The sequence below is a fragment of the Pseudobacillus wudalianchiensis genome (assembly GCF_001685015.1).
GTDB lineage: Bacteria > Bacillota > Bacilli > Bacillales > Domibacillaceae > Pseudobacillus > Pseudobacillus wudalianchiensis.
The window spans coordinates 288,358-402,775 of sequence record NZ_MAYT01000027.1 but is presented as its reverse complement, the minus strand read 5'-3'; the positions used below and the strand labels follow the sequence as shown (position 1 = coordinate 402,775).

The window sequence follows — 114,418 nt, the reverse complement described above, 5'->3', positions numbered from 1 at the left end:
TTCCCTTTTACAGAGACGGAGGTATTATAAATGAAACAAAATTTAATTGGAGCACTTTGTTTATCGTTAGCCGCCAGTATGTGGGGCGGCATGTATGTAGTCAGTAAATATGTATTAGAGTATATCCCACCTTTAACGTTAGTGTGGATGCGGTATGTGATAGCGTTTGTTGTTTTGTTTGCTGTATTAAAAATAGTTCATATAAAAAAGGGCCAGCGAACAGTGATTAAGAAAAGGGATTGGTTACTGCTAGCTTGGATTGGTTTCATAGGTTACTTCGTATCCATTGCCTTCCAGTTTATTGGCACGAAGTTATCTGATGCACACACGGGCGCTTTAATTACATCAGCTACACCAGCTTTTATTGTCGTCTTTGCAAGAGTTATATTAAAGGAAAAACTGACCGTTAGAAAGATTGCCTCTGTTTTATTAGCAACAGTTGGTGTGATTGTTGTCATCGGTTGGGATACAAAGGTAGGAAGCTATTTAACAGGAAGTATCGTACTAGTGGGGGCTGCCGTCACTTGGGCGTTATTATCTATCTATGTAAAGGTTGCTTCTAAACGTTTGTCCTCATTAACCATAACGACTTATGCTGTATTATTTGCCCTTTTATTTACTACGCCCGCCATGATATGGGAACTTCAATCGCATCCTATACAGAATCAAAACGTGTTTATTATTTTAGGAGTTCTTTATCTTGGGATCGTTTCAACTGCTGGGGCATTTTTTCTTTGGAATAAAGGGATGGATTTAATGGATGCTGGAATCGGTTCATTGTTTTTCTTTTTCCAGCCGCTGGTCGGTTCTTTTTTAGGCTGGCTCTTGTTAAAAGAAGAGTTGGATGTGAACTTTTTTATTGGTGGTTTCTTCATTATGATAGGTGTTATGGTCGTCACCGTACAAAAGAAAAGATCCATATAGAAGCAGGAGGGCAGAATGTTCTGTCCTCTTTTGCCATTCAACTAACATTTAGTACAATAGAGGATGTATTAAGACGCTAACATAACGATCTATTTCATTGTACGACAGCTCATGATATAATGAGAAACTTAGGATTATTATGACTTTGGCTCATAATTGAACGGATGCCTAGAAAAGCCTCCGCCTAGCAATAAAAGATGGAGGTGTAAGCGAATGAATAAACGATGGACAATCGGTAAAATTAAGGAATTTGTTGAGAACAACTCGGAAAGCGAGCTGCTAACGACGGAATATCACGGTTTCTCTCAAAAGTTACAATTTAAATGTGCATGTGGCAGCCAATTTGAAAAAACATTTACGAAATTTAAAAATAATCACCAACGAAAATGTGATGTATGCCAGCCGCCCAAAGCGTCACGTTAAGGCATTTGGCGGCGGATGAACATGAATGTTACAGTTAGAAAGAATATTTTAAAAGTGAGTAGGCGAACAATATGATTGAAGTGAAAACATCCCCAATAAGTGACGGAGAGTTCAATAGAGGAGTATTTGCTACACGCGATATCAAAAAAGGCGAGCTTTTCCATGAAGCACCGGTCATCTCTTATCCAAATGACCAACATCAACACATTGAGAAAACTTTACTTGCTGATTACGCTTTTGAGTATGGGATCAATCATTCTGCGATCCTTCTTGGTTATGGAATGTTGTTTAACCATTCTTATGAACCTAATGCAACGTATGAGATTAATTTTGAAAATCACACATTTGACTTCTATGCTTACACAGATATCAAAGCAGGAGATGAGATTCTCATTAATTATAACGGCGATGTTGATGACAAAGAGCAATTATGGTTCAATCAGGACTAAAAAAGATAGCGAAAATCAGGTCTTTGCTTTTAATTGAAAATACCTATCTTTGCTAATAATTCTTAGCCTTGTTTTCTAGAGAGGCTAACCATTATTAAAGTTCTCGTTTAAACGAACAGGTGCTTTAGTGCAGTGAGATCCATTAAATTAAAACGAAAATCCCCTGGATGGTCATGTCTTCAGTGGGGTTTTTTGTTTTTATTTATTTTGTTCGTACGAAAACAAAAATTGCGGTAGACATGCGACAGAATGGAGAAGCTGAAAAACATTTTCTGAAATCTGATTGGTGGTTATATTCTAAATATTCACTCAATTATGTATAATGATAATTGAATTTAAGGAGGAGTAGCTTTTGAAAAAATACAATATTATTTTTTTGGAAAGAACATTTCCGAGTGCAAACATGATCCTTATTAAGGATGAACTCCCGGTTCTAATTGATACTGGCTTCGGGAGTGATGCAGAAGAAACAGAGCAATTAATTAGAGAAGCAGGCGTTTCACCCGAAGAATTACCTCTTATAGTGAACACGCATTATCATAGTGATCATGTAGGAGGTAATTATCATCTGCAAAAAAATTACGGTGTTACAATCGCTGCCCATAAATGGGATGCCCACTTAATTAATTCTTGTGACCGTGAAGCCTGTAGTGCAGAATGGTTAGATCAACCTATAGAACCCTATCAAGTTGATATCATGCTGTCTGATAACGATGAGATTGAGACTGGAAGCAGCAGCTTGAAAGTCCTGCACACACCGGGACATACGTTAGGGCATCTTTCTTTATATGAGCCTGAAGAAGAAATATTAATTTGCGGGGATCTCTTTCACAACAATGATATTGGATGGTTAAATATCTTTCGAGAGGGGGTTGCATCTATCCAACGATCGATGGAAAGTTTGGAGCGGTTGTCTAAGCTTCGAATTCAAAAGGCCTATTCAGGTCATGGACCTTACATAGAGAATCCTAGTGCTTCGATTGATGCAGCAAGGGCGCGGTTCGACAAGTGGCTTAAGGCACCAGAAAAGGTATCGTGGCATGCCTGCAAGAGGATTTTTGCATTTACCTTAATGATTAAAAATGGATTGGCAAAGGAAGAAATCAATCCATACTTACTAAAATGTGGTTGGTTCCAAGATTTTGCACGCTGCTCTTTTCAGCTTCAGCCAGAAGAATTTATTCAAATTCTGCTTGATGAAATGATTCGTTCCGGAGCAGCCAGTTGGCACAATAATCATTTAATCGCTGCTGCTCCATATAAAGCCCCCCAAGAGAAATGGATAAATAAAAATATAAAGCCGAAAGATTGGAACTCTCAAATAGTTTCTTCGATGACCCAATCAGTTGGAAATGAATGAAAAATGTTGAATTCCGCCTGGCAGCCATAATCTGTTTTAACGGAGAAGAATAGTTGAATATTATTATAATCTTTCCACCATCCACAGTAGGATCGGCCATGCAGGATAAAACTTTTGGGGAGGAGATTTGATATGTCGTTAAAAGTAGGAGATATCATTACATTCGAACGGACTTTTACAGTAAGGGATGTAGAATTATTTACAGAGATCTCAGGTGATGAAGGGATTCATCATATTGCCCCAGATGAACAGGGAAGACTTGTCGTCCAAGGGTTGTTAACGGCAACTTTGCCAACAAAAGTAGGTGGGGATCATAATGTGCTGGCTCGTAATATGAATTTTGAATTTTTAAGACCCGTGTTTACGGGGGATACGATAATTTGTAGGGTTAAAATTGAAAAATATGAAAGACAAGAAAATAATAGAACAGCTATTGCTTCGTCTTTTTTATGTGAAAATCAGAATGGAAAAGAAGTATTAAAAGGAGATTTTTCCGGTGTTATCCTTTAAACTTTTATTTTTTCTCCAACTAATGAAGTTTGAGAGTAATAGAGTTTGTTAAAATAATCACTCCCTCTTCACCATTTAATCAGATGAAGAGGGAGTGGAGATAACAAAAATGAGTTTTATTGACTATAAAGAGAGAGGCTTTTGTTAAAAAACTATTGCAGGATGAGATAGTAAGTATTCCGGATTGCTTTGATCATAACGAAGATCTAGTAAAGAAAAACTTCTTTCGAACTTTCATCGTACCAACGAATGATGTGATAAAGATTGTGTCTCTCCTTTCTTTCTTTTCCATTCAACAAAAAGAAGGTTTAAAGCAATAGAAAGGTAAACCGCTATTGGAAAACTAATGGCGAGATCTAAAAAAGCGGAGAATGGAATGACAACGATTCTAAAGGAAACAAAGACCCATGTGATAGCATAACTTCTAAGAATCCATGTTTTATGCGATGATATTCTTTTTTGAAAGCCCCTAAGGACTCCCATAGCGGTTGTTCCAAGCCAAAAAGCATTCAACACAAGGAAGGCAATCATAGATGACCGGCCACCTGTCGAAAAGAGAGAAATATATGGAACCAATAATACATTGATGAAAATGGTGAATCCATAAATCTTCCCTAAGTTCCGATGCAGCTTTGGATTTTGACGACTCGTTTTAGTTAATTGAAATGGACCGAGGGCCAATGCAATTGCCCCCAGTATAATATGAGGATAGAACAAGGCTTTCCAAATGGACAAATTAAAGTTTTCGTCTTCCACTTTTCCTTTCATTATCTGCGCACCTTCAGTCCCAATAATAAAATACATTACGACTATATAGGCGCTGAATAGTAGGACAGTCATATAAAGTCCCATTATAGACCAATTTAACTTTTTACTTTTTTCCACCGCGTATCACTCCTATTTAATTTATAGTTGAAATGATTTTTTCAAAACATAAATATGGCACTTTTCTTAATGGAAACTTAACTGTCCCTCTTATTTGATAACCAGCTCTTTCATACATTCCAACAGCCTCAGGATTTTGGGCATATACGTCCAAACGAATGCTCGTATATCCTTTTTTAAAAGCATATTCTTTAGCAAAGTTTAAAAGTTTTTTTCCAATTCCCTTGCCTTGATGGAGAGGATGAACAGCTAATCGGTGAATGATGAATGGCCTGCCTGATTGTTCCTCCCAGTGGAGTTTCAAATACTGTTTGCTTTGGTTCATATTGAGAACAATGGTACCGATCAAGTGATGTTCTTCTTTCACTCCAAAAAGAGTGCCATTTTTTAAATCATTCTTTATAACAAAATGATTAGGGTAAAAATAGTCCCATTGATGAATCCCTTTTTTTCTTAAATCGGAAGTGATATCAGCGTAAAACTGCTTCACTTGGGCTAATTCTTGTAAGTTGATTGTGTGGATTGCTAAGAATTCCATACCTGACACCTCTTAGTAAAAAGTAAACTGATAGATGGTATGTAGAAGGAGGCGGAGAACCTTTTACGGATTTCACCCGATATCCTGTATCTATGACAATGTCTGAATGAGTAATTTAAAAATATCACTCGATGCGATTCGTTCATCTTCAGAGGAGGAAAGAAGTTGAGTTACTCTAAGGCCATAGGAAAAAGTCATAAATAAGGCGGCCATTTTCTCGGCATCGATCGTTGGGGGAATCACGCCATTTGTTTGCCCCATCTCGATCCATTGAATACCAGTTGACTTACTATATTGGTAAATACTATTTAAAATGCTTTTAACCTTTTCATCGTCTTGGCTTAACAAATAAATGAATATCAGATTCCCTACGTCATTTGTATTCTGTCTACTATGGAAAAATTCAGTGACCACCCCAAACTGGCCAGCATGAGCGGCACCGCTCATTTGGTGATGAACGATCTGATTGAATTTTTCATTCTCTTGTTCGATTTTGGATTTGAGAATAAGTCCAAACAATTCATCTTTACTGGCAACATAGTGATAAATGGCCCCTTTAGAAAGCCCAGTTCTTTCAATAATGTCTTTAAGTGTCGTATTTCTGCAGCCTTTTTCCAGAATAAGTTCCTCAGTGGCTAATAAAATCGTCTGAAATGTTGGGTTATCATGAGAAGTTGGATTAGACATTTTTGTATTCTCCTTATTCAATTTCTTGAGGCTATTAATAAATCTAAGCGCGTTTTTGCAAATCTGCGATAGATGACTGTCCATAAAATCGTTCCCCCGATTACACTGTAGAAAACGATTTGGGAAACGGCTAAGAAAGCAGGAGTCGACAGCTCATATACTAAAATTGTTTTAATAACTGCTTCAACCAAAAGGGCCATTCCCCATACAGCAGTCATTACTCTTAGGACAAAGCGAAAATAGGGGAACTCCCAGTGACTCGCAAACTTGCCTTTCTGCTCCGACTCATCACTTGAGCTGAATCTAATGGCAAAATGATAAATGAGCGGTTTTGAATAAAAAAGAGAACCGATAAAGATAAGTCCTAATATTCCCGTTACTAGCGATTCCCTCATTAAAATTAATTTCTCGCTGCCGCCTAATAAAAACGCCAATAAACTCAGAACAAAACCGGTCAACATAAACAACCCAAAAGCATCGGCTTTCCGATGTTTCACAATATGATAGAGGTTATCTAGAAGTGGAACCGAAGTGGCAAGCAGCAGTGAAACAAAACTTGAGAAATGATTCAAGAACACATGATACAGGACAACAGGTACGAGTCCATTTATGAAGATACTCCCTATAACGGATTGAATGACCTTTCTTTTGGAGGCTAACTTCAAGTTGATCTCTCCTTACCATTTTTTCATTTATATTCCAACAATACAAACCGACCGTCGGTTTGTCAATTGTTTTTTGAAAAATTAGATAGGTGAGTGTTTTAAAATGTCAGTTCGGCAGGCGCGGCAAGCGGTGCAGTCTATCTGCTCTATTTGGCTGGGCAAGTTGGTTTACATACAAGTACTGAAAAAAATCTGAAGATGTACAATCTTCTTTTTTATCAGGCTTTATCTTTCAGATGATCAATGTAAAAAGCATTTTGTTCTTTTTAACCGTGATGAGTGCTTTTATTTTACCGTTTAATCACTCACTTACATCCATCGTACTGTATTTAACTGTAACCATTCTTCTAGGATGGACAGCGTTGCTTCTATGGTCAGGATTCGGTTCGATATTTAAAGATTTTTTCTCTAAATATGACAAGTCCTTTCGACTGATTATGTCTTTGTTACTGCTTTATTCTTCGATCACTATTTTTCTTTAAAGTGATAGAGGGGAGTGAAGAGTTTCTGTTTTTTGAGTGAAGGGGTGTTTTAGTGTAATAGTGAAGAAAATGAATGAGAAATATAGCATGTCCATTATCCTCCGATGTTCGGCAAAGCAAGGTTAATAGGTTAATTAACAAAATGTACAATACCTAATTTCCTTTTTTTTATATACTTACATGTTTGTCCATTTCAAAGAGAACAAGCTTTGCATAACATGTACTAACCCATTAAAAAGGAGGTGCTGTTTATGTCATGCTATTACGGCGGTGGATCTAGCGGCGGTGGATATGGCAGCAGTTTTGTTCTGATTGTCGTCCTCTTCATCCTATTAATTATTGTTGGTGCAACTTTCATGAGCGGTAGCTACTAATTTTTAAAATGTAGGAACCAACCTATTCCAAACTCAAAGCCCAAAACCAATTCCTTCACTTACCATTGAAGCGTCAGACGACGCTTCTTTTATTTATCTTTAAAACTGCCTAATTTTATAAACTTAATGTCCTGCTTGTCACAAAACGGGCAGCTAGCAGGTTCCTTCTCGTCCCTTGCCGCAATCTTATTAACACAGCTTCGTACATAGATATCCACGATCACGGTGAGCCTTCTTGTTTTCGATATTTAATCACCTAAATACACCTTTAATAAGCGTTTACAAACTCTACCGAATCCTCCCATTCAGCATCTTTGCTTTTTCATACTTAACGGAGCTGTCGAACGGACTAAAGACTTCTTTGCATTATGGTATGTTCTGAGGTATCTTTCTTTATTTTCAGCCAGAGAGTATTCCCTAACTTTGTAGTCAGGGAAGAAAAGGGGAAAGCAACAGCTTATTCCTTTTTATTAGTGGTGCCCCCGCAAGCGGATGAACTTGTCTGGAGCTATAGAGGACATTCGGCAGTTGATTCATGATCAGTCTGATTGTATCCTTGGTCACATGACCGCCGAGTGGCATAAACGATGAGGTAATAAGTTAAAATAGGGTATGTCAAAGAATAAGCGAGTTCAGCTTCTCATGAGAAGCTGGAAGGAAGAGTATTTAAGTATACTAATCCTCCCGCTGTCGGGTACTGATTATGATAGCCGCTGAACTGGCTAGCCCTGTAATTGTTGATGGTCGAAAACCATGGGCAAATTGATTTTAACAGTTGTTCCTTCACCAAGTTGACTATTAATTTCTATGGTACCATTATGGTTTTCTATAATTCGTTTGCACATCATAAGCCCTAAACCTGTCCCTTTTTCTTTTGTTGTGTAGAAAGGTTCGAACAGCCTTTTCTGTCTCTCTTGTGATATTCCGCTCCCTTTATCGGTAATTTCTATTAAGAAACTATCGCTGTGCCTATTTTTAAGGGAAATGACTATTTCTTGTATAGAAGGATCTGTAGTCGCTTCAATCGCATTTTGGATCAAGTTCATCAGCACTTGTGTTATCTGATTGGGATCGCATTGAATAGTAAGTGTCTGATCGAAATGAATAGATTCAATAAGGTGAACGCCATTTAAAGTAGCTTGAGGTTTCATAAATTCTACAACATGAGAGACCAAAGCCTTGATATCCGTTTCTCTAGTCTTCATGTTTTCTTTAGGCTTAGCGATAAATATAAATTCGTTTACGATGGCATTAATTCTGTTTAATTCAGTAAGAACAATTTCAATATAACTATCTATTGTTTTGTCATTTGAAAGTTCCTTAATCATTTGTGCAAAGCCTGTTACAGACGTTAAAGGATTACGAATTTCATGGGCAACTCCAGCTGCTAGTTCACCAATTAACGAAAGCTTTTCCAGCTCTTGAATCTTGAGAGTATTCTTGCGGTGCTCAGTAATCTCTATGGCTGTGCCATTTACTTCAATAACTTGTGAATTGACAATTACTGGAGTTAATGAAGAAAGATAATGGAATCCCTTTAAGTTTCCTTCATAATTAATAATGCTGCCATTCCAGGCTTTCTCATAACAAGATTGTTTCTCATCTGCCTGATTTTCAGGTAATAGTTCATGCAAAGTTTTACCAACAATTAGTGAAGGGGGGATATTTACTTTTTTAAGAAAATCACCTTCCGCAAACGTATGGATGAATTTATTGTTTTTCTTTATGAATTTAAAAACAAATCCATTATGTTTTGGAATAAGATTTTGGTAATCAACAAAAACGTTAGAAATATTCTGAAAATCGCCGACATTATAATGAGTCATATTGATATCCCCCGGTCATTATGATGATGAATGAATTCAATTTATGGTAATTTTGTAATTTTTTTTATTATACACTAATTTTGGCTGTGTTTCTTATGGAATTAAATTTAGCTATAAAAACACCCCCACAAATATTAATTTTGTGTCTAACATTTACAGGGTAGTTCAAATGGAAAAATGAGTGTAGAGGGAGATAGAATATAAATAATCAGTTTGTCTGTAAGGCAATGATTTAGGTGATCGTTCAATAACTAAAGGTTATGTTTTTAGAAACAAACGTTCCTGCTGAAAAAATGATATAATAATAGCAACAATAGTATAGGTTTTCTCAAGGGTGGTCGGCACTCTCCTCCATTTTTAGCGGAGGGAGGTGATGCCGCATGACAGTATATGAAACCTTAATGATTACACTTGCTTTCGCGAGTTTGATCGTATCTATTCTGTCATTTCATAAAAAAGACTAAAACCGCCCTTGAGATTGGCCCCTCATGGCGGTTTTAGTAACTTAGCTATTTGTGTGTCGATCCCTCTAATGGGAACCTGCTATTGTATGGCCGTTTTGATGTTCCAGCATCGAAACGGTCTTTTTTAATGTATACAGTTCTATTGTTATTATACCCCATTGCTTAAATTTTGAAAACATTTGAATTAGGAAAAGACCTTGAGAGAAGAGTGCTTTCTACGTTTTTTTGTGGCCGTTTACGTTCAAAAAAATCATTTGGTGTTAATTAGAACCATACTTTCGTTCCATGAAATTTAGGGGTTGGCAGATAGTTTCTTTCTTTACTAGGCTTACAATAAAGAGACTTTCTTGACACTTTGTTTTGTCAGGCTTTGCCTAGCCCCCAACTACGTTGGGGACAAAAATCCCTTATACTCTTTTCTATTGCTATTAAGAGAATAGCCTAAGAATGAGAGGGTGAAAGTAATATTTGAACGTCTAGAAAGAAATTTTAAAGGCGGCCTTATTGAGGGCGTACAGTGAAGCGTTTTTCGGATCTTTTCTTATAGACGTGATACATATTTGTCCTAATAGGTTATATAAAAACTAGATTTAGGACTGTCTATGAAAATGTTTAGTATGTTCAATATGCTTAAAGACAGTACTGAATAAAAAATGGAATATTAACGATTAATTACAATTTATAGGGATTACACCTGATCCTCTTGGGGAAAATGTTATTATAAACATCTAGATAGGGGTGCAAATTAATGGAACAAACACTTTATGAAAAAGTTGGCGGAGAAGAAGCTGTTGCAAAAGTTGTGGACTATTTTTATTCCGAATTGGTTCTTAAAGATGATACAGTTAGTCACTTTTTTGAACACACAGATATGGAAAAACAGCGTCGTCATCAGACAAAATTTATTAGTTTTGCGTTAGGCGGACCTAATCAGTATTCAGGAAAATCAATGGCAAAAGCACACGAAGGAATGAATCTACAGCCAGCCCATTTTGATGCTATTGCAAAACATCTTCATGATGCGCTTGCTCACTTTGGTGTAAGTGAAGCAGACATAGACAAAGCTTTAAGTAAAGTTGCTTCATTAAGAGAGGATATTATTTATAAGTGACTGGCTGTATTAGTGGATGGATTATTTGAAGAAAGTAAAATATGAATTTTCATTTGAATTGCAACATAAATATCATCATGTTGGATGGAAAACGCCCTAGCTGCTCAAAGCAGCTAGGGCGTTTAATATATAATAAGAAATTTCTCTTTCGTTTATCTAATCTTATTCAGTGACAAACGTATAGAACATATGTTATGTTTTAATCTCTACATAATGCCCAAAGTAAAAAGAAGAGGTGTTTAAATATGAATAAGACAGAATTAGTAAACGTTGTTGCAGAGAAAACCGAGTTAAGTAAACAAGATGCTACAAAAGCTGTGAACGCATTATTTGAAACGATTTCTAATACACTTGCTAAGGAAGAGAAAATCCAGTTAATCGGATTTGGAACATTTGAAGTACGTGAACGTGCAGCTCGAACAGGCCGTAATCCACAAACTGGAGGAGAAATTCAGATTGCTGCTTCTAAAATTCCTGCTTTTAAACCAGGTAAGGAATTGAAAGAAGCTGTGAAATAAACTTATATTTCTATAACCGTATATTATAGAAAGGCTCTAGGGGATTACCCCCTAGAGCCTGTTTTCATTTTATGGATCCCTTGAAAATAATCTCTAAATCGTAGACATACTGATCATGTTCTTTTTTAGGCTGCGAGTATGAATACGTCAAAGTTTGGAATATTACTTGCAGCTATCTTGAGTTTTTCATATCAGAACCGATTCTTCAGGAAGTTTTTTATAAGGATTAGGTAATCCGTTATGGTGTTTTTTATCTTACTTTACTAGTTTTCTCCCAAGCATCTCATTATTCAAAGAATCTTTGCAATAGAGATAAGATTAAATTTACTAAAATTGCTTTTTAAAATAACTTCATACAACTTTTACACGAGATTTACAATAGAATGCCATACTTAAAGATAGGTCGAAAGGTGGGGATAAAATGAACTGGAAGTACGGTATTCATATTGAGAAAAGAACACATCTATTTAAATGGAAACGAAAGTTACATCCAAAACAGAAACAAAAGAGATGGACATTACAAAGCAGATTGCTTATAAGCATTTTAAGTTTATTTATCATGTCAACCGGAATGCTTGGTTTTGTTTCTTATGAAAAATCACGTAACACTGCTATTCGTATTACCGAAAACCGTCTGGAGCGTGAAGCTTTTTCGATGTCTGAGATTGCTCAAAGTTTGATGTTTACGTTTATTAACGATGAAGAAGAATTTTTGAAGAAATTTAACTCTACAATTAAATTACAAGCTGCTCAATTAGCACAAGACGGTCTGTCGGGTCACTTTTTCTTACTAAAACAAAGTGAGGTAATACCGTTTACTGTCAGTGAAGGAAGTCGTTTAGCTTTCCCGGAAAACGTCCTAGGGTCGGTAAGAAAACAAGAAAAAGGGATTCTTCACTTTGAGTTTCAAGGGAGTGATTATACGCTGACATTTAAAAAAATACCTGAGTTAAAAGGGATTTATTTATTGGCTGTTCCGACTGCGGATTATTTAGGCCCCATTAACCAGTTAGCAGTATTTATGCTCATTACTTCTATTATCAGTGTCCTTATTACGTCTATTGTTATTATATTATTAGTGAGAAGTGTGACAAAACCATTAAGCACCATACAAAAAGTGATCCGAAAGGTACGAGACGGGGATTTGAGTGAACAAATTATGCTCAATACTTCTGTTCCTGAAATTTCTTCCCTTATAAAAAGCTTAAATCAAATGATTGGGCAAATGAAAATGATGCTTGACCAACTTTATGACACAACCGCCGCTTTACATGAAACAGGGGATGAATTGAAGGGTGCCTCTGAAAATGCGTTGTATTTTAATAATGAACTGAAAGAATCAATTTTTACAGTAAAAGAAGGGGCGGAACAAACGGCTATCAGTTCTGAAAAAAGTATTGGCATGTTTCAGGAAATGAAGGAGAAAATCCATCATATGCTCTCAAACATGAACACTATCGCGCGCACATCGGAACACATGAATTACCGGGCCTCTCAAGGGGAGCAGGATATCGTTCACATGATTACGTCAATGAATCAGTTTGAGAAAGAATTTATAACCATGACTGATACTATTAACACGGTAAAAGAACACTCGCTATCAATTGCGAGTATTGTCAATATAATTCAACAATTTGCAGAGCAAACCAAGCTGCTTGCTTTGAATGCAGCAATAGAGGCAGCAAGAGCTGGGGAATCAGGAAAAGGGTTTGCCGTTGTGGCGGGGGAAGTCAGAAAATTAGCCGACCAATCGAAGGGGGCCACCGAGGAAATTACACGACTCATTCAGTCGATGGAAGAAATATCCGTGAAAGCTTCTGAAGAATTTCATCATATGCTTCAAAAAAGTCAGCTTAATGCTAACATTTCGTTTCAATCTAAACAAACGTTTGATCATTTGATGGAGGAGATTAAGAAAGTTAATGAAGAACTTGAGAAAATGAAGGAGGAATGTAATCTCATTTCTTTAGCTTTGCCTGAAATAGAACAGTCCGCTGAGAGCTTTGCATCTGTGTCACAAGAAACACTAGCCAGTACTGAGCAAATGTTAGCTAATTCTAAAGAACAAATTGAACACATGAATCATACCCACGAAACGGGAATGAAGTTAACAGAACTAGCATCATCCTTAACAGATATTACGACTGAGTTCATTATACATAAACAAGATATGCTGTCTAGTAGTCCCATGAGGTCAAAAGCAGAAGCGTAATAGTATAGAGGTTCTGATAAAAAGATTGGATTTGTTTAAAAGAGTATATAAATTTTCTAACTGGTTTTCTTCTTAAACAGCGATCCAAATAGTTATTGAACGAATTTCACTTGGTTTGAACAGACTTGTCTTGTAAAGCAAGCTGTTCTTTTTTCATAGTAGGGATCTCTTTTATTACGGAAATAGCAAATTTCGCTAAGTGAAAGGCTTTGATCACGTTTCCCCATGGTATTGAGTTATAGCCAATTGGTTCATGTAAAATCATGGTCATGACCAAGAATACGAGTAAATTTATTCAGTTTATTTTTCATAAGCAGGAATGGTTAGGGGGGATGGTCAGCTTTAAATTATATAGTAATTACCACTTTACCTTGAGCGTGACCTTCTTGAAAATATTTGAATGCTTCCGTTACTTCACTTAACTCAAATCGTTTATCAATTATTGGCTTTACTTTTCCAGTCTCAAGTAATTCTTTTACGTAATTTAGGTCCTTTTGGTTTGCTCTCTGTAACAGGTTACTTATTTTCTTGCTTCCAGTCATTGAAATAAAAGGTCCAAGAACTAACGCTTGAAAAAATTGAGATTCGGAACCTCCTATGTGGACAAAACTACCATTTGGTTTTAATGCTCGTTTATAAGCTGATATGGAATTAGAACCATTCACACCAAGAATCAAGTCATAATACTCCTCATTTTTTGTGAAATCCTCTTTTGTATAATCAATGACATGGTCTGCTCCTATCGAATGCAATATGTCTAAATTTCTTGTACTGCATACCCCTGTTACTTCAGCCCCGAATGATTTGGCAATTTGCACCGCGAAAGTACCGACACCACCAGATGCCCCATAAATTAATACTTTCTGTCCCGGCTTAATTTTACCTTTATTACGTAGTCCCTGTAAGGCAGTCACACTTGCCATAGGTGTCGCAGCAGCTTCCTCGAAGGAGATATTGGCTGGTTTTAAGGCCAGAGTATATTCGGGAACAGTTACATATTCAGCAAAACCGCCCCAGCCACAACCAGAGAGGTCACCAAAAACTTCATCACCTGCTTGAAACAGCTTAACCTCTTTACCGACAGCTTCAACTTTACCAGCTATGTCACCTCCTGGTATGGAGTATTTTGGTCTTATTAGTCCGAAAGCAAAGCGAGCTAAGAAAGGTTTGCCTTTCAAGAGAACCAAGTTACCAAAGTTCAAGGACGCTGAATGAACTTTCACCAATACTTGATTCTCAGTAGGTAAAGGTTTTTTTATCTCTTTTAATTCAAGTACATCAGGTGAACCATATTTATCGCAAACTATAGCTTTCATAAAAACTTCCTCCAATTTTATTATTGTATTTAAAAAGAAAGGAACCATAACAGAAAGTTAGTGAAGTGTTATTATGTAATTATTTATACGAAATAATAAATGAAAAGATTCAGCAAGTAAGCTAACTTGAAGTTAATATGCTTTTAATGTTTATGGTGAGAATCCGTCTATTCTCTTATCCGATTCATACGTTTCCTATGCTTGTGATGACAATGAAGTACATCTCTTCTTTAAAATTTATTTTAAAGGAATTATTGACTTGACTATAGAAATTGAAACGGAAGAGACTATACAATTATTGAGGAAGGTCTGTTAAATAGGGCTAAATAGAATCAAAAGAAAATTGATATAGAAATCACCGGTTCTTCATGTTGCTTTTGGAGGGAAATTTGATGGAACATAACAACTATCTAGTGGACAAGAAAAATTACATTCATACTTATCTTTCGTATATGTTAGGAAATAGGTTTACAGTTGCATATAATGATTATCAATTCTTTTCAACCAAGAAACTGCCCTTAGATGATAATCCATATTTTTTTAAAGAATCTCCAAATAAACTGGAGTTTTCAACTCTTGAATACTTACATAAAGGTAAAAAAAGAATGGCTGACTTTAAACAATTTATGGAAAATACAGGTACTACTGCATTACTTATTATTAAAAATGATGCCGTTCTTTATGAAGATTATTTTAATGGACATAAAAGAGACACTCCTCAAAAGTTGTTCTCCATTACAAAATCATTTATTTCTGCTCTTATTGGAATTGCTATTACTGATGGCTATATAAAAAGTGTAGATGATTTCGTTTCTTCTTATATACCTGAACTAAAACTAAGAAATATCAGAATCAAACATCTTCTTCAAATGGACGCAGGAATAAAGTTCAAGGAAGGTCATTTTCCATGGAGAGACGAGGCAAAAGTTTATTTGTATCCGAATGCAAGGCAATTGGCACTGACCGTTGTAGAAGATACTAATGATACCTTTTTTCATTATAATGATTATCATTTGTTACTATTAGGGATTATTCTTGAAAGGACAACAGGCAAAAGTGTAACAGCCTTTTTTTATGAGAAGATATGGAGTCAGTTAGGAATGGAATTTCCGGGTTTTATGATAGTAGATAGTGAAAAGCATTCCTTTGAAAAGATTGAGAGCGGGTTGGTAATGACCGCAATCGATCTAGCTAAGTTCGGCAGTTTATACTTAAAAAATGGTGAATGGGAAGGGAAACAAATTATTAGCAAAATTGGATTAAAGAATCAGTAAGTCCAAATAATGTGCCATCTAATTGTGACCATTTCCGATATTATCAAAAACATCCTTGGGGAAAAATGTGGTTTAATCACAATAAGGCATATTATAAATATTTATGGTGGGGACATCTGAATAACAAAACGAATAATGACTATTTTGCTTTAGGGGCATTAGGTCAAGTTCTATACGTTAGCCCAGAAAACAATACACTTGCTATTCGTCTTGGAAGAAAATGGGGAGTTATGGACTGGTGGGCTACAATTTTATATAAATTAATAAATTCTTTAACCTGATTCCATCAGGCACTTAACTAAATCATTGTTGAATAGAAGATTGTGAAAGAGTGTACTTAAGTTAAAAGGGCTTTAGTTCAACAGGCTAAATTAAATAGAAGACTTGTCTCACAAAGCAGCGCTTTTGAAGAAAAATGCAAGATCTCTAAAAAAATTGGCGTGAACGGTACAGAAATTCAAGGGGCTTATAGCACGGGCTCTTCTTGAATTGCAGGATATTTTAAAATATAATTTAAAGGTTTTGTTAATGACGCCTAAGAATGAAGATATTTCCAGTTTAATAAGCAAGTTCGTGCTAGTACAGTGCAATACTTTGTAGACTTAATTCCTTTATATTTAAATTCTTTTGAATAAGTAGTCGGTTTTTTCCTCATAAACATTTCCCCCTCCTATGTAACAATAGTAGGGGGTTTCTTTACCTTAACCCGAAATATAGACGCTCTTTTTTTGAGTGTCTATATTTCGAGTGGTTCAATGGAATGGGGGGTTTTTCATTCAAATTATTCTTCTCTTTGTTCTGTATGCCACCATAATGAATCTTTTGGATTTTCGACAGCTTCTTTATACTCAGCCTTAGAAGCAACGGTTGGGTAAGACCCTTTTAGCGATTTTCCTGAAGTGCTCTTGAACAAGAACAGTATCACTAAAAATCCGATCACGCTCACGGCTGTTAGATAGAAAGCAGGCGCTAAGTTATTTCCTGTTTGGTGAACTAGCCATGTGGCAACTAACGGGGTAGTTCCGCCAAAAATTGAAACAGAGACATTAAAGGTCACAGATAATGTACGGTATCGAATATCGGTATAAAACATCGTTGGTAACGATCCAGGCATGGTGCCTTCATAAGTTGAAAGCAGAACACCTAGAATGAGAATGCCTAACGAAATGAATATTAAATCGTTTAAGTTTATTAAATAAAAAGCAAACGCAGATAATAAGGTTAATCCACCTAAACCAATTAAAAATACGGTTTTGTTTCCAATTTTATCGCTGAGTTTTCCAAACATGAAAGCAAGCGGCACCATAATAATCATGACAGCTGTAATTAATACGGTTCCTACCGTACTAGATAACCCAATAATTTCATTTAAGTAAGAAGGCATGTATGATAATAGCATATAGTTTGTAATATTAAAGAAGGCGACAGCTACAAAACACACGAGGATGTCTTTTTTGTGGTTTTTTAAAATAGATCGGAAGCTCTCTTCTTGGACGCCATCATCAGAAAGTTCATTTTCAAAAATCGGCGTTTCCTCTAGATTCTTTCTTAGGTACAAACCAACAAGTCCTAAAGGTAAGCCGAGCAGAAATGGTATTCTCCACCCCCATGAGGCCATTTGTTGATCAGATAGAGTGATAAAGAGTGTACTGGCAAGTAGTGAAGCTAAAATATAACCAGTGAGCGTGCCGATTTCTAATCCACTTCCAAGCATATTACGCTTATTGTCGGGAGAAGATTCTGCAATATAGACCATGGCACCAGCGTATTCGCCACCAGTTGAAAAACCCTGAATAATTCTAGCTATTAATAAGAGGATAGGCGCCCAAATGCCTATTTGATCATATGTAGGCAATAAGCCGATTAGTAACGTAGAGAATGCCATTAAAATAATCGTGGTTGTTAAAACGACTTTCCTTCCGGATTTATCTCCGATTTTACCAAATATAACACCACCTAATGGGCGCATTAAAAAGGCAATGGCAAATGTTGCAAATGTGAACACTAATTTGAGTTCATCATTCTCAACAGCAGTAAAAAAGTTTTGGCTAATAATAACCGCTAAATAGGAATATAAGCCAAAATCAAACCATTCCATAGCGTTTCCTACCCCTGTAGCAAACACGCTTTTCTTCGTTCGTTGAATATCTACAACGTTGATTTTTTTCTTGTTAAATTTCATTTTATTATGTCAACTCCATGGAATACAGATATGTAAGAATAAGAAATAAACTTACATTGGGGGTGCAAATAGATTTTGGGTGTTTTCTCCAATGAGATCATGTTTAGAATTTTGTTTTCTACAAGGCCAACTCGTTCTAGGTTAGGCAAATACGGTGCCCTGACATAAAGCCCTTTTAAAGAAGTAAACCCTTTAGCGTTTTGTATAATTGTGTGGTCTCCATGTAACCATTATTCATAATAGAGAGTAGCGACTGACCTATAGCTGTCGGCAAATGGGCTTTATTAGGCAGTAAACTTAACTTTGGATGTTAGTTATGTTGATACAAAAACAGAAAAATATTCGTTTTTTCTTACAGTAACCCCTCATGGGTGTTTTTATATTCCCTCGAAAAGGTTTATTAAGGGGGGGGACAGCATATTTCAAAACGCGTCTAATACTATGAGACATGAGGTCAACTAAGCGGTTGCCGCTATTTTTATTATGCCTACTTCTATACTTTTCTCTCCCCTTTATTACAAATGTTCCTAACGAAGAGAGAAGAGGGCCTGCCTGGTCATATACAGTATCAACCGAAGTTTCCCTAAATAGTATGAACAAGATTGAAATAAGAGAAATGTATGTACAAACGTATGACCTTCTTGATAGCGAGTATGGAGTAGCTGTTGATTCTTTTAGGGTGTTTTACGAGGAAAATGGCAGCGAATTAATCAAATCTAAAGAGTTGAACGGCTATGAAATACCAAAGGTTGATTTTTTTCGATACGAATGAGAAAATGACGATCATAACATGATTAAAGCAGTTGAAACAGGCTCATGCTATGAGTCTTTAACGGTGGAAATTGACTTTTCAAAGTAGTCATGTCTAAAGCCAAAACGAATATCTGGTGTTATAGTCAACGGTTTTGACCTGCTGTTGAACAGTAAAGGATCATGCTGCATGAAGGACATCCTGTTGTTTTTGCAAAATCTCTGAATGATCGTACACAGCTAAGGCGTTTAATGGACAGGGTGGGCGAATTATCTAACACCGCAATCCGTTTTTATCCAAAAAACCTTTTATTTGAAAAAACTATTATGTTATAGTTGCAGTAGAAATAAAATTAAATTATTTTTGAGAACTTAGAGACTGTTCTTAGTCACCTTCTCATCTTAGTAGAAGGGAGCATAGTAAGATATGTCTGTAAACCATACAAAAACAATGCTAGAAACTCTAAAAGAGTACCCTACTTGTGAAATATCACTAACTTTTAAACATGATGATGGTACACCACTATTTTCCATATGCTATCAAAAGAATGGTTATCAAATAACATATTTGGATAGTCTTATTACTAAAACGTATAATGATATTGAATGTACAATTTCAGCTATTGATAAAGCGCTGCAAAATAGTTACGAAAAACCTCTAATTAATTAGGGGTTTTTATTTTTTTGTTGCTTTTAAATAGCAGTTTGCGTCTACTAGTGTTCAGTAGAACAGAATGCTAATACATATAGATCTGCAAAGGTACAACCAATAGATGAAAAGGTTGGTAGATCATACCGACGAATAAAAGTAACTAATAGAAAGCATTTGCGGTGCCTAAAAACTTTATGAAGTTGTAATTTATGGATTCTTACCCTCCATTTCATATTTAATAAATAGCTATTCTTTAAGAGAGGTTCATGTAGCAATTTTCAAAACATTGAGCTGGGATTCTTTATCTCGGTAAAAGTTATCATTGATCTGACTTATGCCCCGCAGTCTAAAGTATATGGCTCTGAAAGTCATACGATAGCTATAGGGATAATGTAAATTTCAGAGCGTCTGTAATCATGCTCTATATAATGAAAATACGAAAGGTCCTGAGGGAGGAAAAACTATAGGCAATAACGGAAGACCGAGAAGAATCATTTTAGATTTAGCCGTTACGTTAAACGGTTTGATCGAAGGAGAAAACGGGGAAGTAGATTGGTGTATTATGGACCCTGAAATCTAAAGTCGTTGCCGGATTTATATAAAGAAATAAATTAATGCAGAAAGATAGCCGTCAATAAGTGTATAATGGTAAAAAGTTTTTAGCTTCCTAGAAAGTGAAGGAGGTTCAGGCAACAGCTAACGATTCGTTATACTAGATGCAGAGGTAAGCAGCTAAAAAGAGATGTGCGGGCACTATTCGTTTCTATGGCGGAGACGAAAGAACTGCCCGTTTGTTTTTCAAAAATTATATAAGCAGGTGTTAATGTGAAAAGAAGATTGTTGGATATTTTAACGATTATGGTAGGTTCCTTTATTTTTGCTTTGGCAATTAATGTCCTCATCATACCTACTAATCTTGGAGAAGGCGGAGTCACAGGGGTTGCGCTCATCCTTTACTATTTGTTTGAATGGTCTCCTGGGCTCGTAACTCTCGTGATAAATAGTCTTTTAATTGTGATTGGTTATAAGTTCTTAAGCAAGACCTCTGTTCTTTATACAATTATTGCTGTTATTTTTAACTCTCTCTTTCTCCATCTTAGTCATGATTGGCGGGTAGAGGCATCAGATATGCTAGTGAATGCGATATTTGGCGGTGTCCTCGCAGGGCTTGGTATCGGAATGGTGATTAGAACAGGCGGGACAACAGCCGGGACCACGATTCTTGCCCGCATTGCCAATAAATATTTTGGATGGAGTATTAGCTACGGGTTACTATTTTTTGATTTAATTGTGGTATTTTCCTCGTACTTTATTATTGGGACGGAGCGTCTGATGGTCACCATTGTCATGCTTTACGTCGGAACAAAAGTGATGGACTTTATTGTGGAAGGGATGAATCATAAAAAAGCGGTCACCATCATTTCGAAAAGTTATGAAGAAATTGCCGAACAAATTAATAAAAAAACACATCGAGGCATCACTGTACTCACGGGATACGGCTATTACATGAAGGACGATAAAAAAATTCTCTATGTTATTATCCACAAACAAGAAGTACTGATGCTTAAGAAAATCGTGAAGGCCATTGATGATGAAAGTTTTGTGGCTATCCATGATGTACGGGATGTTATCGGAAAAGGATTTATGGACAGTGCAAATGTGTAAAGAACACAATTAGCCTGAAATATCTTTATTAAAAGGGGAAGCACTAGCAAAGTCCTCTATAATAAGAAAATGTCAAATTACAATAAAGTTTTTAGAGTTTTCAAATCAAATAGCTTTATTGTCTAAACATTATACCTCAACTGTGAGGTGCATTCGTATTATATCGTTCAGCCAGAACTTTCTGGTTGAACTTTTTTTGTTTAGATCTTCATAAATCTTTTTATGGACGATTTAAGAAAGCTCTATGAAGAAATAAGCGAAAGGTTAACAGAAGTAAGACACCTTGAAATTTCTTCAAGGTGTTGTTTGATTACCCTATAATCATTCAATGCGTTGATTCCTGTCTGTCACTTGGTATTAAAATTGGATTCTGTACAGGTTCGTTTGCTTGTTGTGGATGTGTAAGTCTCTCTTCATATCTACGATTAGCCGCATAAAATTGGTCTTCCAGCCATCCGGCTTGTTCATGTGTTAGTTCCAAAACAAGTTCATTATTAGTGTCATCATAGGCAGTCAGGAGAACATAACTTTTATTGTCACGAGTGACATTAGCAACTCTTAGATAAAGGTTTTTGGCTTCTAGTCTTAACCGCATTCCGTCCATGAATATAGCCTCCTTAAAGCGTTTTGGTTATTATTCCCTGTGAGTAAAAAAGTATGCAGAAAAGTAAGATTTCCTAGTTTCAAGTTGGATCATGCTAGGCTAGAGACTAATGGGGAGCTTTGGAAAACACGAAGTATCAAAAGCCTGCTGTAATAAAAAGGCGTGATGAAGTCGAATACGTTAGATTTTAAGCAAAAAGAAAAAGGATACTACTAATAGAAACTGACTGTCCACTACACAAAATATGATTAGAGTCCTTTGATAAGTGTCTGGATTTTAAGGAAATACATGTACAAGTAGCTTTAAAAGAGAATATTTACGTTACTTGTATTAAAATGGGGGAGAGTAATAATAGCGCTGAAAGGAGAGTTCCAAATGAATGAAGAAAAATTATATGAGATAGAGATTATTACAGAGAGAGGGAGATACGGGAGCGAAGTTCATCATAACGTTCTCCAACTAATGCTTAAGGCTGATATCGTTACAGTCAGGGGCCAATCGGTGCGAGTCGCGGAAATTGAAGTAACTGATGAAGGAATAACAAGGTTTCACGGGAATTTGGTTGACTTATAATGACGATGAAAACATCCAAGCAATTGGGTGTTTTTTCTTTTTATGTAGAGATTATTTACCGAGTAACGCCAGCAGAGAAAAAACAAAGGGAAAAGATTGATCAATTATAAGTAAACTTGATTGCAAACCCTATCTCTTAAGATTTTTCTTTAACTATAGCAGCAAGTTAGATAAAGAAAAAGCCCCTTTTAAGTGGGGCTTTAGCGGCGCTATCCACTTGAGAACTTACATGGATACTTTATTTAGCTGACTAAGTATTCTTTTAATGCTTGTTGCAGCGTGCCCAATGTTTTGGTCGTATGATCAAAGGAGAGTCCCTGATGGATCATTTTTCTCACCACTTCTGCCCTTAAGCCGGTAATGACCGTTTTGCATCCCATCAAGGCAGCGCCATTGATAACTTTCATTAAATGGTCAATGACCTGGGGTTCCATATCTCCGATTCCCGATAAATCCATGATTAAGACTTGGATGCGGGATATCCCAATCTCAGTTAAAACCTTTTCCTCAAGGACTGAAGTTCGAAAAATATCAACCGAACCAATCAATGGCAAAATACAGACCGAAGCATTGATTGGAATGATGGGAACCGATAGATTTTCGACCAACTCTCTCTGAGCTGTGAGCAGGGAATCCTTATATGTAGAATAATTAATAAAAAAAGTATTTAAAAATGTATCAACCCGGTTATTAACTTCCTTTTCCAAGCGGAAAAAGTCCAAAGCCGCCTGTTTATCCACTAATTCGTTATACTGTTCTATAAAATTCCATAGAGTCCTGCGGATGGCTTGCACCCACTCTAATTTAAAGGATAGAGTAAGGGAGTGAGTAGCCCACGCTATCCCTTCTTGTTTCGCAAATAATTGAAGTTCTTTTTCCTTCCCTTCAATAATATAAACCACTAGCTTATGGGCATTTTTTATAAGGTCAATATTCCCGATTGCCAGAATTTCATCGATTTTATCTTTTACATTGACAGCCTCAGATAATAGCTTCTCTTCAAATTCCTTGGTATTTTTTTTAAAGAAATCTTTTAGTTCAAATGAATGTTGAGATACTTCTTTCACCTAATACTCCCCCTTTATGTATAACTCCACGAAACCCTCTACCACATTCTTTTATTTCTTAAACCATATTATTTAAGAAAGATTGAAACTTCAGATTTCAATAGATGGCACAATTATAGGGAGTATTTTTAGTATTTGTGTTGGAAAACATTTAATTGATTCTTACTAGAGCGATTGCTCCCCATTGATACCGGGTAATGAAAGCAAAAAACTACTGAATTTAAGGATCCTCAGCAGAAGTTATCCGTTTATTCAATCCATTTTCACCAAAGCCTTATCCATCTGTTTCTCATTCGCTTTACCCTCACAACTATTTTCGCCATCAACACTTCTATATGTATACTTTATGCTTTGTCAAAAATCAAAAACAAAGAGGGCGATTGGTGTATTATCCTGTCCTTGCTGATCATAGTAGGTATCGACAACCTCAGCTTTGAAGATATTCGTTAACATATGCTCATCATTTTTAATATCTGCTAGATATTTACCTGTCTTATACTTCTTAACAGTTTATTTTATTGGAAGAAGTAAAGATAACCGGATGATAGATCTTCCATTTTAAATAAGGGCATCTGTCCCAGCCCCTTTTTCTATAATCAATGCAGCAATAAAAGAGGAGAGAACGGAGAAAATAAACAGTAAAAAAGGAGGGACGAAAGTGAGCAAAGTGCACTTCGAAAAAACTAACATTGAGTGGCTTGAAGAGAGAACAATAATCCTAACTCCTACTGGCAGTTATGCTTATGGCACAAACATTGAGTCGTCAGATAGAGATTATAAAGGTATTTGCATCCCTCCTGTCGAGTACTACTTAGGCTTAGAATCTTTTAACGAATACAATACGACCGGCAGCAAGAACTTTAAAAATACGAAAGATGATGTGGATGTTACCATTACCCATATAAACAAATTTGTTAAAGATGCCATGTTAGGGGTGCCTAACAACATTGAAATTCTGTTTGCAAGGCAAGAAGACTACTTAAAGATCACGGAGTTAGGGCAGCAATTGATCGATAACCGCCGCTTATTCTTATCTAAAAAAATTCAGAAGAAGTTTGGGGGGTATGCCTATTCCCAAATTCAGAAATTGAAGAATAAAAAGCTAAGTGACACTGAAAGGCAAGATTCAGTTAAGCATTCTGCTTATGATACCAAATTGTTTATGCATAGCATCAGACTCCTCACAAGTGCAATTGAAATTCTTGAAACAGGTGATTACCGTACATTCCGTCCTAATAGGCAGTTACTGCTTGACTGTCGGAATGGAAAATATTCTTTTGAAGAGGCAATTGAAATGATCGAAGCGTATGACAGCCAGCTAAAAACTTCTCTAGAGAAGTCACCCCTTCCGGAGACACCTGACTATAAGAAAATAAATCGACTGTTGATAGAAATTAACCGAAAAGGGTTGCTTCTTTAGTAAGAAGTACGCGAAGAAAACATCAAAAGGAGAATCAACATGATCGAAGAAGTCCTATACGAAAATCGAGCGGTCAGACACAGTGAAACGAAATTCCTCCAGAATAAGAACTGAAATCTCTATATAGCACTGGAAGAAGTGAACCTCCTTTGGTCCATGAAACAAGTGAAAGAGTTCGATGAAATGTGGAACATGGACTTCTCAATGGAAGAGATAGATACCAGCTGATTAGTGAAATTAATAAGCATGATAAAAATTGCTACTTCATAAAAAGAAAACGGAAGGTCACGCCAGTGGATATGAACTTGATTTTCAATCATGACGAAACTATTCAGCAATCAAAAATTTCTTACTAACCCAATGAGGCAGGTTAGTAGCTGGTTCATTAGAAGAGAGAAAAGTAAATACTTCAGAGAAACAAATGCTTTGAACCAAACTAAGCAAAAAATGAATAAAGTTAGTTATAATTACACACTTTATATGTATACTACATTTCAATCGGAGGTTTTTTAAGATGTTACAAAATATAAATAATGAGGATAATGATCAGATTACGAATACAGCTGGGGCTTTTCAATCAGATGGTCGAGATGTTGAATTCTCACAAGAGCTTGCTGATAAGGATGATCTAGTGGCTCAAGAACGTTCAAAAGCAGCAGATCGAAGAGCAAAAGCAAGAAAAAATAATAAAGAATAATATTCTTTTTACTAGAGGCTGCGGTTTAGTTAATTTGGCTTTCATATTATTGAAAGATGTAACTAGCTGATACTACGGGTAAAGTTTGGAGGCGGTCACATGGTTTCGTTAATGTTCTTTGGGAATCTAAAAGAAAAACGAAGAGAGAAAAACTTCCAAAGGGGAATGTGTCCCGATTGCTCAGGCAGAGGGTTTTTCTCTTCAGGTTTTGAATCAGTTTATGTCCAAGATTGTAACACTTGTTTGGGTACAGGAAAGGCTATAGGGAATTCCTAGTTAGTTATTTTCAACTGAGGGGTGCTATAGTTGAATAAAGAGAGAGGAAGTCAGCGGAAGTTGCTGGCTTTTTTATGCCGTAGTGGGACAATAATCCGACATAAAAAAGGCAATAAATCAGACTTTTGGAGAAGTCTTTTTTATTGCCTAAATTACTTACTTTTCTAGAACACAGATTTCATAAGACTGTGCACTGTGTACAAACGTTGCAATGATACTAAGGTCAACATTATGCAACACAAACGAAAATTTCCTTACTCCACACCTATAGGAGGGATTTGTCATACATGAAAAGAATAATAATGATACGAGGTTATAGTGGGGGGAGAACTATGAAGAAAAAAAGTGGGCCACAGTAAAAGGCGAGGGCGGTAAGGGAGGAGTATTAGTATTGGGAGAGAAGCCGGACAAACTTCCGGAAACCGCTTTTATATCTCTTACTAGAGGAGAAGAATTAAATTTTATCCAGCTTTTTGTTAATTACGTCTTAACATTGATGGTTATGAGTCAAATGAAAAAATCGCCTGGGCTTATCTATGCAGAATTGCATGGAGAACTTAAAAGAGGTAAGGGGAATGGGCAAACCATGACGATTTGGGATGGTAAGTTAATGACAAAATTTCGTAATAAAAGTTCTCATGGGTTTGCAATGAAGTTCTTTGGTTGGGTAATTCACCGAAGAAATACGAAAACGTATTACCTCACTTATTTAGCAAAAGGGAGAATACCCTCCGCGACAGAGGCTGCGAATATAATAGGAAAGTATGGTAAATTTTACAATAGAGGAAAGCTCGCAAGAAAAGCACCCCCTCCAAAAAAGGAAGAAATCATACCTTCTCAATCTATCATAATAGGCAACAAAGTACCTATTCAATAGGTGTGTTTTTTATGCAAAGGAAAGGGAGTGTGAGTAGGGGATTGCTTGGAGGCGATGCCTACTTCATTTAAAAAATAATTAAAATGCCCGAATAAAAGGGGGTTACCCAAGAGGAACTTGTTGGAACGCTTGGTTTTATTAAAGCAGCGTTTCGAATTATAAAAATGGTATATGTGTATCCCGAATGAAAGAGGCACTTGTTCTTTCTAAAACTCTAAAAAAAGATACAGACTTCTTTATAATCAAAAGGAATAAGATTCTCACACATAGGCTGAAAATGCTCAGTAAAACTAAATGTGTCAATAAGGAGAGGAGCTCAGTGCCCTGTCAGATATAGTTGAAGAAAAAGAAAAAAGCTCTATTCGCTGAAGAAAGAGCTTATGTTCATTCAAAGACCTAGTATTTACCGATTATTCAGCTGGACTTTGATTCTTATGTTTCTTATACGGTAACAAATAAGTGCTTAACTGCCTATGCCTGTTGAAGAAGGGAAGTTGAGTATACTGAAGGTTGATAATGATACTAAGACTTTGTTTTACGAGTATATTGACAGACCTTTAACTGTTGAAGAAAAAATGGATTTACTTCTGAAAGACAATGAAAAGATAAGAGAACATCAGTCCCGTATAAAACAAGAACTCGATGATTTAATCTTTGGAGGTACTGCATAATGGCAGAATACGTAGGACAACGAATTATTGATGAAGCATACACATACGATTACGTCATTTCAAAGCGGTCCGGACCTTAAAGAGGGAATCGGCGCTTATTTAATTTCTGAGGATCATGGGAATTTAATTACGGCATAGATATAGGGTGCTTAAAGAAGGATTTTGTTATTTCCCCCATTTCAAAATCATGGTAAATTCAACCAGGGGGATTAACGTAAATAAACTAGGGGGGATTAATGTGAATAAAAAAGGAATTTGGATAGGGGCTTTATTAGCAGTGGGTGTCTACTCTTTGTCTAGTTTCGTAGAACAGTCATTTGATAATAAGGCAATGAAAGCTTACGATGCATTAGAGCATGATTTTGAAAATAGAGTACCAGTGGATGAAATGGATAAAGATGCTTTGGAATGGATTCATAATACAACGCTAGCTATGGAAAAAGATCCCTACTCATATAGTGATAGAGAGAAATCTATAGTTAATAATTTGGGTGTGATGGTGGATAGGATTGGCACAATAAATAGTCTGGACAATCGTGATCGTAGTTTAGAGGAAGAATATTATAATGCGCGGCACTCCGTTATACAGGCTTTGCTTATAGGAGAAGGAATTTATTTAGTACCTCTAAAATAATTGAAATTTAGGTGTGTTTTTCTATAATAGGGTAGTAATTATTAACTAAGGGAGAGAAAGGATTGAAAACTAAAAAACTATTAAAACTTGCAGTAGCATTTATTGTAGCTTTAAGTGTTTTGCTGCCTTTTGCATTTAATGCAGTAAATGCGGCAAATTCTACCGCGACTGTAAATGCAATTACCTTAAATGTGAGAGAAAAACCATCGACAAGTTCTAAGAAGTTAGGTTCTTTAAAAAGGAACAAAAGTTACTGTTCATAACAAACTTAAAAGTGGATGGTCAATGATCACTTATAAGAAGAAAAAGGGATATGTATCAAGTACATATTTGACTTTTGAATCTGATAATAAAACATGGAATGGTAAATATAGTCATGCTTCTTCTGGCACAGGTATTGGGGCTGATCTGATTATAAGCAAGCAAACTGCAAGTTCTTTTGATTTTATTATCAGTGAATATGAAAGAATAGAAGCAAATAGTTCACGGGTTTACAAAATGAAGAACTTGAAAGGGATAGCGAAATTAACAAATGGTAAAGGATATTATAGTAAGGGAGGTTGTAATATTGAATTTGAATATGTAAATAAAAATAAATTATATACCAATGTTAGTGGCTCTTGTACAGTAGGTTATATTGGAGATGAATTGAACAATTCTCCTGATGAAAAAATGGGGCATATTAGATAATAAGTTGATGGTGAAAATAGTTAAAATTTTCAGGCGGACACAAGTCCGTCTTTTTATTTTATATGAGGGGTGAAGTGATGGAATCATTACAACGAATATGTGCAGCATTTACTGGAGCTTTGTTTACACCGATTTTTGAAAGTTTATAGGGTGAAGGAGAAATCGTTCACGCGATAATGAGTGCTGTTGTATTTTTTATTATGATGGATTGGATTAGCGGAACGTGGGCATCTAAAAAAGACACATCCTATGCAAGCAAGTACGGAATTGATGGGCTCTTCCGTACTTTTTTTATTCTTCTATTACCCGGTGGAGGTCACTTGCTAGATGCAGCATTGGGATTGCGAGGTATTTTATTTGGTCTATTATCATGCGGGATCTTATGCCACGTGATTCAATCCATGACAGCTAATAGTATTCGTGCTGGATGGGGAGAATGGGTACCGGAATGGGCTCTAAACAAAATAACAGAGTGGATAAAGTCGGAGTTAGAAGCAAAAGTAAATGGAGCTGAGGGGCGAAAAGGACAGAAACGATTGGGGGGAAGACGATGGAGAAAATCTTGGTGCTTGATTTTGGACATGGCCTTCCAGATCCGGGAGCAGTTAAATATGTAAAAGAATATGAATGGACAATGAAGGTTGGAAAAGAGGTAGCAAAACGCCTGCCGGTCGGTATTAAGGTGATTTATAGGCGCACAATCAGATAACGCGCCTGATCCAAATAAAAGTAAGGACTTGAATGCCCGATGTGCTATTTCAAATAGAGAAAACGCCTATTTATTTGTCAGCATTCATTTAAACGCTGGTGGAGGTACAGATTACGAAACACTCGTATATTCACCAAATAAAGCTGGAAATGTTATTCATGCGGAGATTGCCGAAGTTCTTGTAAAAGATAGAGGAATTAAAATTCGTCCTGATGTCCGCGTATGAAAGGGTACAAAAGCGCCGGCGATTCTACTAGAATGCTTATTTGTGGATTCAGCAGCCGATGTAAAGAAATTAAAAGACATCGGATTCTTTAATAATTTTTTCCAGGCAATCGCAGATGGGATCGCGAAATTCCTGGGAGTTATTTCTTCTAAACCTACTCAAATGGCAAATAAGACGAAAGGGGAAATACTAGTGGATAAACAATATGAAAGAGATGCTGCTTCACAAAATTTCAAGGAAGCTCAGGAATGGGTGAAAGCAAACAGTATATCCGACGGAACCTACCCACAACGTCCAGTGACAAGAGAAGAAGCCTGGGCAATGTTGTATCGGGCTAGTAAAGTGAATAAATAGAAAAATAAGAGCTCTGTCCTTCACAGATGGGGCTTTTGTTTTTTACTTAGATTATATTTTTATTAAATATAAGAGAACTCAGTCATTTATAATTAGATCGTTTACCAACTTATTCAATTATTTCAAATGGGATTGCCAAAGTAAAATCTTTCTTTCCTATCTCTTTACTGAAAGATTGAACCACACGATATTGACCTTTGTCAATTTTTGATTCGAAGGTACTAAAGGTGATTCCTTGTCTATATGTCTTCTCTGGAGCGAGTTCATTAATTATCGCTGGAAATGCTATATCTTCGCTATACGGAACTTCTTTCCACTTACCTTCAACTTTCTTTTCTACTGTAAATTTGCTACCAAAATAGTAAGTTGACTTACCTTTATTAGTAATCTCAACAATTGCTTCTTTATCAGATGTGCTATAAGACTGCTTGTCAACACTGATAGATAATCCTTCCTGAGTTGAAGGCAAATCTAATACAGGCGTTTCTGGCGGCTTAGGTGCTGGTTTAGATTCAAGCTGATAAATTTTATAAAGCATAATTGCCAGCTCGCCTCTAGTTATAGGATCGTGGACACCGAATTTTGATTCTGTTTTTCCTTGAACTACCCCTGCGTTAAATAAACGTTGAACGGGTTCTACATATCTTCCTGTTACATCGATAAACTTATCGGACTTCTCTACTGGCTGATATCCGTCATCAAGAGGAATGTTTAAGAACTTGGATTCTTTAGGTGCTGACAAAGACTCATCAAATGCCTTAGATAAAAGAATAGCTGCTTCTCCCCTTGTTATATTCAAATGCGAGCCGAATTGAGTTGGCGTTTTACCATTTATAATGCCTGCTTCATGAAGAGCAGATATAGTCTTAATTGCACGTTGAGGCACATCTTTAAATGGAGCCTTCTTTGGGTTCGGATAAGTAATGTCAATGTCTGTGAAATGTCCTAATAAAACAGCCGCATCTACTCTTTTGACCTTTTCATGAACACCGAAGTAAGTAGAAGACAGACCTCGAGCAATCCCACTAGTATAAATGAAGTATACAGCATCTACATACCTTGAATTCGACGGTACATCGATGAAAGGTAAAAACTTAACATCGTTATACAGCGGTGGTAATTCTGCTTCTTCGGCATGAGTAGGAGATAGAGGAATACTTGAAGTGAATACGGCTCCTGCTATTACTGTCATTGCCAAAACATGTTTAGTTTTTTTCATTTAGTTTCGCTCCTTTGACCCTTACTAAGGTTGTTTCTCTCAATAACTACTTAGTAAAGTATAACAGAATTTTCCAAGGTCAATAACGAAAATGAAATGTTAGATACCAATAAATTAATTAATCAAACCGAAGTTTCATTAAGCGAACTAAATAAAAAGAATAACCCTTGTCCTTAATGAGCTGCCCCACAAATGTTAATTTGTGTCTAACATTTAGGGGGCAGCTCAGAGAGAGGAGCTTTTTATAGTTTAAGAGTTTAAGTCAAAATGTAAGTCTACAGCTTGAACATACCCTGGGTTAAATCTAATCATAACTGATTTTGTGCCAGCAGGAATTTTCGGGAAAGTTATATTTCCTTCCATTGTTTTATTAGCGGGCATTCCTCCAGAAGAAACGTACGAAACTGTTTTTAAATAATCATCAAAGTCTGTACCGCCTAAATTTTTATTATCTGCATATAAGGTCCAATGTGACTCATCGAAGTAAAAAGAATAATTTTTCGGAGATTTATTAGTAACTTTAATTCGAGCAACTGTTTTATCGTTTACTTCTTCAATTGATTCAATTGTAACTACCATATAAAAACTATAATCCTGATTTATAGAAGTAATAGTGTAGGGCAATTCGCTTTTTTTGATGATTTTTTGTTCATTATGGGGTGAACTGCTTTTAATTTTGGCAGCCATGATTTTAGAGTCATAATTAACTTCTGCACCTAACATTTCGGCTGTATCTCTCAATGGTACATAGGTTGTCCCATTTAAATACAAAGTGCTCTTTTTCACCTTTTTACCGTCAACTTCTAATGCGATACGATTTTTATGTACTTCCTCTTTTTCTACGGTTGCCATATCTCCGCGTGGAGTCTTGTAAGACTTGACAACAGTTCCGGCATAGACGCCTGATCCAAACAAACTAAATGCTAATGTGCCTACTGCAATTTTTCCAAGCATTTTCTTCTTCATTTCCTTGTCCTCTCCCTTGGGTGTAGTTCTATAAGATTGGTGCATAATAACTATATCATCAAAAACTTTCCATCTGCTAGAAAAAATTTCATAAATTGAAAGTTTTACCTACAAAAGATTATCTAAGATATGTTGCAGAGAATATTAAGAGTTAACAGAGTTTGAATACAAATAAAGCCCCTTTCCTTTGTGGATAGGGGCCTATTTCTTAGATAGAATAGTTGGTTTTTTTGTGGTAATATTTTCCTGATTTTAATATGGCAGATTATGCTATAATCAAACAGTTATTAAGAGAGGGGGAAATAATTTGAAAAAGTGTGTTGTATTTCTATTAAGCTTTTTACTTGCATTGAGTGTTTTCATACCAAATGCAAGTGCAGCATCTTTTAAAGATGTAGCAGTGAATTACCGGTTTTTTAATGAGATTAACTATCTAACAGGGAAAAGTATCATTTCAGGTTATTCAGATGGAAGGTTTGGTCCTGATGATAAGGTGACTCGTGCACAGGCGGCTATTATGATTGGACGAACACTTAAACTTGATGGTACAAAACGTTCAACAACCTTTTCAGACGTTGATCCAACTAGCGTTGCTTCTGGTTATATTGCTTCTGCAGTAAAAGCCGGAATTATAACAGGCTTTCAAGATGGGACTTATCGTCCAAATGAAACAGTAACCCGTGGTCAATTAGCTATCTTCTTGGCACGTGCTTTTAAACTCAATGATTCAGCTGTAGTCAATTTTAAAGATGTCTCAAAAAGTTCAGCTGCCTATCCATTTATCGGTAAAATTATTGCGGCTAGTATTACAGAGGGATATCCTGATAATACATACCGTCCTAATCTTGCCGTAACGCGTGGCCAGTTTGCGGCATTTATGTCACGTTCGTTAAACCCAATGTTCCTCGACAGTACAAAGCGTCCAACTCTTAAAGTTAATTTTTTAAATGTTGGACAAGGGGATGCAATTCTTATTAAATTTCCTAATGGGAAAGCAATGCTAGTCGATGCTGGTCGTTCTGATGCTGACGTGAAAAGAGAATTAGCTTCACTTAACGTTTCAGCGATTGATACGTTCGTAGCTACACACCCAGATGCTGATCATATTGGCGGAGCAGATTATATTATTAAAAATTATAAGGTTAATAATGTTGTAGATTCTGGACAGGATCATACAACTCAAATCTACCTTGATTATTTAAACTCTGTAAAAGCAACTGGTGCGTCATTTAAGATTGCACAAGTAGGACAAAACATTACATTAGATTCTAGTGTTGCTGTGAAAGTGCTTCATGTGAACAGCAATGCAAGTGATTCAAATGAAGGTTCAATAGTATTAATGGTTAGTTATGGAGAGTCTGATTATCTTCTCACAGGTGATGCAGATGCAAAAGTAGAAGCCTCATTAGTGGATAAGTACGACCTGGATGCGGAGGTTTTAAAAGCTTCTCATCATGGATCAGATACAGGAACATCTCAAGCACTGGTAAATGAAGTTAAACCGGATTATGGTATTTTGTCCTATGGGGCAAACAATCAATATGGTCACCCAACATCCGCTGTTGTGAATCGTTTAAAAAATATCGGAGCACATATTGTCTCAACACCGAATGGTCAAATTCAAACTTGGACAGATGGCAGCTATGTTTTTATGAAGCAAGTTCCACCAGTCCTTGTTCAGAACCCGGCTCCAGCGCCAAAACCAGCTCCGGCACCAAAACCGACGCCGGAACCAGCTCCAACTCCAACACCAGCCCCGACTCCGACAAAGTTTCAAAATTGTACGGAAATGAGAAAGGTATATCCGGATGGAGTTAAGAGAGGCCATCCAGCATATGAACCTAAACACGACCGTGACAATGATGGATGGGCTTGTGAAAGATCATGAGAACTGGAAAGTATACAATCGATTCAATTGAAAAAGGGGTAGCAAAACTGCTATATCGTGAAGATGAATTAATGGAGGAATTAGTTCCTCTTGAGACATTTCCTTTTGATGTTAAAGAAGGAGACATCCTTTTAATTGAAGAAGAGAATGGGAAATTGAAGCTGGAATGCTTGAAAGACGAGAAAGAAGATATTCTCAAACAAGTTCGTGCTCTAAAAAAAGAATTGTTAGATCGAAATAATTAGTTAATAAATAAGGCCACTCACATAGAGTGGCCTTATTTTTTATTGCCAGTGTTTTTTCCAGTTTCTTATGACGGCATTTGGATTTTTATAAACTGGAGTAAATGTTTCAAATGTATTTTTCGTTGGATTAAAGTTCATACCGCTAAAATACCATTTTCCATCCGAGTTATCATAAAAAGCGGTTAGAAACTGATTCTTCTTCAATATTTGTGCACGTTCGGTGTAGTCTATCTCAGTAATGTGTACTAGAACGCCATTTTTTATATAGTACCAGTTAGCCATTTCTAAATTTGAGCTTCCAGGCTCGCTCACCGCCAAAATATCTGGTTGTCCTTTATATTTAGAAGGGTACATATGAACCGTTTTTCTTGTAGCATTCAATATGTAGTTTTTAAAATAATAGCTAGACTTTTTAATCTGACTTGTGCCTGCTTTTTGTGTATAAAGTGTATAGTCCCCTTTGTAAAGCAAATCTCCTTCGGCAGCGCCGGCCCAAACATGAGCCCATTCATGATCATATGATGCACGTGCTTTTTTCTCTCTTACCCCAGCAAAATATACTTTATATGCTACACCATTGGCATCTTTTAATGTGTATGTGACCCGGCTCTGTTTTGGATTAATAGGATTTTTCGCTGCTTCAGCTGGTTGATTAAAGACTGAAAATCCCACCAACAGAAAAACTATAGATATAAATAATTTGAGATATTTTTTCATTTTATTCCTCCTTTCTTGATGTGAGTATATATTATCATTTTAGCAGCAGGATAAAAAGGACAAGTAGGAAGGTATTTCCTTTTATATAGAGAATTAGTTCTGTATATCATACAAAGGAGAGGCTATCAATGTCATTGAATAGTATTAGGGACTTTGAAGAGTTAGACAACTTTCTATTTGAGAACGATATAAATCTTCGATGTAAAAAAACGGGCCTTTTTCTAAAGTATTCCGAGCCAGTAGAAGGGGTAATACTTTTTCTTGTCTTAGAAGATGGATCGTTAGTTGAACTAGCGGCACATCAATTGGAAGAGTCATTTGAAATAGTGCCACTAGCAATAAATACGTAAAGGGAAATTGTTCTATTCTATTGGGGACGATGGGGACCAATTGGGGACCAAATTCATCAAAAACCTTCTTTTTCATTCCAAATTAATCATAATCAAAACATTAAAAACCTTGACACAATCACATTTCTAGAGAGATAATAAAACATAACTTGAATAGGTAATCCTTCGGGGCGGGGTGAATAAAATCACCTTTGCCCCGTTTTTATTTGCCCGATAAACCTTGATATATCAACGTTTATGGTATTTCCAAATTTATGGTTTTTTCGAGTTGGTGACCAATTGGTGACCATTTGAAAGAATTGATAAGTTTTCAGGAGAAAAACGCTCGAATTTGTCCGCTGCACTTTGAGCAGCCTTTTGGCTAACGTGGCCATAAATGTCATTCGTCACTCGTGAGGAAGAGTGTCTAGCTCTTTCCTGAATAATTCGCATATTTACACCTTCTTCAATCAGTAAGGTTACCATAGTATGGCGCAAATCATGAAGTCGGATATTAAAGCCATGCTCTTTTCTGATTTTCCACCATTTTTGAGTAATCGTCTGGGGATGAAATCTTTCTCCAACCCCGTTGTGAAATAGGTATTGATGGTTTCCGCCTTTCCATTGATCATTAATGAGTTCACGTTCTTTTTCCCAATTGTCTACATAATCTCTAATTTCGTCCATATACCATTCTGGCATAGTCAATTCATCGGATCGTCCTGTCTTTGTTTCCTTAAGTGTTGCTTTCCCATTTACAGAAATGACACTTTTATTAATGGATAGAGCATTTCGTTCCCAAATAATATCAGTGAGCTCCAAGGGGACTACTTCGCCGCGTCTAAGTCCACCGATTAAAGCGGTCAGGAAAATCATTCGCCAGGTAGGGGAGAGATTTTCATATAACCATATGATTAATTGAGAAGCTTGATCTTGGTCAAGGAAACTCATTTCTGTCTTCTGGGTTGGTGGCCGTTCAATTTCCTTCATTGGATTATCCTTAATGACTCGCCACTCTTTAGCAGTCGAAAAGATATTTCTTAACGTCTTGTCTATCTCATAAATGGTATTAGGGGAGAGGCCACCTGGTTTGCCATCTTTTCGAGCACCATCTCTAGATAAAACATCATAGAAAGTAACAATTTGCATAGGGTTAATTTGATCAATTTTCCTATCCTGAAAATAGGGGATAATATGGTTCCTTATAAGGTTTAATCGTTCGGTTAATGTTTTGATCCCTAATCTTTTCTTTCCTTTTTTCTCTTTCCATTCTTCTATAAAGTCGGCAAAGTACATCTTTTCAGGAGCTATATACTCTCCAGATTCAACCTCTGCCTGAAATTTATATAGTTCTGCTTGAAGAAAGTCGTGTAATTTCTTTTTCTTTTTGAGAAGGGATTCATCCTCTATTCGAATTGTTTTTGTTTTCCGTATCCTTTTTCCTTTTCCGTCGTAACCAAGTTCAATCATAAGGCGAAAAGAATTTTTTCCGCGTTTTGTGATACTCGCCATGTTCTCACTCCTTTATTACTATCATTCCGTTTGCTTATGTATCATTCCATTAGCATGTGGCTACAAATAGTGTTCTTGAGCTTCGGCCATAGCTTGCCAAAAATACAAATTTTTTTTTTGTTGCAGCCATCTCTCTAGACGATGAGCAGCGAAAGAAAATTCAACAGTAAAAGTTCGTGCCAATAAGTAAATCAGTTCTTGTTTCCGCCAAGGGAACTCTAATCGTTCCATCATAAAAGTAGGAATACAAAAGTGTAGAGCAAAGTTATTAGCCTGCCACTCTTGTAATTCGATAAAGGAAAGAGGGAGGCACATTTGATTGCCGCAATGTCGCAATAAATGCCCTAATTCGTGGCCGAAATCTTGCCATTGGGCTTCTGGAGTTAAGTGCCGGTTGATAAGGATAAGAGGAGTTCCCGACATATGAATAGTTTTACTGACACCGCCTATGTATTCCACATCTACACCTAGTCGACTTGCAATAAGTTCAATACTTAGTTGTTCAGGTTCGTAGATGTGAATGGATTGATATAAAGAAAAAATGTAATCCTCCAATCTTGTTGAATAGGCCATTGACTTCACCTCAACATCATATTACAAACACACGTTCCCTATAAGTTTACAATAAAACCTCGTCCTGGAAAAGACGAGGTTTTATACAAGTTTAGTTATTACTCACAACCAACTCCATCACCATCTCTATCAAGGTGGCGCCCATAGCCCGGATCTCCCACTCGGACAGGAGCAGCACCTGCAGCTCTAGCCTCTGTACAGTTGCCATAATACTCACTTTCAGAAGAACCATAATCAACAAAACTATTCTGTGATTCTTCTGAAGAACTTGCAGCAGAGTTTAGGCTGGCGACTTCTTCACTTAATTTGTCACGTTCGGTTGCGATTGTTTGTTTTTCTTTTGTAAGAGTTGATACTTTACTTTCCAACTCAGTGATTTGCTGAGATAAAGACTCTTTTTCAGTGAGAGTAGCTGTTTCCTTTGCTTTTAAATCAGCATTTTTTGTTTCTAGCGCTTTCTTTGTCTTTTCAAGAGTAGACACTTTTTTCTCTAGCGTTTTAATCTCTGTTTTTAATTTTGTTACTTGTTGCGAAAGTTCGGTGCTTTTTGCGACTTCTTCATTAAGTAGATTTGCTTTACTATTGTCATAGATAAATGATCCGACAACCAGAAGAATAACTCCGCATAAAAAAGTAGAATAAAATAGTTTTTTAGATAAAAATTTATCTTTTTTAAACAGTTTTCGAATAAAGTGAAATATTAAATATAGGATTGAAAATAATAACAGCAATAAGCCCACCATTAAAATCATTTCCATCGCATGTACCTCCAATCAAATCACATTTAATTATTGCTTCTTATCTTTCACAAGCCCAACCGTCTTTATCGCGATCATGCTTCGAATCATATGCAGGGTGTCCCTTAGCAACACCTTTTGGATATTTCTTTCTAAGCTCTGTACAGTTTTTAAATGATTCTTTTTTAGGTGCTGGCTTAGGAGCTGGAGCTGGCTTAGGAGCTGGAGCTGGCTTTGGTTTTGGAGCCGGTGGAGCAGGTTTTGTTGGTGCAGGCTTTGGCTTCACAGGAGCGGACGTTTTTGGTGCACAACCACCATTCGTTGCATTCGTATTAGACCAGATGCCAAGCTTTTTCTGTTTTGCTGTTGCTTCTGCTGCTTGTAACTCTTCTAAATATTGAGTGTTTGGCGGATAGATCGCAACACGGGCTAATCCTTTTTCTAATAATGTCTTGTTAAACATTTTGTCATCTAGATAAATATAAGCAAGGATACGGCCATATTTGTCACGAGTTTGAACACCAAGCTCAACCTTTACGTTCTTTCCTTGAAGGCTTTTCTTTGTGAAATCAGAAGCTTCTTTTCCGAATAACTGAACACATTTTTTCGGATCTTTTGTTTCAGGTGTATCCACTAAAATCATACGGATAGTTTCTTTTTTTCCTTTATAAGTGACCTTAATGGTATCACCATCAACTACTTCAGTAACCTTTGAAGTAACAGCTGTCGTAGGTGCGGCTGCTTGAGCATAGTTGCTTTCTTGTGTGGCAAAAGGTGTGAATGAGCTGCCAAGCAATGATAAAGAGAGGGCAACGGCAGCGATAGGTTTAAGTAATTTCGATTTTCTGTTAAACATAAGAGTTGCTCCTTTGTTAATAGTAGATAAGATACAAGAAAAAAGAACCAGTGGCTAAGCAAAAATAAAGACACGCCACGGCGTGTAGAGGTTAAAAACAATTTCCTTTATTATCCTACAAACTAATCTAAAATTCTATATTCTTCATTCGTCAAATAACGACAAGAACACATGAAACAAGCAACTATAATCAGTATATTGACCTGGTGGCTGTGATAAAAGTTTATAAAGGAGGAAAGTTAGTTGGTTAGAATACTCACACAATAAGAAACATACAACAGAGAAGAAGTGCACGATCTATCTGAGCCGGCCAGTAACTTTATGTGCAAAATTTTTTTCAGCCGAGGAAAGAGAAGATGTTTTAATCGTTGAATTGGAAGGGAAGCTCCTAAAATACCTCATAGCTTCTAAATATTAGTTTAATAAAATTTTGAACGTACTTCTGTAATCGGACGCGATTGCTCAACAAAGGCAGTAGCTATCTGTGTTAACGTGCAGTGTAATCGAGTAGAGACGGTTATTTTATATTATTGATAATATAACGGTAAATGGTCTAAAGGAGGGATTTCGCTGAAAAAGCAGTGTATTTACTTTTTTGTCAGTTTAATTTCCTTGTTATTGATAGGATGTATTAATAACAATCCTGAAAAAGTTAATTTAAATCAGCTTACTAGAGTAGATGTTCAAGTTGTAAAAACAGATGAGAGTTATGGAGAAACTGTGATGATCACAGACAAGGAAACGGTAGATAATTTAAAAAAATTATTTAAAAAAGTTAAATGGGAGCCGAATATAGAGCCTAAAATGGCTAAAAAAGAAGATGTAAAAGCAACTTTATTTTTCGAATATGATAATAATATGCCAGAAAGACTATTCGAATATTGGATTTGGTTTAATCAAGAGAATAATACTGTAACAATTATAAGTAACAATGAAAAAGAGGGCTATGGGACATTAGATAAAAATAATGCAGAAACCTTAAAGAATATCCTTTTAAAGTAACAGGCGTCTTACTGAACAGGCAGCAAAAAGTATCTTCCAGTTGAGATCTTTTTTATTGCCGATAACGTGAGATTGTGTTAATCAAGGAAAGGACTAGAGTTTCTAACTGAAAAGCTTTAAATACGCTTATGCTTTCAGCAATTGTATCATTGAAAATAAAGTCCGATTATTTAAATTAAAGGTTGATTAAATATCCAGCTTTTCAGGATTTTTTCTTTAAGACGGGGCAGGTTAGTGAAAAAAGAAAGAATAAAATGTAGTTGTATTCGAAAAAAATAAATAACTTTTATATGTTCCGCATATTGTCAATCCAGTATGTTATACTGTAAACAACCTTTGAAGCTTTAAATCTTTTTCTATTACCTGTACCATCTCCCTACTCGAACGTTGAGTAGGGTTTTTTATTGAGTATTATAAGGGCATAAAAAAAACAGGCTCTATATAAAGAGCCTGTTTTTATAATCGATTTAAGATTAAGCAACTTTTTGAACGTTAGCAGCTTGAGCTCCACGAGGACCTTGCTCAACGTCAAACGTTACTTTTTGACCTTCGTCTAAAGATTTGAATCCGTCACTTTGGATTGCAGAGAAGTGTACGAATACATCGTCTCCATTTGCACGTTCGATAAAGCCAAAACCTTTTTCTGCATTAAACCATTTAACTGTACCTTGTTCCATTTTTGTTGCCTCCTAGTGCGTTACCACACGTTATATTACTATCCCTGCTCAAAGTATCATCAAGACGAAAAGTCGATATTCATACTATCCTTTACACCGAACAAAAATAATTCTTTTTTATCATAACAGGAAACGGAAAAAATTGCAAATTAATATTATCGTTTTAGTCATGGCATTAATTGTTAAACGTGTGGATATAAGTGTAGAAGTGGTAAGCAAAATAGAAAATGTCAATAATCCTGCATCGAATTTATAACATGGTCTTTTTGAAAAAATATCTGATTTAGTTGTGGAGTTGGAAGATAGAATTTATCTTGAGTTGTTCCATGATAGTAATTATTTTGAGGGTCGGCAGTTACTAGGGGACGAGGGGTTTTGTTTAGTTTCTTTACCAGGAGGTTCTAATTCAGATTAGTTGAATACCCCTTTGTTCAAATAACGGGGTGTTTTAACGCAAGAGAGTTTATTAAAATTAATCAATAATTACAAGAGTAATTTGAAAAACACTTTATTTTGACCAATCTTTTTTCAAAATAAAGTGTTTTTCAGTTGCTGTTAATAAGGGTTATGGTGAACTTTTAATCCAACGTAATTTAAATGTTATAGGTAGAGTTCTATAAATCTTCTATTTGTAAATATTTACCTATAAAATGGAGTATGATAGAATCATTCTAAGAATTGAAGAATAGGAGATAATCCATTGAACAAATATTCGCTATTTACGGCTGTGACAGCTGCCACAGCAACCATTTCTAGTTTAGCAGTTCCAGTGAGCGCAGCGTCGAATCACTCATTTACGGATGTAGGAAGGCAATACGAGGACGCAATTAGCTTTTTATATGAATTAGATGTAATCAACGGTACTTCAGCAACAAGATTTGGTACAAATCAAACGTTAACGAGAGGTGATGCGGCTGTTGTTTTAGCTAATATGCTCATGCTCGATACAGAAAACGCGCCTGATGCAGGTTTTAAAGATTTAAATGTCCGTGTAAAGGGATCTGTCAATGCTCTTGCTAAGGTTGGCATAATTTCTGGTGTAACGAAAACCGAATTTAAGCCAGGGGAGACCTTAAGCCGTGGCGCCATGGCTAAACTTCTTGTAAAAACATATGAACTAGAGAAATATGCAAAGCAAACTCCATTCACAGATGTTGGTGGTGTCTTCAAGCCTTATATTGAAGCTCTATATGGAACAGGTGTTACATCAGGTAAGACTCATTCATCATACGGCACAAACCTAAATATTACCCGTGGTGAATTTGCCAATTTGCTATATAAAACGTTTTTCTTTGTAGTGGGAAAAGAAACTTTTTATATTCCATGGGTTGCAAATGTACAAGTAATTTCTGCTACTCAAACGAAAGTTAATTTGACTGAAGCAGTGCCGAAAGAATATCCGAAAGAATATATAGCAGAAGATGTAATGGTTTGGCTGCAATTCAATGTTCAATATAGCAATGGAATTGTAGTAGAGTTTGATCCTGCTTCTTATTCTCTTACAGCTGACCGTAAAGCTCTCGTGATCAACCACACAAATCTATCATTAGCCGGTAAAAAAGGAACGATGATCATTAAAGACCTGAAAGCTAAAACAAAAGCCTCATTTGATTTTACAGCAGTGAAAACATCTTCAAGCAAAAATGTAGATTCCTCATTCGCCTATACGGATGGTCTGCCTGGAACGCAAGCAACAAAGTAAATAAACACTAAAAGAGCCCATATTATATGGGTTCTTTTGGTGTTCTATTCTTTAATGGTTTCCATTTTATCATCATTCGAAAGGCGTGGTAATTCTGCAGCAAATCTTTGGCCATTCAGCTCCAGCGATCACGCTGCGGTATATTGGCATTAACGATGAGATAGTGAGTAATAGAAGATGCTTTATTCAATACATCTTGGCCAAAGCCTTATCCATCTGTTCCTCATTGGCTTTAACCTCATGGCTATTCACATCATCAACGCCTCGATACGTATACTTTGTGTTCTGCCAAAAATCGAAAGCGAAGAGGGCGATCGGTGTATTGTCTTGTCCTCGGTGATCGTGATAAGTATCAACAACTTCAGCTTTAAAGATATTCGTCAACATATACTCGTCATTTTCTATATCTGCTAGATACTTACCGTTTTTGTATTCATTAACGATATAATTCTCAAACTCTGTACGCTCACTATCACTAGCGTTGTAGTCTTGAGCATACAAGCTGACTTCATCAAACTTTTCGGTTTTCGATTTATTTGAAGCGGCTACTTCTTGAATTTTGGATAACCAGCTTCCTTTTTCTGCTGCCTCTTTTTCTTCACTTGCTGTCTCTTCTTTTCCACTGACTGTTTCATTGTCCTCACTATTAGGAGCCTTTTCTGCAGGCGCTTCGGTAACAGATTCCTCCGTCTTGTTATATTCTTTTGCACCGAAATAGGCAGTGCAGCCACCAATAACGAGTAATAACAAAATAATCAGGCCCAAACAGCCCAGACAACCTTTAAATAAATTCCCCATTTACATTCTCCCTTTCTAGATGTCTAAATGTGAAAAATATTCTCTTCTATTATTCTATAAATCGATTTGAAATTCTATATCCAACATTCGACAGGTAACGACAATATACCTAAAATCGTTTCGGTATAATGGGTATATGGATATGTTTTTGTGTTTTGATAGAAACTGAGAAAGAGTATGATATTAATGATAGTAAGTAATGAGATCTAATTAAGAGAAGTTTATATCCAAAGAGTTACTAGAGGTCTTTATAATAATGAGGAAGTAATTTGTCTTAAAATTCATTCTTATGTTCACTGTAACTTCGTTGAAGTTTACGTTAATTTGTATAGTATGACTAGTTTGATTTTTAAGTCACTTAGGGGGAAACAAATGGTTATAAAACTTACAAGCTCTGCATTAAGAGAAAAGGCTGGTTCTGAAAGCTACAATAGATTTGAATATCAAGTTCATTGGATAGTATACCATATGATAAATGAATTTATGAAAGGCTCTGAATTTTATATTTTCTGTGAATTCCACGATGATATGGCTAAAACGGAACATTCTATGGAACCTTCTTGTGCAGATTTTTATCAAATAAAAACAACATCTCAATTTAAAGAATGGACTTTCCCTAGGTTATTTCGAACTTACAAAAAAAGAGATGGAGGAACTAAACATTCTTTTCTGGGATTTATATTCTACAATTTTTTAAATTTTCAGTCTGAATGTTCTGCTTGTCACTTTGTATCAAATGTCGGAATGAATGAAGAAGTAAGACGTTGGCAAGCTTGTGTTGAAGATAAAAAAGAATTAGAAAAGGAAGAACCAGAACTATATATTAAGATAAAAAGTTTTATACTGAATGAATTTGAAGAAGTAGAAAACTTTGATGAAGTTTTTGATAAATTCGTACAAAATACGTTTCTATATAATGGGGATTTATCGTTGGATAACTACGAAAAGGTGGTTGCTGGAGAATTTTTTGAAATGTTGAGGGACACAGATATCTTTGCCTCTAATAGTAACAAGATTTTAAGAGATATAATTGAAAATGTTAGAAGAAAAAGCAAACAAACTATAGAGATACCAATAAGTTATAAGTCTCTCCAGGAGAAAAAAGGAATATCTTCCGAGGTTTTTTCGAAATTAAAAAGTCAAGTGGGACAGGGCTCTAGGGTTGACGAGAAGAATTATACATTGATTAAGGAATTTTTAAGCAACCATAATATTCCTGACATTAAGATTAATATACTAATTAGTAGGTTGAAAGCGCACTATATGAAAGAGCTTGATGTGTCAGATTTGCTTTATCAAGATTCTATTGAATCAATAAATTTGTTGATTAATGACCTAATAATCGAACATTATGACGAAATAGATGATTCTCAATTGTTTTTAAGCAATGTAAAAGGTGAATTAATAGATAAGACAAGGGAAATTGTTAAAAAGGATATAGGCATAGATATTATTTTAGTTGAGGTATTATTTTATGAAAAACTCGTTATATGAGGAAAAGAAAATTAAAAATTACAAAAGATTAATCAGAAAGTTAAGGTTACTGAGAGAGGAAAATAAGGATGAACAGGTTGACTTTAAAAAGATTAATAGTGATAAGTAATAAGGAGAAAAAATCAAGAGAGTTAACTTTTGAAGAAGGTTTAAATATTATTTCAGGAGCTAATAAGACAGGTAAATCTTCTTTAATAAAAAGTATTTTCCACACTTTTGGGTGTGAGGTTAGATTTGAACCAGAGTGGAAAGGGTTAATTGACAAGTTTGTTCTTTTTTTTCAATATGGAGAGAGAGATTTATGTATTCTAAGACAACAAAGTTTATATAAGGTTTTCGAGATTAAAGAAGGTATTTTAGTTAAATTGTTTGAAGATGATAAGTTTCACTCCTATAGTGAGAAACTTATGAACTTGATGGAGATATCTATGGTATGTTCCACAAAGGAGAACATACAAGTTAGTATTACTCCCCCGCTGCTGTTTCGCTTTCAATATATTGATCAGGACGACGGGTGGAACAAAATTGGTGAAAGTTTTACTAATATGAAGTATATAAAGGATTGGAAAGGCCATACAAATAAATATATTGTAGGATTTCAAGGAGAAGAGTTTTATCAAGCAATCCGAGAGAGAGAAATCATTAAGAATGAAATGATTAATTTAAGTTCTAAAATGAATCATTTTGATGAATTCTTAGATAAATTGCAAGGTATTGTCAATGAAAATAATAATATGGCATTAATAAAAAAGCTGAATTTACAAACGCAAAAAAAAATTGCAGACGGAATTATTTACAAAATAGATAAGTTAGAAAGAGAACGAATTAAGAAAGAAGAGTTGTTATCTAAATATAAAAGTTATAGATATGAAAAAAACTTAGAGATTCAATTTATAAAAAAACAGGTACAATATTTAAACGAAGATCATAAGTATGCGATGGAAGAGGATGAAATAATTAAATGTCCTTTCTGTGGGACTGATCACATAAATTCTATAGAAGAAAGAACAGAAATAGTAAAAGATATACAAGCGGGAAATAAATTAATCCAATTACATAGAAGAGAAATAGAAGCTTTAGAAGAAAAGATTTCCGTCATTGAAAAAGAAAGGTTAGAGTTAAATAATGATTATTATAAATTAAAACTAGAATTAGAAAAGCTTGAGGAAAGCGCTTCAATAATTGATGATTTTAGAATGCAAGGCCAATTAAGCATAATAGAGACCGGGAACAACGAAAGAGATAACATTAAAGATGAGTACGACAGTAAGATTGTTGATAAGGATGAGATGGATAGAGAGATCAAAAGGATGAATTCTCAAAAAAGAAGGAAAGAAATTACTAATCAGTTAACAGGTTTTTATGAAACAGTTTTGAATCAATTAAATATCCCAACATCTTATATTCAACTGAGAGATTTTGTTCAGACTCTAACAAGATTAGGAAGTGATTCACCGAGAATAATTTATGCTTATCATATTGCTCTGTATTTATATAATCTTGAGAGATTAAAAAGTCCTTTTAACATACTCGTTATTGATACACCTAACCAGCAAGGTCAAGATAGACAAAATTTAAAGAATATAGACTCAGTACTAGAACTTTTAACATCAGAAAAAGGGCAAGTAATTATAGGAACTGAACGAGAAACAGGGTTTGAAAAAGAAGCTGCAAGGTGGATAAAACTTACAGATTATAGGAGTTGCCTGTCAGAAGAAAAGTTCCAGCATCACGATCAGCTTATTAGTAAGTTAAACTCTATATCCTGATCTTTGTTACAGTTCTTAGCAATATTTTTTACTAAAAGAGGCCTATGTAATAATGCCAATGCCGTTGGAGAATGCACCTCTAACGGCATTATTATAGTTATTAAAATTTAAGGTAGGCAAGTGATGCGCGCTATTATCCCTAATTCTTTACATGTAGATATAAAAGATGAAAGAAGCCAAAGAATCTGTACAACTTGGTGAGGACAAGATTTTCCTTCTTTCAAATTTTTCAATCCATTTTCTAACTGTGATTTAGAAAGAAAATTTACTACTATAAAAATTTCTTTTATAGAGCTCGGAGAGTTTAATGTTTTAAGCAAGGAAGCTCCTCCAGCTGTAACTGAATCTCCAACTCGTTTAAGAGCTATATTAGTTTTTGGTATGTTCTTATGCCATCTGGTTATTTTTCGTTCTAAATTAGAAGGTGACATATTCATATTGCCGATATTTTTAAGTGCTTGTCCAATAACGATCTGAAAATCAGATGCCGAAAGTGTAGATTCTCCGTATTTGGCGTGATAATAACATATTTTTTGTAGGTTCTTTATAGAAATAAAGTCTGCAAATTCATTTCCTAGATCATCACAAAATAAATAGTCAACGTCTAAAGCTAGAGTATTTTCTATAAAAAAGAATAAAGATTGTTTATCAAAACTTACAGAACTGGTGGGGTAGTTATTCCCCTTTTCGGATGTGATTTTTTTCAGTGAGTCATAAGGTACTAGTACTTCTAAGAATGAATCTAAATTTTCAAGTAACTTTGAGTCTTTAAATAGCTTTTTATTTGAATAAACATATTCTACTTCTGAAAAAGCAACAATAAAAGTTTGATTTTTATTAATATACTCCAAAAGTGTTATATGTTTGGACTGATATTTGATAATTATATTTTTTAACTTTTTTGAATTAACAATAATTGAAGATTTATTTATTTTTAATTTCAAGTTTTTATCAATTAGGTTTTCAATCTTATATGTCTTTGTATTAATTTTATCCTGTTCAATTTTGCAAAAGGTATCTAATTTTATTAAAAACTTTTGAAGGTTTATTTTTTTTTCTTTTCCTTCAAAGTTATATACTGTATCCTCAATTAGACCATTATCTATATCATCTATTAAATCATTAAAGAGAAACAGAACGGAAGTAGGCTCTAGTGAACCTAATATTGACTTAGTAGATATCGGTGTAGAAAAATTATCTAAATAGGATTCTGCTAATTCAAAAGCTTCAACTTTATCCACTATTTCAACCGCCCATTTAAAGTAATCAAAAATTGTTACTTTCTTGCCAAGTCTGTTTATTTTGGAAGTATTGAAAGCGAGAGAGATTCTATTATCATTCTCCTTTATACGCATATTATTGACTATATATTTACTTGAATAAATAGGAGAAAAAGAATTTTGTAAGTCATTTGCTTCAATATTGCGTTTTCTGATCGAGTTATTATTAATATCCATATTTAACATGGAAATTTTTTCGAAGGTGGAGTTATTATTTAAAAATAAACGTGAGATTGTTGTATAATCTACATCTGAAATATGGTTTTTTAACAGAGAATTGAACCCGCTAATATTTTTTTTATTTATTACTAACATATTTGAATACTGCAGCAGTAATAAATATGCGTATTTTATCTCTTCTTCATTACCTTCTCCCTCTAAAAAATTAGGTTTTCCTTTATATTTAAATATACACAGTGAATATGAAATATCTTTGCCGCTTATAGTATATGGTGCATTAATTACTCTTGCTGCGTAAGGCCCAGATTTTCTTTTAGAAACAGTAATAAATAAGTTTTTTATAAAATTATCTGGAAGACGAGTATTTATATGATAAAAATATGCTGTTTCCCCAAGAGATAATCTATCAATCATTTAAATCACCTTATAATTTCTATTTGGTTAGCACTTTTCAGTTTTCTTTTAACTCTTCAAGCGGTTCCTTGCAGAAGCTAAGAGCTTTGAGAGGGTTTCTTCCTGTATACTGTGGAAGATAAAAAATCATTTCCTTCCATTATCCTACAAAATCCCTCAAAGTTCTATAACTATCATTCGACCTTTAATGACAAATAGCATGGTTTTTATGTAGTATAATAGTTGCTGTTGATTGGTTTTGTTTGGTAAAAATGTAAATGCTTAATTTGATAGGTTGATAAAATCTCTTGAATTTTTAAAGAGCAAGAAAAGGAAAAGTACTGTTTACAAATAAGGGTACTAGTATAGGCTGCCTTCATAAATCAAAAATAATTAAAAGAGTATAGATTATCATGTGAATGGTATTCAGGTTTAAAAAAGACATCGAAATTTCCAGAAAATACATTCAAAATGAGGCGTCAAATAATGAAATTAAGAAAACTTAAGTTAAAAAACTTTAGGTGCTTTGGTCCGGAGGAAACAATAATAGACTTTAATGACTTAACTACAATAATTGGAGCCAATAGTGCAGGTAAAACTGCAATAATGCATGCTTTAATTAAACTATTTGGTGATACCGGAAATGAAAAGGAAGTGTTACGATCAGACTTTCATATTCCGATGAATAAAAAGCCAGATGAAATCCTAAAGAATAATTTGAGCATAGAAGCTATGTTTGAATTCCCTGAGTTAAAAGAGGATAAAGAAAGTTACGCAGTACCCATTTATTATGAAAATTTTATCGTTTCTGCACCCGGACAACCTCCATTTATGCGAGTGTTACTAGAAGCTACATGGCAACAAAGCAGTAATCCAGAAGGTATCATAGACAGTAAATTTTACTTTTTAAAAGCTAAAGAGGACGAAGAAATCAAAGAAGAAAAAATGAAGGCTATGACAAAACATGATAGGTCACATATAAAAGTGATTTACGTACCTGCCGTTAGAGAACCATCATCACAGTTAAGAAACGCTTCTGGAACCCTTTTATGGAGAGCGCTAAAAGGAATAGTTTGGACCGAAAAAGACAAACAAGGAATCCAAAAACAAATCGATTTAGTAGATGAAACATTTAGCCTACAACCAGGAGTATCTTTAATTCAAAAAACAATCTTTGACCAATGGCAGAATTATCATAATGAAGAAAGGTATAATAATGCATCGATAAAATTTAGTAGCACAGACTTAGAAAATATATTAAAAAAAGTGGAAGTTGAATTTACACCGACCGAGACGGATAGAGCATATAAGATTGATTCATTAGGCGACGGATTAAGATCTTTATTTTATCTATCCCTTGTAGATTCACTTTTAGAAATAGAAAATTCTGCACTTAATGAAATGTCAAAACAGCCGGAAATTGATAAAAGAATTTTTAATATAGAACCCCCAGCTTTGACTCTTATAGCTATAGAGGAACCTGAGAATCATATTGGACCGCAACTATTAGGAAAAGTCATTAAAAATTTAGAAAGAATTGCTAGACGAGAAAATTCTCAAACAATGTTAACGTCCCATAACCCATCAATTGTTAAACGAATAGACCCTGTGAATCTTCGTCATGTGAGAATGTGCAGAAAAACTTTTAAAACTATAGTTAATAAAATAACTCTACCTTCGGATAAGACAGCGGAGTTTAAATATGTAAAAGAAGCAGTACAAGCATATCCTGAAATATATTTTTCCTCCCTAGTCATACTGGGAGAAGGTGATAGTGAAGAGATTATATTGCCAAAAGTTCTAGAATCATCAGGAAAAGATATAGACGCTAATGGAATTGCTATAGTGCCACTAGGAGGAAGGCATGTCAATCACTTTTGGAGGTTACTAAATCAGTTGGAGATACCCCATATCACTCTTCTTGACCTCGATAGAGAGAGGTATGGTGGTGGATGGGGCAGAATACAATATGTTTTAAAGCAATTAATTGGATTGGGAATTCCTAAGGATCAATTACTAAAATTAAAAGATGGCAGAGTTATGTTGGATAAGGATTTAGAAAGGATGCATGAGAAAAGTTTAGAGGGTAATGGAGTCACTATTCTAAATAAATGGATCAAATTTTTAGAAAAATACAATGTCTTTTTCTCTAATCCTTTAGATATCGACTTCTTAATGTTAGAAGCATTTAAAAGTTATTATCTAGATACGATAAATGAAAATGAAGGACCTTTTATTAAAGGGTTAGGAAAGATCAAAAATATTACTGAAGTACAACAAATAGAATCTGCAGATTATCAGGCAAGAGTACAAGAAGATATTAAGAAAACACTTAAAACGGAAGGCGGAGACGGTAGTACTTACACAAAATCTCAAAAGGGATTAATGATTTGGTATAGTTACTTCTTTTTGAGTAGAGGGAAACCAAGCACACATATATTAGCTATTTCTTTAATGGATTCACAAGCCTTTTCAGAAAAGTTGCCCAGAGTATTTAGAGAAATAACAAAAGTTTCTAACAAATTATTAACCCCCTTAAATAGAGATTTGGGGTGAACAAAAAGTGAATTATACTGATTTAAGTAATTGGCAACCATCTGGTGGCCTTATATTAGAGAAAAATGCTTTGAAGGCTGTTATAGAGAATAAGAATACTTTGATAATTGCTGGTCCTGGCGCAGGAAAAACGGAATTATTAGCTCAAAAAGCATGTTATTTATTAGAAACGAATACTTGTCCATATCCTAAAAAAATATTAGCAATTAGTTTTAAAAGAGATGCGGCTGAAAATTTGGCGGAGCGCGTAGAGAGAAGAAGTGGTAAGGAAATATCTAAAAGATTTGTATCTAAAACATATGATTCCTTTGCAAAACAGTTACTTGATAACTTTTTGTATGGACTTCCAGAGAAGTATAGGCCAGATGCAGATTATATGATAGCTATACAAAATAGACAACAAAATGATATCCGCCAAGCATTTAACTTGGCAGGTGCTGTTTCCATTTTAGAATTAAGCAATACAGAGTATAATAACTTACTAAATGAGAGGTTAATAGAGCAACGCTTACCTTTGAATGAAGAAAACCAAAGTGGATTAATAGTCAAGAAAGCTTGGGATATTTTGCTTCGAGGACAGACTCCAGATTTCTCTCCCGCCTTAAGTTTTCAAATGATTTCTAGGTTGGCGGAGTATTTAATTAGGAGTAATCCGTTAATACAAAAAGCCCTTACACAAACTTACAGTCACGTTTTTCTTGATGAGTTTCAAGATACAACAGATATTCAGTACGATTTATTGAGAGCGTGTTTTCACAAATCGTCCTCTATTATTACCGCTGTAGGTGATAACAAGCAAAGAATAATGCTATGGGCAAGGGCTAAAAAGGATGTGTTTGAAGCTTTCAAAGAAAACTTCTCTGCTAGAGAACAACGACTAATTATGAATCATAGATCTGCCCCGAGATTAGTAGAAATACAAAAGTTAGTTTATAGCTATTTAAATGATGAAGAACACGATGTAAAAACGAGTAAAAAATGGGGAGAAACAGATGGTTTATCAGAATTATGGTTATTTCCTGATGCAGAAAGAGAAGCTGAGGTAGTAGCGGAAAAAATTAACTCATTTTTAGTTGCTGAAAATTTAAAACCCAGAGATATATGCATATTAGTAAAACAATTGCCTGATACATATGGCAAAATGATTATCAATAGTTTAAAAGAGTATGGTATTACTGCAAGAAACGAAGCGGTTTATCAAGACTTTTTGAAAGAGGATATAGTTAAATTAATCTTAAACATAGCTAGCTGCGCGTTAGATAAGGAAGATACGGAGTCATGGATTTATTTGTTAGATATTCTAAAGATAATGAGAGGATATAATAGTAGTAGAGACTTTGAAAAGTTAAATTTATTAATAAGAGAGACGAAAGAGTTTTTAAAGGATATTTACCGTTCATTTCAGGATATAAATTCTAAGGCCATGCTAACAGCAGTTATATGGAAAGTTATAAATTTTTTAAATATGAGTTATATTAAAGGATTCTACCCACAATATAAGCAAGGACACTTTTTAGATGAGCTTATCAATAAGTTAATAGACTTTATTTGGAATGAATATAACTTGTCCAATGAGTGGATTACCTCCATTGAAAATTTAAAAGGAGTAAACTCAATACCTATAATGACAATCCATAAAAGTAAAGGGTTAGAATACGATACTGTTATCTTTATAGGTCTAGAGGACGGTGCATTCTGGAACTACATAAAGCAAAGAGAAGAAGATACTTGTTCTTTCTTTGTTGCGTTATCCAGAGCAAAAAGAAGAATAGTTTTTACTTTTTCACAAGATAGAAAAGTATCAAGCTCACGTTATACAATGCAGAAAAGAGAATCAATTAAATCGTTTTATGAGATACTAAGCCGATCAAAAGTTGTTAAGGAAATTGATTTTGTGAAAGATAGCAAATAAGATAATGAGTATATGCTAGTATTTAAAGAAGAAGCCATGTGATGTATGGCTTCTTTTATTATTACTTCTTATTTCTCTTCTTAATAACTTCCCAGATCTCCCGCAACTCCTCTAGCTGTTCCTCTGGAGACTCCTTCATTTCTTTAAAGAACAAATTCAATTCAGGGTTATTAAAGAATTCCTTCATTTCTTTTTCATCGTCAGTTTCAATATTAAAATTATTTGTTCTACCTAGAAGAAAATCAGTAGATACGTCGTAATAATCTGCTAACTTTCGAAGTAACTCGTAATCAGGCTGACGGGTTCCTCGTTCGTAAGCTGTATAGGCCGGTCTTGTAATTCCTAAAAAGTCTGCGACTTCTTGCTGAGTTCTTTTCTTTTCTTTTCTTAAACTTATGAGCCGTTCTGACAACAAAGGTTCCACGCCCTTTCCACCTCTATTTTACAGTAACAGTTAGTTACTTTTGAAGTTATGTAACAAAAAGAAACTTTTTTATCGAAAAAGTGTTGACTATGTAACGAATTGATACTAAAATTAATGTAACGAAGCGATACAAAGGAGGTGCTAAGCTTGAGAGTGTGGCTTAAAGAATTGCGGCTTCAAATAGGGATGACTCAAAATGAAGTTGCAGAGAAGTCAGGCGTAGAGCGCGCGTATTACACAATGATTGAATTAGGAAGTCGCAACCCAAGCGTAGAGGTAGCCAAAAAAATTGCTCATACTCTTGGATTTAATTGGACAATTTTTTTTGATAATATATGTAACGAAACGAAACATAATCAAGAAGTCTGTTAAGGAGGCAAATTAAATGACCCGCCAAACAATGACCGTCCAGGAAGCTGCTGATTATCTCGGTGTATGCACGGACACCATTTACAATATGGTCCGTGAAAAAGAAATCCCACACTTTCGGGTACGTCGCCGAATCTTTTTCACTACAGCAGCCATTGATGACTGGATTCGTCAACAAGAGCAACAGGTAGTTTCTTAAATCTACCATACTACTAATTTATGTATTTAAAAATTGAAAACCAAATACAAAGGAGGAAGGATCATGACGATCAAACCGTCAGCAGAAGTCGGAGAAGCCGTAAGAAACTTGCTGATAGAAGAGGACATGACAAACGAACAAATGGCACTAGATCTTAATATCTCAAAGCAATTGGTTAGCCATTACAAGAATGACCGCAGGAGGATGCAGCAGGACATTGCTAAACAATCAATCCGAGTGTATGAAGACAGCCCAGAGTACATAGGAGAGCTGCTCTATGAGTTTTCCGATGGTTATACTTCACCAGTTTTAAAAGGACCAGCTATAGAAAGGCATAGGTTGGCGCTAGAAGCGAATGCAGAAAGAGAGATAACTGAGGCTCTTAATAAAATACGAACAGTCTGTTTGGCTAAACCACCTAGCAACATTAATGAGAATGAAAAAGAAGGCATTGCTCAAATGATGGACGAGTTACTTGAAGCTAGGGCGTTTATCGATAACTTGAATATGATGCTAGAAAAAGAATATGGAATTCCAATTAAAAAGCGGATCAAGAAGCTGCTGCCTCAATGGAAAGCAAAAGGATGGCTGTTGTAAGGAGACTTATCAATCAGATAAGAGAAAGAGAACCATTCAAATAGGGGGATGACCAAAATGTATTTCACTTTATCAGCAAGTCGTTTAATGAAGGCTTCCGAAGTAAGAAAGCTATGTAAGGAAATGAGGGATAATCCGGTTTTGCTTTTATCAGTGGAGTTTGAAGCTAAAAAACGTTATTTCGCCTCAAAAGAAAAAGCGGCAAGTTAATCGGAGTTGCTCACCGTCATATGGGTGAATGAAAACATTATAACATATTTTACCTTTTATGAGAAGTTTTCCGTTATTCATACGAAGGAAGGTGTATCAAATGAATATTGAACATCCTGCAATTACTCGCACGATGGAAACAGGTTATGCAAACATGATGAGTCAGCCAGAACACGTTGGTATTAATGCTTTCGGTGATGAAATACTAGTAGGGGATGACATTATAGAGATCAATGGTGAAGTGATCTTAGAGAAGAATTTGGAGGATTATTTAATTGAATATCTTGGGGCAACCTTTAAAACAGCGGAATGAAAAAGACTCGCTTGGCAGAGCGAGTCAGATTCTTACAAAACAAGATTTCTTTTATTGTAACTGACTTTAAAAACTGAATCAAGAGGAGCGGATTGGAATGGATATTTGTTTAGAGAGTCACTTTAATCGAACAAAACAGACCTTCCCGGATATGGACAATAAAAGAGCTTTAGATTCTGTATATATAGGAGTCAGTCAAGCAGTTTCTGAAGTAGGTACACATGCAGATTTAAAGGAACTCGTTAAGCAATATAACGATTTATTATCAGTCATTATGAAGGAGGCCGTTTAATGAACCAGTTAACTGAACAATTTAATCAGCAACAACAGCAACCTGGAGTACTTGGACAAGCATCCGCTTCTCGTGAAATGGAAGAGGTGAAAGGAGCGATCTTTCTAGCAAAGCAATTTCCACGAAACGTTTTCCAGTCCGAACAGCGCATTTTAGATTCCTGTAAGCGGCCTGCCTTAGCGCAGGTTGCCATGTACCAATATCCACGTGGAGGAACAAAGGTTACTGGACCTTCTATTCGATTAGCGGAGGTGCTTGCTCAAAACTGGGGAAATATTTCATTCGGTGTAAAAGAGTTAGAGCAGCGTCCCGGAGAATCGGTTGCTATGGCGTATGCTTGGGACCTTGAAACGAACGTCAGACAAGAAAAAACTTTCACTGTTAAGCATAGCATTGGAACGAAAAAAGGATTAAAGCAGCTAACTGACCCACGGGATATCTATGAAAAAGTAGCAAATGACGGTTCTCGCCGGTTACGTGCTTGCATCTTGGGCATTATCCCCGGAGACATTGTTGATAAAGCGATTGCGGAGTGTGAAGAAACACTTCGAGGAAACAACAAGGGACCGTTAAAAGATAGAGTAGCCAGTGCGCTAAAAGCTTTTAAAGAACAACATCGTGTTACACAAGACATGATTGAAGAAAGATTCGGCTACAATGCGGAAGCTTTTACGGAGTACGACTATTTAGAACTTATCAAGATTTTCAACTCGTTGAAAGACGGAATGTCTAAAGTAGAAGATTGGTTTGATAAGAGTACTTCGAAGAAAAAGAAACAAAGCCAACTAGCCAAGTCTTTTGAAAGTGAAAAGCAAGACGATGCTGAACCTCAGAAGGAAGCAGAAGAGAAGAAAGAAGAGGTGAAGCCAAGTGTTGCAGAGATGGACTTTGACCAAGGAGAATTATCATTCGATTGAAGCTAATCAAAAATTCTTCTCTGTTTCACAGTTTAAAAGTTTTATAGAGTGTGAGGCGAAAACTATGGCGGAGTTAAATGGGGCTTACAAAGAGCCCCACTCCAACGCCTTGTTAGTCGGCTCCTATGTTCATGCAGCTTTTGAAAGTAATGAGGCATTTGAACAGTTTATTGAAGAAAACAATAGAGCAATCTTCAAATCACGTGGCGGTAAGTATTCAGACTTTGAAACAGCGGATCGAATGATTGAAGCGTTAAAAAGAGATCCCTTTGCCATGTTCGCTATGGAGGGGGAAAAAGAAGAGATTTACACAGCATACCTGTTTGGAGCGTATTGGAAAATTAAAGTGGACAGCATTCATCATAGTCGCCGGACATTTAGTGATTTGAAGACGACACAAGACCTTTATAAACGGTACTGGTCAGTTAAGTATGATAATTGGGTTTCTTTCGTGGAAGCTTGGGATTATGTGCTTCAAATGGCTTTGTATCGAAGAGTTTTGCAGGAAGCTACAGGAAGTACATATACACCTTATATTGTTGCAGTAACAAAGGAGAATCCACCGAATAAAGCGGTACTGCATTTCGATGAAACCCGCTTCAATTTCGAGTACGAATACATTGAAATGAAAATGGAGCGACTGATCGAAGTGAAGGCTGGAAAAGTAGATCCTGTCCGCTGTGAGAAATGTGATTACTGCCGAATGACCAAACAATTGAATGACACTATAGAGGTTGGTGAGTTGATCTGGCAATGATCATTCAAACTCGTGTTCTTCTTCCTAAACGATTATGGGAGGAAGCTCAAAATAAAGAACAATTGAAACAGCTAATCCTGCAGTATATGAACAAGTGTTATCCAGACTATGCAATTAAAAGAGTGAAGAATGGATTTGCTATATGTGAGAGGAGAGAAGATTAATGAAAGAATTAGAACAGCTGGAACCTAAAGAATTGATAATGGCTTTGGTGAGAAGAGGATATTTTTTGAAATCTGCAGGTACTGGGGTTTTTATAAGGTCATCAATAAATAACAAAATTGATGATGAAATTAAACATCTTGTTAAAAAGAGAACACCTGATCTATTAAGATACCTAAATACTGATTATCCAAACGAGGTATTAGAGAGCATCTTAAACTTATTGAGTGAAGTTGAGAGTCTGGCACCTAATACCCAACATATCATCCTAAATGAAATAGAGGCTGAACTCACTATATTAGTGACAGAAGCGAAGAGCTGTGATTCACCTTTAGAATTTGAATTGTATCTATATCTAAAAACTTCTATAGAACATTTTAATAGGGTACATTCTACACCTTTTTGGGTGCACACTCAGTACCCTATAACAGCAAATGGTCATACCTATAGAGCGGATATGCTAATCTGTCCTGCTGGTTCTGAAAATGACACAAGTCGCATTCAACTAATAGTTGAATGCGATGGACATGACTTTCACGAAAAGACAAAGGCACAGGCGCAGAGGGATAAGAAGAGAGATCGGGATCTTCAGATAGCAGGCTATCGCATCATCAGATTTTCTGGCAGCGAAATATTTAAAGATCCATATGGATGCGCAAAAGAAGTAACGGACTTTCTGGAGACTTTGATTCGGTAAAGGAGCGATCGGGGACATGGATAATCGAATACAGGCATCGGGGTTTGTTATCCAGCCCCGATTACAGTTCAAAAATGTTAAAGACAAAATGCTCTATCAGTTGTTTAACGACCTGGCAAACTATGAAGATAGTATCAACTGTAGAAGAGGTCAATTGATTACATCTTCTTTAAGTCTCTCAAGTGAAACAGGCTGGTCCAGAGCTGAAATAAGAAGCTCTATCAAAAGGCTTGAGGATGGGGGCTATATCAGATCGAAGCCATTTAAAAAGAATAAAGGGCTATTAATAACTGTCTTAAATTACGATAACTTTCAGAAGTTGGAGGGTTATAACAAAAAAAGCAACCAACAGAAAAACCAACAAGGCGACCAACACAAGAACCAATGCAAAAACCAACAAGAAAAAACTGAAAAGCCTTGTGGCAGTAGAGAAGAAAGAGACTTGAAAAGCATTAATGACCAACAGAAAAACCAACAGAGTGACCAACTAAAAAATCAACAGAAAAACCACACTATAACAGCATTTATAAACAGCATTACTAACATCAATAAAACATTAAAAGAGTATATCGACGAAGCGAACGTCAAAAACATGAATTTGACTTCCATTAACGACATTGAAATTTTTGTTGATTTCGCTTTGCAAACCAACGCTTTACCAGAAGGCACATCAAAGAAAATCTTGGTTGCTTATTTTGATTGCATCCGTCTTAATCGACAAACCTGTAATATTTCAGCTGCCCTATTGACTAAGCACATTGAGAAATTAAACAAGTACAGTGTAAATCAATTGCATTATGCCCTCTGGAAGCACGTTGAACAGTATGATGATAAGCGCGAACAGTATACGTTAGGTATCCTTCGAAATACAAAAGAGCATGAAGCAAGACGTGGGCTAATGATCTTAAAGAATAGGAAAGGAGCTATCACGAATGGAAATGATGAGCAACTTGCTACAGCGGTTGGAGCAGAGCAATCCAGTACTCGCGCAGAAGCTGAAAGACTCGAACAAATTGCCAGAGAAAAAGGTCTTCTCAGAGAGATACGAGACACTGAGTTTGATTTCTGAAGAATGTCCTTATCGACAATGTGATGGCACAGGTCTTATATGGATCAAGGACCATGAAAAAAATTATGAGTTCATGAAAAAATGCAAGTGTCGAGAGATTAAAGTGTTAGAACGAAAGCTTTCAGCTGCACAGATGCCAGATGAGTTTAAGAGCATAACGATTCAATCGTTTAATATCAACATATATGAACAAGATGAATCGAAAAAAAGGGCAGCTAAAGCAAAGCGTATTGCCGGTAATTTCGTAAAAAATTTCGATCTTATGAAAGAGAAGGGGAAAGGACTTTACTTGTATAGCTCAATCAAAGGAAGCGGCAAAACAAGGCTAGCGGCTAGCATCCTAAACGCTTTGCTAAAAACACAAGATTCAAAAGAGAATCCGTTGAGCATTTACTATTCTCCGACAGCTGATTTGATTGGAGAGATCAAAAAAACTTTTTCGGAAGAATCAAGTATAAGGTCATCAGACATTATCGATTCAGTAAAGAAAGTAGATGTGCTGATTTTAGATGATATTGGGGTGGAAAAAGTAACGGATTGGGTGGAAGAAACTTTCACGCGCATTTTAGATTTCCGTCTACAACATCAAAAAATAACGATTTTCACAAGCAATCTCAGCATTGATGAGCTGGATTACAAATATCCACAGGGGCGGATTAGCAGTAGAATCGAAAAAATGACTTATCCAGTTCATATGCCGGAAGAAAAGATCCGCAGCAAACTAGCTAAGCAAGAAAATGAAAATTTACTAGATTTGTTACTCGAATAGGGGGAAGAGAGAATGTGCAATTTATGCAACGGCACTTATGTAGCCACAAATGACATTGGATTTGGGTGGATGAAACAGCCTTGTCCAAAGTGTGGGCCAATGCCGGGAGATATCCAGAAGAAGAGGCAAGAAGAGTTTGATAAACGATTAGAAGAAGCTATGCGGCTGGCTGAGTTAGTTGGGAAGGATGCAAGTTGAGGAAAGTGAAATCAAAATATGGCTCTAAGAAAGTGGTGGTGGACGGCATCACTTTCGATAGCAAAGCTGAAGCGAAGTATTATAAGCATCTGAAACGGCTGCAGGCGAATGATCGAATTCTCTTCTTCCGGATTCAGCCACGGTACTTGCTCCAAGAAGCTTTTACGAAGAATGGTGTAACGCACCGGAAAATTGAGTATGTGGCCGATTTTGAAGTGCATAAGAAAAACGGAAGCATTGAAGTAGTAGACATCAAGGGAGTGGAAACAGAAGCTTTTAAGATCAAGAGGAAGCTGTTTGAGAAGAAGTATCCCCATATACTGAGATTGCTTACATATAGTCCGGCTCATAAGGGGTTTTTGCCGGCGGAAGAGTATCGGGCTTATATGCGGAAGAAAAAGAAGGTGAGGGAAGCAGATAGACGCGCTGTTAGGAAAGTACATTGATCTAGGAGAAAACATTGGATAAAAAAAGCATTAATCAGATTTACCGATTAATACCAAACGCACTAAGGAAATATGTTCGCAGATGAGGGCTCTTAACTGAGCATCTTTACATCTGTTTAATTCACTAAGTAAATGATTTAATTCTCTTGCGAAGATCAGACGCTCGCTCTCACTTACCATAGTGACACTCCTTCTCACAGTAAAAAGACTGTGAAAGGCAAGTTTACCAATAATACCATTTTCCCACAAGAGGCAAATCTCTAAATAAACAATTATCAGGAGGTTATTTAACTTACTTGTTTTGATTAGACATATTTACTGGATATTCCGCTGAAACTGTGAAACAAAGATTGCAAAATAAAAATCCCTAATTAATCAGAGTTTTTTCGTAACTATTTTGCAACGCTTTATCAATAGCTGAAATTGTATCTTCAATATCATTATAGGTTTCAGTAATAAGACTTTTCAAACAGGTTATTTGATAACCATTCTTTTGATAGCATACGGAAATTAGTGGCGTACCATCATTATGCTTTAAAGTTAGTACTATTTCACAAGTAGAGAAATCTTTTAAGGTTTTTAACATTGTTTCTGTATGATTTGATGACATGTCTTATGGTGCCTCCCTTCTATTAAGGTGAGAGGGTGACTAAGAACAGTCTCTAAATTCTCAAAATAACTTAATTTTTATTCGTGCATCCACTATAGCATGACAATAACTTGAAATTCATGAGTAATTTGTCAGGGGGTGTCTTTCGTGGTGCGGCATGTTCCATTGAAAGTGCAGGATTAAGTGAATTGTATTTACTATGAAGTTCATCCAGTGTATCCAAGTGATTTTGCGGGCGTGGAGAAGCACTTGTAACCTACAATGACTTGTTGTTTGACTGACCACAATTCGTAAAAGTAGAGGGGCAAGAACGAGGGGAGTCGGCTTCCCGACTACACCCGTAGAGTAGTTGTCGGTATTAGTCCGTGTTGCGGGCTTTAAAAGGTAAAAATATTATATGTGTGAAATTTTGTTATGTTGTCAAATTAGTGGATTGCATCAAAAAAGCCAGGAAAACTCCTGGCAGATTTATTAACCTGTATATGTTCTAAGGGGGGACGAACAGATGACTCTTTAAGCATTATTTCCAAATTGGATGAAAATATACAAAAGAGCTAGGAGCGCTCCTGACTTATCTAAAGCGAAATGCATTTAATGGAATAAGCTAGGGTCTGTCAGTAGTATGTATTCAAAGAGATAGATTCTTAAGCTATTCATATATCTGACTGGTCACTAAGGAACAGAGCTTTACTTAAAAGCTTGATATCAGAATATATAAGGCTTTTTATAGTGGGATTTTCACATTTATAATAGTCGTCTGTTAAACGTTTGAGTTCATGACAGATAAGTTCTATTGGAAGCACAATAAGTACCCCTTTCCGGTAATTATTACAATTATGAAGGTGATTTATAATATATTGAAGAAATTTGTCGAAATATTTTTGTCAACAAGGGAAATTATATCAGACTGCACTGGAAATTTGTACTTGTTTAAAAAGATAAGCCTTATACACTAAGTCGTATTCCGTTGAAAAAAGAAGGAGGAATCAACTTGAATTTTTAATAGAAGTGCAATCTAACGCTTTTAGCAGAGGGATTGTGCTTATTGGCAGAAGACACTAAAAGATGGATAGCTTTCATGTTGACGGTAAGTGATCCAGTTGAAGAGTATGTGCAGTAACAATGTTACATACTGGATTTGTTTCAGAAAGAATTGGAAAGAAGAAACACTGGTCACTTATAATGGTTTGCCGTTTGGTTGGCCACAAGTTCATATTGAGGGGGTTAAAAAGTTGAAATGTTGCGCTCCTGGATTGTTGTGATGTTATCGACGGAGTGAATTATATCAAAAAAGCCAGGAAAGCTCTCGGCCTTTGGAATATCGTCGGTACCTATATCTTAACAGATCGGGGACGTCTTGCTGAAAGAAGCAGCAATTAATTTAGAAAAAATGACAGCAGAAATTAATCTAATGGAGAATGCAGTTTACGTAGTTATTGATGGTCAGCTGACGAAGGTGACGTCTAAACAATTTGGAGAAGACACGATCATCTGGAAGGAGGGTAGGGTGTTTGACGTGATAAGAAGCCAGCGGGTTAGAATGTCTGGTCAGGATGTCATTTAAAGGAAAATTGAATCTTTCTGTTATTTTATTCGTATATTTTTATATCACAACAAGGGGGTATATTTCATGTACGAGGTTAGTGAAAGTGGGGATTGGCTATTTACATTCGCGCCTACATTCATAGGGATTATTTTTGTAACTATTTTTATAGTGATAATAGTTAACTTATTCAAAGGTCTTAGTCAATGGATAAAAAATGAAGAGTCTCCTCGCTTATCTGTTCCTGCAACGGCAAAAGTTAAAAGAACAAATGTTGCTAGACATACTCATCACAATCATCACGATAACACAGCCCCTCTTCATAGTTCCTCCACGACTTACTTTATCACATTCGAATTCGAAAGTGGTGATCGGTCAGAGTTTCGTGTTTCAGGTAAGGAGTATGGAATGATTGCGGAAGGAGATGTTGGCACTTTAACTTTTCAAGGAACAAGGTATATTGAATTTACTAGAAAAAATTAAGTTATAGGAGTTAATCTTCGTAGATAGAGGGTTTAATGAATAGTCCGCAACTTAATAGATAGCCTAACGGAAAAACCGAGGGCACCAAAACTTTAAGGCAGTATGGAGCTGCTTAATTGTTTGGTGTCCTATTTTATTTTTATAAGGGGGTAAGGGATATGAATGCAATACAATTAAAGTTCTTTAGAGAGATAGATGAGAAAGAAGTACAAAAATTGATTATTGGAGAACTCAGAGACTATCGGGCACTTAAAGTTCAAATAGAGAATAAAAAAGAACAGGAAGCAGCCGGTGTTATTAATCTGTTTCCCTCAGTACGGCAGCAAGATCGGCTCAATGAGTTAAAAGTGAAGCAAATCGAACGTGCTTTAGAGAACAGCCTGGACTTTATTGAAAGGAGAATCATTGAAATGAAGTATTTTACTTCTCAGGAGACGAAGGACATTAATATTTATATGGAACTAGGCCTAAAGAAAGGAAAATACTATGAGAAGAAGAGAGCGGCTATATATCGTCTGGCTACAGCGCTTGGAATTATCTGAGCGCTGTAGATTTAAAACAAAGATTGATAATTCTTAGTAAAGTTTGATCAAAATTCTGTGTTAAAACAGGATTTTTATTTTTTATTGTTGATTTTGTAAACCTCTATTTATGTTACTCCATTAAAGGGCCAGATTGTTGAAGATCGCCTTGGTAATAAGATATTAGTTAGTATAAAGATTGTATATATTTCACTTAAACTAAACCGATTTCAGTGTGAACAATGTGGAGGAGAAATGTTCCCTGAATATTATAAAGGGATACATGGGCAGGAGTATCGACTACAGGATTTCCAATAATTATGGTAGAGGAAAGAAGGACCGGGCGTACTTTGTACGGTTTTCTTATATTTTTGTAAGATATTTGAGTTTATCGCGTCTTATATGTAAGGAGGTGAGATGGTGACACAGCTTGAGGATATTTATAATACATACTTTAAAGATGTATTTTTATATGTGTATAGTTTATCTGGCGATAAGTATATCGCTGAAGATATCACTTCGGAAACTTTTATGAAGGCATTAGCATCGCTAGACAGTTTCAGAGGGGATAGTGATATCCGTGTTTGGTTATGCCAAATTGCCAAAAACAGTTATTACTCTTATTTGCGTAAGAAAAAAAGCTTTGTAGATTTAGAGTCACTTCCAGAACCAGCTAGTGAAGACAATGTAGAACAAGAAATAACCACTACAGAAGCGTCTATGAAGGTACATGAAATTATCCAGAATTTAAAAGAGCCCTATAAAAAAGTCTTTACGCTCCGTGTATTTGGAGAACTGTCATTTAAGCAAATTGGCAAATTGTTTGCAAAAAGTGATAACTGGGCTTGTGTTACTTATCACCGAGCTAGAGAAAAGATTAAAGCGCGATTGGGGGATTATCGATGAAAATTAGCTGTAATATGATTAGGGATATACTGCCGTTATATGTCGAGGATATGGCAAGTCAAGATACTAGAGATATCGTTGAAGAACATATAGCTTCTTGTGAAAACTGCAAAAAACGACTTGAAGAAATGAGGACGCTTGAAGAACTGCCAATAGATACTGATATAGATCCCTTAAGAAACATACAAAATACATTGCGAAGGGAAAAGCTGCAAACAATTATTCTTTCAGTCATGGTAACATTGGTTTTTGCAGTGGTTACAATGGCTTATCTGACAGCGCCAGCATACATTTCTTATAATGAAAATGCGGTTTCAATCATTGAAAAGGGTGATGGAACTGTACTTTTGAATTTTAGTGAAGAAGTATCCGGATTCCATGTAGAAAAATATCCAGCAGCAGACAATTCAGGTTATGTCTATGATATAACTACATGGGAAACGATTTGGCACCAGAAAATAAGCAAAAACAACCTAGAAAATACTGTCTTAAACCCGAATGGAGAAACGGTCGCTTCAATCTATTATTACAATACCGATGGAAGTGAAAATATTTTAATTTATGGAGATCCAATAACGGATGGTTCTGTTATTATGTTACCTCGGCTAGTTTTAAGCTACTATGTGATATTTGCTATAGGATTTTTACTCATTTGTGGAATTGGATTGGTCATATTCCGTAAGAATGAAAAAATAAGAAATGTACTAGAAAAAATTATTCTATTGCCTATCTCCTACCTGTTTGCTCACTTACTTATAAAAGGTCTTCACTCTACAACTTACCTTGCTAGACGAGACTTTTATGCAATATTACTAGTCACAATTTCTTTGTATTTTGCGTTGTTAGCTGGCAGGAACATATTAAAAAAATTATCAATCAAGAAGCCGAATAGCACTTTATGATAGTTGTTGCTTTCACTGGTTTATAATAGACTCACTAATCAGCGATTCTTTTCTTAATTTCAGTTCTATTTTACTTGATACGGAAAGGTTTCCTGATGGATTCAGATTTCTAAAACATGGCCAAAAAGTATCCTTTGAATTGGTTGTAAACCCAAATTCTACTGATCAGAGGCAAGTTGCAGAAGATGGACTCATTATTTCTGATTAATGAGTCCATCTTCAACAAACGGGCGCGATTGTTGAGAAATATAGAATAGATAGGAAGTAATTAACTTTTTATAAAAGAATGAGTCAATTGAAAATATTAAGAGTATGTTTTGATCAATCTTTTTTTCAAAATATGCTCTTTCTTTTTGTTCGTTTATCAAGGTTATTAGTAGTAACTTGATCAATCATTGCTCCAAAGCTACAAGTGCTGTTATTTTATTTGGAAAAAAATCGAATAAAAACCGGATAAATTTCGGACAAAAATCGAACAAAATGGGTACCATTTTGGGCACCTTTTTATTTTTCCATTGAAGGTAAGATTTTCTTATCAGCTAGTTACTTGGCTGGTAGGAGAAGCATCTTTCCTTTATCAATGATGTACTCGGATGGATCGAATAGCGATGAAGGTTACCAGCTGTACAGGGGGAGTAATCGGAGCTTAGCAGGATTGCGTGCGATCGTCACGGGGATGCAATTGGTGAAAGTCCAATGCAAGGTGTGGTGCAATAATGGCCTGCCGTTTCCACAATCCTAGCTATCCTCCTGGGTGATTGAACGGGAGCGGAAAACCTAAAAATATAAAAGCAAATAGCGTAAGGCGGTGCTTATTGAGAGGGAGATAAAAATGAAAGAACATTTTTCTATAGCTGATAAAGAGAAATTAGCTGCTATTTCTGTTGAAAAAGAGAAGTTATCCAGAAGAGACATTTTGGAGCTTATGGGTACAAATAGAGATACATACAAGCGGGTTCGCGGTAGCATAAAGAGGAAATAAATATAGCTTATTCGCTATCCTTGCGATAGCGTTTTTTCACTAGAACCAATTGTGCTGACGATCTCTTCACCGATTGCCGGTATTTGTCGAATAAATGATGTAGGAAAATATTCCCTTATATCGAACTGTGTAGATAGAGGGGGTGTGTAAAATAAAAAAATATTCAATTGATTTTTATTGCGAAAATAATGAAGTTTTTACACTGGATGTACAGAGAAATTCAGAAGAGGAACTTAAGGATGAACTTGAAAAGGCGAAAGGGTTTTATATAGTAGAAAATGGTGGCATTAATTTGGCTAATGTGAAGAAGTATGAAATTAAGGCTATTGTTTAGGTGTTGTACCAAAGGTTTTGATTAGAAAGTCAAAAGGAGGATATAACATGGCAAAATTCAATATAGAATTTGAACTGGTTAATGGTGATAAAAAATTATATCTTGAATATGAAAGACAAAGTTATACTCGAGTTGCAAGCGAAGTAATGGATAGTTCAAATGGTTGGTTCGGAACAAAAGGTGATTTGACAAATTTGTCTAATGTATTAACTTGTAGAATTATAGAAGTTGATGAAGATGGATATAAAATAGAATAGTTTTATTGATTAATAAAGCATCCTTCGGGGTGCTTTTTTCTTTCCCAAAACAAACATAAATATCGGAGGTGGCAGGTGATGTAGCATGGCTGAAAAGTATGTATTAGCAGAAAAAGATTACGTCAAAGGCATGAAATACAAAGACATTGCTGAAAAGTACGAGGTATCTATCAACACGGTAAAGTCTTGGAAAAAGCGTTATGGATGGAATCGCAACCGGGGTGCACCCTCGGAAAAAAGTGTGCACACAAAAAAGAGAGGTGCACCCAAGGGAAATATAAATGCCAAAGGAAATAAAGGTGGGGCTGCTCCAAAAGGGAATCAGAATGCTGTTACTCATGGCTTCTTTTCTAAATTTCTCCCCGAAGAAACGTTAGAGATTATGGAAAGCCTCAATGAACGGTCACCAGCTGATTTAATCTGGGATCAGATTCAAATTCAGTATGCTGCTATTATCCGGGCTCAGAGGATTATGTTTGTTGATAGTAAAGAAGAAATGATCAAAGAGCTCAAAAAGAAAAAGGATGCAGACTTTTCGGAAGAACGAGAATGGGAGTTTCAGTTCGCTTGGGATCGTCAGGCAACGTTTTTAAATGCTCAATCTAGAGCAATGGCTGAACTTCGCAATTTGATTAGACAGTTTGATGAACTAGCACATATTGATGATGAACGTCGCTTGAAGCTTGAGCAAATGAACCTCACTATCCAAAAAACCAAAGCTGAAGTTGATAAGCTATCCAGCGATGATGACGGCCCAATTGAAATTCTTATTAAGCGAAAGAGTGAGGGTTCATGATTGAAAAAGAAGTAAATCCTCACTTCGAAGATTTTCTTTTTGATTGGTCAACAAAGTTTCAGTTTCTTGTCGGAGGTTATGGCAGCAGCAAAAGCTATCATGTAGCCCTAAAAATTATTTTAAAGCTACTTGAAGAGAAACGGACCGCTTTGGTTGTCCGAGAAGTGTACGACACACATAGGGATTCTACATTCTCGTTGCTTGAAGAGATTGTTACTGATCTAGAACTGGATCATAAAATCAAGTGTGTTAGCTCTCCCATGCAAATTCGCTTTCCAAACGGCAGCAAGATCATCTTTAAAGGGATGGATAAGCCAGCGAAATTGAAATCAATCAACAATGTTTCTCTTATATGGGTAGAAGAATGTTCTGAGGTCAAATATGCAGGCTTTAAAGAATTACTTGGCCGTTTAAGACATCCAGCCTTGAAACTGCATATGATTCTTTCAACGAATCCAGTGGGAGAGGATAACTGGACCTATTTGCACTTCTTCAAAGATGAGCAGAATAACCGCTTCATTCTTGATGACCAGGAGCTGTACAAACAGAAAACTATCATAACGAATGACACATACTATCACCACTCAACGGCTGATGACAATTTATTTTTACCTGAAAGCTATATTGAACAGTTGGAAGAGCTAAAAGAGTACGATCCAGACCTTTACCGCGTTGCTCGGAAAGGTCATTTTGGCATGAATGGAAAGCGAGTGCTGCCACAGTTCGAAGAAGCTCCTCACAATGATGTTTTAGAAGCAATAAACAACATTGGGAAGCCACTGTTCCGTACTGGAATGGACTTTGGATTTGTGGATTCCTTTAACGCTGCTTTACGTATGGTGGTAGATACAGAGAAGCTTTACTTGTACATCTACTGGGAGTATTACAAAAATAATCAAACGGATGATGAGACAGCGGAGGATCTAAAGGAACTTAGGGAAAACGGTGAGCGGATTATTGCTGATAGCGCAGAGCCGAAAACCATTCGATATTTCCGCAAACAAGGCTTCAACATGGTTGGTGCTCATAAGTTTCCGGGCTCTCGCTTACAAAACACAAAGAAAATGAAACGATTCCGTAAAATTATCTGTTCCGATGAATGTCCAAACACAATCCGTGAATGGAAAAACCTTGTGTACAAGGTAGACCGAAACGGCCACATCATACCGGATGAATTCAATATCGATGCTCACACGTTGGTGGTATAACTAGACGTGTATAAATCGCGGGATTAAGCGGGAAGGCTGAAATTGCTAATCCGAACCGAAGGCTATGAAATAAAAGGCATAGTCAGGGGCAGAGACTAGACGATGAGGAAACAATAATTCGTCCACGAGACCGCGAAATTCACTGTTGATAGTATTAACATTGTGTTATTTGGTACGTTATAATATTCATGAGGTGATATTATATGATCCAGATAAACACTTTAAAAGGGTATGAAAACGTATTAGACATTTACTTTATTGACGAAAAAGGAAATGTATATTCGGAAAGTAAAAAAGGGTATTTGTTTCAGCATGATAATGGAAGAGGTTATAAAGTAGTTTCCCTAAAAATCAAAGGTATAAGGAAATGGAAAAAAGCATACGTACACCGGCTGGTTGCTATGGCATTCATTCCAAATCCCACAAATTTACCGGAAGTTAACCATAAAGATGAGAATAAAGAAAATAATGATGTCTGCAATCTAGAATGGATAAGTCGTATTGATAATGTGAACTACGGTACGGGCACTGAAAGGCAAGTGCTTAAAAGAACAGAAACGATTTTTGTTTACGATTACCTTCTCAATTTTGTGGGGGAATTTAGGGGGATGAATCAAGCTACTATACAAACACTTGGCTATTCACAAACAAGAGGACTGAATAGAAGGGTTAAAAATTATTATTTTCTAAGTGAACCACTAAAAATTGAGCAGATAATCAAGATTAATAAAGAATCAGGATATCAAACTGTAGTTGTCGAAAATGTGCATACGGGAGAAAAAAAGTATTTTCCGAATAATAGAAGAGCAAGAGAGTTTTTTGAAAACAAAGTGAATGTTACTGATGCGATTAAATATAACTGGTTAGTTAGAGAAAAATTTAAGATATACCCTTTGGATTACAGTGAATTAAAAGATAGTCCGATCTTACGGGAAAAACAACCGTAAGAAGCAGAGAATAAAGAGTCTTTGCGATAACAAAATGTAGTGCCGCTTGGTATGGTTTAGACGGATATGAGGTAGCTGATCTAAAAGAAAAACAAAAAGAGAGAAAACGGCCAAAGCGCGAAAGGAGGTAAACAATGAGCCAGCAGAAGTTAAATGTCCGTGTGTTTAAGACAGAAGGACTTTCTGTAAATAGCAAACAAATATACGATGATCCATTTCAGTCCTCCTATGGAGATGATATTGTTCAACCGCCTTACAATTTGAAAGAGTTAAAAGCAATCGGTGAGTACTCAACAATCATTCAACAATGCATAGATGCGTACAAAACAAACATTGTTGGATTTGGGTTTCAGCCTGAATATGTATTTGATGTGAATGATGAGACTCTGTCTGTAGAGGAGAAGAAAGCTGCAGAAGAAGAATGGATTCGGCTTGAAGAATTTATTCGTTATCTGAACTATGACGAGGAAGCTGAAACGATTTTGGGCTATGCACTTGAAGATCGTGAAAAGATGGGAAACGGATATATCGAGGTTTTACGAGACTCATTAAATCGGCCAGCTGGTATTGAATATGTGGATGGCCAGTATATGAGAATTGGTGCCAGAACCGTTCCTGAAGAAGTGGAGTATTTCATCACAGAGAATGGTGAGAAGAAGCAGATTAAGCGGTGGCGTACATTCCGGAAGTTTGTCCAGATGATTAATGGAAAGAAAGTGTACTTCAAAGAATACGGAGATCCACGAATCATGAATCTGGCCAATGGGAAGTTTGATGAAAATACGCCGGAAAACTTACGCGCAACAGAAATCATTCATTTTAAAATTGGGAGCGGTACATATGGCGTTCCTCGCTGGATTGGCCACATTGTACATTTATACGGTGCTAGGAAAGCGGAAGAGCTCAATTATCTGTACTTTAAGCAAGGGCGTCATGTACCAGCTGTTATCACAGTAGAAAATGGCATGTTGTCGGAGGACTCTTACACAGCCATTCAAGAATATATGAATGGCATTGAAGGCGTAGAGAACGCTCATAAATTCTTATTGTTAGAGGCGGAGGGGATAGAACAGGAAGGCTTGTCAATGGGGGATGAGAAGATTACTCCAGTAAAAGTAGAGATTAAACCACTTGCTGAAATTCTTCAACAGGACGCGCTCTTCCTGGAATACGATCAAAAAAGCCGTGACAAAATCCGTTCTGCTTTCCGGCTGCCGCCTTTATATACAGGTGAGTCTCAAGATTATAATAAAGCCACGGCGGATACGGCTCGGAAAGTGACGGAGGAGCAAGTCTTCCAACCTGAGAGAAATAATATTGTAGGTAAGCTCAATACGTTGTTTCTGCCAGACTTGAATATTTTTAATGTCAGGTTAGCTTTAAAGGGACCGAATTTTGGTGATCCCCTTGAAACAGCTAATGCATTAACGCCATTTATTAATGCTGGAGCAGCTGTACCTAACGATTTAAGAGATTTACTAGGACACTTACTCGGAAAAGAACTCGAAACACTTCCTGATGAGTATAACGTGCCGTTCCCAGTGGTCTTAAATAGTCTGCAGCAGCAACAAAGCAATCCACTAGCCTTGTTGACCAAATCAAAAGCAATGCCAGGACAAAATGAGTTGATTAACATTTTAAAAGACTTACGGGATGTGCTGGAGGAGATTCGGTCATGAGCAAAGTGGACAAATTACTAGTAAGCCTGAATGAGTACATTGCTAAAGCCGAGGAAGAAGGTGAAAGGCTCACAGATGTTATTCCTGACTTCCTCGGTTTAGAAAGTATACCCGGTTATGTTGAAGTTTATGAGAGAAAGATAGCTAAATTGCTAAGGAAACAGCGGAAGTATTATTTAGACGGTGTTAAATCCTATATAGGAAAGGACATCACTTTGCAGGCCTTATTGATCTATCTGACAAGCAATCTATTCGCAGAAGATGAATTTGCAGAGGAAATGGAGGAAGAGACATCTGCTTTTCTTCAGTTAACAATAGCTGGTTTGGCTGCTGAACTAATGGATGCAATAGATAAAGACGTGCCTTTCGAGACACTATCTAACCGAAGCGTCACTTGGATTGAGGAGTGGTCCAAGGAACTTGGTAAATTGATGGAGTTGAACACTCATGAAGCGCTTGAAAGGGAGTTGAAAAAAGTCATTGAGGAAGGCGGCTCTATTCAGGATGCAGAGCTAGCCATAAAGGACTTGCCTGAATTTGACCGGCAACGTGCTCGCACAACGGCAATAACAGAGGTCTTAACGGCATCATCTGTAGCTCAAGTTGAAGCCTATCGTCAAAGCCCAGCAGTGGAGAAAAAGCGGTGGCGACATTCTGGATCAAAGAAAAATAAACCGCGCAAAGAGCATCAAGAGTTAGACGGTAAAGAGATCCCTGTTGATGAAAAGTTTAATGTAAATGGTTATGCAGCCGATTATCCGAGAGATCCATCTTTACCAGCCAGTGAGCGGGTGAATTGTCATTGCGTGCTATCTCCCGTGGTTAGTGAATCTATTCTTGGATTAAGTAAGGAAGAGAAAGAGGAGTTGAGACAACAGGTAATGAATGAAGTATAAATTATACGCTTAGGCCAGCGTAGCACTAGCTGAGTATCCAATAATAAACGCCCACATAGTTTCAATCGCTGACCCTAGGAATTCAAAAAACGTTTTACGGAATTTTGTTTTTTTCATAGGCAACTCCTCCTTTTTTGATACCACAGACGTGGACATCAATCTGTAACTTGCATATCTCATTAGCGAAAAGAGGGCGAATAAAACTACTATTGAAATAACTCCCAGCGGAATTGCACTGATGGTTGCTGACCCTAACCTAAGCGTATAAGTGCTTATATGATTATACCATTTTTTAGAATGGAGTGAGCCTTATGAAGATATATTTTTTAGGGGATATCTTATGGAGGGAGGTGAGCGATAAATGCCAAGAGAATTAATTAACGCTAATATTACTCATGTTTCTTACGTGGACAAAGGAGCCAACCAGAAGCAGTTTTTCTTTACTAAATCAGATAGAGAGTCAAACTTTCAAAAAGAAGTGAAGCTATTCATTAACAAAGAAGAGGAAGAGCAGCAGCTAGTATATGGAATTGTTTATGAGCCAGATGTGGAAGATTCACATGGGGATTATATGACAGCTCCAGAAATTGAAAAAGCGGCTCATGGCTTTATGAGAGATGCTCGCAATATCGATAAGCAGCATGACTTCAATGTAGGAGTCGGTGAGGTGGTTGAATCTTACATTGCACCAGCAGACTTTACGATTGGTGAAGAGACAATTAAAAAGGGATCTTGGGTGCTTGTTACGAAGGCATCTGATGAGATTTGGGGAGAGATTAAGAAAGGAGCCATTACTGGATATTCAATGGCCGGTACTGCTGAGACAATTGAAAAGCAACACGAAAAGCCTGTTACTAAATCGGAAAACGATGAAGTGAAAGGCTTTTTTAATTTGATTAAAAACTTCTTCTCTGGCAAAGAAGATAATCAAAGAGCTTCAGAGAAGGATTTGGGAAGCATTGAAAAGGCTGGGAGAAAGATTTCAGCCGCTCGTATGGATAAAATCAATGCAGCATTTGAAGCTCTGAATGAGCTGAAGTCAGAAGTTGAAGAGGAGGAAGACGTAGTGAAAAAAGAAGATATTGAAAAGGCCGTACAAGCGGCACTGGAACCACTTGTTAAACGCTTGGATTCTATTGAAAAGAATGAGCAGCAATCAGAACAGGCTCAAGATGATGTCAGCAAGCAATTAGAGGAGACCATTGCAAAAGCGTTGGAACCGCTAAACAAGCGTTTAGAAGCAGTAGAGAAAGCCCGCAATATTTCTAAGCAATCGCAAGAAGAACCAGAGAACGAAGAGATTCAGAAACATTATCTAAGCGGGATTCTTTAATTGAAGGGAGTAAAGTCTATGACTATCACTAATAATCAGATTTTGAAAGACGGGGCAATTACAACGGGTTCGATTACTTCAGGTCTTTTAAACCCTGAACAGTCCAAACAATTTATTCAGCAGACATTTGAAGCAACAGCGCTTGGTGGATTAATCCGCAAAGAAATGCGGCGTGCAAAAACTGGTGAAATCGATAAGATTGGTATTGATTCTCGTATTCTACGTAAGAAAACAGAAGATACAGACGATGGATACCGTCAAAAACCAAAGTTCGATAAGGTTGAATACTCAACAACAGCTGTACGACTGCCATGGGAAATTACAGAAGAGTCTCTACGTGAAAATATTGAAGGACAGGGTTTTGAAGACACAGTAACAAAACTTATGACAACTCAACTAGGGATCGACCTAGAAGATCTATATTTAAATGGCGACGAAGCGACTCTTGATACAGATCCTGACTATGACTTTTTGAAAATCAATGATGGTTGGTTAAAACAACTGACTACAGGTTCGCATGTAGAAGATCGTTCTGCAAAAGATGCGGGGGCTATTTCTCTTAACGTATTCTATGATGCCCTATCTCAATTACCAGATAAATATAATGATGGTTCATTACGTTGGCTAGTTGCTCCCTCTTTGAAACAAAAGTGGGAGCATTATTTATTAAACGAAAATATTAAAAATGGTGGCGGTCTTTCAGAATCCATTATGAATGCACCGGCTAGCATTCCTTTCGTGACTGTACCACGTATGCCTAAAGATAAAATGATGTTGGTCAATCCGAAAAACTTGATTGTTGTTAATACGTACGACGTGAAAATCCGCAAAACAGTTGAGGGCAAAGAGGCTATTATGCAAGATAAGCGCTTCTATGTAGTTCACCTTGATTTTGATCCAATTATCGAAGAAAAAGATGCTGCTGTCCTAGTAAAAGGTTTGGCATAGGGAGTGTTTTTACATGACGAAATTAAAATTGATCAAAGCTTTATCGTACAGCGGAATTGTGAGTGCTGACGCTCGTAACCCTTTTGTTGAAGTGAAGACAAAGAAAGAAGCCGAAGAAGCGGTAAAAACAGGGTACTTTAAAATCGTCAATGAAGAAGAAAAAGAAAAGGAGTGATAGATGTTGCTCATCACTCCCGCAGATGTTATTGCATACTCTGTGTTTGATGCAGTAAAAGAGCGGCCGGCATCGCTACTCGAACAAGATATTCTGGAGGCAGAAATCGAGATCGAGAGTATTGTCGGTCATGACTTTTCTGAGGTTGCTCTGCTTCCCGATAAAGTAAGACTAGCCTTATTGAAAATGGTTCAATTCTACGCACTCATTAATAGTGATGAATCAATCGTCAAGGGCTATATCTCGGAAAAGATAGGGGACTACTCTTATACGCTTGCCAATGGACAAACCATTCGAAAGCCAGACGTTAAAAGCTTATTGAAAGAATTTATTAAAACGGAACCGATAGACAGTGGCGGTGTTCAAATGAGGTTGAGAGCCTTATGAGTTACCGTAATCTTTTAACTCATCGATGTGATGTCTACCATTTGATGAAGGATAAGAGTGAGGGAGCATGGGGCATACCGGGGAGTGACTTGGAAGAAGAATTTTCCTATGGCAAGATTCCGAACCTTACTGCTGTTCCTTGCTACTTCACGGAAAAGAATCAGTCCATTCTCCAAGGAGAACCTAATCCAACGGTGATTCAATCGTTTCTTGTTCACTTCTTGCCGTCTGCAGACATTAGGATGAATGACAAAATAATCTGGAACGGCATTGAATTGATATTGCAGATTCCAAAAAAGATCAAGAATCATCATATCGAAGTAACAGCTACTCGGAGTGAACGCCTATGAGCTTAAAAATACTCGGTCTAAAACAATTTATAAAACAGGTGGAGAAAGCTACTGATGGAGGGCTGAAAAGGGAGTTCGGTTTATGGCTTGAAGGTCTTGGAATGGACTTTCTCGGCCTGATTCAAGACGAGATTATTCGGACAGAAACAGTGGATACTCGAAGGCTACTAAACTCTTTCAATCGAGGGGATTCTGAGGGGATTTGGTCTATTAGTGAAGGTGGATTGACGTTAGAGATTGGAACTCGGTTGGCATATGCCAGCTACGCAAACGATGGTCACTTTCAACAGAAACGTTTTGTACCCGGATATTGGAGAGGTGATCGATTTGTTTATGAACCAGGAGCCAGTACTGGCATGATGTTGAGAGAAAAGTGGGTAGAAGGCTCGCATTATTGGGACAATGCTCTCGCTATTTTTGAAAGGATTTTTCAAAGGAGCTTAGAGCGTCGTATGCAGCAGTGGTTAGATACAGAGTTTTAGGAGGTGGAGCATTGAATCCAGAAGTGGCATCCCTTATGAGTTATTTCTACAAGCTGTTTCCCTGTAAGATCTATACGAAAGAAGTGCCGGAAAACTTTGTGGTTCCAAGTATGTATTTCCCTCCTCCTTTCGCTTTTAATAGCAATGATACTCTCTCTACCTTTATGAAAACATATAGTTTGCCAGTGAAGTTGTTTCATAAGGATTCACAACAGGCAAATAATGAGGCCGAGCGGATTGCTGATGTTGTTAACAGTAAACGAGGACTTATACCAATGATTGATCAAACAGGAGCTCTAACAGGGGAATATATAAGAATCAATCGTATTGAAACAAGAATATCAGACAGTGGAGTAGCGATTATCCAAGTAACATGGGATAGTCGTTATTTTTATGAGAAAGAAGATTATGCGCTGTTTGAGAACTTTGAAACGGATAGTGAGGTGAAATCATGACAAGCAAAGCGGAACAAACTGCTTCCAAAACAACTGATGCAGAACCGAAATTTTATTTACATGAATTGCGCGAGCACTCTCAAAAGCTTTTTGGTGTTAAGCCGGAAGTTTTTGACGGGGCTGTTTTAGGCATGAAAGATATTCAAGCAACAAAGACGGAAGTAAAGAAGCGTATTGACGCTTTCTTAAAGAAGGAGGTTAAACAATGAACGGTGGAGCATTTATCCCTGGCGAGGAAAAGGCACGTGCAGGTTTTTATTTTCGTTTTACCTCAGCTCCTAATGAGCGTTTATCTGTGGGGGACAGAGGTCGTGTAGCTCTTCCACTCGTTTTAAATTGGGGAGAACCAAAGAAGTTTATCGAGATTACAAAGTCAGAAGATGTGGAGAAGAAACTCGGGTTGGATATTAACGATCCGGCCCTTTTGCTTTTGCGCGAAGCGAAAAAGAAAGCTAAAACAGTCCTTGCTTATCGAGTAAATGAAGGTACAAAAGCATCTGCAGAAGTAGCAACCGGAGTTACTGCAACAGCCGTATATGGCGGTACAAAAGGCAATGACATTATGATCAAAATCGCCTCTAATGTGGTGGATGAAACAAAGAAAGATGTCACAACTTTTATGGGAAGCAAAGCCGTTGATAAGCAAATCGTAGAGAATGCAAGCGAGTTAAAAGCAAATGCTTGGGTTACATTCGAAGGTACCGGAGAGTTGACTAACTCCGCAGGCATCAAGTTAACTGGTGGCGCTGATGGCACACCAACAAACCTTGATTACTTGGAATTTCTAGCTGCTTCCGAAACAGAGTATTTCGATACTATTGCCTTACCAGTGGCAGAGGAAGAACAGTTAAAAGCGGCCTTTATCTCATTTATTCGTCGTGTACGTGATCAGCAAGGAGTAAAGGTTCAAGGCGTACTTGCTAACGCTCCGGCTGATTTTGAAGGGATTATCAATGTGACAAACGGAGCGGTACTCCCTGATAGAACACTTACTCCAGCTGAAACAACAGCTTGGGTTGCTGGTGCCTCTGCCGGTGCAACGATCAATCAGTCTCTGACGTTTGTTGAATATGAAGGGGCTATTGATGTTTTCCCTCGTTATGATAATGATGAAATCGTTGAGCGGCTGGCTAAAGGTGAATTTATGCTAACGTTCGATGCTCGTGATAAAACCGTAACGGTTGAAAAGGATATCAACTCATTTGTGTCCTTTACGAAAGAAAAAGATAAGAAGTTCCAAAAGAACAAGATTATTCGGATCATGGATGCAATAAACAATGATATCACTCGCGAGTTAAAACGAGAGATTAAGATTCGAAAAGAAAAAGGACAGGATATTCCTGTGAATGGGGATGGGATTCAAATTCTCAGCACTTTAGTAACCATTTATATGAACACCTTGCAAGAAGGCGGAGCTATCAAGAATTTTAATTCACAGAATGATGTTCAGATTACCATTAACAATGACGGAGATGGTTTCTATATCAACACTGGCGTGCAACCAGTGGACAGTGGGGAGAAATTTTATTTCGGGCTGGAGGTTCGTTAATCTATGGCATTTCGTTCGGGTAACACAATTAGTGGAAAAGAAGGCCGCTTGTTCTTAGACGGAGAGGAAATGGCCTACGTTAAAAGCTTTGAAGCAAATATAGAAAAAGAGAAAACTGAAGTGAAAGTTTTAGGGCGGCGAATGACAGGACATAAAACTGTCGGGGCGAGTGGTACCGGCACACTGACTGTTTATAAGGTTACTTCTAAGTTTGTTCGATTAATGATCAACTATGTAAAAACAGGAGAAGATCCGTATTTCACTTTTCAAGAGGTGCTGGATGATAAATCATCTGGTAGAGGAACAGAACGAGTAACTATTTATGATGTTAACTTCGATAGCGCCAAGGTAGCTGGCTTAAATGCAGAGGGAGAAATCTTAGAGGAAGAATTACCATTTACATTTGAAGACATTGATATGCCAGAGGAATTGCGAGAGGACTTTTAATGGTTCTCTTTTTTAATAACAATCAAACTATTTAATTGGAGGAATATGAGCTATGACAAAACGTGATATGAGTTTCTTTATGGCAGGGAGAGCCCAGGCAGTAACGGAGGAAGAAGTCTATGTTTCAAAGAGATACAAAGATAACGAGGGAAAAGTGATCCCATTTCTAATGAAGCCTATTACAACAGAGCGAATCGAAGAGCTAGAAAAAGAATGCATTGAGCCGGTCAAAGAGAATGGCAAAAAAGTAGGCGAGCAGTTAAATAGAGCCCGCTGGATTGCCCGTATGGGAATCGAGTCAACAGTTTATCCAGATTTTAAAAATAAAGAACTCCTTAAATCTTACGGTGTAGTAGACCCTGTAGATGCGGTGAAAAAGGTATTGTCAGTAGGTGGAGAGTTTGCAGAATGGATGAATGCTACACAGCGTATTAATGGCTATGATGAAGATTTTGAGGAACTAGTTGAAGAAGCAAAAAACTAATTGAGGATGGAGATCGTGATGCGGTCTACATCCATTTTTTGATTCATGAGAGAAATTATAAGCCACGTGATTTGCAAGATTTGTGGGAAATGCCGAAGGAGAGAAAGGCATTCCTATATGCATCCCTTGAAAAATATTTAAAAGATCATAAAGCCAAACCGAAAGGAGGGTGATCGCTTTGGCAAGATTAACAGCTGTCTTTGAAATGAAAGATAATATTTCGAGAAGATTAAGAGGACTACATCGCAATTTGGAAAGCATTGAATCCGTTACTGAAGCTACCAATACTGCCATTCGTAGACTTGATAGAGCCAGAGCGAATCCCCGATTAGAGGTAATTGACAGTGCAACGGGTACTATTCGCGTTGTAGAGAGAAGGATTTCGTCATTAGATAATGCGACTGCTTCTCCAACTCTAGAGGCGATTGATCGTTTAACCGGTACCCTGGATCAAATAGACCGAAGGCTGGACAGTGTTGATAGCGCGAGAGCCACCGCCGAAATTGCGGCGATAGACAATTTAAGCAGTATTTTAGAACGGATAGAACAACGGTTAGACAGTGTGGACAGTGAACAGGCTACAGCAGAAATTACAGCAGATGATCAAGCTTCCTCGGTAATAGAAGATATACAGGGGCGTTTAGATCAATTAAAAGGGACTGTATTAACTATTGGAGCAGCTGGGGGAATCACGGGTTCCGGGATTATTGGCTCTAGCTCTTCAGCCATGACTCAAGATGCCAGAACAAGCGCTGCCACAGGCATAGCTGCTTCAGACGTCAGAAAAATAGTTAATGATATTTTTTATAAAAAAATGGTCGGAAATTCAAGAGAAGAAGTTGCCTTGTCCCTTCAAAATATGGCTCAGCAGACCGACCTTAGAGGAAATCAGTTAAAAACTGCTTCTGAAATTTCGAATAAGATTGCCATGATCCATGAAAAGGATGTCCCGGAAGTAGATCGTTCGTTATCCAGTATGATGAAGAACTTCAAAATTGATTCGAAAAGGGCAGGTGATAACCTCGCCTATGTGTTTAAACATGCAGGGGATCAATATGATGATCTTTTAGATACATTTAATGAGTATAGCTCAAGCTTTGTAGATATGGCATTAAAACCTGAACAGGTTTCTGCTGCATTTGTAGCTGGAACAAAAAGCGGTGCGCGAAATTTCGATGAAATGGCTGATGCAATGCGTGAGTTTAACATCAAGCGCCGAGAAATGACTGATGATCAGGTGGCTGCTTTCAAGAAAGTGCTTGGAGCCGATGAAGCCAAGAAAATGTTTAAAGGTTTTGAAAAGGGCTCTTATACTGGTCAAGAAGCGATGTACAGGTTGGCTCATGGCCTTTCAAAGATTAAGGATGAAAACGAACGTGCAGCTATTGCTACGGAACTCATAGGAACCAAATATGAAGATCTGAAGCAACCTATTCTAGATATGGCCAATGCGATAGATGATCCCATAAAAGCTACAGGTGAACTCAATAAGCAGTTCAATGATATGCAAAATAATAACCCCATGACACCGATTAATGATGCAGGTCGAAAGCTAAATCAAACTATGACAGAGATCGGCCACGGCATCATTACCAATGTAGCCCCTGCTTTCGAAAAGTTAAATAAGTGGTTAGATTCTAAAGAAGGACAGGAAGCTATCAAAAAAATGACGAAATCAATTACTGACTTTGCGGCTGCTTTTGGAAAAGTTCTAGCTCCTACAATTGAGTTTGGAATCGAGTATTTTAAGATAATAGGTTCTGCAGTTGTGGGATTAGGTGTCACTCTCGGTATAGTGCTGCCTGCTATAAAGGCATTCCTAGCTGTCAAAGGTCTTCTCATCCGAAGACCAAGAAATAACGGTTTAGATGATATAACAAACAGCATGGACCGTATGGATCGTCGTTCAAGGAGAGGCGCACGTGGTGTTAGAAGTCTAACAGATAGACTAAAAGACTTGTTTAAAATACGTCCGCCTGCAGATAACCCAATCTTTGGGGATGATACTCGAACTGGCAGACGTAGAAATACACGATCAGGGCGACGTAGAGGAATAAGTAGACTAGGTGGTGCCGGTAAAGGTGTTGGCGTTCTAGGTACACTTGCTGCTTTCCTAGCCGTAGACCAAGTAGGAACTGGATTGGGTGATTGGCTCTTCGGCCATAAAGCTGGGCAAGAAAAGTTTAATGGTTTGCTCAGTAATCCTTTTAAAGATCCGGGAACTTACACAGAGGATCGGCAAGGCGCCTTATCGAAGCTGTTTTTTGGTTCCAAAGAGAGTAAGGAGAATAAAGCTGTAGCTAACAATGAAGGGAAAGCTCAAGGGCAGGCCTTTGCTAAAAACTTCATGGCCGGGCTAAACTCGGCACAGATGAATGTCTACAATTGGTTAAATCAGAAAGTCTATAAACCTGTAGGAAGTGCGGCTAAAAACTCCAAACATCTAGGATATGCTTTTAGTGCTGGATTTGTACAAGGGTTAAATAGTGCTCCAGGAAGTGTCTACTCTTGGATTAACGAAAAGATTTACAAGCCATTCGGAAGTGCTGCAAAAGGTTCTCGGCACTTAGGTTACGCATTTAGTTATGGTTTTGTGACAGGCCTTAGCAGCGCTCCTGTTGATGTTTATTCTTGGATTAATAAAAATATTTATATTCCAGTAGGAAGCGCCGTAAAGAGTGCCAAGCATTTTGGATATGCGTTTAGTTATGGCTTTGTTGCAGGCATGAAAAAGAGTCCTCTATCCGTGAGCTCTTGGGTTAGAACAAATATCTATCAGCCTTTTAATCAAGCGGCCTTAGGGGCAAAATCATACGGGTCAGCACTTGTGTACAACTTTAAAAGTGGAATTAAAGCAGTACCGGTTGGCATGAAAATTTGGCTGAATAATCATATTGGACAACCGTTTCTAAAGTATATACAAAGCGGAAAAGGGTTTGGTCAAGGGCTCGTTGGTTATTTTATTAGCGGCATGAGAAGCAAGAAAGATGATGTATCAGCTGAAGCGAAAGTGCTTGCGAAGGTGGTAGAGTCTGCATTTAGAAAAGAACTTGGAATCCATTCACCTTCTCGTGTTATGGCCGATCTTGGTTATTGGTCAGCTATGGGAGTAGTAAAAGGATTCAGCAGTGTTGATATCTCTAAAATCGCTAAAAGTAAGGCTAATGAGTTAATGAGTTCGTTTGGTAATTATAGTGGTGGCGGAGCTGCAATGGCTCGCAGCGCTATCATGCAAGCGTTACAGATCACAGGTATGCCAATGAGCTGGCTAGAGCCACTTATGTGGATAGCACAGAAAGAGTCTGGGTTTAACCCAAATGCTATTAACTTATGGGACATTAATGCTAAAAGAGGAGATTCATCTGTTGGACTCTTTCAAATTATTAATAGTACATTCCAACGATGGAAACTCCACGGTATGAATGATAGAAGAAATCCGTTGCATTCAGCAATTGCTGCCATTCGTTATATCAATGGTCGTTATGGCGGGATTCACAATCATCCAGGAGTGAAATCGCGGGCTCGCGGTGGTGGATATAAACCGTATGAGCGTGGCGGTATCATTACACATGATCATATCGCTCGTGTCGGTGAAGGAAATAAGAAAGAAGTTATTATTCCTCTTGAACAGCATCGTAGTCGGGCGCTTGGATTGTTGGAATATGCACAAAAAGCGCTTGGTGTACCACCTGTAGGGTTAAATGTTACAAACACAACAGCTTCGAATCCAGTTGTGCTGCCAGAAGAACAAACGCAAGCAGTCCGTAATATCATGAGTCGGCCTATCCAAACAGCCAATAAGGGTATACGTGACATTGTCGTTCAAATCACTGGGGAGAGCCATTATCACAATGATATGGATGCTGAGAAGGTTGGGAAAATCGCTGTGAAGGCTGTTGAACAACATTTAGAAGAAGAATATTTTGCTGGAGGGGAGATGGCGGTGTATGACTAAGAGTGTATATGAAGTCTGGTTTTCATGGCCTAATGGAACAAAGTCGCGCCTCCCTGTTTTGCCGACAACTATAGAGATTACAAGTGGTACAAAAAATGAAAGTGTGGATATTGCAGGATTAGGGGAAGTGACGATATTACAAGAGCCATCGGCAAAAGTAATTTCGTTCTCCTCTTTTTTTCCTGCTCGCATGAGCCCGTTAGTTGAGTATCCAAACCCATCTAAGCCATGGGCTTTTATTGAGAGATTTGAACTGTTCAAAGATAGCAAGAAACCTGTCCGTATCATAATAACCGGAACACCTATTAATATGGCTGTCTCGATTGAAGATTTTAATTACCATGAAGAAGGCGGTGTTGTAGGAGATATTAATTACACTGTGACGCTAAAAGAATACCGCTTTGTTTCTCCGAGGAAAATTAATACTAAAAAGAACACGAACTCCGGTGATCAGAAAAGACCAGATACAAAACCAATTCCTAAAACTTATAAAGTCAAAAAGGGGGATACTCTCACAGGGATTGCAAAAACGATTTATAAAAATAGTGCGGAGTGGAAAACCATTTGGGAAGCGAACAAGCAAATGTTCGTTAGAAGAGATAAAAGAAATGTGAAACATCCAGGTCGCTATATCTATCCTGGGCAAGTTCTAACTATTCCTCAAAAACAAATAGTCACAGGAGTCACTGCGGCAAACCCTAAGATCGTTCAAGAAGGAATTGTATCTGTAAGTCTTCGCAAATGAGGGATGAGAATGATTGAGTTATTTTTGGTTAAGCCAACTTACATGATGGACATTCCCGTTTCAACAGTTACATGGTCTGGTCAGAGATATCAAGCAGCGCGTAAGATCGAAGCTTCAATTTTTTATAACAATTCGGGGAGTCATCATTTCCAAGAGGTCACTGAAGGAGATACTCTTCTCTTTAAATGGAAAGGGAAGGAACTGTTTCGAGGGACTGTCTTTAATCGGTCTCGCAACAAAAGCGGAATGCTCACACTCACAGCCTATGATATGCTGCAGTATTTCCTGCTGAATAAAGACGTTTATAACTTTTCAGGGAAACGGTTGGACGAGATCCTGGTGAGAATGTGCAAAGATTTTGAGGTTCCTTATGTTCCTTTTGCAAATACAAAGGCAAAAGTCGGAAAGGTCATTGATCAAGAAACCCCTCTTTATGATATTGCGCTCAGGGCAATGATCGACACTCACAAAGCTTCAAAAAGAAAGTTTCATATTGAATCACGACTTGGAAAAGTACACTTAAGAGAATTAAAGACTCAGGATATTCAATGGGTACTAGAGGTTGGCAACAACATCATTGATTACACTTATGATACATCTATTGAGGAAACTGCTACCCGAGTGAAATTAGCGTCTGGTGAAGGAAATAAGACCGTCACTGCAGTTGTTACAGATGAAGAAGGTAAAAAGAAATTTGGCGTCCTTCAGCATTATGAAAAAGTATCTGAGACTTTAAAGAAGTCGGCTTTAACCAAAAAGGGAAGAGAAATTCTTGATAAGAAAAAGGGCGTTAAAAAGAAGTTGGATGTAGAGGCACTGGGCATTGAATCAGCTACAAGCGGTAACGCTATTTATGCCATGATTGATGATATTAGAACGAAGCAAACCATGTATATTGATACTGACGTACACACCTTTGAAGGAAATAAACATACGATGAGTCTACATTTAATTGAAACAAATGATTTTCCTGAAATGGACGAGTTGTCTGCTCTATCGGAATCTGGATCGTCTGAAGAAGGAACAAGAAAAGCCGATAAAGTTGTCGCATTGGCAAAGAGCTATAAAGGACGGCTCAAATATAACTATGGAGGTAAAAATATTGATGGAGGTAGTGGAGACTGTTCTGGTTTCACTTATTTCATCTTTAAAAAGGTTGGCGTTGATCTAGGACCTAGCACGGCCACACAAATTAAAAAGGGAAGAAAGGTCGATCAGTCTGCAGCACAAGCTGGAGACTTAGTCTTTTTTAAGGGGACAATGAAGAGTCGCGGACCAAACGTGGTATCTCATGTTGGGATCGTTACAAAACCGGGATATTGTGTGAGTTTAGGAAACAGTGGCTGTAAGGAGCATGGATATTTAAGGAGCAATAGCTCCTATTGGGGGCCTAAATTCATGCAGATTAATCGTGTGTTATAAGGAGTGAAAGGGAATGGCGCTATATAATACTATTAAAAAACTAGCCATTGATGCTAGCAAAGCGGAGATCCCTGTTAGGATTTTAGACGCTGATGTTGTCTTTACGACTCCTTTGAGTATTCGGCTAATGAAAAACAATAAGTTAATTCTCTCTGAAGAGTGTTTTGTCATTCCGGAATCTCTGACGGATCACACTGTACAAGTACAAACGCCTCGTGGAACGGAAACACATACGGTACTAAATGGTTTGAAGGCAGGAGACGAGCTTGTTGTTGCTTCGGTTCAAGGAGGTGGTCTGTATTATGTTTTGGACCGCAAAGCAAAATAAAGGTGTGGTAATGCATGGCATTATCGCCTGAAATCAATATTGAACAGACGGAAGAAGTTAGTATAAATGAACTGCTGGAGTTAAAAACTTATCGATTTGATTTTGAGAAAAAGAGGCTGACAAGTGAGCTAATTAGCGGATTAGAAGCGATTAAGCAATCTATTCTGTTTGCGTTATATATCCCTCGGTATGCTCACTCAATATATTCCAGCGAAACCGGAAACGAGCTCGCTGATATGCTAGCCGACAATGAGACAACGGTTGCTTTTAAAATCATGGAAATTGAGCGGCTTGTGACAGAAGCACTTATCTATGATCCTCGTATTGAGCAAGTCTATGACTTTGTTATTGAACATATTGATGATGCCTTTTACGTGAACTTTAAAGTAGATACAGCGCTTGGAGAAATAGAAATAGAGGAGGTGTTAGCGACCTAATGTTTGAACAATACACTTCTGAGTATCTTTTGCAAGAAATGATCAACGAAACAAAACCTGAATTTGATACAAGCGAGACATCTCCTTTATATGCGTCCTACGCTGCTAGTGCCAATCAAGTCGCAAAGGCTTACCGATATTTAAACAGAGTACTAGAGTTAGTTTTCGCCTCAACGAGCGAAGGAGAATATTTAGAAAAGAGAACCTCTGAAATGGGTGTTTTTTATAGGAGTGCAGTAGCAGCTATACGCAGAGGAGATTTTAATATTTCGGTTCCCATAGGGAGCCGTTTTTTTGTAGAGGATGTTTATTTTGTAGTATCCGATAATGAAAATGGTGTTCAGTTATTATGCGAGGAAGAAGGGGAAATCGGAAATAAGTTTCCTGTTGGAACAGAATTGCTTCCCGTTGAATCCATCAATGGACTAGAAACTGCTCGTCTTGGCGAAATCATTATTCCCGGTAAGGAAAGAGAATCGGAGGAATCGTTATTTGTTCGTTACCAGGATAAAGTAGCTGAACCAGCAACAAGCGGGAACATCGGTCACTACAAAGAATGGGTCAGCGAATTTGAAGGAGTAGGAGCCGTAAAAGTTTTTCCAAATTGGGACGGTCCAGACACGGTTAAAGTAGTTATTGTTGATTCAAACTTTATGCCGGCTGCCCCAGAGTTAGTCCAAAGTATTCAAGCAGCATTAGATCCAGTTCCTGGCCAGGGAGAAGGATTAGCTCCTATCGCTGCTTTTATCACTGTAGAAAGTGCTGCATCCTACACAATAAACGTTTCAGCAACAATAGAAATTGATTCTTCGACAACGGTAGAAGAAGTGCAAAAGCAATTTGAACAAATATTAGCTACTCATCTGAAAAGCATTGCTTTTAAAGAAGAGATTGATCCGATTGTGCGTGAGCGGGTGGTTGGTTCGCTATTAGTAGGCATACCTGGAGTAATTGATTATTCCACTCTATTAATTAACGGTCAAATGGCTAATATTACTCTTTCTGAAAGCGAAACACCAGTCGTTGGGCAGGTGACGTTAAATGTCTAGCCAAGAGGAAATACTCGTAGATTTGCCAGTTATATTTCGTGAATCACCAGAATTCCAAGAGAAAGCTCGTGTTGAGGGAATGATCTATGATCGTCTTGAACGCCATATTGACGATGTACTCAACAATGTATTTATTGATAGTGCCACATGGGGACTGTCGATTATGGAACAGGAGTTTAGGATTCCTACGGATATTAACAAGCCTCTTGATCAGCGTCGTTCGGTTCTAAAGGCTAAAAAGCGTGGGGTAGGAACAGTTAGCGCTAGTATGATAAAAAGTGTTGCTGAATCCTTTCAAAACGGTTCTGTTGATGCGAGAGCAATCCAAGGAGAATCGAAAATACTGATCAACTTCAATGATGTGTATGGTATTCCTCCCAATTTAGAAGATATAAAGGTCGCGCTTCGAAAGATATTACCGGCACATCGTGTTATTGAATTCCAGTTCAAATACTTAATGATTAAAGAGGTAGCTGCTATGACATTGACTGAACTTGAAGCTACGCCATTAAATAAGTTTGCAGGAGGTGCATGATATGGCCAAAAATACGCCTCGCTTGGATCTATATATGAAAGACCCTCTTGCTGATCAAGAGGATACGTTCAATATTGAAACTATGTTGAACGAGAACTGGCGTAAGATTGATGAAAAAGTTGCCACAAAAGAAGAGCTTCAATCTAAGGCAAAAGTTCAATCAGTAAACGGAAAAACCGGGGACGTAACGCTTGTAGCGACAGATGTAGGTGCCGAAACGCCAGACGGAGCACAGGCAAAAGCAACAAAAGCCCTGAACGATGCGAAAGCTTACGCTGCTAATAAAGTCGCTATCGGTTCCTCTGCCGATCCAAACACAACAATAGAGGCGTATATCTTAACGAATCACGCTAATAGTCCGGGACTAAGCATTTACTGGCACATTTACACGTTTTTCTATAATTCCGCTTCCGCTACCTCCAATCGGGCGCAAATTGCGGTTTCTTACAATGGAATAGCAGGACCGAAAATGTTTATCCGGCATTACTATCAAGGCTGGAATAGCTGGACGGAGTTAGAAAATGCGGCTAAATCGCAAGAAAGGGCAAACACCGCCGAGAAAAACGCGAAGGATGCGAGCTTGCCGATCACCGGCGGCATATTAATGGGCGATCTCACCGTTCAAGGTATCGTGAAATTGCCTAACGGCGGCACAATAGCGCCGGATATAGTCACGATTGATAACCAATCGTCAGCAGGCATGAAGTTTGCAAATGCTAACGGAAGCGTAACGATCACACCATTAAATACTTCTGGCGCTCATATCTACACGGATCGACCGCTCTTTTTCTTCAATAAAACGCCAGTGTCTATCGTAAATGCGTTTTCTTCCTATAACGGAGATATGGCTTTGCAAAGAGCCTATGCAACAAAGCTATTGTTAAAGGCGACAGAAGCGCTATTCACCGACAAAGTAAAGGCGCCGTCTTTTGAGCAGACAGACGGAAAAGCAATCGAAACGGTGGTAGGCGCGCAGCAAAAAGCCGATCAAGCCGAAGTAAATATTAGTCGTCTCCGAAAAAGAAAAAGCGGAAAAGACGCCGAAGGGATTTTTACAACGGTTGAGTATTTACGGCCAGATGGAACGCTCTTCGCAAAAAGCGTGTTGAGTGGCGGAACGTCACCGCTCTATACAACGAATACCGTCACCTATTATGCCGCTGACGGTCGGACGGTAAAAACAACCGATGTTATTCCGTTGCAGTATGATGCAGACGGGGATTTAATAAGTGAGGTGTAGCGGATGGTAGATATTAGAGATCATGGAGGCATTTTCGGAGGGCAAAAGAAATTCAACGGTAAGGAACGGGAATTTGACCTGAATGTTGTGACCACTGACGTTATAACTGTTCTTCCCTCAATGGGAACAATCGGAACAAATAATTTAGGGAAGAGATACGTCACGGGAACGTACGGAAATGGATCGTCGGGAGTCACTCTTCCGATCTATGATATTCAGACGGGGACAGTGAAAAATTCTAATACCGCTTTTTCCCGTCCCGATCACTTTACTGTTTTCATAGATAATAACGGAAAAGAATGGGGAGTGGCCGCAAGTCCAGACTGGACGAGATTTTACGATTTAGAAACCGGGATGGAACATGCACTTTTTGGGGTTTCTGCGTATGGCTCCTATACGAAACAAGCTCAATCGGACAAGACGAAAAACAAAAATGAATTAGGGCACTTTGTTGCTTTTAGTACAGGCTCTAGTAGGTGCATGGTCATAGATGTGGTGAATAAAACCCTTGTTAAATCTCCAACGGTCATCTCCGGCTTAGGCACTGTAGCGGATTTTGTGATTGTTCCTAATCACGGAATAATTACTATTGGCGCTCCGAACAATAATGCCACGCCTCCTATATTAACTATTCATAAAATAGATACGGACGCAATGGCGATCAAAATAAGCGCGACACTTACTTTGCCTGACAAAACAAGCACTCAGAACGTGAATTCTTACAGAATTATAAATTCCACATTAGACGATCAAGGATATGTCGTAATCGCCGTAGTTGGCTATTCGTATGACAAAGTATATCTATTCGTCTGGGACCCGGCAACAATGACAGTCGTAAGATCAGCCGTTTTCAATGCTCCCAACACTTATCTGGCAGCTGTAATGGATAGTAAGAAAGTCTATAAAATTATGTATACCAGTGGCCAGGTTATCTATGTGCGAAAATCGGATTTAAAATACATTGGAATTGGGTCGGAATCTCCGAAATCGGCTGCCGGCTCCGAGACATGGCAATACGCGGCAGAAACGCTTGTGTGGTATAACGGAGAACACCGTTTAACGGGCGGTGTTGGAAATTGTATCCTTTCTAGAAAATCAGCTTTCACAATTTAACAGGGGTGAATAATATGCCATTAATTTTATTTACGAAGGAAACAGAAACGAGAGCGAGAGTAGACGTTATTCACTATGTCACTGAGGGATTGCCAAAAGAAACCATTGATTTAGGTGTGATGGTTGATTTGGTTCCTGAACCCGAAGACATTCAAGGAAAAGGCTATACGATGCTGTTTAACCCGTCAACAAAAGAAGTTTGGTACGAATATTACGACCGTCCTCTTTCACCAGAGGAAGAATTGGTGCAGATTAAACAGAAAAATAGAGAACTTGAAGCATCACTGCTTGAAATGTCAATGCTTGCAGCAAATCAGGAGCAGCGCAACATTCAAAATGAAAAGGCGATTATTGAATTAACTACAATTATTGCAGGAGGGAATGCCTAATGTTTACAGTAGAAAGCGCGCTCGTTCAGATATGGGCTAGAAATGTACAAAACGGTAACTATGAGAGAGAACAGGTTCCAAAGCTGTCCAACCTGCAAGAAATGGTATATAAAGTTTTAGACGCAAACGCTACTGAATAGTAGGCGTTATTTTTTATACCATAATGACTTATGATAGACTTTAAGAAAACAGCAAAGAGGAGTTTTTATGAGTTTATCTAAAAGGTTATATGAAGAAGGTTATGTGGGGAAAATCGAATGCAAATATCCTTTGTTAGATGTAGGTAAACGATTCACTTATGATTTAAGTAACATAAAAATTGAACATGGAACATGGGAGGTTGTATCAAATGAGCAAGCACCACTTTATAAATGTAAAAGAGTACTTAAAAATGGCAAGCTATCTAAAAGCGGGTCTTTAGAAAATCTAAGGAACTTCCATGAGTCAGAGATCTACAGAGCCTTGAGGTAAAGGCTCTTTTTACTATATTTCAGAACGATAATGCGACACACAGCACCTAACAGAATAGGTGTATTTTTTATGCAATCAGACGGGCTGCAGCTCGTCTTTTTATTTTTATATTAGGAGTGAGGGAATGGAATCAGTTCAACGAATAGGGCCAGCCCTTACAGGAGCTTTGTTTACACCTTTGTTTGAAAAACTTTATGGATCAGGAGAAACAGTGCAGGCGTTGATGCTTGCTATAGTGTTTTTTATCGCAATGGATTGGATGAGTGGGACTAGAGCCTCTAAAAAGGATAAATCATATGCAAGCAAGTACGGATTAGACGGTGTCTTCCGTACTTTTTTTATTCTTCTATTACCCGCAGGCGGTCACTTATTGGATGCAGCTTTGGGACTGCCAGGAATCTTATTTGGCTTGTTATCTTTCGGTGTTTTGTATCATGTGATTCAATCTATGACAGCTAATAGTATTCGTGCAGGTTGGGGAGAATGGGTACCGGAATGGCTCTTAAGCAAGATAACAGAGTGGGTAAAGTCAGAATTGGAAGCGAAAGTAAGTCGCGCTGAGGGACGAAGGGAGCAAAAGCGATTGGAGGGAAAAGATGATGGAGAAAATCTTGGTGCTTGATTTTGGACACGGCCTTCCAGATCCGGGGGCAGTTAAATACGTTAAAGAATATGAATGGACAATGAAAATCGGCAAAGAAGTAGCCAAACGACTACCAATCGATATCAAGGTAATTTATACACGTACAACAGATAAGGCGCTCGATCCGAATAAAAGCGCGGACTTGAATGCGCGTTGTTCTATTGCTAATCAATCGAAAGCAGACTTATTTGTCAGCATTCATTTAAACGCTGGTGGGGGTACAGGTTATGAAACCCTCGTATATTCGCCAAATAAGGCCGGAAATATCATTCATGCGGAGATTGCCGAAGTTCTTGTTAAGTATGGAGTGAAAGATAGAGGAATTAAAATCCGTCCTGATATCCGCGTGTTAAAGGGTACAAAAGCACCGGCACTCCTCCTTGAATGCTTATTTGTCGATTCGGCAGCCGATGTAGAGAAATTAAAAGACATCGGATTCTTTAATGATTTTTGTCAGGCAATTGCAAACGGGATTGCGAAATTTTTGGGAGTTACTTCTTCTAAACATATTCAAATAGCAAATAAGCCGAAGGAGGAAATAGAAGTGGCTAAACAATATGAAAAAGATGCTCCTATATCACCAAGTTTTAAGGACGCTCAGAAATGGGTGAAAGCAAATGGTATATCTGATGGAACGTATCCACAGCGTCCGGTCACAAGAGAAGAAGTCTGGACCATGCTGTATCGGGCCAGTAAAGTGAATAAGTAAAAACATTGGCCTCTGCCCTTGATAGACAGGGGCCTTTTTTTATTTTGCACATTCATTGAGTAGTTCCTCAGAGAATGATTTTGGCTAACTGTCAGAAAAAGATTATCTTCGACAACTATTAGGATTTTTTTATAAACATAAATCTGTTATTATCTAAATGCAACATATCTTAGTGATTATATGGGAACCATGTTATATATTCAGAAAAATGGGTATTGTGAAGCAGTTAGTTATAATTTACTCGAAAGGAAATATGGTTATGGGAAATTTTATAGGTGTAGACGATGATTTAAAGGTAGTGGAAAGCTTTGAAGAGGCTGCAGAAAGCATCTTACGCATGATGAGCAAATTTATACATATTAATACCCTATTTATTGCGAAAAATGATAAATGTACAAACGAAATAGTCAAAGTGCTAAATAGAGAGAATACTCTCTTGGAAGAAGGCGACTCTCTCCCCTTTGAGGAGACCTTTTGTAAACTAAGCGTAGATAAAGGAAAACAAATTCTGATTATACCGGATATCAATGAGAATGATTTAACACTATCCCTCAATGTAACTAAAAATTTAGGCGGAGGTTGTTTCATTGGTATTCCTATTTATTATAAAGACGGAGAAAATTATGGAACAATTTGTGGATTAGACACTAAGCCCTTTCAATTTACAGAAAGCCATCTAGAACTGTTCGAAACTATGGCTTCTTTGCTCACATATGTACTTGAGTTAGATAGCGCTCATAAGCAGATAGAGAATTTATCAGCACCTTTTGTACCTATCACTAAAGGGGTAGCGATTCTACCGATTATTGGAATAATTACTGAGCAACGCGTGGAGAATATTATATTTTTAGCCTTAAAAAAGAGTCAACAATTGTCTCTTGAATACTTAATAATTGACTTGTCAGGAATTTCCCAAATGAACGATCTGGTCAGTGAAGCTTTATTAAAAATAGGTAGCTTATTAAAACTAATAGGAGTAACGCCTATTTTAACAGGTATTTATCCTGGCATAGCCTTAAAAGCGGTTAATTCAGACGTTGCATCTCAGGATATAATGATTGAGGCAAACTTAGAGAGAGCTTTAAATAAAATTGGATTTATTTTAGAGAAAAGCAAGGAAAAAGATAAAGAAACCAAAAGTTAGTTTTTGGTTTCTTTATCTTTTGAGTTATGTGTCTTATTTTTATTGTCTCTATTTAGATGAATAGTGGCTAAGATTAGGATAATCACAAAAGCCCCGCTCACACGGAGTGGGGCTCAATTTATCGCTAATGCTTCTTCCAATTTTTAGTGTATAAGTGTGGGTTTTTATATTTCGGATAAACACGACCTTCCGTTGTTTTGGTTGGATTAATGGTAAAGTTCATAAAGGCCCAAGAATTGTATTCTTTCTCATAAACTGTACTTTGAAATTTGTTTTTTCCTATAATCTACTCTCTCTTTGAATAAAGATTGGTATCCCTATACATAATTTGTGCTAGTACACCATTTTTTACATAAAACCAATATGCGCATTCATAGTCGTTACCGATTGAATAGGCAACAGCTAGTATGTCAGGGTATTTCTTATATTTAGAAGGAAATATGTGAATAGTTTTGCCTGTAGTGTTTAGTATGTAATGAGAGAAATAAAAATTTGTTGCCTTGATATGTCTGTTTTTCGTGCTCTGTGTATACAATCGGTAATTCTCCTTGTACAAAACGTCTCCTTTACCAGCATCCATACCAACAGTGGTCCAATCTCCCCGTGAAGGAGAAGCGATCGCTTTCTGCTCGTTTGTCCCAGCGAAATAAACTTTGTACGTGGCCCCGTTCACATCCTTCAATATGTATGTTACCCGGCTTTGTTTAGGGCTGATTGGATTATTAGCTGCTTCAGCTTGCTGATTAAAGGTTGTAAATACTACTAATAGAAAAACTATGGAAATAAATAATTTCAAATACCTTTTCATTTTGTTGCCCCTTTTACCTTATGGGTCTATATTACCATCTTATTCGAGAGGTAAAAAGAAAAACAAGGAAGGTATTTCCTTTTGTGTGGAGAATTGTATCTATACAATATACAAAGGAGAGGCTATCAATGTCATTAAATAGTATCAAAGACTTTGAAGAGTTAGACGACTTTCTATTTGAGAACGATATAAATCTTCGATGTAAAAAAACAGGTCTTTTTCTGAAACACTCCGAGCCAATGGAAGGAGTAATGCTTTTTCTTATATTAGAAGATGGATCATTAGTGGAACTGGCAGCACATCAATTGGAGGAATCATTTGAGATAGTACCATTACTGAACAAAAAATAAAGAATAAAGCATGCTTTATTCATGGTCACCATGGTGACCAATTGGTGACCAAATTCATCAAAAACCTTCTTTTTCATCCCAAATTAATCCTAATCAGAACATTAAAAACCTTGACATAATCATATTCCTAGAGAGATAATAAGAATTAACTTGAATAGGTAATCCTTCGGGGCGGGGTGAAATTCCCCACCGGCGGTGATGAGCAGAGGCTCTTAGTCCGTGACCCGCGTTCGTTTTGAGGCGGTGGATTCGGTGAAATTCCGAAGCCGACAGTGAAAGTCTGGATGGGAGAAGGATAACGCATTTTAAAAATTGGTTTTTTAAGATGCTTATTTGGCTATGCCTTTTACGCCCCGTATATATATATACGGGGCTTTTGTGGTTTATTGGCTGTAAACCATTCATTGGACGAAAATATAATATGGATAGAGAGAGGACTAGCGCAATGTTAAAGGAACAATATATGGAGTTAGCCTTGTCGCTTGCTGAGGGAGTCAGGGGACAGACGTCGCCGAACCCGCCGGTCGGTGCGGTAGTCGTGAAGGATGGCCGCGTGATCGGGATGGGTGCCCATTTAAAAGCAGGCACAGCTCATGCGGAGGTTCATGCTCTCCGTGCTGCTGGGAAAGAAGCAGAGGGCGCTGATTTATATGTTACGTTAGAGCCTTGCTCACATCATGGAAAGACGCCACCGTGCGCGGACCTTGTCGTTTCTACGGGAATCAAGCGAGTGTTTATCGCAACGATGGATCCGAACCCGCAAGTGAGCGGAAAAGGTGTTCAGAAGTTAGAAGCTGCCGGAATCAAAGTGGAGATTGGCGTTTGCCAAGAACGGGCAGACCGCTTGTTAAAACCATTTTTTCATTTTATTCAACATCAAACCCCATTCGTCACAATGAAAACAGCCATTACAGCCGATGGCAAAACAGCCGCCTACACAGGACATAGCCGCTGGATAACAGATGAGCCGGCAAGAGAAGATGTTCATTGTCTCAGACATGAGCATGACGCAATTTTAGTCGGTGTCAATACCGTTCTTCAGGACAACCCACTCCTTACCACCCGTTTGCCCCACGGAGGAAAACACCCCATTCGAGTCATTTTAGACACTCATTTACGTACACCTATTACAGCAAAAGTAATTGAAAACAAACAAGCTGATACGATTATTATTTGCGGCTGTGAAGCCTCTGTTGAAAAGGAAGAAGCGTTAACCGCTGCAGGAGCTGATGTGATTCGCTTGGAAACAGCTGATATTCACATTCCTCTTTTGTTAAAAAAGCTAGGAGAAGAAGGCATTATGACGCTGCTTGTAGAGGGCGGCGGTGAAGTGAATGCTTCCTTTTTCCAGGAAAAAGCTTTTCAACAGATGATCATTTATATGGCCCCTAAGCTGATCGGCGGCAAAATGGCTCCTACACCTTTTGGGGGAGAAGGATTCCCGACGATGGATGAGTCTATCCCTTTAACGTTTGATAAGGTCGAGATGATCGGACAAGATATTAAGATTACGGCTTCACGGAAAGAAGGGTGACAATATTGTTCACTGGCATAATAGAAGAAATCGGTACGATTGAAGAAGTGCTTGCCCGGACCCAGTCACTGCAGCTGACGATTGCGGCTTCTAAAGTACTGGAGGATGTCCACCTTGGAGACAGCATCGCGGTCAACGGCGTCTGTCTGACCGTTACTAGTTTTACCGCTGAGCGCTTCACGGTGGATGTCATGCCGGAAACGTTTCAGGATACCTCCTTAAGTAAAATAAACCGAGGATCAAAGGTGAATTTAGAGCGGGCAATGGCAGCAAACGGCCGTTTTGGCGGACACTTTGTTTCAGGCCACGTAGACGGTGTGGGAACGATAACGGGTAAGAAACAAGTTGAAAATGCTCTTTATGTGGATATTTCCTATCCGTCTGAGCTCGCGCCATACTTGATGACGAAAGGATCGGTAGCGCTCGATGGTACATCGTTAACGATCTTTTATGTATCTGAAAAAGAATTAACGATTTCGCTTATTCCGCATACGCAGGAGGAAACGATTTTAGCGAAAAAAGCAATCGGTGATCCGGTAAATATTGAATGCGATATGCTGGCAAAATATGTAGAGCGCATGCTGAATCGTAAAGCAGAAAAACCAGCTTCAAATGTAACGATGGAGCTATTGGAAAAACACGGCTTTGCCTAATCACATAAACGAGGTGAAAGAGATGTTTGCATCGATAGAAGAAGCACTGGAAGACCTTAAAAAAGGAAAAGTCATTATCGTCGTGGACGATGAAGATCGTGAAAATGAAGGTGATTTTGTCGGTTTGGCAGACTTTGCCGATGCTGAAATGGTGAATTTCATGGCAAAGGTAGGCCGCGGTCTTATTTGTGTCCCAGTGGAAGAGGAAAGAGCAAAACAGCTCGGTTTGAATATGATGGTCGATCATAATACGGACAGTCACGGAACAGCCTTTACTGTGAGCATTGACCACGTATCGACTCACACGGGCATCAGCGCCTTTGAACGGGCGACGACGATTCAGGAAATGATGAAAAAAGATGCTGCACCGGCAGAATTTAAACGGCCGGGCCATATTTTTCCGTTGATTGCGAAAAAAGGCGGCGTTTTAAAGAGAGCGGGCCATACAGAGGCCGCGGTCGATTTGGCCCTGCTCGCTGGACAGCAAGGTGCAGGTGTCATTTGCGAAATTATGAAGGAAGATGGCACGATGGCCCGACTTCCGGACTTGTTCGTGATGGCAGAAGAGCTCGATTTAAAAATCGTGACGATCCAGCATTTAATCGAATACCGCCGCAAGAAGGAAGAGCTTGTGACGAGGGAAGTGGAGATCGAGCTGCCAACGGAATTCGGCCACTTTAAAGCGGTTGGCTATACGGAGAACTTGACGGGCAAAGACCACGTGGCACTCGTTAAAGGAGATGTAAGCGATGGGGACCCTGTTCTCGTTCGCGTTCATTCTGAATGCTTAACTGGGGATGTCTTCGGTTCTTGCCGCTGTGACTGTGGCCCGCAGCTGCATGCAGCGCTTCAGCAAATCGAGGAAGCGGGCCGAGGCGTGCTGCTTTATATGCGTCAAGAAGGCCGTGGAATCGGCTTGATTAATAAGCTGAAAGCGTACAAGCTGCAAGAAGAAGGCTATGACACGGTGGAAGCGAATGAAAAGCTTGGTTTCCCGGATGATTTGCGTGATTACGGGATTGGTGCTCAAATTTTACGCGATCTCGGCATTAAAGAGATGAAGCTGTTAACGAATAATCCGCGCAAAATTGCCGGCTTAAAAGGCTACGGACTAGAAATCGTCGATCGTGTGCCATTAGAAATGCCGCCGAAAGATGAAAACCGCCGTTATTTAGAAACGAAAGTAACAAAATTAGGTCATTTTTTAACTATTTAATCGGGGAGAGAAGAACATGAGCAGAACATTTGAAGGAAATTTAATTGGTACTGGGTTGAAAGTGGGCATCGTCGTAGCCCGTTTTAATGAGTTTATTACAGGGAAATTGTTGAGCGGAGCAGAAGATGCGCTGCGCCGTCACGGGGTAGAAGAAGAAAATGTGGATATCGCTTGGGTGCCGGGCGCATTTGAAATTCCGTTGATCGCTAAAAAAATGGCGGACAGCGGCAAGTACGATGCCGTTATCACACTGGGCACAGTCATTCGCGGATCTACAGCTCACTTTGAGTATGTCAGCAACGAAGCGACAAAAGGGGTAGCGCAAGCGGCTATGCAGTCTGGCATACCTGTTATTTTTGGTGTACTGACAACGGATACGATTGAACAAGCAATCGAGCGCGCTGGCACAAAAGCTGGCAACAAAGGCTGGGAAGCAGCTGCAACAGCGATTGAAATGGCGAACTTAGTAAGATCAATCGAAGGTTAATGAGGGGCCGTCCCCACCGCTTTGAAGTGGTGAAGGGGCTGGCTCTTTTTTTGTACATCTGTTTTGGTTTGCTGCTACGGAAGTTGTCCTTTCTAACAGGCTTTGGTACAATACCCTTTGTGGCTGAGCTGTATAGACAGCAAAAGCGGGTAGGGAGAGGGCGATGTACGAGAGGTACATGATTGATGAATAAGAGTGGAGGTTTTTTTCAATTAGCTGATCACGGAACGACTGTAAAGCGGGAAGTGACAGCAGGAGTGATCGGTTTCTTTACAATTGCTTATATTGTAGCGGTTAACTCATTTATTTTGTCGGAGGCGGGTATGCCGTTTGAAGGAGCGGTCATCGCAACGATACTGACATCGTTTGTCGGCTGCGTGGTGATGGCGTTTTGGGCGAATGCCCCCATTTTGCTTGTGCCGGGCATGGGACTGAATGCAATGTTCACGTATACATTCGTTCAGGCGATGGCATTGAGCTGGCAGCAAGCGCTTGGAGTCGTGGTGCTATCAGGCTTTATCTTTTTTATCGTTACCGTAACAAAACTGGCCGATTGGCTGAATGCTTCGATTCCGTCTATTTTAAAAGAAGCTATTTCAGTAGGACTGGGCTTTTTCTTGATGCTTATTGGTCTCGAAAAAGGCGGGCTGATCGTGCGGGGAGAGCACTCCATTTTGGCGCTCGGCAATTTAGGCGATCCATCCGTAATCATTACGGTGCTGACGCTGATTGTCACATTGATCGTCTTTTTGAAGGGAATTCAAGGCGGCTTTTTATGGAGCATTTTATTCGGCACAGGCGCTGCCTGGGTGGCGGGTCTGTTGCCGGAAGTAGGAGAAACATCTTTTTCCTTTACTTTGTATCCTGATGTGTTTGCGGCCTTTTCCTTGTCAGAGTGGGTGTCGGTTCCGTTTTGGTCGGCGGTGTTTTCTTTGACGATGGTACTCATTTTTGAGAATATCGGTCTTGTACATGGACATACGGAATTGGCAGGGCGACCGGATAAATTTAAAAGGGCGCTGCAGGCTAATGCGTTTTCCGCTTTTACTTCGGGCATATTTGGTACAAGTCCAACAGTTTCCACTGTAGAGAGCTCAGCGGCGATTACCGCTGGGGGCAGAACTGGGCTTACCACATTGACGACAGGTGTTTTGTTCTTGCTGTCAGTGTTTGCGATCCCTTACATGAAGCTCATTCCGGACATGGCAATTGCTCCGATTCTAATGATGATTGGCAGCTTAATGATACAAAATATCCGTCATTTGGATTTGTCGGATTTAACGGAAGCCATACCAGCGCTGTTTATTATTGTAATTATCCCATTTGCGTACAGCATTGCGGATGGTATCGCTGCAGGTTTTATCCTTTATCCGATCTTAAAAATAACGATGGGCAGAGGGCGGGAAGTATCCAAATTATTGTGGGTTGTTTCTCTGCTGTTTTTGCTCAACTTTATCTTGCAGTATGCATAACGAAAAGCGAGATTTTTACCGGTAAGTAGTTCAGTTATCGTGCAGAAACATTGTAAATACTATATGATTTAGCATATTGATTAGCATCCTAAATATCAATCTGACAATGACTATTGTCATCATGTGAATTAGGATGCTAATTGTTTTGTTATTTTTCATGCCAATTGCAAACAATTTGGATTTATTTACACTTTTTACTGAAATGAAAATAAGATTTCGAAAATCATGTTAACGATTAACAAAAGTCACTGGAAGAAATTTCTTTAATTTATACGTAATCTATTACTATAAAAGTAATGAACAAGAGAGAAAAAACGTTATATTATAAGTAAAATTAACTGAAAATTGCGAACGAAAGAAAACGTAAGGAATTTCCTGGTTAATAAAGTTGAGACAGAAATGGGGAGAAACATTTGTTTAGAAGAACTACTCCTAAAATCAAGGATATAAACGCTGTTTCTGAGTTAAGAAAAATCATCATTGGCGGAGTTGAGCAATGGCTGTTAATTAGAGGTGAAAATAAAAACAATCCTTTATTGTTATTAGTTCACGGAGGGCCTGGGGCTGCACAAATTGGTTTTAATAGAGATTATCAACAAGACTTAGAAAAACATTTTATTGTGGTTAATTGGGACCAAAGGGGTGCTGGCTTATCTTATTCAAAAAAAATTCCAACGGAAACGATGAATATACCCCAATTTCTAAATGATTTAAACGAACTAACAATTTATTTAAAAAAAGAATTTCAAAAAGAGAAAATATTTCTAATAGGGCATTCATGGGGAAGTATCCTTGGTATGTTAGCGGTCAACCAATACCCTGAGCATTACTTCCACTATTTTGGTGTTTCTCAGGTTGTGAGCATGAGCAAAGCGGAAGCTTTATCGTATGACCTTTTGGTAAAAAGGGCAAACGAACTGAACAATGAGCAAGCAATAAAAAAGCTAAAGGAAATAGGAAAGCCGCCTTGGGACAATTTAAAATTTGACAAGGTACACCAAAAATACCTGGAGATGTTGGGCGGTGGGATTTCTCGTGATGGAAAGTTAGTAAAAGATATGGCGAAAAAATTACTCAAAAGTAAAGAATACACGATATTTGATGTGGTAAAACTTGTGAATGGTCAATTGTTTAGTATGAAAGCTATGATTGACGAACTAAGAGAATTTGACTTAAAAAATAAAATACAAATGGTCCATATTCCAATTACTATCATAATGGGCAGGCACGACTTAACAGTCCCTCCTCAGCCAACACAAGAATTCTTCAATCATCTTCAGGCACCAAGTAAAGAATGGGTGTATTTTGAGCAATCTGCTCACTCACCAAACTATGAAGAACAGGAGAAATTTACACAAATAATTATTGAGAAAATCAATAACTATTAATTGCACGGAAACTAAAGAATTCAACAAAAACTGCACATTAAAATCTAATGAACTTCAAATTTCCCAAGCTTTTTTGTGTGTTGTTTATATTGTTATTTAACTTGTTTGGGTGTGTTCTTTAACCTGTATATTTAAATTTTCGCTATATAATCCGAACTACTTGCTTTACCAGGCTTCGCTTTTTCAGTTAAAAGAACGATTGTATATTTATAAGAAAGCATAGACCAACGCTTTAATTTTTTGTATGCTAATAAAAAAGCATAAGCAGATTGTGGGGAGAACACATGCAGATTGAATTGATTAAATGTCATGGATCAAGCAATGATTTTTTATTAATAGATGAGTGGACAAACGGTTATTCCTTTACCGAGGAAGAAAGAAGGCAATTGTCAATCGCTTTATGTGATAGAGGGTCCAGTCTTGGAGCAGACGGCATTTTATTCGTGCTGGAAAGCAAGCAGGCGGATGCGAAGATGAGAATATTCAATTCCGACGGTTCCGAAGCATCAATGTGCGGAAACGGGCTCCGTTGTTTAGGTCGTTACGTATGTGAATTGTTGAAAAAAGATGAAATTGTCGTTGAAACGATGAAGGCGGATTTACAGGTAACGAAGGATGAGGATCTGTACGAGGACGTGCCAACGTATCGGGTGGAAATTTCACCGGTCTTATTTTCGCTGTCCAGCCTGCCGATGCATCTAGGAGGCAAAGATACCTTATTAAATGAAGTGGTACCAGAGCTGTCTGATTCCATTGCATTCTCCGCCGCAGCGGTGCCAAACCCTCATTTAATTGCCATTGTGGATCAAGCGCAAATCGCTTCCGACGAACAAAAACAAATTGCTGAAAGACTGAACGGTCCAAATGATATTTGTCCTGATGGGGTAAATGTTAGCTTCGTGCATCCAATGAAGCCGGGGAAAATTTATGTGAGAACCTTTGAGCGCGGGGTGGGCTTTACGAATGCTTGCGGAACGGCGATGTCTGCTTCCAGCTTAGTGACGTGCTTGCTTGATTTAAACAAGCTTGAAGAAACCATTGAGGTATTCAATAATGGCGGCAAAGTCCGCTGTGTCGCTCACAAAAAAGCAGACGGCGGCTATTGGATTGATTTGATCGGCAACGCCACTTACTTATACGACGCAGTAGTTGAGGTGAATTTACATGATCCGTCTTCCTTTAGTTTAGTGAATAAGCAGGAAAGAGCGGAACAGGAACAGTATGAGAAGCTAGGGAATGAAGTAAAAGTATTGTTACAGCAAACGGTTTTTGCTTAAGAACAAGTTGAAGAAATTCCAAGAGTCCTCTCTTGGAATTTCTTCATTATAAGTGTAGAGGGGGAGTATAAATGAATGATGAAAAGCTGAATAGTCTTGAGACTCAATGGCCGTTAATCACCGAGATGAAAGCTGGTGAAGAAGTTACGTGGCTGAATGAACGAACATTAAAAGCCGAAACTGACCAGTTGCCGATTACACTCGAGGAAATAGAGGAGGCTGATGCCAGGCTAAGAAGATTTGCGCCTTTTTTGGCAACGGTGTTCCCCGAAACGAAAGCAACAGACGGCATTATTGAATCACCTTTATTTGAAATCGCTCACATGAAGAGGTTTTTTGAAAAACAGCATAACGAAAAGATGGAGGGCCGCCTGTACTTGAAGGCTGATCACTTGTTGCCGGTTGCAGGCTCTGTAAAAGCACGCGGCGGTATGTATGAGGTGTTGAAGCATGCTGAAAGTCTTGCTATCGAGAATGATCTCTTATCGACAGAAGAAGATTATAGTAAACTAGCTAGTGATGAAATGAGAGCTTTTTTCTCTCGCTACTCACTTGCGGTCGGCTCTACCGGCAATTTAGGATTAAGTATTGGCATGACAGGAGCAGCACTCGGATTTCAGACGACGGTTCATATGTCTGCTGATGCAAAAGAGTGGAAGAAAAGACGTCTTCGAGACAGAGGCGTAACCGTTATAGAGTATGAAGATGACTATAGCCGTGCTGTAGAAGAAGGCAGAGTATTGAGTGCTAAAACGGAAAACAGCTTTTTTATCGATGATGAACATTCAAAAGAGCTATTTTTAGGCTATTCAACAGCCGCTCTTCGCTTGCAAGAGCAATTTCGTGAGAATGGTATCATTGTGGATGCAGACCATCCGTTAATTGTTTATTTGCCATGTGGCGTAGGCGGGGCCCCTGGAGGAATTTTCACTGGTTTAAAACGAGTGTTTGGCGAGCACGTCTACGGCTTTTTCGCTGAACCAGTGCAAGCTCCTTGCATGCTGCTCGGTTTAATGACGGGACTGCACGATGAAATAGCGGTGCAGGATGTCGGCATTGAATTAAGAACGGAGGCAGACGGACTCGCTGTTGGCAGGCCATCAAGCTTTGTCGGCAAAGCTGTAGCAAATGATTTAGATGGAGTTTTTACGGTGTCGGATGACACGCTCTTTATTTATTTGCAGCAAATGGCTGCGCTCGAAGGAGAGAAACTGGAGCCTTCTGCCTTGGCAGGGATAGAAGGGCCAATCCGTGCAAAAGAAAGCGGGTGGCTAGACAGCCATTTAACAGAAAGCCAGCGGAAAGGCGCCGCTCATCTCGTCTGGTCAACAGGAGGCAGCCTCGTGCCAGAAGAAGAAATGAAGGCCATGATCGAAAAAGGAGAACATTTATACGCTGAATAAGATGCGCTGCACTACCGCCGCTCTCTCTTGTTTAAACTTTCTTTATGAAGGTAAAGGAAAAGAAAGAGAGTATAAGGTAGTGGTAATCATATGGAGAACATCGTAAACATTTTTTCATCGGAAAATTTAGCGAGCAAATCTTTAGACTTCGCTCTATTTTCTACCCTAATTTTAACAGTTAAGTGGCTCGTTATGAACGTCGTTAAAAGAAAGAAACATGCTCCGGGTTCTTGGAAAAGAGAGCTGATTCCGCTTTTAAACACGACATTAAATTGGCTTACTTTTTACGGTATCCTGTTGTTATTTCTCTATTATTTCTCCAAAGAGAAATGGCTGTTTTACCCGCTCTATACGTCGGGAGATGCGGAAGTAACCGTTTTTTTGATTCTTGTAGCGATCTTGACGGTGTCTCTTGCCCAAAGACTCGTGAAGCTGTTCAATCGTTTTGTGATGAGCAGGGTGTATGATTTTTATGATTTAGACAACGGAGTGGCGTATACATTTAACCGGCTGATTTATTATACGGTTATGGTTATTGCACTGGCCATCAGCTTTGCAACTGTCGGTCTTGATTTAACAGCGGCCGCTGCCTTATTTAGTGTGCTCGGCATTGGAATTGGTTTTGGGATGCGAAATGTAGCAGGGAATTTTGTCTCAGGGATTATTATTTTATTTGAACGGCCGATTGAAGTTGGAGAAGTCGTAGAAGTAAACGGCAAATTTGGCAAAGTGGAAAAAATCCGGCTTCGCTCCACTGTTGTCAAAACAGCAACAGAAGGCTCTTTAATCGTGCCGAATCAATATTTTATTGAGCAGATCGTGCCAAATCGTTCAGGCGCGGAAGTCATCGCAGAAGTAGTAGTCGAAGTAACGTTTGGGCAAGATACAGAAAAGGTGGAAGAATTGTTATACGAAGCGGCTGATAAAGTCATTGCCGAAAAAGAAGTTGAGCCGCGAGGACCTAAAAATGTTCGTTTCATAGATTTTCGCAATGAGGCGATGGTGTTTAAGGTAGAAGTGCCTGTACAAAGTATTGTAATTAAGCAGAAGATTGAAAGCAGGCTTCGTCACGCGATTGCCTTCCTTTTCCAAAAAAATAATATTCGCCTAGCTTCGCAGCCGATTGAAGTGAAGCCGTCATAATCGTCAGAAAGGTGCAAGCATATGTGTTTAATTAACTTTTGTTTTCAGCCGAACGACCGATATAAATTGGTGATGGCGGCTAATCGGGATGAATCTTTCGTGCGCCCTACCCAACAAGCTCATTATTGGCAGGACGCGCCTCGTATTCTAGCCGGGCGTGACCTTGAAAAGATGGGGACGTGGCTCGGTGTCACAACAAGTGGTCGAATTGCAGCACTGACAAATTTTCGCGACCCTTCGGAAAAAATAGAGGGAAAGCGATCTCGCGGGGAAATTATCCGCTCTTTTTTGGCTGATTCACAGCCGCCAGAAATATTCATGACTCAACTCCAGCAGCAAAGCAATCAATATCCAGGCTTTAATGTACTCGCTGGCACAGCGGATGAGCTGTGGTATTATAGCAACAAAAAAGCTGGGATAGAGACAGTTCTTCCCGGCACACATAGCTTAAGCAATGCCTTTTTGAATACGCCATGGCCAAAATCAGAAAAAGGAAAAGCGTACCTTGAACAATGCTTGCATCACTCATCGACGCTTGATCCGGAGTGTTTGTTTTCGTTCTTGCAGGACGACGAATGGGCTCTAGATGAGGCGCTGCCTAAGACAGGTGTGCCGCTTGAGTGGGAAAGAAAGCTTTCACCGCTTTTTATCAACAGTGAACACTACGGTACAAGGTCGTCGACCGTCTTGATCATAGACCGGACGAATCACGTTACATTTGCGGAAAGAACGTATCTCCAAGGTAAACTTGTTGGAGAAAAAAACTTTCAATTTCAAATAGAACCTAAATAAAAAGAGCTGTCTTACAGTGAGTCTTAAACGACTGACTTGTAAGGCAGCTCTTTTACGCCATTAAGCGGTATGATTACGAACTGATTGCGGCAGCAGACGTGCCGAAGTTAAACGTTTCCGAACTTGGATACCGATCCATGAAGCGAGCAATGCTTTAATAATTCCGCCAATGATAAACGGAGCAAATCCGGCCGCAAAAGCTTCTGCCCAACCGAGCTGGGCAAAAATCTTTAACCAGACTGTACCGAAAGCTAGATTAATGATCATGCCAATAATATTAGCGATAAAAGCGTGGAAAACGGCAGGCTTTGTTTTTTCGATATACCAGCCGATAAAGAAGGCAGAGAGAATAAAGCTGATAATGTACCCGCCGGTTGGTCCAAAAATAATGCCCATTCCGCCAGACATACCAGAGAAAACCGGAAGGCCGACTGCTCCGATCAGCATATACAGAAGAGCTGACAGCGCTCCGTATCGAGAACCGAGAATGGTAGCTGCTAAACCGATCGCCAACGTTTGTCCTGTAATGGGAACGAGCGGTAAAGGAATGGTAATTTGAGCGAAAATCCCGATGATCGCAGCGAAAAGAGCCGCTGTTAACATCATTCTTAATTTTTCATGTTGAGCAGACATATGTATCCCTCCAAGCAGAATAGAACAATCCATAAATGTTAACCTTATTTTAAATAACGGCGACTTATTGTGTCAATGATATTTTAATTTATCTTGATTCAGTATGTATAAAATTCAAATTTAAAATAAACCTTTAGTAAATAACGGGTGATACGTAATTGGAATAGAGAAAGAAACGGTCTATAATAAGTTATCGCAAATTTTTCATTCTTTCTGAAGGAGGGAAGCAGCTGATGAAAAAAGGAGTAGGCAGGTGCTTTGGCACGTTTGGAGAACTGGCGCAAGGAGAAGTGGATGATCATCCCTTTTTGTTCACTTTGCCAGTGCCGCTTAGAAGCCAAGTTGTGTTTGTTCCTCAAAAAATATCTGCCGTGACAAGCAGCCGCCCCCACCAGGAAAAAATGATACGGGCCGTGGAACTGACACTTGACCGGATTGGTGTTCGAGCCGGTGGCAGGCTCTATGCTCAGTCACAGCTGCCAACTGGAAAAGGGATGGCGAGCAGCTCGGCTGATATTACCGCGGCAGTGCGGGCGGTTGCTGACAGTTTTGATGTTCAGTTTGATACATCTGATATAGCTGGCATTGCAGCTGCCATTGAACCAACGGATGGCGTGATGTATGAAGGAATTGTTTCCTTCAATCAGCGGACGGGTGAACTGTTAGAGTCTTTTTCTTCTCCGCCAGAGTTGTTTTTGCTTGGCTATGATAGCGGTGGGCGCGTAAATACATCCGATTGTTATGAAATAAAAAGAGAATACACAGCAGCAGAGCGCGAAGAAATGCGGCAAGCGTACGAGCAAATGTATGCTGGGTTGTCTCTCGGCAAAACTGAAGATGTGCTGACAGCTGCTACAAGAAGCGCTACACTAAATGAGCGTTTCTTGCCAAAGCCTTTCTTTTCCTTTTTTGTTGAACTAGCTGCTCGCTTCGAAGCAGGAGTGGTCGTTGGTCACAGTGGCACTGTGCTCGGCTTGCTTTTTAATACAAAGGATCGTTCTCTTGATAAAAAGGTGGAGGAAATAAAAAAGCTGATCGCTCAAACTGCTGGCTGGAATCCATTTATTTTGACTTCTATTCCATTCAAAAATAAGAGTCTGGAAAAGCGGTCATTAGACCCATTTAAAAAATGTGCTTGTCAAATAGAAGACTTTCCTGCTAATCTAATAAAGGAGTTTGAGATTTAGAAAAATTAGGATGAACTACATAAAATTGAATAACAAGAGGAGAGTGCCCGGGGAGTCAATCCCCGGGATAATAGGGAAATCGGTGAAAGTCCGATGCAGCCCCCGCTACTGTAAACGGTGATGAAATTGTCAACAGCCACTGGCGTAATGCCGGGAAGGGACAAGAGTAAAGTGACCCGTAAGCCAGGAGACCTGCTTTCTTCTTCGAACCATCATTCTTCGGAGGGAAGAACAGGATGACTGCATGGAACGGTACCGGCATGCCCGGGTGTTTGCCTGTTCCTTTAGTAGCTTGCATACATAGCGCTTAGTCCTTAACTTCTTCTGAAGTTAAGGACTTTTTTATTTTTTCTAAAAAGGAGTGGAGAAGATGGCAACATGGGACTTGTCAGAAATGAACCATCACGTATTGATTTGCAACGGATCGAGCTGTATGAGAAAAGGCGGAGAAGAAGTAACACAGGCTATCAGGGAGGAAATAAAAAAACGGGAGCTGGATGTCCGTGTTCACACGACAAGAACGAGATGCAATGGCCGCTGCAAAGATGCTTGTGTGGTCATCGTCTATCCGGAAGGCACATGGTACCACGAGGTGGATGAACAGCTCGCGGAGAAAATTGTTGCCGCTCATCTTCACGAAGGCAAGCCGGTTGAAGAAGCTCTGACGTACACTTATCACGAAAAGGGAATGATTCTTCAAAATGAACGTGTAACCGGTGTGGCCAAAGAGAAAGAAAAGCAAACAGTAAAGTAAGTACAGGAGGGCGAACGGAATGAAGGGGAAACTAGTAGTTGTCGGATTTGGGCCGGGCAGCGCAGAACACATTACAGAACGGGCGAAAGAAGCACTTAGGGAAAGTGACTGTATTATCGGTTATAAAACATACGTCGATTTAATTGCAGAATTTATTGAAGGAAAAGAGATCATTAGCACGGGAATGTCGGAAGAAGTGAGCCGCGCGCAGGCAGCCGTCAAATTAGCGGAAGAAGGCAAAACAGTGGCGGTCATTTCAAGCGGAGATGCCGGCGTGTACGGCATGGCAGGACTCGTCTATGAAGTGCTCGTTGAACAAGGCTGGAAAGAGGCAGAGGGTGTCGGCGTAGAAATTGTTCCAGGCATTTCAGCGATAAATTCTTGCGCCTCTCTCCTTGGCGCTCCCGTCATGCACGACGCTTGTACGATTAGCTTAAGTGATCATTTAACACCGTGGGAGTTAATTGCCAAGCGGATCGATGCGGCCGGTGCAGCAGATTTTGTCATCGCTCTGTACAATCCAAAGAGCGGCAGAAGAACGAGACAAATTGTAGAAGCACAGCGCATTTTACTAAAGCATCGTTCACCGGATACACCGGTCGGTCTCGTAAAAAGTGCTTACCGGGAAAGAGAGCAAGTGGTCATAACCGACCTTAAAAATATGCTCGATCACGATATTGGCATGCTGACCACAGTCATTATCGGTAATTCAACAACGTTCCTTTATGACAACAAGATGATCACGCCACGAGGCTATCAGCGTAAATATACACTGACATCAGAAAAGCAGCCGCTAAGACCGCATGAACGATTAAAGCCGAAAAATGAGCCGTGGGCTCTTCACGGTGGACAAGAGGAAAAAACGGATTTATACAAGCTTGGAATGCAGGCGCTTCGCCTTTTAGACGGACAAGAGAAACAGGAGGCGAGCCGGCCGCTATTCAAGCAGAAGATCGAATCCATTTTCGAAGTAGCTGTCAGCCCGGGAGTAGCGAATAAGATGTTTTCAGCTGAGCAGCTGCTCGTTCTCTCGAAGGCAGCAGGAGAAAAAGGGTCTATCGAGTACACACCTCACCACCAAGTGATTTTGCGAGTGCCGACAGAAGATCCTGAGCTCATAACAGCTTCTTTACAGGATGCCGGCTTCTTGCTTTCGCCTATTGGGGATGTTGTAACGGTGAAAGCCTGTGACTTCTGTGATGGTGAAAAGAAAGATGCGATTCCATACGCTGAACAGCTGCATGAGAAGTTCGACGGTCTAGACATGCCGAAAGAACTGAAAATAGGGTTGAACGGCTGCGGAATGGCCTGCTACGGGGCAGTGAAAGATGACATCGGCATCGTATTTCGCAAAGGCAAGTTTGATTTATTCCTAGGAGCGAAGACCGTCGGCCGGACAGCTCACGCTGGACAGCCTGTTGCTGAAGGAGTGGAGCCAGAGGCACTCGTTCCATTGTTGGAGGAGATTATTGCGGAATATAAAGAAAAAGGCCATCCGAATGAGCGATTCTTTAAATATTTTAAACGTGTAAAAAAGATCCAAAACTTTGATTATCGTGATATGGAACCAAAAATAAATCTTGAACCTGCACCCTGTGGGGATTAAAGGAGCGGAAAGCAGATGAAGGCAGTTTTATTTGTCGGCCATGGGAGCCGGGATCCAGAAGGAAATGAACAAATCAGGCAATTTATTGATGAGCTTATTCCAGAGCTTGAGAAAGGTGTTATCTATGAAACTTGTTTTTTAGAATTTGAACAGCCGAACATTACAAAAGGGATCGATACATGTGTGACAAAAGGAGCGACGTCTGTTGCGCTTGTTCCGCTCATGCTGCTGCCAGCCGGACACTCTAAAATACATATTCCTCATGAAATTGACGAGGCGAAGGAGAAATACCCGGCAGTTCGGTTTACATACGGCAAGCCAATCGGGATTCATTACGAAGCGGTGGATATTTGTAAAAACCGTGTGCTAGAAACGGGTGATTACAAAGAAGGATCGGATGAGAAAACGGCTGTGATTTTACTCGGACGGGGCGGCAGCGATGCTGATGCCAATAGTGATTTATTCAAGATCACCCGGTTGTTATGGGAGAAGCTGCGAGTTCCAATTATTGAAACGGCCTTTATTGGTGTCACGTCGCCAAGCTTGGAGGAAACAGTAGAGAAAACGATCCGTCTTGGTGCAGAAAAAGTCATTATTCTTCCTTACTTCTTGTTTACGGGTGTTTTAATCAAGCGGCTGGAGAACATGACAGAGCAGTTTCGTGTAGCTTATCCAGGAATTTCCTTCTCGCTTGCCGAGTACTTTGGTTTTCACCCTAAGTTAAAAATCGTCGTGAAAGACCGGGTGGAGGAAGTGTTGAAAGGTGAAGTGTACATGAATTGTGATACATGCCAATACCGTTTTGAAGCGATGGAGCATATTGACCATCACCATCATCATGACCACGATCATGATCACCACCACGATCATCCTCATGACCATAGCCATGAGGGAGAAAGTGAGGCGGCAACAGTCAAATGATTTTCTTTTTAGCGGGGACAAGTGATGCGCGGGAGCTTGCGGTCACTTTACAGCGGGAAGGGCATCGGCTCATTGCCTCGGTCGTCACCGAGAATGCGGTGAAAGAACTGGAGCAGATGGCTGTTCCGGCCTTTGCCGGACGCATGGATGCCGAAGCGATGCAAGCCTTTGTTTTAGAAAAAGAAGCAGCGGCTATTGTGGATGCGAGCCACCCATTTGCAGAAGAAGCGTCTAAAAACGCGATGGAAGCGGCAGAACGAGCTGGCGTTCCTTACATTCGCTTTGAAAGAAAAGAACAAAATTTTCAAGAATCACCGCTCATTACGTACGTGTCTACATATGAAGAAGCCGCTGACAGGGCAGCCAAGGCGAAAGGAACAGTGATGCTGACGACAGGCAGCAAGACATTGGCGATTTTTACCGAGAAATTGCTGCCGATTGAGGACATTCGCCTTGTGTGCCGGATGCTGCCGCGAAAGGACAATATGGAGAAATGTGAACAGCTGGGCTTGCCGCAGAAAAATATTGTCGCTATTCAAGGTCCATTCACGAAAGCCTTTGATCAGGCACTGTATGAACAGTACAACGTAACGTGCATGGTGACAAAAGCGAGCGGGCAGCGGGGCTCAGTTGATCAAAAAATTGAAGCGGCTAAAGAGCTGGGCATCGAAACGATTGTGATCGAACGGCCGGCGATCAACTACAAAAACCGCTGTTCGAGCTTTGAAGAAGTACGGGACATGCTTTTGACATTCGAGATTAGAGGGGGAGAACGAGTTGGATTTTAAAACAGAATTTAAGCCGGAAACGGTTCAGCCGATGGAAATTGAAGGACTTAGCTTTGACATTATTACAGAGGAATTTGGCCCGCATTCATTGACAGCTGAAGAATACAAAGTCGTACAGCGTGTCGTGCATGCTTCGGCTGACTTTGAGCTTGGAAAAAGCATGCTGTTTCATCCGAATGCCATCCAAGCAGGAATCGAAGCAATCCGGAACGGAGAACGGATTATCTGTGATGTGCAAATGGTACAGTCAGGTGTCAGCAAGCCAAGAATTGAAAAATTCGGCGGCAGTACCCACGTTTACATTTCTGATGAGGATGTAATGGAAGAAGCGAAAAGACTGAATACAACGAGAGCGATTGTGTCTATGCGTAAAGCTACAGCAGAAGCGGACGGAGGTATCTATGCGATCGGCAATGCACCGACCGCTTTGCTTGAACTGATTCGGCTTGTGAAAGAGGGAATCGCCAAGCCAAGCCTGATTATCGGTTTGCCTGTCGGCTTTGTCTCAGCAGCTGAGTCAAAAGAAGAGCTCGCCAAGCTCGATATTCCGTTTATCACGAACATCGGAAGAAAAGGCGGAAGCACAGTGACAGTTGCTGCTGTCAACGCTTTGTCCCTGCTTGCGCAACAAGAATGACGATGAAAACGGAAGAAAAGAAGGAAGAAAAACCGCTAAGAAAAGGCTATACGACCGGTGCCTGCGCTACGGCTGCTGTTCAAGCGGCACTCGTTTCGCTGTTATCCGGAGAAAAACAGGAAACAGCGACGATCTTTCTTCCGGCCAAAGTGTTCGCCACTTTTGCTGTTGAGAAGTGCGAAGTAAAAGAAGACCGGGCAATAGCCGCGATTAAAAAAGATGCTGGAGACGATCCAGATGTTACGCACGGAGCTATTATTTATGCGGAAGTGATCTTAAAAGAAGAACCCGGCATTGAACTTGACGGCGGTGAAGGGGTGGGCCGGGCAACGAAGCCGGGGCTGGCTGTCGAGGTCGGCCAAGCGGCGATTAACCCGGTGCCAAGAAAAATGATTTTATCAGAGGCCGAAAAAATCTTAACGGATTTCAACAGAACAGAAGGCTTAAAGATCATTATCTCGGTTCCCGGCGGTGAAGAGATGGCTAAGAAAACGCTCAATGGAAGGCTTGGCATTATCGGCGGCATTTCGATTTTAGGCACACGCGGAATTGTCATGCCTTTTTCCACAGCTGCTTATAAAGCGAGCATTATTCAGGCGGTGCAAGTCGCACGAGCTGGCGGCTGTGATCATGTGGCGATCACAACAGGCGGGCGGAGTGAGAAATACGCCATCCAGCAATTGCCGGAGTTAAAAGAAGAAGCATTCATTGAAATGGGGGACTTTATCGGTTTTACCCTCAAGCATTGCAAACGGCTCGGCATCAAGAGGGTGTCCATGGTCGGCATGATGGGCAAGTTTTCTAAAGTTGCTCAGGGAGTGATGATGGTCCATTCGAAAAGCGCGCCTGTCGATTTTAATTTTTTGGCCGAAACAGCGCTGCAGGCTGGAGCCTCCCCGGAGGAAGTAGAAGAAGTAAGAGGAGCGAATACCGCTTCCCATGCCGGGGAGTTAATGGCGGCGGCCGGCCACTATCGTTTTTTCGATATTCTGTGCGCCAGCTGTTGTGAGCATGCGCTGAAGGAAGTAGGCGGCGGGATGGAGATTGAAACTACTTTATACACGTTTAAAGGTGAATGTTTAGGAAAGGCGGAATGTCATGGGTGAACGGATCAAGATTATTGGCATAGGGGACGACGGCCGAAAAGGCTTGCCGGCTCTTTATGAAAAATGGATCAACGAGGCAGACTTGTTGGCTGGAGGGGAACGGCAGCTCGCATTTTTTTCTGATTATGAGGGAGAGACTTTTACGATTAAAGGGAATTTACGGGAGTTAAAAGAAAAGCTGCGAGAACCACAGCAAGGAAAAACCGTTGTGCTCGCCTCTGGCGATCCGTTGTTTTACGGAGTGGGCGGTTATTTGTCAAAAGAGGCAGAAGTGGATATTTATCCGCAGCCGAGCTCTGTACAGCTCGCTTTTGCCAGAATGGGCGAAAGCTGGAGCGATGCAGCCGTCATCAGCCTGCATGGACGTAAAATAACGGGTCTTGCCCAGCGGCTCGATGGCAAAGAAAAGGTTGCTTTGTTAACGGATGAAGTGAATTCTCCTCAAGCGATTGCCCGGTATTTAACTTTTTTTGGCATAAATGAGTACAAAGCATTCGTAGCTGAGAACCTTGGCGGCGAACAGGAACGCTGCCGCTGGCTGTCATTAGCGGAGATGGAAAAGGGGGAATTCTCACCGTTAAATGTAGTGATTTTAAAACAGGTAGAGAAGCCGAAGCGATGGCCGCTTGGGATTCCTGATGAAGAATTTGTCCAAAGAAAGCCGGATAAGGGCTTGCTGACGAAAAAGGAAATCCGGGTGCTCACGATTGGCCAGATGAACCTTCATCAAAATAGTGTCGTCTGGGATATCGGCACATGTACCGGCTCAGTTGCCATCGAAGCCGCTAAAATTGCTTCAGAAGGGGCTGTCTATGCCATTGAAAAGAACGAAGAAGACCTTGAAAATGCCAGAGAAAATTTCGCGAAATTCCGGACAGATATTACAGCCGTGCATGGAAAAGCCCCTGAAGGATTGGAAAGCTTTCCTGATCCAGATGCGGTATTCATCGGTGGGACAGCTGGAAATATCAATGGGATTTTTGATGAATGCTGCAGCCGTTTAAAAGATGCCGGGACGATTGTGATGAATGTCGTGACTCTTGAAAATTTATCTGAAGCGCAGCAGGCTCTTAAAGAGCGCGGCTTTCAAGTAGACATCACACTCGCCCAAATAGCGAGA

General features: G+C 38.4%; 130 protein-coding genes, 2 pseudogenes and 2 riboswitches (1 of these 134 cut by a window edge). Of the genes and pseudogenes, 108 read left to right on the top strand and 24 right to left on the bottom strand.

The genetic code is table 11. The features are described 5' to 3' along the window. Positions 1-30: 30 nt before the first annotated feature. The 5 genes from A8F95_RS15190 to A8F95_RS15170 all read left to right on the top strand — a co-directional run bounded on the left by A8F95_RS15190 (position 31) and on the right by A8F95_RS15170 (position 3,666). The gene (locus A8F95_RS15190) at positions 31-924 is read left to right on the top strand and encodes a DMT family transporter (RefSeq protein WP_065411279.1); all 894 of its coding nucleotides are present in this window, start codon (positions 31-33) and stop codon (positions 922-924) included. A gap of 213 nt (positions 925-1,137) precedes the next feature. Continuing rightward, a complete protein-coding gene (locus tag A8F95_RS15185; RefSeq protein ID WP_065411278.1) occupies positions 1,138-1,347 on the top strand; it encodes a hypothetical protein in 210 nt (69 codons plus the stop codon). A 71-nt stretch (positions 1,348-1,418) separates the two neighbouring features. Then, complete coding sequence (locus tag A8F95_RS15180) at positions 1,419-1,796, top strand: SET domain-containing protein (protein ID WP_065411277.1); 378 nt, start codon at positions 1,419-1,421, stop codon at positions 1,794-1,796. Between the two features lie 352 nt (positions 1,797-2,148). Then, entirely contained in the window at positions 2,149-3,156 is a 1,008-nt protein-coding gene (locus A8F95_RS15175) for an MBL fold metallo-hydrolase (protein ID WP_065411276.1), read from the top strand. Positions 3,157-3,288: 132 nt separating this feature from the next. Then, the gene (locus A8F95_RS15170; RefSeq protein WP_065411275.1) at positions 3,289-3,666 is read left to right on the top strand and encodes a hotdog domain-containing protein; all 378 of its coding nucleotides are present in this window, start codon (positions 3,289-3,291) and stop codon (positions 3,664-3,666) included. A gap of 234 nt (positions 3,667-3,900) precedes the next feature. On the opposite strand, the gene A8F95_RS15165 is transcribed toward A8F95_RS15170, so the two are convergent. The 4 genes from A8F95_RS15165 to A8F95_RS15150 all read right to left on the bottom strand — a co-directional run bounded on the left by A8F95_RS15165 (position 3,901) and on the right by A8F95_RS15150 (position 6,441). Then, entirely contained in the window at positions 3,901-4,434 is a 534-nt protein-coding gene (locus A8F95_RS15165) for a DUF2306 domain-containing protein (protein ID WP_176713723.1), read from the bottom strand. A gap of 133 nt (positions 4,435-4,567) precedes the next feature. Beyond that, positions 4,568-5,089: a GNAT family N-acetyltransferase gene (locus tag A8F95_RS15160; RefSeq protein WP_065411273.1), complete on the bottom strand. Its 522-nt coding sequence runs from the start codon at positions 5,087-5,089 to the stop codon at positions 4,568-4,570. A gap of 90 nt (positions 5,090-5,179) precedes the next feature. Next, positions 5,180-5,776 (bottom strand): TetR/AcrR family transcriptional regulator, encoded by a 597-nt coding sequence (locus A8F95_RS15155; RefSeq protein WP_065411272.1) that lies wholly within the window; start codon positions 5,774-5,776, stop codon positions 5,180-5,182. A gap of 17 nt (positions 5,777-5,793) precedes the next feature. Continuing rightward, entirely contained in the window at positions 5,794-6,441 is a 648-nt protein-coding gene (locus A8F95_RS15150; protein WP_065411271.1) for a VC0807 family protein, read from the bottom strand. 275 nt (positions 6,442-6,716) lie between these two features. On the opposite strand from A8F95_RS15150, the gene A8F95_RS23095 reads away from it, so the two are divergent. Both A8F95_RS23095 and A8F95_RS15145 read left to right on the top strand, forming a co-directional pair. Further along, entirely contained in the window at positions 6,717-6,923 is a 207-nt protein-coding gene (locus A8F95_RS23095; RefSeq protein WP_245671361.1) for a hypothetical protein, read from the top strand. A gap of 251 nt (positions 6,924-7,174) precedes the next feature. Next, positions 7,175-7,297: a YjcZ family sporulation protein gene (locus A8F95_RS15145; RefSeq protein WP_065411270.1), complete on the top strand. Its 123-nt coding sequence runs from the start codon at positions 7,175-7,177 to the stop codon at positions 7,295-7,297. 722 nt (positions 7,298-8,019) lie between these two features. Here the strand turns inward: A8F95_RS15145 and A8F95_RS15140 are convergent. Further along, positions 8,020-9,123, bottom strand: a complete 1,104-nt coding sequence (locus A8F95_RS15140) for an ATP-binding protein (RefSeq protein WP_065411269.1) — start codon at positions 9,121-9,123, stop codon at positions 8,020-8,022. A gap of 380 nt (positions 9,124-9,503) precedes the next feature. Between A8F95_RS15140 and A8F95_RS23420 the strand changes: the two genes are divergently transcribed. From A8F95_RS23420 to A8F95_RS15125, 4 genes are all read left to right on the top strand, one after another. After that, entirely contained in the window at positions 9,504-9,587 is an 84-nt protein-coding gene (locus A8F95_RS23420) for a putative holin-like toxin (protein ID WP_425415008.1), read from the top strand. A 748-nt stretch (positions 9,588-10,335) separates the two neighbouring features. Next, positions 10,336-10,698 (top strand): group I truncated hemoglobin, encoded by a 363-nt coding sequence (locus tag A8F95_RS15135; RefSeq protein WP_065411268.1) that lies wholly within the window; start codon positions 10,336-10,338, stop codon positions 10,696-10,698. Positions 10,699-10,943: 245 nt separating this feature from the next. Further along, positions 10,944-11,216 (top strand): HU family DNA-binding protein, encoded by a 273-nt coding sequence (locus A8F95_RS15130; protein ID WP_065411267.1) that lies wholly within the window; start codon positions 10,944-10,946, stop codon positions 11,214-11,216. Positions 11,217-11,637: 421 nt separating this feature from the next. After that, positions 11,638-13,428, top strand: a complete 1,791-nt coding sequence (locus A8F95_RS15125) for a methyl-accepting chemotaxis protein (protein ID WP_065411266.1) — start codon at positions 11,638-11,640, stop codon at positions 13,426-13,428. Positions 13,429-13,534: 106 nt separating this feature from the next. On the opposite strand, the gene A8F95_RS22615 is transcribed toward A8F95_RS15125, so the two are convergent. Together A8F95_RS22615 and A8F95_RS15120 are read right to left on the bottom strand one after the other, a co-directional pair. Continuing rightward, complete coding sequence (locus A8F95_RS22615; RefSeq protein WP_176713722.1) at positions 13,535-13,699, bottom strand: hypothetical protein; 165 nt, start codon at positions 13,697-13,699, stop codon at positions 13,535-13,537. A 76-nt stretch (positions 13,700-13,775) separates the two neighbouring features. Next, complete coding sequence (locus A8F95_RS15120; RefSeq protein WP_065411265.1) at positions 13,776-14,744, bottom strand: NAD(P)-dependent alcohol dehydrogenase; 969 nt, start codon at positions 14,742-14,744, stop codon at positions 13,776-13,778. 392 nt (positions 14,745-15,136) lie between these two features. On the opposite strand from A8F95_RS15120, the gene A8F95_RS15115 reads away from it, so the two are divergent. After that, entirely contained in the window at positions 15,137-16,018 is an 882-nt protein-coding gene (locus A8F95_RS15115; RefSeq protein WP_065411264.1) for a serine hydrolase domain-containing protein, read from the top strand. A gap of 781 nt (positions 16,019-16,799) precedes the next feature. On the opposite strand, the gene A8F95_RS15105 is transcribed toward A8F95_RS15115, so the two are convergent. After that, positions 16,800-18,200 (bottom strand): MFS transporter, encoded by a 1,401-nt coding sequence (locus tag A8F95_RS15105; protein WP_065411262.1) that lies wholly within the window; start codon positions 18,198-18,200, stop codon positions 16,800-16,802. Positions 18,201-18,792: 592 nt separating this feature from the next. On the opposite strand from A8F95_RS15105, the gene A8F95_RS22610 reads away from it, so the two are divergent. The 3 genes and pseudogenes from A8F95_RS22610 (at position 18,793) to A8F95_RS15090 (ending at position 21,267) form a co-directional block, all read left to right on the top strand. Further along, positions 18,793-18,972: a hypothetical protein gene (locus A8F95_RS22610; protein ID WP_176713721.1), complete on the top strand. Its 180-nt coding sequence runs from the start codon at positions 18,793-18,795 to the stop codon at positions 18,970-18,972. 1,093 nt (positions 18,973-20,065) lie between these two features. Further along, positions 20,066-20,179: pseudogene (locus A8F95_RS21955) on the top strand (dihydrofolate reductase family protein); the annotation flags it as partial. A gap of 248 nt (positions 20,180-20,427) precedes the next feature. Further along, positions 20,428-21,267, top strand: a complete 840-nt coding sequence (locus A8F95_RS15090; protein WP_065411259.1) for a YitT family protein — start codon at positions 20,428-20,430, stop codon at positions 21,265-21,267. 325 nt (positions 21,268-21,592) lie between these two features. Here A8F95_RS15090 and A8F95_RS15085 read toward each other — a convergent pair whose 3' ends face one another. After that, positions 21,593-21,871: a hypothetical protein gene (locus A8F95_RS15085; RefSeq protein ID WP_065411258.1), complete on the bottom strand. Its 279-nt coding sequence runs from the start codon at positions 21,869-21,871 to the stop codon at positions 21,593-21,595. 375 nt (positions 21,872-22,246) lie between these two features. On the opposite strand from A8F95_RS15085, the gene A8F95_RS15080 reads away from it, so the two are divergent. Further along, positions 22,247-22,444: a hypothetical protein gene (locus tag A8F95_RS15080; RefSeq protein ID WP_065411257.1), complete on the top strand. Its 198-nt coding sequence runs from the start codon at positions 22,247-22,249 to the stop codon at positions 22,442-22,444. 242 nt (positions 22,445-22,686) lie between these two features. Here A8F95_RS15080 and A8F95_RS15075 read toward each other — a convergent pair whose 3' ends face one another. Next, positions 22,687-23,511: an STAS domain-containing protein gene (locus A8F95_RS15075; protein WP_065411256.1), complete on the bottom strand. Its 825-nt coding sequence runs from the start codon at positions 23,509-23,511 to the stop codon at positions 22,687-22,689. A gap of 658 nt (positions 23,512-24,169) precedes the next feature. Here A8F95_RS15075 and A8F95_RS15070 point away from each other — a divergent pair. The 11 genes from A8F95_RS15070 to A8F95_RS23330 all read left to right on the top strand — a co-directional run bounded on the left by A8F95_RS15070 (position 24,170) and on the right by A8F95_RS23330 (position 30,065). After that, the gene (locus A8F95_RS15070) at positions 24,170-24,931 is read left to right on the top strand and encodes a nucleotidyltransferase domain-containing protein (RefSeq protein WP_065411255.1); all 762 of its coding nucleotides are present in this window, start codon (positions 24,170-24,172) and stop codon (positions 24,929-24,931) included. A 185-nt stretch (positions 24,932-25,116) separates the two neighbouring features. Then, the gene (locus tag A8F95_RS22605; RefSeq protein WP_176713720.1) at positions 25,117-25,287 is read left to right on the top strand and encodes a hypothetical protein; all 171 of its coding nucleotides are present in this window, start codon (positions 25,117-25,119) and stop codon (positions 25,285-25,287) included. Positions 25,288-25,445: 158 nt separating this feature from the next. Next, on the top strand, positions 25,446-25,628 hold the full coding sequence (locus A8F95_RS15060) for a YfhD family protein (RefSeq protein WP_065411253.1): 183 nt from the start codon (positions 25,446-25,448) through the stop codon (positions 25,626-25,628). Between the two features lie 667 nt (positions 25,629-26,295). Continuing rightward, positions 26,296-26,781, top strand: coding sequence for a hypothetical protein (locus A8F95_RS15055; protein WP_065411252.1), 486 nt, complete (start codon positions 26,296-26,298; stop codon positions 26,779-26,781). A 473-nt stretch (positions 26,782-27,254) separates the two neighbouring features. Continuing rightward, a complete protein-coding gene (locus A8F95_RS15050) occupies positions 27,255-27,452 on the top strand; it encodes a hypothetical protein (RefSeq protein WP_065411251.1) in 198 nt (65 codons plus the stop codon). Positions 27,453-27,690: 238 nt separating this feature from the next. Beyond that, positions 27,691-28,086: a calponin homology domain-containing protein gene (locus A8F95_RS15045; protein WP_065411250.1), complete on the top strand. Its 396-nt coding sequence runs from the start codon at positions 27,691-27,693 to the stop codon at positions 28,084-28,086. Between the two features lie 62 nt (positions 28,087-28,148). Next, the gene (locus tag A8F95_RS15040) at positions 28,149-28,349 is read left to right on the top strand and encodes an SH3 domain-containing protein (protein ID WP_065411249.1); all 201 of its coding nucleotides are present in this window, start codon (positions 28,149-28,151) and stop codon (positions 28,347-28,349) included. A 22-nt stretch (positions 28,350-28,371) separates the two neighbouring features. Further along, the gene (locus A8F95_RS15035; protein ID WP_065411248.1) at positions 28,372-28,776 is read left to right on the top strand and encodes a hypothetical protein; all 405 of its coding nucleotides are present in this window, start codon (positions 28,372-28,374) and stop codon (positions 28,774-28,776) included. A gap of 176 nt (positions 28,777-28,952) precedes the next feature. After that, positions 28,953-29,393 carry a phage holin family protein gene (locus A8F95_RS15030; protein WP_065411247.1) on the top strand — a complete coding sequence of 147 codons (441 nt, stop codon included), beginning with the start codon at positions 28,953-28,955 and terminating at the stop codon, positions 29,391-29,393. 120 nt (positions 29,394-29,513) lie between these two features. Next, positions 29,514-29,711, top strand: a complete 198-nt coding sequence (locus tag A8F95_RS23335) for an N-acetylmuramoyl-L-alanine amidase CwlD (RefSeq protein ID WP_065411246.1) — start codon at positions 29,514-29,516, stop codon at positions 29,709-29,711. A 42-nt stretch (positions 29,712-29,753) separates the two neighbouring features. Continuing rightward, a complete protein-coding gene (locus tag A8F95_RS23330; RefSeq protein ID WP_065411245.1) occupies positions 29,754-30,065 on the top strand; it encodes a hypothetical protein in 312 nt (103 codons plus the stop codon). Positions 30,066-30,174: 109 nt separating this feature from the next. Here A8F95_RS23330 and A8F95_RS15015 read toward each other — a convergent pair whose 3' ends face one another. Together A8F95_RS15015 and A8F95_RS15010 are read right to left on the bottom strand one after the other, a co-directional pair. After that, positions 30,175-31,284 (bottom strand): S-layer homology domain-containing protein, encoded by a 1,110-nt coding sequence (locus tag A8F95_RS15015; RefSeq protein WP_065411244.1) that lies wholly within the window; start codon positions 31,282-31,284, stop codon positions 30,175-30,177. Positions 31,285-31,533: 249 nt separating this feature from the next. Continuing rightward, on the bottom strand, positions 31,534-32,250 hold the full coding sequence (locus tag A8F95_RS15010; protein WP_065411243.1) for a stalk domain-containing protein: 717 nt from the start codon (positions 32,248-32,250) through the stop codon (positions 31,534-31,536). A 307-nt stretch (positions 32,251-32,557) separates the two neighbouring features. On the opposite strand from A8F95_RS15010, the gene A8F95_RS15005 reads away from it, so the two are divergent. Continuing rightward, positions 32,558-34,138, top strand: coding sequence for an S-layer homology domain-containing protein (locus A8F95_RS15005; protein ID WP_065411242.1), 1,581 nt, complete (start codon positions 32,558-32,560; stop codon positions 34,136-34,138). Continuing rightward, complete coding sequence (locus tag A8F95_RS15000) at positions 34,135-34,383, top strand: DUF3006 family protein (protein WP_065411241.1); 249 nt, start codon at positions 34,135-34,137, stop codon at positions 34,381-34,383. Before A8F95_RS15005 ends, A8F95_RS15000 begins: the two co-directional genes overlap by 4 nt. Before the next feature lie 39 nt (positions 34,384-34,422). On the opposite strand, the gene A8F95_RS14995 is transcribed toward A8F95_RS15000, so the two are convergent. Further along, positions 34,423-35,100 (bottom strand): hypothetical protein, encoded by a 678-nt coding sequence (locus A8F95_RS14995; RefSeq protein WP_065411240.1) that lies wholly within the window; start codon positions 35,098-35,100, stop codon positions 34,423-34,425. A 128-nt stretch (positions 35,101-35,228) separates the two neighbouring features. On the opposite strand from A8F95_RS14995, the gene A8F95_RS14990 reads away from it, so the two are divergent. Then, entirely contained in the window at positions 35,229-35,450 is a 222-nt protein-coding gene (locus tag A8F95_RS14990) for a hypothetical protein (RefSeq protein ID WP_065411239.1), read from the top strand. A 252-nt stretch (positions 35,451-35,702) separates the two neighbouring features. On the opposite strand, the gene A8F95_RS14985 is transcribed toward A8F95_RS14990, so the two are convergent. The 4 genes from A8F95_RS14985 to A8F95_RS14970 form a co-directional block, all read right to left on the bottom strand. Further along, entirely contained in the window at positions 35,703-36,941 is a 1,239-nt protein-coding gene (locus A8F95_RS14985) for a tyrosine-type recombinase/integrase (protein WP_065411238.1), read from the bottom strand. 60 nt (positions 36,942-37,001) lie between these two features. Beyond that, entirely contained in the window at positions 37,002-37,514 is a 513-nt protein-coding gene (locus A8F95_RS14980) for an ImmA/IrrE family metallo-endopeptidase (RefSeq protein WP_065411237.1), read from the bottom strand. Between the two features lie 98 nt (positions 37,515-37,612). Beyond that, positions 37,613-38,272 carry an excalibur calcium-binding domain-containing protein gene (locus A8F95_RS22840; RefSeq protein WP_065411236.1) on the bottom strand — a complete coding sequence of 220 codons (660 nt, stop codon included), beginning with the start codon at positions 38,270-38,272 and terminating at the stop codon, positions 37,613-37,615. Between the two features lie 40 nt (positions 38,273-38,312). Beyond that, a complete protein-coding gene (locus tag A8F95_RS14970) occupies positions 38,313-39,107 on the bottom strand; it encodes a thermonuclease family protein (RefSeq protein ID WP_077247393.1) in 795 nt (264 codons plus the stop codon). Between the two features lie 612 nt (positions 39,108-39,719). On the opposite strand from A8F95_RS14970, the gene A8F95_RS21760 reads away from it, so the two are divergent. Then, on the top strand, positions 39,720-40,109 hold the full coding sequence (locus tag A8F95_RS21760) for a YhfM domain-containing protein (protein WP_245671359.1): 390 nt from the start codon (positions 39,720-39,722) through the stop codon (positions 40,107-40,109). A gap of 473 nt (positions 40,110-40,582) precedes the next feature. On the opposite strand, the gene cspC is transcribed toward A8F95_RS21760, so the two are convergent. Continuing rightward, a complete protein-coding gene (gene cspC, locus A8F95_RS14960; RefSeq protein ID WP_065411233.1) occupies positions 40,583-40,786 on the bottom strand; it encodes a cold shock protein CspC in 204 nt (67 codons plus the stop codon). A 700-nt stretch (positions 40,787-41,486) separates the two neighbouring features. On the opposite strand from cspC, the gene A8F95_RS14955 reads away from it, so the two are divergent. Beyond that, entirely contained in the window at positions 41,487-42,488 is a 1,002-nt protein-coding gene (locus tag A8F95_RS14955) for an S-layer homology domain-containing protein (RefSeq protein ID WP_065411232.1), read from the top strand. Positions 42,489-42,674: 186 nt separating this feature from the next. On the opposite strand, the gene A8F95_RS14950 is transcribed toward A8F95_RS14955, so the two are convergent. Next, complete coding sequence (locus tag A8F95_RS14950) at positions 42,675-43,286, bottom strand: hypothetical protein (protein ID WP_065411231.1); 612 nt, start codon at positions 43,284-43,286, stop codon at positions 42,675-42,677. A gap of 372 nt (positions 43,287-43,658) precedes the next feature. On the opposite strand from A8F95_RS14950, the gene A8F95_RS14945 reads away from it, so the two are divergent. Together A8F95_RS14945 and A8F95_RS14940 are read left to right on the top strand one after the other, a co-directional pair. Beyond that, positions 43,659-44,780, top strand: a complete 1,122-nt coding sequence (locus A8F95_RS14945; RefSeq protein ID WP_065411230.1) for a dsDNA nuclease domain-containing protein — start codon at positions 43,659-43,661, stop codon at positions 44,778-44,780. A gap of 68 nt (positions 44,781-44,848) precedes the next feature. Further along, complete coding sequence (locus A8F95_RS14940) at positions 44,849-46,549, top strand: hypothetical protein (protein ID WP_065411229.1); 1,701 nt, start codon at positions 44,849-44,851, stop codon at positions 46,547-46,549. A gap of 107 nt (positions 46,550-46,656) precedes the next feature. Here A8F95_RS14940 and A8F95_RS14935 read toward each other — a convergent pair whose 3' ends face one another. Further along, a complete protein-coding gene (locus A8F95_RS14935) occupies positions 46,657-48,423 on the bottom strand; it encodes a hypothetical protein (RefSeq protein WP_065411228.1) in 1,767 nt (588 codons plus the stop codon). Between the two features lie 465 nt (positions 48,424-48,888). Between A8F95_RS14935 and A8F95_RS14930 the strand changes: the two genes are divergently transcribed. Together A8F95_RS14930 and A8F95_RS14925 are read left to right on the top strand one after the other, a co-directional pair. After that, positions 48,889-50,958 carry an ATP-dependent nuclease gene (locus A8F95_RS14930; RefSeq protein ID WP_065411227.1) on the top strand — a complete coding sequence of 690 codons (2,070 nt, stop codon included), beginning with the start codon at positions 48,889-48,891 and terminating at the stop codon, positions 50,956-50,958. 7 nt (positions 50,959-50,965) lie between these two features. Further along, positions 50,966-52,870, top strand: coding sequence for a UvrD-helicase domain-containing protein (locus A8F95_RS14925; protein ID WP_065411226.1), 1,905 nt, complete (start codon positions 50,966-50,968; stop codon positions 52,868-52,870). Between the two features lie 61 nt (positions 52,871-52,931). On the opposite strand, the gene A8F95_RS23245 is transcribed toward A8F95_RS14925, so the two are convergent. Continuing rightward, positions 52,932-53,294: a helix-turn-helix domain-containing protein gene (locus A8F95_RS23245; protein WP_077247390.1), complete on the bottom strand. Its 363-nt coding sequence runs from the start codon at positions 53,292-53,294 to the stop codon at positions 52,932-52,934. Between the two features lie 147 nt (positions 53,295-53,441). Here A8F95_RS23245 and A8F95_RS14915 point away from each other — a divergent pair, with 147 nt between their 5' ends. From A8F95_RS14915 to A8F95_RS14860, 14 genes are all read left to right on the top strand, one after another. Then, positions 53,442-53,666: a helix-turn-helix transcriptional regulator gene (locus A8F95_RS14915; protein WP_065411225.1), complete on the top strand. Its 225-nt coding sequence runs from the start codon at positions 53,442-53,444 to the stop codon at positions 53,664-53,666. A 13-nt stretch (positions 53,667-53,679) separates the two neighbouring features. After that, complete coding sequence (locus tag A8F95_RS14910; protein WP_065411224.1) at positions 53,680-53,862, top strand: helix-turn-helix domain-containing protein; 183 nt, start codon at positions 53,680-53,682, stop codon at positions 53,860-53,862. Positions 53,863-53,925: 63 nt separating this feature from the next. Then, complete coding sequence (locus A8F95_RS14905) at positions 53,926-54,459, top strand: helix-turn-helix domain-containing protein (protein ID WP_065411223.1); 534 nt, start codon at positions 53,926-53,928, stop codon at positions 54,457-54,459. Between the two features lie 57 nt (positions 54,460-54,516). Next, entirely contained in the window at positions 54,517-54,669 is a 153-nt protein-coding gene (locus A8F95_RS22600; RefSeq protein WP_176713719.1) for a hypothetical protein, read from the top strand. Positions 54,670-54,769: 100 nt separating this feature from the next. Continuing rightward, positions 54,770-54,982, top strand: a complete 213-nt coding sequence (locus A8F95_RS14900) for a YqaI family protein (protein ID WP_065411222.1) — start codon at positions 54,770-54,772, stop codon at positions 54,980-54,982. Positions 54,983-55,079: 97 nt separating this feature from the next. Further along, positions 55,080-55,274: a hypothetical protein gene (locus A8F95_RS14895; protein ID WP_065411221.1), complete on the top strand. Its 195-nt coding sequence runs from the start codon at positions 55,080-55,082 to the stop codon at positions 55,272-55,274. Next, positions 55,274-56,191, top strand: coding sequence for a hypothetical protein (locus A8F95_RS14890; RefSeq protein WP_065411220.1), 918 nt, complete (start codon positions 55,274-55,276; stop codon positions 56,189-56,191). Before A8F95_RS14895 ends, A8F95_RS14890 begins: the two co-directional genes overlap by 1 nt. Then, entirely contained in the window at positions 56,145-56,948 is an 804-nt protein-coding gene (locus tag A8F95_RS14885; RefSeq protein ID WP_077247389.1) for a PD-(D/E)XK nuclease-like domain-containing protein, read from the top strand. The genes A8F95_RS14890 and A8F95_RS14885 overlap by 47 nt, the downstream gene beginning before the upstream one ends. Continuing rightward, on the top strand, positions 56,945-57,112 hold the full coding sequence (locus A8F95_RS22595) for a hypothetical protein (RefSeq protein WP_176713718.1): 168 nt from the start codon (positions 56,945-56,947) through the stop codon (positions 57,110-57,112). Before A8F95_RS14885 ends, A8F95_RS22595 begins: the two co-directional genes overlap by 4 nt. Then, positions 57,112-57,807, top strand: a complete 696-nt coding sequence (locus A8F95_RS14880; protein ID WP_065411219.1) for an endonuclease domain-containing protein — start codon at positions 57,112-57,114, stop codon at positions 57,805-57,807. The genes A8F95_RS22595 and A8F95_RS14880 overlap by 1 nt, the downstream gene beginning before the upstream one ends. Positions 57,808-57,823: 16 nt before the next feature. Then, a complete protein-coding gene (locus A8F95_RS22590; RefSeq protein ID WP_065411218.1) occupies positions 57,824-58,876 on the top strand; it encodes a hypothetical protein in 1,053 nt (350 codons plus the stop codon). Positions 58,877-58,949: 73 nt separating this feature from the next. After that, positions 58,950-59,645 carry an ATP-binding protein gene (locus tag A8F95_RS14870; protein WP_176713717.1) on the top strand — a complete coding sequence of 232 codons (696 nt, stop codon included), beginning with the start codon at positions 58,950-58,952 and terminating at the stop codon, positions 59,643-59,645. Between the two features lie 12 nt (positions 59,646-59,657). Then, entirely contained in the window at positions 59,658-59,843 is a 186-nt protein-coding gene (locus A8F95_RS14865; RefSeq protein ID WP_065411216.1) for a hypothetical protein, read from the top strand. Between the two features lie 5 nt (positions 59,844-59,848). Next, positions 59,849-60,289: a DUF1064 domain-containing protein gene (locus A8F95_RS14860; protein ID WP_065411363.1), complete on the top strand. Its 441-nt coding sequence runs from the start codon at positions 59,849-59,851 to the stop codon at positions 60,287-60,289. Positions 60,290-60,656: 367 nt separating this feature from the next. Here the strand turns inward: A8F95_RS14860 and A8F95_RS14855 are convergent, their stop codons facing one another. Next, the gene (locus A8F95_RS14855; RefSeq protein WP_065411215.1) at positions 60,657-60,899 is read right to left on the bottom strand and encodes a hypothetical protein; all 243 of its coding nucleotides are present in this window, start codon (positions 60,897-60,899) and stop codon (positions 60,657-60,659) included. A gap of 1,357 nt (positions 60,900-62,256) precedes the next feature. Here A8F95_RS14855 and A8F95_RS14850 point away from each other — a divergent pair. The 39 genes and pseudogenes from A8F95_RS14850 to A8F95_RS14675 all read left to right on the top strand — a co-directional run bounded on the left by A8F95_RS14850 (position 62,257) and on the right by A8F95_RS14675 (position 93,143). Then, a complete protein-coding gene (locus tag A8F95_RS14850; RefSeq protein ID WP_245671355.1) occupies positions 62,257-62,463 on the top strand; it encodes a DUF3954 domain-containing protein in 207 nt (68 codons plus the stop codon). Between the two features lie 66 nt (positions 62,464-62,529). Further along, a complete protein-coding gene (locus A8F95_RS14845) occupies positions 62,530-62,925 on the top strand; it encodes a DUF2500 domain-containing protein (RefSeq protein WP_065411214.1) in 396 nt (131 codons plus the stop codon). A 158-nt stretch (positions 62,926-63,083) separates the two neighbouring features. Next, positions 63,084-63,467, top strand: a complete 384-nt coding sequence (locus A8F95_RS14840) for an ArpU family phage packaging/lysis transcriptional regulator (protein WP_065411213.1) — start codon at positions 63,084-63,086, stop codon at positions 63,465-63,467. 396 nt (positions 63,468-63,863) lie between these two features. Then, positions 63,864-64,352: an RNA polymerase sigma factor gene (locus A8F95_RS14835; protein WP_218060674.1), complete on the top strand. Its 489-nt coding sequence runs from the start codon at positions 63,864-63,866 to the stop codon at positions 64,350-64,352. Further along, on the top strand, positions 64,349-65,254 hold the full coding sequence (locus A8F95_RS14830; protein WP_065411211.1) for an anti-sigma factor family protein: 906 nt from the start codon (positions 64,349-64,351) through the stop codon (positions 65,252-65,254). Before A8F95_RS14835 ends, A8F95_RS14830 begins: the two co-directional genes overlap by 4 nt. An 832-nt stretch (positions 65,255-66,086) precedes the next feature. Further along, positions 66,087-66,236, top strand: a complete 150-nt coding sequence (locus tag A8F95_RS22585) for a hypothetical protein (protein ID WP_176713716.1) — start codon at positions 66,087-66,089, stop codon at positions 66,234-66,236. A 142-nt stretch (positions 66,237-66,378) separates the two neighbouring features. Beyond that, on the top strand, positions 66,379-66,570 hold the full coding sequence (locus A8F95_RS14825) for a hypothetical protein (RefSeq protein ID WP_065411210.1): 192 nt from the start codon (positions 66,379-66,381) through the stop codon (positions 66,568-66,570). A gap of 47 nt (positions 66,571-66,617) precedes the next feature. Continuing rightward, positions 66,618-66,827: a hypothetical protein gene (locus A8F95_RS14820; protein WP_065411209.1), complete on the top strand. Its 210-nt coding sequence runs from the start codon at positions 66,618-66,620 to the stop codon at positions 66,825-66,827. A gap of 85 nt (positions 66,828-66,912) precedes the next feature. Then, positions 66,913-67,623, top strand: a complete 711-nt coding sequence (gene terS, locus A8F95_RS14815; protein ID WP_065411208.1) for a phage terminase small subunit — start codon at positions 66,913-66,915, stop codon at positions 67,621-67,623. Further along, positions 67,623-68,822 (top strand): annotated as a pseudogene (locus A8F95_RS14810) (PBSX family phage terminase large subunit); the annotation flags it as partial. The gene terS and the pseudogene A8F95_RS14810, both read left to right, overlap by 1 nt. 212 nt (positions 68,823-69,034) lie before the next feature. Then, positions 69,035-69,778: an HNH endonuclease family protein gene (locus A8F95_RS14805; protein WP_065411206.1), complete on the top strand. Its 744-nt coding sequence runs from the start codon at positions 69,035-69,037 to the stop codon at positions 69,776-69,778. Positions 69,779-69,912: 134 nt separating this feature from the next. Next, positions 69,913-71,457: a phage portal protein gene (locus A8F95_RS14800; RefSeq protein WP_065411205.1), complete on the top strand. Its 1,545-nt coding sequence runs from the start codon at positions 69,913-69,915 to the stop codon at positions 71,455-71,457. After that, positions 71,454-72,353 carry a phage minor head protein gene (locus A8F95_RS14795; RefSeq protein ID WP_065411204.1) on the top strand — a complete coding sequence of 300 codons (900 nt, stop codon included), beginning with the start codon at positions 71,454-71,456 and terminating at the stop codon, positions 72,351-72,353. The genes A8F95_RS14800 and A8F95_RS14795 overlap by 4 nt, the downstream gene beginning before the upstream one ends. Positions 72,354-72,714: 361 nt before the next feature. After that, positions 72,715-73,686, top strand: coding sequence for an XkdF-like putative serine protease domain-containing protein (locus tag A8F95_RS14790; RefSeq protein ID WP_065411203.1), 972 nt, complete (start codon positions 72,715-72,717; stop codon positions 73,684-73,686). An 18-nt stretch (positions 73,687-73,704) separates the two neighbouring features. Beyond that, positions 73,705-74,634, top strand: coding sequence for a P2 family phage major capsid protein (locus A8F95_RS14785; protein WP_065411202.1), 930 nt, complete (start codon positions 73,705-73,707; stop codon positions 74,632-74,634). A gap of 13 nt (positions 74,635-74,647) precedes the next feature. Further along, a complete protein-coding gene (locus A8F95_RS22580) occupies positions 74,648-74,809 on the top strand; it encodes a hypothetical protein (protein ID WP_176713715.1) in 162 nt (53 codons plus the stop codon). A gap of 3 nt (positions 74,810-74,812) precedes the next feature. Beyond that, a complete protein-coding gene (gene yqbG / locus A8F95_RS14780; RefSeq protein WP_245671353.1) occupies positions 74,813-75,196 on the top strand; it encodes a protein YqbG in 384 nt (127 codons plus the stop codon). Next, positions 75,193-75,546 carry a DUF3599 family protein gene (locus A8F95_RS14775; RefSeq protein ID WP_065411201.1) on the top strand — a complete coding sequence of 118 codons (354 nt, stop codon included), beginning with the start codon at positions 75,193-75,195 and terminating at the stop codon, positions 75,544-75,546. The genes yqbG and A8F95_RS14775 overlap by 4 nt, the downstream gene beginning before the upstream one ends. Then, positions 75,543-76,028, top strand: a complete 486-nt coding sequence (locus tag A8F95_RS14770; RefSeq protein ID WP_065411200.1) for an HK97 gp10 family phage protein — start codon at positions 75,543-75,545, stop codon at positions 76,026-76,028. Before A8F95_RS14775 ends, A8F95_RS14770 begins: the two co-directional genes overlap by 4 nt. A gap of 11 nt (positions 76,029-76,039) precedes the next feature. Next, positions 76,040-76,483 carry a phage tail terminator family protein gene (locus A8F95_RS14765; RefSeq protein WP_065411199.1) on the top strand — a complete coding sequence of 148 codons (444 nt, stop codon included), beginning with the start codon at positions 76,040-76,042 and terminating at the stop codon, positions 76,481-76,483. Then, entirely contained in the window at positions 76,480-76,692 is a 213-nt protein-coding gene (locus A8F95_RS14760; protein WP_065411198.1) for a YqzN/YkzM domain-containing protein, read from the top strand. The genes A8F95_RS14765 and A8F95_RS14760 overlap by 4 nt, the downstream gene beginning before the upstream one ends. Beyond that, positions 76,689-78,032, top strand: a complete 1,344-nt coding sequence (locus tag A8F95_RS14755; RefSeq protein WP_065411197.1) for a phage tail sheath family protein — start codon at positions 76,689-76,691, stop codon at positions 78,030-78,032. Before A8F95_RS14760 ends, A8F95_RS14755 begins: the two co-directional genes overlap by 4 nt. 3 nt (positions 78,033-78,035) lie before the next feature. Further along, positions 78,036-78,479: a phage tail tube protein gene (locus A8F95_RS14750; protein ID WP_065411196.1), complete on the top strand. Its 444-nt coding sequence runs from the start codon at positions 78,036-78,038 to the stop codon at positions 78,477-78,479. A gap of 52 nt (positions 78,480-78,531) precedes the next feature. Then, complete coding sequence (locus A8F95_RS14745; protein ID WP_065411195.1) at positions 78,532-78,963, top strand: phage tail assembly chaperone; 432 nt, start codon at positions 78,532-78,534, stop codon at positions 78,961-78,963. Between the two features lie 178 nt (positions 78,964-79,141). Beyond that, positions 79,142-82,918: a phage tail tape measure protein gene (locus A8F95_RS14740; protein WP_065411194.1), complete on the top strand. Its 3,777-nt coding sequence runs from the start codon at positions 79,142-79,144 to the stop codon at positions 82,916-82,918. Beyond that, complete coding sequence (locus tag A8F95_RS14735; protein WP_065411193.1) at positions 82,911-83,663, top strand: LysM peptidoglycan-binding domain-containing protein; 753 nt, start codon at positions 82,911-82,913, stop codon at positions 83,661-83,663. Before A8F95_RS14740 ends, A8F95_RS14735 begins: the two co-directional genes overlap by 8 nt. A gap of 9 nt (positions 83,664-83,672) precedes the next feature. Beyond that, positions 83,673-85,085, top strand: coding sequence for a C40 family peptidase (locus A8F95_RS14730; RefSeq protein WP_065411192.1), 1,413 nt, complete (start codon positions 83,673-83,675; stop codon positions 85,083-85,085). Positions 85,086-85,098: 13 nt separating this feature from the next. Continuing rightward, positions 85,099-85,413 carry a DUF2577 domain-containing protein gene (locus A8F95_RS14725; RefSeq protein WP_065411191.1) on the top strand — a complete coding sequence of 105 codons (315 nt, stop codon included), beginning with the start codon at positions 85,099-85,101 and terminating at the stop codon, positions 85,411-85,413. 14 nt (positions 85,414-85,427) lie between these two features. Beyond that, a complete protein-coding gene (locus tag A8F95_RS14720) occupies positions 85,428-85,850 on the top strand; it encodes a DUF2634 domain-containing protein (RefSeq protein WP_065411190.1) in 423 nt (140 codons plus the stop codon). Continuing rightward, entirely contained in the window at positions 85,850-86,899 is a 1,050-nt protein-coding gene (locus A8F95_RS14715; protein ID WP_065411189.1) for a baseplate J/gp47 family protein, read from the top strand. Before A8F95_RS14720 ends, A8F95_RS14715 begins: the two co-directional genes overlap by 1 nt. After that, positions 86,892-87,434, top strand: a complete 543-nt coding sequence (locus tag A8F95_RS14710; RefSeq protein ID WP_065411188.1) for a putative phage tail protein — start codon at positions 86,892-86,894, stop codon at positions 87,432-87,434. The genes A8F95_RS14715 and A8F95_RS14710 overlap by 8 nt, the downstream gene beginning before the upstream one ends. A 1-nt stretch (position 87,435) precedes the next feature. Further along, positions 87,436-88,674 (top strand): pyocin knob domain-containing protein, encoded by a 1,239-nt coding sequence (locus A8F95_RS22575; protein WP_065411187.1) that lies wholly within the window; start codon positions 87,436-87,438, stop codon positions 88,672-88,674. A 3-nt stretch (positions 88,675-88,677) separates the two neighbouring features. Then, positions 88,678-89,787 (top strand): hypothetical protein, encoded by a 1,110-nt coding sequence (locus A8F95_RS14700; RefSeq protein ID WP_065411186.1) that lies wholly within the window; start codon positions 88,678-88,680, stop codon positions 89,785-89,787. Positions 89,788-89,801: 14 nt separating this feature from the next. Further along, a complete protein-coding gene (locus tag A8F95_RS14695; RefSeq protein ID WP_065411185.1) occupies positions 89,802-90,176 on the top strand; it encodes a hypothetical protein in 375 nt (124 codons plus the stop codon). Next, positions 90,176-90,316, top strand: a complete 141-nt coding sequence (locus tag A8F95_RS22570; RefSeq protein ID WP_176713714.1) for a hypothetical protein — start codon at positions 90,176-90,178, stop codon at positions 90,314-90,316. The genes A8F95_RS14695 and A8F95_RS22570 overlap by 1 nt, the downstream gene beginning before the upstream one ends. A gap of 67 nt (positions 90,317-90,383) precedes the next feature. Next, positions 90,384-90,647 (top strand): hypothetical protein, encoded by a 264-nt coding sequence (locus tag A8F95_RS14690; protein WP_065411184.1) that lies wholly within the window; start codon positions 90,384-90,386, stop codon positions 90,645-90,647. A gap of 124 nt (positions 90,648-90,771) precedes the next feature. Then, a complete protein-coding gene (locus A8F95_RS14685) occupies positions 90,772-91,269 on the top strand; it encodes a phage holin family protein (RefSeq protein ID WP_065411183.1) in 498 nt (165 codons plus the stop codon). Further along, complete coding sequence (locus A8F95_RS14680) at positions 91,244-91,999, top strand: N-acetylmuramoyl-L-alanine amidase (RefSeq protein ID WP_065411182.1); 756 nt, start codon at positions 91,244-91,246, stop codon at positions 91,997-91,999. The genes A8F95_RS14685 and A8F95_RS14680 overlap by 26 nt, the downstream gene beginning before the upstream one ends. A gap of 259 nt (positions 92,000-92,258) precedes the next feature. Further along, positions 92,259-93,143, top strand: coding sequence for a GAF domain-containing protein (locus A8F95_RS14675; RefSeq protein WP_065411181.1), 885 nt, complete (start codon positions 92,259-92,261; stop codon positions 93,141-93,143). A gap of 286 nt (positions 93,144-93,429) precedes the next feature. On the opposite strand, the gene A8F95_RS14670 is transcribed toward A8F95_RS14675, so the two are convergent. After that, a complete protein-coding gene (locus tag A8F95_RS14670; RefSeq protein WP_065411180.1) occupies positions 93,430-93,951 on the bottom strand; it encodes a hypothetical protein in 522 nt (173 codons plus the stop codon). A 128-nt stretch (positions 93,952-94,079) separates the two neighbouring features. Between A8F95_RS14670 and A8F95_RS14665 the strand changes: the two genes are divergently transcribed. The 11 genes from A8F95_RS14665 (at position 94,080) to A8F95_RS14615 (ending at position 105,666) form a co-directional block, all read left to right on the top strand. Then, entirely contained in the window at positions 94,080-94,301 is a 222-nt protein-coding gene (locus A8F95_RS14665) for a hypothetical protein (protein ID WP_065411179.1), read from the top strand. A gap of 158 nt (positions 94,302-94,459) precedes the next feature. Continuing rightward, positions 94,460-94,601: riboswitch (FMN riboswitch) on the top strand. A gap of 145 nt (positions 94,602-94,746) precedes the next feature. Continuing rightward, positions 94,747-95,835, top strand: coding sequence for a bifunctional diaminohydroxyphosphoribosylaminopyrimidine deaminase/5-amino-6-(5-phosphoribosylamino)uracil reductase RibD (ribD, locus tag A8F95_RS14660; protein ID WP_065411178.1), 1,089 nt, complete (start codon positions 94,747-94,749; stop codon positions 95,833-95,835). Between the two features lie 5 nt (positions 95,836-95,840). After that, a complete protein-coding gene (ribE, locus tag A8F95_RS14655) occupies positions 95,841-96,488 on the top strand; it encodes a riboflavin synthase (protein WP_065411177.1) in 648 nt (215 codons plus the stop codon). Positions 96,489-96,510: 22 nt separating this feature from the next. After that, positions 96,511-97,704 carry a bifunctional 3,4-dihydroxy-2-butanone-4-phosphate synthase/GTP cyclohydrolase II gene (locus A8F95_RS14650; protein WP_065411176.1) on the top strand — a complete coding sequence of 398 codons (1,194 nt, stop codon included), beginning with the start codon at positions 96,511-96,513 and terminating at the stop codon, positions 97,702-97,704. Positions 97,705-97,720: 16 nt separating this feature from the next. Continuing rightward, entirely contained in the window at positions 97,721-98,191 is a 471-nt protein-coding gene (gene ribH, locus A8F95_RS14645) for a 6,7-dimethyl-8-ribityllumazine synthase (RefSeq protein ID WP_065411175.1), read from the top strand. A 185-nt stretch (positions 98,192-98,376) separates the two neighbouring features. Beyond that, positions 98,377-99,663, top strand: coding sequence for an NCS2 family permease (locus tag A8F95_RS14640; RefSeq protein ID WP_065411174.1), 1,287 nt, complete (start codon positions 98,377-98,379; stop codon positions 99,661-99,663). 413 nt (positions 99,664-100,076) lie between these two features. Continuing rightward, complete coding sequence (locus tag A8F95_RS14635) at positions 100,077-101,051, top strand: alpha/beta fold hydrolase (RefSeq protein WP_065411173.1); 975 nt, start codon at positions 100,077-100,079, stop codon at positions 101,049-101,051. Between the two features lie 284 nt (positions 101,052-101,335). Continuing rightward, a complete protein-coding gene (dapF, locus tag A8F95_RS14630) occupies positions 101,336-102,328 on the top strand; it encodes a diaminopimelate epimerase (protein ID WP_065411172.1) in 993 nt (330 codons plus the stop codon). Positions 102,329-102,399: 71 nt separating this feature from the next. Further along, positions 102,400-103,731, top strand: a complete 1,332-nt coding sequence (locus A8F95_RS14625) for a D-serine ammonia-lyase (protein ID WP_065411171.1) — start codon at positions 102,400-102,402, stop codon at positions 103,729-103,731. Between the two features lie 90 nt (positions 103,732-103,821). Next, a complete protein-coding gene (locus A8F95_RS14620) occupies positions 103,822-104,874 on the top strand; it encodes a mechanosensitive ion channel family protein (RefSeq protein WP_065411170.1) in 1,053 nt (350 codons plus the stop codon). Positions 104,875-104,895: 21 nt separating this feature from the next. Then, the gene (locus tag A8F95_RS14615) at positions 104,896-105,666 is read left to right on the top strand and encodes an NRDE family protein (RefSeq protein ID WP_065411169.1); all 771 of its coding nucleotides are present in this window, start codon (positions 104,896-104,898) and stop codon (positions 105,664-105,666) included. A 60-nt stretch (positions 105,667-105,726) separates the two neighbouring features. On the opposite strand, the gene A8F95_RS14610 is transcribed toward A8F95_RS14615, so the two are convergent. Beyond that, positions 105,727-106,299: a biotin transporter BioY gene (locus A8F95_RS14610; RefSeq protein WP_065411168.1), complete on the bottom strand. Its 573-nt coding sequence runs from the start codon at positions 106,297-106,299 to the stop codon at positions 105,727-105,729. Positions 106,300-106,532: 233 nt separating this feature from the next. Here A8F95_RS14610 and A8F95_RS14605 point away from each other — a divergent pair, with 233 nt between their 5' ends. From A8F95_RS14605 to A8F95_RS14570, 8 genes are all read left to right on the top strand, one after another. After that, positions 106,533-107,486: a GHMP family kinase ATP-binding protein gene (locus tag A8F95_RS14605; RefSeq protein WP_065411167.1), complete on the top strand. Its 954-nt coding sequence runs from the start codon at positions 106,533-106,535 to the stop codon at positions 107,484-107,486. Positions 107,487-107,510: 24 nt separating this feature from the next. Next, positions 107,511-107,700, top strand: a riboswitch (cobalamin riboswitch). 156 nt (positions 107,701-107,856) lie between these two features. Further along, on the top strand, positions 107,857-108,240 hold the full coding sequence (locus A8F95_RS14600; protein WP_065411166.1) for a (2Fe-2S) ferredoxin domain-containing protein: 384 nt from the start codon (positions 107,857-107,859) through the stop codon (positions 108,238-108,240). A gap of 19 nt (positions 108,241-108,259) precedes the next feature. Further along, positions 108,260-109,846 (top strand): precorrin-3B C(17)-methyltransferase, encoded by a 1,587-nt coding sequence (cobJ, locus tag A8F95_RS14595; protein ID WP_065411165.1) that lies wholly within the window; start codon positions 108,260-108,262, stop codon positions 109,844-109,846. Positions 109,847-109,861: 15 nt separating this feature from the next. Beyond that, positions 109,862-110,767: a sirohydrochlorin chelatase gene (locus A8F95_RS14590; protein ID WP_065411164.1), complete on the top strand. Its 906-nt coding sequence runs from the start codon at positions 109,862-109,864 to the stop codon at positions 110,765-110,767. Then, positions 110,764-111,555: a precorrin-6A reductase gene (gene cobK, locus A8F95_RS14585; RefSeq protein ID WP_065411163.1), complete on the top strand. Its 792-nt coding sequence runs from the start codon at positions 110,764-110,766 to the stop codon at positions 111,553-111,555. Before A8F95_RS14590 ends, cobK begins: the two co-directional genes overlap by 4 nt. Further along, positions 111,545-112,192, top strand: a complete 648-nt coding sequence (locus A8F95_RS14580) for a precorrin-8X methylmutase (RefSeq protein WP_065411162.1) — start codon at positions 111,545-111,547, stop codon at positions 112,190-112,192. Before cobK ends, A8F95_RS14580 begins: the two co-directional genes overlap by 11 nt. Positions 112,193-112,194: 2 nt before the next feature. Next, on the top strand, positions 112,195-113,298 hold the full coding sequence (locus A8F95_RS14575) for a cobalt-precorrin-5B (C(1))-methyltransferase (RefSeq protein WP_065411161.1): 1,104 nt from the start codon (positions 112,195-112,197) through the stop codon (positions 113,296-113,298). Then, on the top strand, positions 113,291-114,418 hold the 5' portion of the coding sequence (locus A8F95_RS14570) for a bifunctional cobalt-precorrin-7 (C(5))-methyltransferase/cobalt-precorrin-6B (C(15))-methyltransferase (protein ID WP_065411160.1). Its footprint extends 90 nt past the window's final position; only the first 1,128 of its 1,218 coding nucleotides appear in the window; it begins with the start codon at positions 113,291-113,293; its stop codon lies off the right edge, out of view. The genes A8F95_RS14575 and A8F95_RS14570 overlap by 8 nt, the downstream gene beginning before the upstream one ends.

Bases quoted from the DNA above. Each gene is read 5' to 3' on its own strand.
- A8F95_RS14995 (WP_065411240.1), bottom strand. From the start codon at position 35,100: ATGAAAAAATATCTCAAATTATTTATATCTATAGTTTTTCTGTTGGTG.
- A8F95_RS14690 (WP_065411184.1), top strand. From the start codon at position 90,384: ATGAGTTTATCTAAAAGGTTATATGAAGAAGGTTATGTGGGGAAAATC.
- A8F95_RS14675 (WP_065411181.1), top strand. From the start codon at position 92,259: ATGGGAAATTTTATAGGTGTAGACGATGATTTAAAGGTAGTGGAAAGC.
- A8F95_RS14590 (WP_065411164.1), top strand. From the start codon at position 109,862: ATGAAGGCAGTTTTATTTGTCGGCCATGGGAGCCGGGATCCAGAAGGA.
- A8F95_RS15145 (WP_065411270.1), top strand. From the start codon at position 7,175: ATGTCATGCTATTACGGCGGTGGATCTAGCGGCGGTGGATATGGCAGC.
- A8F95_RS15115 (WP_065411264.1), top strand. From the start codon at position 15,137: ATGGAACATAACAACTATCTAGTGGACAAGAAAAATTACATTCATACT.
- A8F95_RS22610 (WP_176713721.1), top strand. From the start codon at position 18,793: ATGAACAAGATTGAAATAAGAGAAATGTATGTACAAACGTATGACCTT.
- A8F95_RS14760 (WP_065411198.1), top strand. From the start codon at position 76,480: ATGACAAGCAAAGCGGAACAAACTGCTTCCAAAACAACTGATGCAGAA.
- A8F95_RS14665 (WP_065411179.1), top strand. From the start codon at position 94,080: ATGTCATTAAATAGTATCAAAGACTTTGAAGAGTTAGACGACTTTCTA.
- A8F95_RS14805 (WP_065411206.1), top strand. From the start codon at position 69,035: ATGATCCAGATAAACACTTTAAAAGGGTATGAAAACGTATTAGACATT.
- A8F95_RS22615 (WP_176713722.1), bottom strand. From the start codon at position 13,699: ATGACCATGATTTTACATGAACCAATTGGCTATAACTCAATACCATGG.
- A8F95_RS15010 (WP_065411243.1), bottom strand. From the start codon at position 32,250: ATGAAGAAGAAAATGCTTGGAAAAATTGCAGTAGGCACATTAGCATTT.
- A8F95_RS14720 (WP_065411190.1), top strand. From the start codon at position 85,428: ATGGCATTATCGCCTGAAATCAATATTGAACAGACGGAAGAAGTTAGT.
- ribD (WP_065411178.1), top strand. From the start codon at position 94,747: ATGTTAAAGGAACAATATATGGAGTTAGCCTTGTCGCTTGCTGAGGGA.
- A8F95_RS14970 (WP_077247393.1), bottom strand. From the start codon at position 39,107: ATGTTTAACAGAAAATCGAAATTACTTAAACCTATCGCTGCCGTTGCC.
- A8F95_RS14945 (WP_065411230.1), top strand. From the start codon at position 43,659: ATGGTTATAAAACTTACAAGCTCTGCATTAAGAGAAAAGGCTGGTTCT.
- A8F95_RS14785 (WP_065411202.1), top strand. From the start codon at position 73,705: ATGACTATCACTAATAATCAGATTTTGAAAGACGGGGCAATTACAACG.
- A8F95_RS15170 (WP_065411275.1), top strand. From the start codon at position 3,289: ATGTCGTTAAAAGTAGGAGATATCATTACATTCGAACGGACTTTTACA.
- A8F95_RS15060 (WP_065411253.1), top strand. From the start codon at position 25,446: ATGTTACAAAATATAAATAATGAGGATAATGATCAGATTACGAATACA.
- A8F95_RS15160 (WP_065411273.1), bottom strand. From the start codon at position 5,089: ATGGAATTCTTAGCAATCCACACAATCAACTTACAAGAATTAGCCCAA.
- dapF (WP_065411172.1), top strand. From the start codon at position 101,336: ATGCAGATTGAATTGATTAAATGTCATGGATCAAGCAATGATTTTTTA.
- A8F95_RS14950 (WP_065411231.1), bottom strand. From the start codon at position 43,286: ATGGGGAATTTATTTAAAGGTTGTCTGGGCTGTTTGGGCCTGATTATT.
- A8F95_RS22570 (WP_176713714.1), top strand. From the start codon at position 90,176: ATGTTTACAGTAGAAAGCGCGCTCGTTCAGATATGGGCTAGAAATGTA.
- A8F95_RS15180 (WP_065411277.1), top strand. From the start codon at position 1,419: ATGATTGAAGTGAAAACATCCCCAATAAGTGACGGAGAGTTCAATAGA.
- A8F95_RS14685 (WP_065411183.1), top strand. From the start codon at position 90,772: ATGGAATCAGTTCAACGAATAGGGCCAGCCCTTACAGGAGCTTTGTTT.
- A8F95_RS14710 (WP_065411188.1), top strand. From the start codon at position 86,892: ATGTCTAGCCAAGAGGAAATACTCGTAGATTTGCCAGTTATATTTCGT.
- A8F95_RS22600 (WP_176713719.1), top strand. From the start codon at position 54,517: ATGTATTTCACTTTATCAGCAAGTCGTTTAATGAAGGCTTCCGAAGTA.
- A8F95_RS22840 (WP_065411236.1), bottom strand. From the start codon at position 38,272: ATGGAAATGATTTTAATGGTGGGCTTATTGCTGTTATTATTTTCAATC.
- A8F95_RS14755 (WP_065411197.1), top strand. From the start codon at position 76,689: ATGAACGGTGGAGCATTTATCCCTGGCGAGGAAAAGGCACGTGCAGGT.
- A8F95_RS14610 (WP_065411168.1), bottom strand. From the start codon at position 106,299: ATGTCTGCTCAACATGAAAAATTAAGAATGATGTTAACAGCGGCTCTT.
- A8F95_RS14930 (WP_065411227.1), top strand. From the start codon at position 48,889: ATGAAATTAAGAAAACTTAAGTTAAAAAACTTTAGGTGCTTTGGTCCG.
- A8F95_RS14650 (WP_065411176.1), top strand. From the start codon at position 96,511: ATGTTTGCATCGATAGAAGAAGCACTGGAAGACCTTAAAAAAGGAAAA.
- A8F95_RS23095 (WP_245671361.1), top strand. From the start codon at position 6,717: ATGAGTGCTTTTATTTTACCGTTTAATCACTCACTTACATCCATCGTA.
- A8F95_RS14790 (WP_065411203.1), top strand. From the start codon at position 72,715: ATGCCAAGAGAATTAATTAACGCTAATATTACTCATGTTTCTTACGTG.
- A8F95_RS15035 (WP_065411248.1), top strand. From the start codon at position 28,372: ATGATCACTTATAAGAAGAAAAAGGGATATGTATCAAGTACATATTTG.
- A8F95_RS15030 (WP_065411247.1), top strand. From the start codon at position 28,953: ATGAGTGCTGTTGTATTTTTTATTATGATGGATTGGATTAGCGGAACG.
- A8F95_RS14855 (WP_065411215.1), bottom strand. From the start codon at position 60,899: ATGTCATCAAATCATACAGAAACAATGTTAAAAACCTTAAAAGATTTC.
- A8F95_RS14605 (WP_065411167.1), top strand. From the start codon at position 106,533: ATGAAAAAAGGAGTAGGCAGGTGCTTTGGCACGTTTGGAGAACTGGCG.
- A8F95_RS14835 (WP_218060674.1), top strand. From the start codon at position 63,864: ATGGTGACACAGCTTGAGGATATTTATAATACATACTTTAAAGATGTA.
- A8F95_RS14880 (WP_065411219.1), top strand. From the start codon at position 57,112: ATGAAAGAATTAGAACAGCTGGAACCTAAAGAATTGATAATGGCTTTG.
- A8F95_RS15085 (WP_065411258.1), bottom strand. From the start codon at position 21,871: ATGGACGGAATGCGGTTAAGACTAGAAGCCAAAAACCTTTATCTAAGA.
- A8F95_RS15015 (WP_065411244.1), bottom strand. From the start codon at position 31,284: ATGAAAAAAACTAAACATGTTTTGGCAATGACAGTAATAGCAGGAGCC.
- A8F95_RS23420 (WP_425415008.1), top strand. From the start codon at position 9,504: ATGACAGTATATGAAACCTTAATGATTACACTTGCTTTCGCGAGTTTG.
- A8F95_RS14735 (WP_065411193.1), top strand. From the start codon at position 82,911: ATGACTAAGAGTGTATATGAAGTCTGGTTTTCATGGCCTAATGGAACA.
- A8F95_RS14940 (WP_065411229.1), top strand. From the start codon at position 44,849: ATGAACAGGTTGACTTTAAAAAGATTAATAGTGATAAGTAATAAGGAG.
- A8F95_RS14680 (WP_065411182.1), top strand. From the start codon at position 91,244: ATGATGGAGAAAATCTTGGTGCTTGATTTTGGACACGGCCTTCCAGAT.
- cobJ (WP_065411165.1), top strand. From the start codon at position 108,260: ATGAAGGGGAAACTAGTAGTTGTCGGATTTGGGCCGGGCAGCGCAGAA.
- A8F95_RS14865 (WP_065411216.1), top strand. From the start codon at position 59,658: ATGTGCAATTTATGCAACGGCACTTATGTAGCCACAAATGACATTGGA.
- A8F95_RS15125 (WP_065411266.1), top strand. From the start codon at position 11,638: ATGAACTGGAAGTACGGTATTCATATTGAGAAAAGAACACATCTATTT.
- A8F95_RS14640 (WP_065411174.1), top strand. From the start codon at position 98,377: ATGAATAAGAGTGGAGGTTTTTTTCAATTAGCTGATCACGGAACGACT.
- ribH (WP_065411175.1), top strand. From the start codon at position 97,721: ATGAGCAGAACATTTGAAGGAAATTTAATTGGTACTGGGTTGAAAGTG.
- A8F95_RS14745 (WP_065411195.1), top strand. From the start codon at position 78,532: ATGACAAAACGTGATATGAGTTTCTTTATGGCAGGGAGAGCCCAGGCA.
- A8F95_RS14670 (WP_065411180.1), bottom strand. From the start codon at position 93,951: ATGAAAAGGTATTTGAAATTATTTATTTCCATAGTTTTTCTATTAGTA.
- A8F95_RS15155 (WP_065411272.1), bottom strand. From the start codon at position 5,776: ATGTCTAATCCAACTTCTCATGATAACCCAACATTTCAGACGATTTTA.
- A8F95_RS14820 (WP_065411209.1), top strand. From the start codon at position 66,618: ATGGCAAAATTCAATATAGAATTTGAACTGGTTAATGGTGATAAAAAA.
- A8F95_RS15080 (WP_065411257.1), top strand. From the start codon at position 22,247: ATGAATGAAGAAAAATTATATGAGATAGAGATTATTACAGAGAGAGGG.
- A8F95_RS14600 (WP_065411166.1), top strand. From the start codon at position 107,857: ATGGCAACATGGGACTTGTCAGAAATGAACCATCACGTATTGATTTGC.
- A8F95_RS14845 (WP_065411214.1), top strand. From the start codon at position 62,530: ATGTACGAGGTTAGTGAAAGTGGGGATTGGCTATTTACATTCGCGCCT.
- A8F95_RS14895 (WP_065411221.1), top strand. From the start codon at position 55,080: ATGGATATTTGTTTAGAGAGTCACTTTAATCGAACAAAACAGACCTTC.
- A8F95_RS14750 (WP_065411196.1), top strand. From the start codon at position 78,036: ATGGCATTTCGTTCGGGTAACACAATTAGTGGAAAAGAAGGCCGCTTG.
- A8F95_RS14990 (WP_065411239.1), top strand. From the start codon at position 35,229: ATGTCATTGAATAGTATTAGGGACTTTGAAGAGTTAGACAACTTTCTA.
- yqbG (WP_245671353.1), top strand. From the start codon at position 74,813: ATGTTGCTCATCACTCCCGCAGATGTTATTGCATACTCTGTGTTTGAT.
- A8F95_RS14840 (WP_065411213.1), top strand. From the start codon at position 63,084: ATGAATGCAATACAATTAAAGTTCTTTAGAGAGATAGATGAGAAAGAA.
- A8F95_RS15190 (WP_065411279.1), top strand. From the start codon at position 31: ATGAAACAAAATTTAATTGGAGCACTTTGTTTATCGTTAGCCGCCAGT.
- cspC (WP_065411233.1), bottom strand. From the start codon at position 40,786: ATGGAACAAGGTACAGTTAAATGGTTTAATGCAGAAAAAGGTTTTGGC.
- A8F95_RS14725 (WP_065411191.1), top strand. From the start codon at position 85,099: ATGGCGCTATATAATACTATTAAAAAACTAGCCATTGATGCTAGCAAA.
- A8F95_RS14900 (WP_065411222.1), top strand. From the start codon at position 54,770: ATGAATATTGAACATCCTGCAATTACTCGCACGATGGAAACAGGTTAT.
- A8F95_RS14625 (WP_065411171.1), top strand. From the start codon at position 102,400: ATGAATGATGAAAAGCTGAATAGTCTTGAGACTCAATGGCCGTTAATC.
- A8F95_RS22580 (WP_176713715.1), top strand. From the start codon at position 74,648: ATGACGAAATTAAAATTGATCAAAGCTTTATCGTACAGCGGAATTGTG.
- A8F95_RS15135 (WP_065411268.1), top strand. From the start codon at position 10,336: ATGGAACAAACACTTTATGAAAAAGTTGGCGGAGAAGAAGCTGTTGCA.
- A8F95_RS14830 (WP_065411211.1), top strand. From the start codon at position 64,349: ATGAAAATTAGCTGTAATATGATTAGGGATATACTGCCGTTATATGTC.
- A8F95_RS15185 (WP_065411278.1), top strand. From the start codon at position 1,138: ATGAATAAACGATGGACAATCGGTAAAATTAAGGAATTTGTTGAGAAC.
- A8F95_RS14775 (WP_065411201.1), top strand. From the start codon at position 75,193: ATGAGTTACCGTAATCTTTTAACTCATCGATGTGATGTCTACCATTTG.
- A8F95_RS15165 (WP_176713723.1), bottom strand. From the start codon at position 4,434: ATGAAAGGAAAAGTGGAAGACGAAAACTTTAATTTGTCCATTTGGAAA.
- A8F95_RS14910 (WP_065411224.1), top strand. From the start codon at position 53,680: ATGACCCGCCAAACAATGACCGTCCAGGAAGCTGCTGATTATCTCGGT.
- A8F95_RS15000 (WP_065411241.1), top strand. From the start codon at position 34,135: ATGAGAACTGGAAAGTATACAATCGATTCAATTGAAAAAGGGGTAGCA.
- A8F95_RS22590 (WP_065411218.1), top strand. From the start codon at position 57,824: ATGGATAATCGAATACAGGCATCGGGGTTTGTTATCCAGCCCCGATTA.
- A8F95_RS22575 (WP_065411187.1), top strand. From the start codon at position 87,436: ATGGCCAAAAATACGCCTCGCTTGGATCTATATATGAAAGACCCTCTT.
- A8F95_RS14935 (WP_065411228.1), bottom strand. From the start codon at position 48,423: ATGATTGATAGATTATCTCTTGGGGAAACAGCATATTTTTATCATATA.
- A8F95_RS14890 (WP_065411220.1), top strand. From the start codon at position 55,274: ATGAACCAGTTAACTGAACAATTTAATCAGCAACAACAGCAACCTGGA.
- A8F95_RS15120 (WP_065411265.1), bottom strand. From the start codon at position 14,744: ATGAAAGCTATAGTTTGCGATAAATATGGTTCACCTGATGTACTTGAA.
- A8F95_RS14985 (WP_065411238.1), bottom strand. From the start codon at position 36,941: ATGGCGAGTATCACAAAACGCGGAAAAAATTCTTTTCGCCTTATGATT.
- A8F95_RS14620 (WP_065411170.1), top strand. From the start codon at position 103,822: ATGGAGAACATCGTAAACATTTTTTCATCGGAAAATTTAGCGAGCAAA.
- A8F95_RS14715 (WP_065411189.1), top strand. From the start codon at position 85,850: ATGTTTGAACAATACACTTCTGAGTATCTTTTGCAAGAAATGATCAAC.
- cobK (WP_065411163.1), top strand. From the start codon at position 110,764: ATGATTTTCTTTTTAGCGGGGACAAGTGATGCGCGGGAGCTTGCGGTC.
- A8F95_RS14905 (WP_065411223.1), top strand. From the start codon at position 53,926: ATGACGATCAAACCGTCAGCAGAAGTCGGAGAAGCCGTAAGAAACTTG.
- A8F95_RS14700 (WP_065411186.1), top strand. From the start codon at position 88,678: ATGGTAGATATTAGAGATCATGGAGGCATTTTCGGAGGGCAAAAGAAA.
- A8F95_RS14800 (WP_065411205.1), top strand. From the start codon at position 69,913: ATGAGCCAGCAGAAGTTAAATGTCCGTGTGTTTAAGACAGAAGGACTT.
- A8F95_RS14695 (WP_065411185.1), top strand. From the start codon at position 89,802: ATGCCATTAATTTTATTTACGAAGGAAACAGAAACGAGAGCGAGAGTA.
- A8F95_RS14615 (WP_065411169.1), top strand. From the start codon at position 104,896: ATGTGTTTAATTAACTTTTGTTTTCAGCCGAACGACCGATATAAATTG.
- A8F95_RS22595 (WP_176713718.1), top strand. From the start codon at position 56,945: ATGATCATTCAAACTCGTGTTCTTCTTCCTAAACGATTATGGGAGGAA.
- A8F95_RS14795 (WP_065411204.1), top strand. From the start codon at position 71,454: ATGAGCAAAGTGGACAAATTACTAGTAAGCCTGAATGAGTACATTGCT.
- A8F95_RS15140 (WP_065411269.1), bottom strand. From the start codon at position 9,123: ATGACTCATTATAATGTCGGCGATTTTCAGAATATTTCTAACGTTTTT.
- A8F95_RS15050 (WP_065411251.1), top strand. From the start codon at position 27,255: ATGCCTGTTGAAGAAGGGAAGTTGAGTATACTGAAGGTTGATAATGAT.
- A8F95_RS15130 (WP_065411267.1), top strand. From the start codon at position 10,944: ATGAATAAGACAGAATTAGTAAACGTTGTTGCAGAGAAAACCGAGTTA.
- A8F95_RS14980 (WP_065411237.1), bottom strand. From the start codon at position 37,514: ATGGCCTATTCAACAAGATTGGAGGATTACATTTTTTCTTTATATCAA.
- A8F95_RS14575 (WP_065411161.1), top strand. From the start codon at position 112,195: ATGAAAACGGAAGAAAAGAAGGAAGAAAAACCGCTAAGAAAAGGCTAT.
- A8F95_RS15105 (WP_065411262.1), bottom strand. From the start codon at position 18,200: ATGAAATTTAACAAGAAAAAAATCAACGTTGTAGATATTCAACGAACG.
- A8F95_RS14870 (WP_176713717.1), top strand. From the start codon at position 58,950: ATGAAAAAATGCAAGTGTCGAGAGATTAAAGTGTTAGAACGAAAGCTT.
- terS (WP_065411208.1), top strand. From the start codon at position 66,913: ATGGCTGAAAAGTATGTATTAGCAGAAAAAGATTACGTCAAAGGCATG.
- A8F95_RS22585 (WP_176713716.1), top strand. From the start codon at position 66,087: ATGAAAGAACATTTTTCTATAGCTGATAAAGAGAAATTAGCTGCTATT.
- A8F95_RS14730 (WP_065411192.1), top strand. From the start codon at position 83,673: ATGATTGAGTTATTTTTGGTTAAGCCAACTTACATGATGGACATTCCC.
- A8F95_RS14770 (WP_065411200.1), top strand. From the start codon at position 75,543: ATGAGCTTAAAAATACTCGGTCTAAAACAATTTATAAAACAGGTGGAG.